The following is a 113,134-nucleotide window of genomic DNA, read 5'->3' as shown; positions in this document are numbered from 1 at the left end:
GCCGAACTGCTTGTGCAGCAGCGTGCCGGTGTCCGAGCTGCCCGTGAAGAACAGCCCGTCGATCTGCCGATGATTCGCGAGGGCGATGCCCGTGTCCTTCTCGCCCTGCACGAGGTTCAGCACGCCGTCCGGCAGCCCGGCATCCTTCCACGCCTCGACCGTCGCGCGCGCGACGCCCGGTGCGAGCTCCGACGGCTTGAACACCACCGCATTGCCGGCGATCAGCGCGGGCACGATATGGCCGTTCGGCAAGTGGCCGGGGAAGTTGTACGGGCCGAACACCGCGACGACGCCGTGCGGGCGGTGGCGCAGCACCGCGACGCCGTCGGCCATGTCCTGGCGCTTCTCGCCCGTGCGTTCCTGGTACGCCTGGATCGAAATGCCGACCTTCGCGGCCATCGACGCGACTTCGGTGCGCGCTTCCCACAGCGGCTTGCCCGTCTCGCGACCGATCGCGGTCGCGATCGCTTCCTTGCGTTCGTTGAGCAATGCCGCGAAGCGCTTGGCGATCGCGCAGCGCGATTCGAAGTCGAGCGCCGACCAGCCGGCGAATGCGCGGCGCGCGCTCGCGACCGCGCGGTCGACGTCGGCCGCCGATGCGCTTTCGCCCTGCCACGCGATTTCGTCGGTGCCCGGGTTGCGCGAAGCGAAGACGGGGCCCGAGCCTGCGACCCAGGCGCCGTCGATGAAGAGTTCCGTCATGATTCGTTTATCCCTGTTTGACTTTGAGCGGCAGCACGCGGACCGGATCGCCGGCCTTCACGTCGAGCGCGGCGGCATCGTCGGCCGACAGCACGAACGCGCCGTTCGCGACCACGCCCGGCGCGACGCCGACGCGGAAATCGGTGAGCGACGTGTTCGACACCAGCGACGTCGGCGGGCGCTCGCCCTCGGCGTCGGGCACACCGATCGCGACCGGCACGACGACGCTCTCGCGCACCGTGCGCAAGTCGTTCACGTGGCATTCGAGCACGGGGCCCGCGTCGAAGATGTCGACGTGATTCTGGTAGCGCAGCCCTTCCGCCTCGAGCATCTTACGGGCGGGCAGCGTGTCGCGGTGCGTGAGGCCGACCGCATCCTGTGCGTCCTGCGGCAGCAGATCGACGTACACCGGGTAGCGCGGCATCAGTTCCGCGAGGAACGACTTGCGGCCGTGCGAGCTGAGATAGTCGGCCGCGTTGAAATCGATCTGGTAGAAGTGCGAACCGACCGCGCGCCAGAACGGCGACGTGCCGTCTTCGTCGAAGTGGCCGCGCAGTTCCGCGCAGATGCGTTCCGGGAAACGGTCGCGGAACTGCGCGATGAACATGAAGCGCGAGCGCGACAGCAGGCCGCCGACGCCGCCCGTGCGATAGCGCGGGCTGAGGAACAGCGAGCACACTTCCGCGTAGCCGGTCAGGTCGTGCGAGATGTTCAGCGCGGACATCCGCGTCCACACGCCGAGCTCCTGGCTCGCGTGCACGACCGTGCTCACGCGGTAGTTGTAGAACGGCTGTTCGAGGCCGACCTGCGACTCGATTCCGCACACGCCCGCGATGTCGCCCGTCTTCGATTCTTCCATCACGAAGAAGTAGCCGGCCTCGCCGGCCTCGGCCTCGCCCGCGAGCGTGCGGCGCGTGCGTTCGATGCGCGCGGCAAGCGCATCGCGGTCGGGCTTGAACGTGGTCAGGCCCGGCCCGGTTTCCTTCGCGAGCGACACGAGCGCATCGACGTCGCCCGTTTGTACGACCCGAACGACGATCATGCTGCGTCTCCCTTCAAATCTTCATCGTCGCGGCGGTGCAGCGGCACACAGCGCACGACATCGCCGTCCTTCACGTCGAGCGCCGCGCGCACGTCGCCGGCCAGCGGCGCGTCACCCGTCTCGCCCGGCAGGTCGGTCAGCACGCAGCGGAACGACTCGCCGCTGCCCGTCGACACCATGTACGCGACGTCGCCCTGCTCGCGCGCGGCTTCACGCACGGTGCGCTCGGCGCCGTGCTTCACGCACGCGGTGCGGTCGACCTGCGCGGTCAGCACCGGGCCCGCGTCGAAGATGTCGACGAAGCGGTCGGGCTCGAAGCCTTCCTCGAGATGGATGTCGTACGCGAGCAGTGCCGTCTCGTTCGGCTCGCCGAGCACGCGCTGCGCGGCTTCCGGCAGCAGCGGCACGTAGAGCGGATAGGCCGGCATCACTTCCGCGATGAACGTGCGGCTGCGCCCGCCCGACGCGATGTCGACGTCGGTGAAGTCGCGGCCGAAGAACTTGCGGCCCACCGCTTCCCAGAACGGCGATGCGCCGTTGCCGTCGCTCACGCCGAGCAGCAGCGTGAACACTTCGGGCGTGAAGCGGCGGCGGTTCGCGGCGATGTACATCATCCGTGCGCGCGAGATCAGGTGCGCGGCCGCGTCGCCGCGCAGCGACGGATCGACGTAGAAGCCGGCGAGCCGGCTCTTGCCGGTCAGCTCGTGCGACATCGTGAGTGCGTGGATCTTGCGGTTCACGTGCAGCTCGCGCGACGCGTGGATCAGTGCGTCGTTGCGGAACGCGTAGAACGGTTCCGAGTAGCCGGCCGCGGCCACGATGCTCGCCGTGCCGAGCAGCTTGCCCGTCGTCGAATCCTCGAGCACGAAGAGGTAGAACTCCTCGCCGGCGAAGTCGACGTCCGCGCGAAACGAATCCTCGGAGAGCGCCACACGCGCTTCGAGCGCCGCGCGGTCGTGCGGCAGCGAGTGCAGGACCGGCTGCGCCGTGCGCGCCATGTGCGCGAGCGCGTCGAGATCCGTGAGTTTGCCGGGGCGAACAAATAGCATCGTCGTTCCTGTCTGCGATGGGTGCGCCGATCAGCGCGCGGTGGCTTCCTGCGCGGCGAGCACTTGTTCGACTGCCTTCTCGAAGCGCTTGACGCCTTCGTCGAGCAGGTCGAACGGGATCACCAGCGACGGGACGAAGCGCAGCACGTTCGGGCCGGCGATCAGCATGATCAGGCCTTGCTCGGCTGCTGCATTGACGAAGTCCTTCGCGCGGCCGTCGAACGCGGCGGTGAGTTCGGCGCCGACGAGCAGGCCCTTGCCGCGGATGTCCTTGAAGATGCCGAAGCGTGCGTTGACGCGTTCGAGTGCACCCTTCAGGCGCACGCTGCGTTCGCGCACGCCTTCGAGCAGTTCCGGGTCGCCGATCAGTTCGACGACCTTGTCGGCGATCGCCGACGCGAGCGGGTTGCCGCCGTACGTCGTGCCGTGCACGCCGACCTTGAAGTGCGCGGCCAGTTCGTTCGTCGTCAGCATCGCGCCGATCGGGAAGCCGTTGCCGAGCGCCTTCGCGGTCGTCAGGATGTCCGGCGTGACGCCCGTGTCCATGTACGCGTAGAACTGGCCCGTGCGGCCGACGCCCGTTTGCACTTCGTCGAAAATCAGCAGCGCGCCGTTGGCGTCGCACGCTTCGCGCAGCGCCTTCAGGAACGCCGGATCGGCCGGGATCACGCCGCCTTCGCCTTGCACCGGCTCGACGATCACCGCGCAGGTTTGCGGGCCGATCGCCGCCTTCGCGGCTTCGATGTCGTTGTACGGCAGGTGCGTGATGCCGGCCGGCACCGGGCCGAAGCCTTCCGAGTATTTCGGCTGGCCGCCGACGCTGACCGTGAAGAACGTGCGGCCGTGGAACGACTGCACGAACGAGATGATTTCGGCTTTATCGGCGCCGTGGCGATCGAACGCGACGCGGCGGGCGAGCTTCAGTGCGGCTTCGTTCGCTTCCGCGCCCGAGTTCGCGAAGAATGCGCGGTCGGCGAACGTCAGCGATTCGAGGCGCTTCGCGAGGCGCAGCACCGGCTCGTTCGTGTAGCCGTTGCCGATGTGCCAGAGCTTGCGGCTTTGTTCGTCCAGGACCTTCAGCAGTTCCGGGTGGCCGTGACCGAGGGACGTCACCGCGATGCCGCATGCGAAATCCACGTATTCGCGGCCGGCCGTGTCCCACACGCGGGAGCCCTCTGCGCGATCCGGCACGAACGGGGCGGGGGAAAATACCGGCACCATCACTTCGTCGAATGTCTGGCGGTTCACGGTCGAGGTCGTCATGGTCGTTCCTTTCGGTTTCGTAAGAGGGTTCAACAGGATCAAGTTTAGGTAAGGGTGACGCAAGCGTCTTGCGGAATTGCGACGGGTTCTATCGGAAGCCCCTTTTTCCGCTGCTATTTTGCCCTTCCGGGCGGTGGGCTGTGGGTTTTGGTGTCGGGGTGGTTTTTTGGGGTCGTTCGCTTGCGGCGGCGTGAAGCACTTGTGATGGTGTCGGCCTATTAGCGTCGCCCCTGCGCGGGGCGGCGGTTACTTTTCTTTGTCTTGCCAAAGAAAAGTAACCAAAAGAAAGGCGCTCGGACAACGCATGACTTCCCGGTGCCGTGGCCCTCTGAGTGGCCCTCGCCTAAGTGTCCGCGCCAGGCCAGAACCCGGAGTGGTTCGAGCAATGGTTCTGACACCACTCACCACCCAACAGAGCGGTATACCCCCCGCTAGCTCCATCCTCGCTGCGCTCGGCTGCAAGGTACGCCCCCCTCTAGCAGCGCTGTTGGTCGGCTTGACGCCACGAATCCAATGTACAAGCAACCAGTCATTCTCAACACCCACACGAATGACGCAGCTGCCAACCGAGGAATAACGCAGCCAGCACATTGCCTGGCGACACCGTCCAATGCGCTCCGGGCGGCAAACAGCACACCCAGCGCGACAATTCCATCTCAAGCACTTCGAACAATATCGAGATGCGTCCTTGTGCCCTGCCGCTACGATTGTGACTTTCCGAGAGGGCCAAACGATGAATAGAAGAATTGCAGTCGTGGGCGACAGCCTCTCAAGCGGCGGAACAATTAGCCCATACAGCGGACCACCGTTCCTGGTCCACGGGCATCAAGCAGCCTTGATCGGCGGGAGCGTGTTCTGCATTGCATGTCAAAGCACCGGCATCATCGCAAAAGCTGGCGGACCATATCGGCTCAAGTTTCGAGGGGAGGTCGCACTAGACCGCGATATTGTCCTGTGCGGCTGCTCGACTCCGCCGAGCATCGTTGCTTTGCTTGCCGGCGAAGCCTGGTGTGATGACGGGCTAAAAGGACTCGGAGAGGTCGTTTCGAGTCGAACGATGGCGGGCCGCGTCGTGTCGGTCAAGAAAGGCGCATTTGACGAGCAGGTCGAGGCAAAGACTAGCGGCAGTGCCGCTCAGGGGCCAGAGGGTTACCCCTATTATATCGAGACAGCGGACGGTCGCATCCATTCCGGCGTGCTCGACGCAAGCGGCGAGCTACCGCGCGTCCACACCGGTGACGGATCCGGAGACTACACCGTCTATTGGGGAGATGAAGCAATTGCAAAAAAACACGACGGGGTAAGCCATGCCTAACCCATCCACGAATGTCCGCACGAACGACACACCAAAATCAAAGAAATCTGTACAGCTCAAAGCGTTGTCCTTCCAAGAGCTTTGGAACGCATACCCGAAGAAAGACCCCTACGACGACCCCACTGGCGAATATGAGAATCAATGCGCTATCCGCATGAGCGTGACGTTTCACGGCGTCGGAAGCGACATGAAGTCGTTTTCGCAAAATGTGTTGAAGCCGATGCCGGGAAAGAGAACGTTAGGGCGTCTGATACTTGGCGGCAAAGCAACGGCGACGCGCGCGTACGAACTGGCCGAATGGCTAAAACTTCGTCCGTTCCTGGGGCTTGGCAACCCGGAAAACATCACCGGCCCGGATTGGCAAACCAAGATAAAAAACCGAACCGGTATCATCTACTTTTTCGGCTACTGGCGACAGGATGGCGACTCAGCCGACGCGCTGAGCGGCGGTCATATCGACCTGTGGAACAAGGACACGCTTACGCCATCCGTCGTGAGCTTCTTACGCTTCCGCATTGGCATGTCGCAATTCAGAAACCCGCTGACAAACGGCAACTGGTTCTCCGATCTCGCCAATTCGAAAGAAATCCTTTTCTGGGAAGTGAAATGAAACGTATGGCGCTTGCTGTACTCGGGTTCGTATGGGGCTTGCTCATTACATGGGCGACCATCTACGTCCTCAATCACATCCATTGGACCGAGATGAAATCGCATGCAACGGGCTGCGATGACATGGAGCACTGCACATCGCATACGAAGTTCGTGTGGGGCATGCTTGCCACGTTGCTATGGCCCGCTGTCGTGTGTGCGGTATTAAACGCGATAGCGTATAAGCGGTGGCCGGGGCGTTACTGGAGGTGGGCATTTTTCGTAGTAACGTTGCTTGCCATACTGTTCTACGGAAAGCCTTACGTCGTACCCTACCTGGGCCTCACCGACTAGCTGCGCCATTCTTGGAAGTCGGGTGTGCGCTCTAGATCGCCGCTTGGCAAGGCTGCCGAAAACACTGTCCTTGGCGCATTGAAGCACCTTGCAGCCGAGCGCAGCGAGGATGGAGCTGGCGGGAGGTATACCGCTTTGTTGGGTGGTGAGTGGTGTCAGAACCATTGCTCGAACCACTCCGGGTTCTGGCCTGGCGCGGACACTTAGGCGAGGGCCACTCAGAGGGCCATGGCACCGGGAAGTCATGCGTTGTCCGAGCGCCTTTCTTTTGGTTACTTTTCTTTGGCAAGACAAAGAAAAGTAACCGCCGCCCCGCGCAGGGGCGACGCTAATAGACCGACACGATCACAGGTGCTTCACGACAAACGCAAGCAAACCACGAATCAATCCTTCCCACCCCGCTCAACCAGCGCGCCCCCGCGAGGCTCACTCCCAGTCTGCTTCTCGAGCCACGCTCGCCGATCCTCCCGAGGCGTCACCCCGAACCTCTCCCGATAAGCATTAGAAAAATGCGCAGCAGAAGAGAACCCACATGCAAGACTCACCTGCACAACAGACTTGCTCGTGCGCTGCAACTGCGTCCGAGCCTTGAGCAACCGAAGATTGAGGTAATACTTCGACGGCATCGCCCCAAGATACTGCCGAAACAACCGCTCCAACTGTCGGCGCGAAACGCCGACCAATTCGGCGATCTCATCGGTCGTCAACGGATCCTCGACATTGGCTTCCATCAGCAGCAACGCATCGTTCAACTGAGGATGCCGCTCGCCGGGCGCGGTCACAAAAGGAATCCGCTGGCGTTCCTCGCCGCTGCGCAACGTCCCCGCACCGAGCGCATCGGCAATTCTCTCGGCGAGATCGACGCCATGTTCCCGGCCAATCACGGCCAACATGAAATCAACGGTGGTCTGCCCGCCGGCACAGGTCGCCCGATCGCGATCGATCTCGAAGATCTGCTGCGTGACGATCGACCGCTCGAACTGCTCCGCGAACTGCTGATACGTCTCCCAGTTCACGCTCACGCGATACCCTGAAAGCTGCCCGGCCATCGCGAGCCACCACACGCCGTGGTGAATGCCGGTGACGAGCGGCGTGCGCTGCCCGACCCGCGCGAGACTCGCGAGAAAGAGCCGGTAATCGGCAAACTGCTGGAACCGCTCGGACACGACGATCAGCCAGTCGCACGCGATCGCATCGTTGAACGCCGCATCGGCATGCCACTGCGCACCGCCCGCGAGCGGCACCGGCCGCCCGTCCCACGAACAGACCTGCCAGCGATACAGCAACCGCCCGTCGATCTCGTTCGCGAGATTCAGCGCATCGACGATCGGGCCCACGCCCGACATCGACACGGGCGGCAATGCAACGATCGCCACCTGCGTCGTGCGGGTAGCGCCTGCGGGACGAGACACCGGTACCACGTATGAAACCCGCCCTGTCGCGTTACTTGAGACTGCCCGACAGGAACTGCTTCAGCCGCTCGCTCTGCGGGCGCACCAGCACCTCCTTCGGATCGCCCTCTTCCTCGGTCCGCCCCTGATGCAGGAACATCACGTGGTTCGACACGTTGCGCGCGAAGCCCATCTCGTGCGTAACGACGATCATCGTGCGGCCTTCCTCGGCCAGCTTCTGCATCACCTTCAGCACTTCGCCCACGAGCTCGGGGTCGAGCGCCGACGTCGGCTCGTCGAACAGCATCACGTCCGGATGCATCGCGAGCGCACGCGCGATCGCGACACGCTGCTGCTGGCCGCCCGACAGGTGCGACGGATACTGTTTCTCGACGCGCGGCGGCAAGCCGACCTTCTCCAGGTACTCGCGCGCACGATCCTCGGCTTCCTTCTTCGAAATGCCGAGCACGTGCAGCGGCGCTTCCATCACGTTCTCGAGCACGTTCATGTGCGCCCAGAGGTTGAAGTGCTGGAACACCATCGCGAGCTTCGTGCGGATGCGCTGCAACTGCTTGTGATCGGCGACTTCGAGCGCACCGGCACGGTCGGCCTTCGTGCGCACGGTCTCGCCGTCGACGACGATCTGCCCCGCATTCGGCCGCTCGAGAAAATTGATGCAGCGCAGGAACGTGCTCTTGCCCGAGCCGCTCGCGCCGATGATGCTGATGACGTCACCGGCCTTCGCGTTCAGCGACACGCCCTTGAGCACCTCGTTGTCGCCGTAGCGCTTGTGGATATCGACCGCCGCAAGCTTGGTGGAAGCGGAAGCGCTCGTTTGAGTGATCTCGGCCAACTGGCTCTCCTCGAAGTGAAATCAATGACGGCCGGCCGCGAGATACGCAAGCCAGTGGCGCTCCGCACGGCGAAACGCCGCGACGAGTGCGAAAGATACCGCAAGATAGATCAGCGCGGCGATTCCGAACGACTGGAACGCCATGTAGGTCGCGGAATTGGCGTCGCGCGCGACCTTCAGGATGTCGGGCACGGTCGCCGTGAACGCCACGGTCGTCGCGTGCAGCATCAGGATCACCTCGTTGCTGTACAGCGGCAGCGCACGACGCAGCGCCGACGGCAGGATCACGCGGCGATACATCGTGAACGGCGTCATCCCGTACGCACGCGCGGCCTCGACCTCGCCGTGCGGGATCGCGCGGATCGCGCCCGCGAAGATCTCGGTCGTGTACGCGCAGGTGTTCAGCGCGAACGCGAGAATCGCGCAATTGAAGCCGCTGCGGAAGAACGCGTCGAGCAGCGAGTGCGAACGCACGAACTCGAGGCTGTACATGCCCGTGTACATCAGCAGCAACTGCACGTAGAGCGGCGTGCCGCGGAACACGTACGTGTAGAACCGCACGGGCATCGACACCCACTTCTTCCTCGACACGCGCGCGACCGCGAGCGGCACCGCGCACACGAAGCCGAGCGAAATCGACGCAACGAGCAGCCACAGCGTCACCGTGAGGCCGGAGAGGCGCTGGCCGTCCCAGTAAAGGAACGCCTTGCCGAATTCCTGGAGGATCTCGATCATAGTTCTGCGTGCCGCACGCCCATGGAATAACGCTTCTCGAGCTGGATCAGCACGAGGTTGGAAACGGTCGTGATCGCGAGATAGATCAGCGCCGCGACGAGGATGAAGAAGAACATGTTGAACGTGCTCTTGCCGGCGTCCTGCGCGGCCTTCACGACGTCCGCGAGACCGATGATCGACACCAGCGCGGTGGCCTTCACGAGCACCTGCCAGTTGTTCCCGATCCCAGGCAGCGCAAAACGCATCATCTGAGGAAACATGATCCGCGCGAACACGCGCGCGCCGCTCATCCCGTACGCGGCACCCGCCTCGAGCTGGCCGCGCGGCACCGACAGGAACGCGCCGCGAAAGGTCTCGGTGAAGTACGCGCCGTAAATGAAGCCGAGCGTCAGCACGCCGGCCACGAACGGGTCGATGTCGATCTGGTCCCAGCCGACGAGGTCGGTGAACTGGTTCAGCCAGATCTGGATGCTGTAGAACAGCAGCAGCATCAGGACAAGATCGGGCACCGAGCGGATCAGCGTCGTATAACCGGTCGCGATCGCTCGCAGCACCCGGTTGTGCGACAGCTTCGCCACCGCGCCGATCAGCCCCAGCACCACCGCAGTGGCGAGCGACAGCACCGACAGCTCGATGGTCTGCACGGTGCCGGCCCAGAGGACAGGACCAAAGCCGTAAAGGAACACGCGCGTCTCCAGAGTTGGAATGGATGCCGGCGCGTATGCCTGTCCCGCGCCGGGTTGACGCGGATAGTCGCAAGCGAAATTGATTGCCTCAAATCACCTTGCGCGCGATTGCTGCGTTGCAGCAACTCGCCCCACCATTTGCGACGCAATCTACGCCGCTGTTTCAAAAGGAAAAAAGCCGCTTCCTGACAGTCGGATGACACGCAGGGAAGCGGACTTTTTGCAATTTTCCGGTCGCTTTTTCGATATAGCGCCGGCGACCGTTTACCGCCCCTTCAGGATGTCGGAGCGCGAGGTCGTATAGACAAGCCCGTCCGGGCCGAAATGGACATTGAAGAACGCGTCGGTGTTGACGCCGTCCTCGAGCCAGCGCCAGCTCCAGACCGTCTCGGGCTTCAGCGGGTACTGCGCGATGTCGCCGGGCTTGCCGAGCAGGCGCCGCACCTCGTCCTCGTTCATCCCGGGGCTCACCTTCGCGAAATTCTCGGCGGTCAGCACCTGCGTCGCGCCCGTATAGCGCCCGTTCGCGTCGAGATCGACGAACCACGTCTGGTTGCCCATCGGGCCGCGCGGATATTCGAGGCGCTTCGAGCCGTCGGTGAACTCGCGCTCGGTCTCGGGCTTGCCCATCGTGCCGCGCACGTCAGCCTCGGTCGATTCGCCGACCTTCAGCCCCTTCAGCAGCAGCGGCGCGGGCTTGATCGCATTGAAGAAGTCCCTGATGCGTTGCACGTCGAGGTTACCTTGCTTGTCGTCGCAGCCGGTCAGCGCCAGCACGGCGGCCAGCATCGTCACGGGAAGCAGCCGGAAACGGAAAATCATCGGAAGAAATGCACGTCGAGAAAACACGCGGCAAGCATACCCGTGCGGCGCCAAAAGCGCGAGACGGGCGCACGGCCCGTCTCGTGTTCAATGCGTCGTTTCGGTTTCTGTTTCGGTTTCGGTCATGCGGCTCGCCGCATGCGGCGCGCGCGGCACGGCCGGCGGCACATTGACGCGGCGGCGCGTGCGCACGAGTTCGGCGAGCTGCCACGAACCGAGCGCCAGGCAGCCGAACAGCACCTCGCGGCCGCGCTTGACCAGCGCGAGCGACAGCGCCGTCTCGCGGTCGACGCCGAACATCTGCGCGAGCAGCACGACGGTCGCCTCCTGCACGCCGAGGCCGCCCGGCACCATGAACGCCGCATGCCGCACGGCCTGCGTCATCGCCTCGATCGCGATCGCGCCGCCGATCGACACCGGATGGCCGAGCAGCGCGAGCGCCCAGTAGATCTCGAGCGCGCCGAGCACATAACCGGCCAGTTGCCAGAAGAACGCGCTGAACAGCAGGCCCGTGCGCGACATCAGCCCGTCGATGTCGGCGTCGAGCCGGCGGCCGTCGACACCCTGCAGCAGCCGGTGCGAATCGCCGAGCAGGCGGCCCGCGAAACGCTCGATCGCGTGGAAGATGCCGCCGCGGCGCATCAGCACGACGCCGAGCACCGGTAGCGGCAGCGTCAGCAGCAGTGCGAGGCCGATCGTGCCACCGCCCATGTTGTCCGTCGTCGCGAGCAGCAGCACGAGGCCGAGCGCGGCGAACGCATACTGGACGACGATCGTCACGAGCACCTCGACGATCACCGACGCGGTCACGCGGCTCGCGTCGGGCACCTGCCAGCGCGCGAGCCGGATGCCGACCAGCTCGCCGCCGATCCCGACCACGGGCAGCAGCCGGTTCACGGCCTCGCGCACGGTCGCGATCCACCACAGGAACGGCAGCGAACTGCGCCGGTCGAGCAGCAGGTGCCACGCATACGCATCGAGCAGCAGCGGCAGCGCGTGGAACGGCACGAGCCACAGCAGCGCGTAACCGGCGCGCGCGAGCATCTGCGACACGTCGCCGACGCCTTCGTGCAGCCCCAGCGCGAGCAGGATGCCGATACCGATCGGCCAGCCGAGCCACTTGATCCACTTGGTCATGACGGCTGCGCTCCCGGTGCGCGCGGCGCATGCGCGCCCCGCCGTGCCGCGGGTTGGCCGAACACGTCGGCAAAACCGCCGGTCGCGACACCCGAAGACTTCAGCGCGGCCGCGACGCGCGGCGACAGCAGCGCATCCAGTTCGTCGACCGGACGGTAACCTGCCATCGTCGGCGTGATCGGACCGTCGCCGGCCTCGGCCGGATGGCAGTAGATCTCGCCGACACCCGGCGGCAGCGACGCGAGCGCGTCGAGCAGCACGGCCTCGTCCATCGCGCCCGTGTGTTCGATCCCGACCACATAGTCGTTGTGCGCGAGCCCCGCTCGGTCGAGCCGCGCGCGCACCAGCGCGATCCACGGCTTGAGCAGCGCGGGTGCGGTCGTTTCGTACGGCAGCCGCACCGCACGCAGCCCGTAGTCGCGGCCGATCTCGATGATCAGCGACAGCACGGTCGGATGCAGGTGGAAATGCTTGTGCGCGTTCACGTGGTCGAGCGGCAAACCGCTCGCCGCGAACGCGTCGAACTGCGCGCGGATCTCGCGGCGCAACTGCGCACGCACGTGCGGCAGGAAGAAAAAGCGACAGCCGTCCTTCGCCATCGCGTCGCCGAAGCGCCCGTCGGGGCCGACGAGCGCGGGAATCTCATGCGCGGGCAGCGTGGCCGGCCCGTCCGCGAGGACGAGATGCAGGCCGACCGCGAGCGACGGCAACCGCCGCGCGCGTTCGATCGCATCCTGCGCGGCGGGCGCGCCGACCATCAGGCTCGCGGCGTTCAGCACGCCGTCGCGGTGCGCACGCTCGACCGCCGCGTTGACGCGCGGGTGCAGCCCGAAGTCGTCCGCGGTAAAGATCAGCGCCCGCGCCGCCCGCTGCGTCGCCACGAATCAGGCCTCGTGCGCACGCAGGAAGCGGAAGAACTCGACACCTTCGCGCAGGCGGCGCTTCATCATGTCCCAGCTCGTCAGCATCTCGCGGACGATTTCCCAGATCTTCGACGGACGGAAGTAGAACTGGCGATAGAACTGCTCGAGGTGGTGATAGATCTCGTCGCGCGACAGGTGCGCGTAGCCGATCGCCGCGAGCTGCACGCCTTCCTTGCTCACCAGGTTGATGGTCTTGTTCTCTTCCATCCAGCCGTTTTCCACGGCCTGCTTGTAGAGCGTCGTGCCCGGATACGGCGCGGCGAGCGAGACCTGGATCGTGTGCGGATTGATTTCCTTCGCGTACTCGATCGTCTTCTTGATGGTTTCCTGCGTCTCGCCCGGCAGGCCGAGAATGAAGGTGCCGTGGATCTTGATGCCGAGCTTCTTGCAGTCCGCGCTGAAGCGGCGCGCGAAATCGGTGCGCACGCCCTTCTTGATGTTCACGAGGATCTGGTCGTCGCCGGATTCGAAGCCGACCAGCAGCAGGCGCAGGCCGTTTTCCTTCATGACCTTGAGCGACTTGTACGGCACGTTGGCCTTCGCGTTGCACGACCACGTCATGCCGAGCTTGCCCAGACCGATGGCGATGGCTTCGGCGCGCGGCAGGTCGTCGGTGAAGGTGTCGTCGTCGAACATCAGTTCCTTCACTTCCGGCATGTTGTCGCGGATCCACTTCGCTTCCGCGAGCACGTTCTCGACCGAGCGCGTGCGGTAGCGATGGCCGCTGACCGTCTGCGGCCACAGGCAGAACGTGCAGCGCGATTTGCAGCCGCGGCCCGTGTAGATCGATACGTACGGGTAGTTCAGGTAGCCGATGAAGTAGTTGTCGATCTTCAGGTCGCGCTTGTAGATGGGCGCGACGAACGGCAGTTCGTCCATGTTCTCGAGGATCGGACGCGCTTCGTTGTGCTCGATCGAGCCGTCCTTCGCGCGCCAGCTCAAGCCCTTGATCTCGGGGAACGGCTTGCCTTCGGCGATTTCCTTGCAGGTGTAGTCGAATTCCTCGCGGCACACGAAGTCGATTGCGTCGCTCGCCGTCAGCGAGTTGTGCGGATCGACCATCACCTTCGCGCCAACCATGCCGACCAGCATCGACGGCTTCATCTTCTTCAGATCCTGCGCGAACATCGCGTCGGTCGGGAACGACGGCGTGCTCGTGTGGATGATCACGAGGTCGTAGTCGTTGGCGATCTTCAGCGTTTCCTCGACCGACAGGCCGTCGGCCGGCGCATCGAGGACGCGGCTGCCCGGCACGAGCGCGGCCGGCTGTGCGAGCCACGTCGGATACCAGAAGGAACGGATTTCGCGCTTCGCCTGATAGCGCGAGCCGGCTCCGCCGTCGAAGCCGTCATACGAAGGGGCCTGCAAGAACAGCGTTTTCATGAGTGCTCCGGTAGCCTGCATAGTTCGATTCGTTACAACGATTCAGTCAATAAACCGCGGGCCGCCCTGCCGGCGCCCGCCTCTCTGTCATGTCGCGCCGCGCGGCCTCGCCGCGCAACGCGTCTCGGCCCTCGGGCCGGGTTCGGTCGGGAACGGCCCTAGCGGCCGTCCACCGCTTCCACCGCCGTCGCGCGTTCGCCGCCGACGACCGTCATCCTTGCACCGCGCCACACGACGTGCGTGCCGAACGCGGCCGCGAGCCACTCGAGCGCGAGCAGCGTGTCGCGTACCGCGACGAGCGGCAGGTCGCGCCAGAACGCGCGCCAGCCGTCCTCGCCGCGCGCGTGCAGCACCAGCCGCCCGAATGCGCCGACCACGGCCGCCCCGCCCGCCAGCGTGCCGGCGAAAGTTCCGTCGAGACGCAGCGCAAGTGCCGCGCCGATCGCGAGCCACGGCACGGTAAACGTAATGAACAGGAACGCGAAACCAGCCGGATTCAGCGAACGGATCGTGCGCAGCCAGCGCGTCTCGCGGTGCCACAAAGGCCCGAACGACGGTTCGATCACGTCGGTCGCGACCTCGACTTCCGACAGCACGGTGCGCCGCCCGAGGCGGCGCGGCAACTCGGCAAGCCAGAAATCGTCGGCCAGTTCGTCCTTCAGCGCGAGAAAACCGCCGATCCGGTCGAGCGTGTCGCGCGTCAGCGCGAGCGTCGCGCCGAAGCCGAAGCGGCTCGAGCGGCCGAGGTGCGTGATCCGCACCGACGGCGCGAACCAGGCGTCGACGAACTGCGCGCCGATCCGCGTCCAGAACCCGCCGACGCTGCGCGCATGATACAGGCACGTGACGACACCGACCGACGCATCGGCGAGCGGTGCCGTCACGCGCTCCAGGTAATCGGGCTTCACCGCGATGTCGCTGTCCGCGATCACGATGCGGCCGTATTTCGCGCGCTCGGCGAGATTGATCAGGTTGCTGACCTTCAGGTTCTTGCCATGCACGCGCGAATCGACCACCAGCGTGATGTCGCACTCGGGATAGTCGGCGCGCAGCCGCTCGACGACGGCAATGGCCGGATCGGCCGCCGACTGGACGCCGAACAGCACTTCATACCGCGGATGACGCTGCTCGCAGAACGTCGCGAGGTTTTCGTACAGGTGCGGCTCCGCGCCGCACAGCGGCTTGAGCACGCTGACCGGATCGAAGCCGTCGCGCGCGGCCGTGCGCGGCGTGCGCGGCCGCGGCGCGAACGCGGCGACGAGCGCATAGCCGGCCGCGGCCAGCGTGAACACGATCAGGAGCCAGTCGAGCAGCGTTGCGGTTTGCGTCATGCGCAACGCCTCCCGGCGACCTGATCGCCACGGAGAACGCTTGAGCGTGATTCAGCGTGATGCGGTATTCCGACAACGACGAACGCGGGCACGACCCGACTCCTTGTTCCAGCAGCGTCTGTGTATGGGGGAGGCACGACCCATTCCTCGGGTACGACCATGCCCGGCTTCGCTTGGCGCATCTTCGCGCGCGGCCCGGACGGGATGCGGGAAGACTCGAATGGCTACCATCGGCACAACATGGGCAGGCGCCGGATTTTAGCAGCCTGCGGCATACCGCGCTCGGCACTACGAGAAACGGACTGGTGCAATTCCGGCAAAGCTGTGCTGCCGGAGAACCATTTGGGCGCAACCGCGTTCACGTTAGCGTAAGCGCTTTGCAGGCGTATTGCAGTCTTGAAAATCAAACGTTTCGTGCAAATTTGTAGGTCGATGCGGATTCACATCCAATCGCCGTAAAGATTGGTAATTCTTTGGTGATTAGCTTTATTTTTGCAACAATGACCCAAATCGCCCCGGCACCCCTGAAAGGCGCATGGGTATCGGCGCGTCGCAAGCACGTTCCGGAACCCTTTGGCAAAATCCTTGGCATTTGTTGCGTAAGCGCATCACCGCGCGCCCCCATTCGAAGGCCACCCGATGACACCGTTTTCCGTACTCGATCTCGCCCCCATTCCGGACGGCGCAGACGCCTCCCAGGCTTTCCGCAACACCGTCGATCTCGCGCAGCATGCGGAACGCTGGGGCTACCAGCGCTACTGGCTCGCCGAGCACCACAACATGCCCGGCATCGCGAGCGCGGCGACCGCCGTCGTGATCGGCCATGTCGCGGGCGCCACGAAGACGATCCGCGTCGGCTCGGGCGGCATCATGCTGCCGAACCACGCGCCGCTCGTGATCGCCGAGCAGTTCGGCACGCTCGCGTCGCTGTATCCGGGGCGCATCGATCTCGGTCTCGGCCGCGCGCCCGGCACCGACCAGACCACGTCGCGCGCGCTGCGCCGTGACCTGATCGGCAGCGCCGATTCGTTTCCGGACGACGTCACCGAACTGCAGCGCTACTTCGCGGAGCCGGTGCCCGGCCAGCGCGTGCGCGCGGTGCCCGGCGCGGGGCTCGACGTGCCCGTCTGGCTGCTCGGTTCGAGCCTGTTCAGCGCCCAGCTCGCCGCGATGCTCGGGCTGCCGTTCGCGTTCGCGTCGCACTTCGCGCCGGATTACCTGATGCGCGCGCTCGAGATCTATCGCGCGCAGTACCGGCCGTCGGCCGCATGGCCGAAGCCGCACGCGATGGTCGGAGTCAACGTGTTCGCGGCCGATACCGACGACGAGGCGCGGCGCCTGTTCACATCGCTGCAGCAGCAGTTCATCAACCTGCGGCGCGGCACGCCGGGCAAGCTGCCGCCGCCCGTCGACGTGCTCGAGGCAAACGAACTCGAACTCGCGAACGTCGCGCATTCGCTGTCGTTCGCGGCGGTCGGTTCGCGCGACACGGTGCGCGACAAGCTGCGCGACCGCATCGCGCAGACGGGTGCCGACGAAGTGATCATCACCGCGCAGATCTACGATCACGCCGCGCGGCTGCGCTCGTTCGAACTGGCCGCGCAGATCCGCGACGAGCTCGCGAACGAGGCGCGCTGACGGTACTGGCGCGGGCGGACGATCGCCCGCCCCGCGTCACTGCGGGTGCACGGCTTCCAGCCCGTCGAGCAGCGCCTTGTGGAACGCGTCCGGATCCTGGATCTGCGGCGCGTGCCCGAGCGCCGGGAATTCGACGAGCTGCGCGCCGGGGATCGCCGCCTGCGTGCGCTTCGCGAGTTCCGGATAGTGACCAAGCTTCGCGTGCACGTCGGGCGGCGCGACGTCCTTGCCGATCGCGGTCGTGTCCTTGTCACCGATCATGAGCAGCGTCGGCACGCGGATCGCACCGAGTTCGTAGACCACCGGCTGCGTGAGGATCATGTCGTAGATCAGCGCGGAGTTCCACGCAACCGCGTCGCGGCCGGCGCCGCGATACATGCCGGCAAGCATCTGCACCCAGCGCTCGTACGACGGCGACCACTTGCCCGCGTAATACGTCGACTGTTCGTAGCGGCGGATGCCTTCGGCCGTCGTCTTCAGTTCGCGCGCATACCAGTAGTCGACCGACAGCGGCGGCACGCCGAGCGCCTTCCAGTCCTCGAGGCCGATCGGGTTCACAAGCACGAGCTGGTCGGTCGCCTTCGGATACATCAGCGCATAGCGCATCGCGAGCATCCCGCCCGTCGAGTGCCCGACGATCGTCGCCGCTTTCACGCCGATCGATTCCAGCAGCGCGTGCGTATTGCGCGCAAGCTGTTGGAAGCTGTACTGGTAGCGATCGGGTTTCGACGACTTGCAGAAGCCGATCTGGTCCGGCGCGATCACGCGATAGCCGGCGCGGCTCAGCACGCCGATCGTGTCTTCCCAGGTCCCCGCGCAGAAGTTCTTGCCGTGCAGCAGCACGACGGTGCGGCCGTTCGGGTGTGCCGGCTGCACGTCCATGTACATCATCTCGAGGGTTTCGCGCTGCGATATGAACGCGTAGCGATGCACGGGCTCCGGGTAGTCGAAGCCTTCCAGCCGCGGGCCGTACACCGGCCCGTCGTTGCCGGCGGGCACCGGGGCGGCCTCGGCCGCGGAGGTCGCACATGCGAAGGCAATGCCCGCGCCAAACAGGGCAGCGCGCGCGACAGACAACAACTTGCAAATCGGAAGCATGGCGGTCACGGTGATTGGAAACGCACGCGGGCAGCCGGACGGCGCCGCGCCCCGCGATTCTACGCGGTCGCGTGACGACGGCGCGCAACACCGGCGCCGCGCAACTTCCGCGTGCGCGACGAACTCGGGTATCGTGTGACGTGACCCTGAAACGCGTGCAGGCGAATTCCCATGAAAAACGTCCTCAGCATTCAGTCGCACGTCATCTACGGCCATGCCGGCAACAGTGCGGCCGTGTTTCCGATGCAACGCCTCGGCGTCAACGTCTGGCCGCTCAATACCGTCCAGTTGTCGAATCACATGCAGTACGGCCACTGGGCCGGCAGCGCGATCGATGCCGCTAAGATGGAACAGCTCGTCGACGGCATCGCCGCGATCGGCGCGCTCAAGCGTTGCGACGCCGTGCTGTCCGGCTTCCTCGGTTCGCCGCCGCAGGCGCGTGCGGCAGCCGAGATCGTGCGCACGGTGAAGGCGATGAATCCGAACGCGTGGTACTTCTGCGATCCGGCGATGGGTCAGACGGGCGGCATCCGGCCCGAACCCGGCGTCGAGGAATACATGGTCCAGGAGATGCCGGCGCTCGCGGACGGCATGTCGCCCAACCACACCGAACTGCAGAAACTCGCCGGGCGGCGCATCGAAACCGTCGCCGAAGCCGTCGACGCATGCCGCGCGCTGATCCGCCGCGGCCCGCAGATCATCCTCGTCAAGCACCTGCACGACCGCAACAGCCCGGCCGATCGTTTCAACATGCTCGCCGTCACTGAAACCGAGGCGTGGATCGGCCAGCGTCCGCTGTACGCGTTTCCGCGCCATCCGGTCGGCGTCGGCGACCTGACCAGCGCGATCTTCGTCGCGTGCCGGCTGCGCGGCGACTCCGTGCGCGCCGCGTTCGAGCACACGCTCGCGGCCGTGCACGCGGTCGTGAAGGCCACCTACGACGCGCGCCGCTACGAGCTCGAACTCGTCGCCGCGCAGGACGAAATCGCGCGCCCGAGCGAATGGTTCGGCGCGTGGGTGACGGACGCCTGACGCGTCGGCACCACCCGCCGTTTCAGCGGCGCATAACGCGCGCCGCCCCGCTTTCCGGACCCGCTCCTCCCGCACGCCGCCGTTGGCGCTACGCATCCCGATGCGACTTCGACGCGGATGCAAACGTTTCCGGACTTCACATGAATGACACCGATTTCTCGCTATGCTCGCGGCGGCACAAACCGGCGCAGCCGCATCCTGCGACCCGGGCGCGCCCTTCCCGTAGGCCCCGCCAATCGGCTCCCCCCTTTATCACACGATAACGACCATGACCCGATCGAACCGTCGTGACTTCCTGCGCGTCGCCGCCGGCACTGCCGGCGCCGCCGCGCTGAACCTGTTTCCGCCCGTGATCCGCGATGCGCTCGCGATTCCCGCGAACCGCCGCACCGGCACGATCCGCGACATCGAACACATCGTGATCCTGATGCAGGAGAATCGCTCGTTCGACCACTACTTCGGCACGATGCGCGGTGTCCGCGGCTTCGGCGATCCGCGCCCGCTGCGCCTCGCGAACGGCAAGTCGGTGTTCCACCAGCCGGTCGGCCCGGCCGAACTGCTGCCGTTCCACCCGGGCGCGGACAAGCTCGGCCTGCAGTTCCTGCAGGACCTGCCGCACGGCTGGCAGGACATGCATGCCGCATGGAACAAAGGCCGCTACGACCAGTGGGTGCCGAACAAGGGCACCACGACGATGGCGTACCTGAAACGCGACGACATCCCGTTCCACTACCAGCTCGCCGACGCGTTCACGATCTGCGACGCGTACCACTGCGCGATCCCGAGCTCGACCGACCCGAACCGCTACTACATGTGGACCGGCTACGTCGGCAACGACGGCACGGGCGGCGGCCCGGTGCTCGGCAACGAGGAAAAGGGCTACGCCTGGACGACCTATCCGGAAGTGCTCGAGCAGGCCGGCGTGTCGTGGAAGATCTACCAGGACATCGGCACGGGGCTCGACGCGAACGGTTCGTGGGGCTGGACGCAGAACCCGTACATCGGCAACTACGGCGACAACTCGCTGCTCTACTTCAACCAGTACCGCACCGCGCTGCCCGGCACGCCGCTGTACGACAAGGCGCGCACCGGCACCAACATCAGCGCCGGCGGCACGCTGTTCGACGTGCTGCAGCAGGACGTGAAGAACGGCACGCTGCCGCAGGTGTCGTGGATCTGCGCGCCGGAAGCGTATTCCGAGCACCCGAACTGGCCCGCGAACTACGGCGCGTGGTACATCGAGCAGGTGCTGCAGGCGCTGGTATCGAATCCCGAGGTGTGGAGCAAGACCGCGCTGTTCATCACGTACGACGAAAACGACGGCTTCTTCGACCACGTGCAGCCGCCGTTCGCGCCGCAGTCGCGCGACAACGGCCTGTCGACCGTCGCGACGACCAACGAGGTGTTCGCCGGCGACGCGTCGCACATGGCCGGCCCGTACGGGCTCGGGCCGCGCGTGCCTATGCTGGTCGTGTCGCCGTGGACCAAGGGCGGCTGGGTCTGCTCGCAGACCTTCGATCACACGTCGCTGCTGCAATTCATCGAGGCACGCTTCGGTGCGCAGCATGCGGTCGCGGCGGCGAACGTGTCGCCGTGGCGCCGCACGGTGTGCGGCAACCTGACGTCCGCGTTCGACTTCTCGACACCCGACGCAAGCTGGCCGCAGCTCCCGGACACGAGCGGCTACGCGCCGCCGGACCGCACCCGGCACCCCGACTACATCCCGGTGCCGCCGGTCGTCCAGCATCTGCCGAAGCAGGAGCACGGCCTGCGTCCGGCACGCGCGCTGCCGTACGAACTGTTCGTGCACGGGCGGATCGATGACGCGAGCGGCCAGTTCCGGCTGACCTTCGCGAACACCGGCACCGCGGGCGCGGCGTTCCAGGTCCAGGCACGCAACCGCGTCGACGGCCCGTGGGCGTATACGGTCGACGCCGGCAAGCGGCTGTCCGACACGTGGAGCCCTGCGCCGTCGCTCGGCCTGTACGACCTCGACGTGTACGGCCCGAACGGCTTCTACTGCCACTTCCGCAGTCCCGCCGCGTCGGCGGTCGGGCCGGCGAGCGTCAACCCCGAGGTGGTCTACGGCTACGACGTCGCGAACGGCAACATCACGCTGCGCCTGATGAACCGCGGCCACCGGACGGTACGGCTCAAGGTGACGAACGCCTACGGCCACGGCCATGCGCGCGAGTTCGATCTCAAGCCCGGCACGCACGTCGACGACTACTGGGACCTGCGCGGCAGCCACGGCTGGTACGACCTGACCATCAGCGACGGCAAGCCGCTCGGCTTCCAGCGCCGCTTCGCCGGCCACGTCGAGACCGGCCGTCCGAGCACCAGCGATCCGCTGATCCGCACGACCGCGTCGCATCACGACGAGCAAGCCGCTTCGGACGCGCTGTCCGACTGACGGTATCCCCCAGCGCGGCGCGGCCCCGGCGGGTCGCGCCGCGCGTCCGCCTCGCGCCGTACCCCCTCCTCCCCGCCCGTTCCGTTCGCGACGGGAAACTCCCGATACCGGCCGCCACCGCACGCGCGGAAGCTATGCGCAAATCCTCACCGAATGCGCGGCAAATTGCCAAGACCCGTGCATATCGGCGACCTATATATCGAGGCGATCGGGGCTCTTCGCGGAGCCTGACGGGAGATTCTTCCGAGGCGCACGATGCCGACCTCCCCGCCCGATTCCGAGAAGCGGTCGAACCGCCCGCCCGTCGCACGCGCCCGGCTCGCACGAGCGCGTGCGGTACCCACTCGCAGGTATCGAACAAGAGGAACAACATGAAATTCCGTCATTCCCTGCTGTCGGTGTCGATTGCATCCGCGCTTGCCCTCCTCTCGCAACAGGCCGCCTGGGCCGCCGACGCAACCGACGTGAAGGTCGGCTTCGCCGCGCCGCTCACGGGCGTGAACGCCGGCTACGGCAAGGACCTGCAGAACGGCGTGCAGCTCGCGCTCGACGATGCCGCCGCGCAGAAGGTGCAGATCGCCGGCAAGCCCGTGCATTTCAATCTCGTCGTGCAGGACGACCAGGCCGACCCGCGCATCGGCGTGCAGGCCGCGCAGGCACTCGTCGACCAGAACGTGTCGGTCGTGGTCGGCCACTTCAACTCGGGCACGACGATTCCGGCGTCGGTCGTCTACGACAAGGCCGGCATTCCGGTGATCGACCCGGCCGCGACCAATCCGACACTGACGTCACGCGGGCTCGCGAACATGTTCATGGTGATCGCGACCGACGGGCAGAACGCCGGCAACGCGGGCAAGTACGCGGTCGACGTGACCAAGGCGAAGCGCATCGCGATCATCGACGACCGCACGGCGTTCGGCCAGGGCGAGGCAGACGAGTTCGAGAAAGCCGTGAAGGCCGCCGGCGGCACGATCATCGGCCGCGAGTTCACCAGCAACCAGGCGGTCGACTTCCGCGCGCAGATCACGAGCCTGAAGGGCAAGAACCCCGACCTGATCTTCTTCGGCGGCCTCGATTCGCTCGCCGCGAACTTCATCAAGCAGATGCGCCAGTTGGGGCTGAACGCGCAGTTCGTCGGCGGCGGCGGCGTGAAGGACAACGAGTTCATCAAGATCGCGGGCCCGGCCGCCGAAGGCGCGATGGCGTGGGAATACGGCCAGCCGCTCGACGAGCTGCCGCAAGGCAAGGACTTCGAACAGCGCTTCAAGAAGCGCTTCGGCGTCGACGTGCTGTCGTATGCGCAGTTCGGCTATGACGCGGCCTGGGCGGCAATCAAGGCGATGCAGGCGGCCGGCTCGACCGACCCGAAGGTCTATCGCCCGGCGCTCAAGAAGATCGACTTCGAAGGGGTCACCGGCCGCATCTCGTTCGCGAACGACGGCTCGCTGAAGAGCGGGATGTCAACGCTGTACCAGGTGAAGAGCGGTGCGTGGAAGACGATCGTGACGAAGGGAGGCTGATCGGCTTATTGGTGGCGGCGGCCGGCGGCGGTAACGCCGCCCGGCCCCGCAGATCGATGAAGCCACATCGATCTCATATGACGACTGATATTCAGGCGATCTAGCAAAGCCAGCGGCAACGCAGGCCGCGCAGCCCGGCGCGTCAGCTGGCCTGCGTGTCGCGCTCGGCTTCAGCCGCCTCGTGCGCGCGGCGCAGCCGCTCGCGGCTATTGGTGAGGTGCGTGCGCATGGCCGCGCGTGCGGCCTCCGGATCGTGGCGCGCGATCGCCTCGTAGATATCCTCGTGCTCGTGGTTCAGCCGGCCGACGTAACGCTCGAGATCGTCACCGGCGAAGCGCGCCGAATTCACGCGCGTACGCGGGATGATCGACGTGCCGAGCTGCGACATGATGTCGACGAAATAGCGGTTGCCGGTGGACTGCGCGATCTGCAGGTGGAACTGGAAGTCGAGCTGCGCCGTGTCGCGGCCGCCGCCCGCGCCCGTCGCGATCGCGTCGAGCGCGCGCCGCAACGCGGCGAGGTCGGTATCGTTCGCGCGCTGCGCGGCGAGGCTCGCGCACTCGCTCTCGAGGCTGATGCGCAGCTCCAGCACCGCGAGCACGTCGCGCAGCGTCGTGATCGTCGCGGGATCGATGCCGAGCGTCTGGCGGCGCGACGGCTCCAGCACGAAGCTGCCGATGCCATGGCGCGTTTCGACGAGGCCGCTCGCCTGCATCCGCGAGATCGCCTCGCGCACGACCGTACGGCTCACGCCCTGCGCCGCCATGACTTCGGTTTCGGTCGGCAGCTTGTCGCCGGGACGCAGCGTGCCGTTTTCGATCTGCGCGGTCAGCGCGTCGACGACATCTTGTGCGAGGCTGCGTGCGCGACGGCGCGGCGCTGCGGGAAACGTAGGCACGGACATGAGGCCGGTTCCTTTTTGAATGATCGTAATATGTGGGCCGAGGGTTTACGCGGGGTTTGAGCGAAAGCCGATGATTCATTATACTGCGTCACAAGTCATCCGACGACTGATGATCGATGCACGGATCTCCTGTCGACTCAAGCCGGCATTTCAGCGCCTGCCCGGTCCCATGCCTTACGATCAGCCAGCGTTCGCGTTCCGCGCTCCGCTGGTTCGGTTGTCGCTTCCACCCCGTTCCGGGTTGCTGTCGACATGCAGGCCTTGCGCGCCGCGCACGTCGGTTGTCGAATGATCGCACCTCCCGCCGCGCGCGGCAAAGCTTTTGCCGCACGGCATTGCCCACCCTTTCGCCATCGCCGCCCATGAACGCCGTCACTGCCTCGCCTTCTCACGACACGCCGCGCATCGTCGACCTGCAAGCGATTCCGGTCGCCGGCCACGACAGCATGCTGCTCAACCTGAGCGGCGCGCACGGTCCGTTCTTCACCCGCAACCTCGTGATCCTGAAGGACAGCGCGGGCCGGACCGGCGTCGGTGAAGTGCCGGGCGGCGAAAGCATCCGCCGCACGCTCGACGACGCGCGCGCGCTCGTCGTCGGCCAGCCGGTCGGCAATTACCACGCGGTGCTCAACGACGTGCGGCGCACCTTCGCCGACCGCGACGCGAGCGGCCGCGGGCTGCAGACCTTCGACCTGCGCACGACGATCCACGCGGTCACTGCACTCGAGGCCGCGCTGCTCGACCTGCTCGGCCAGCATCTCGGCGTGCCGGTTGCCGCGCTGCTCGGCGAGGGCCAGCAGCGCGAGCGCGTCGAGATGCTCGGTTACCTGTTCTACATCGGCGACCGCACGAAAACCGCCCTGTCCTATCGCGACGGCAGCGGCGCGACCGACGACTGGACGCGCGTGCGCGACGAGCCGGCACTGACGCCCGAGGCGGTCGTGCGGCTCGCCGAGGCCGCGCATGCGCGCTACGGCTTCAACGACTTCAAGCTGAAGGGCGGCGTGTTCGAAGGCGCCAGCGAGATCGAGGCCGTGACGGCGCTCGCCGAGCGCTTCCCCGATGCGCGCGTGACGCTCGATCCGAACGGCGCGTGGTCGCTCGACGAGGCCGTGCGGCTGTGCCGCGACCAGCATCACGTGCTCGCCTATGCGGAAGATCCGTGCGGCGCGGAGAACGGTTACTCGGGCCGCGAGGTGATGGCCGAATTCCGCCGCGCGACGGGGCTGCCGACGGCGACCAACATGATTGCGACCGACTGGCGGCAGATGGGCCACGCGGTGCAGTTGCAGGCCGTCGACATCCCGCTCGCCGATCCGCACTTCTGGACGATGCAGGGTTCGGTGCGCGTCGCGCAGATGTGCCGCGACTGGGGTCTCACGTGGGGCTCGCATTCGAACAACCACTTCGACGTGTCGCTCGCGATGTTCACGCATGTCGCGGCCGCCGCGCCGGGCCAGGTCACCGCGATCGACACGCACTGGATCTGGCAGGACGGCGAACGGCTGACGCGCGAGCCGCTGAAGATCGAGAACGGGCTGGTGGAAGTGCCGAAGCGGCCGGGGCTCGGTGTCGACATCGACATGGATGCCGTCGCGGTCGCGCACGAGCTGTACAAGCAGCACGGCCTCGGTGCCCGCGACGACGCGGCGGCCATGCAGTATCTGATTCCGGGGTGGACGTTCAACAACAAGCGCCCTTGCCTCGTGCGCTGAGCACGGGAAAGGCCGGGCGGCAAGGTCGCCCGGTCACGTCTGGCTGGCCGCGCGTGGCGGGCCGGATCTAGTCGGTCGCGCCTGCCCGGCCAGGCCTAGCCGGCCGCACCTACCCGGCCAGACCTAGCCGGCCGCCCCAATCCCCCGCGCCATCCCCGACGCGGCGAACACGATGACGATCACGAGCACCGCCTGCCAATGGCCGATCCGCACATAGGTGCGCGCACGGCCGATATCGGGCATCTGCTGCTGCCGCGCGGCGACGCGCCACCGGATCAGCCCCAGCATCGGCACGACCTCGAGCAGCAGGATCAGCACGAGCGCGGTCATCTTCAGGTGAAAGAGCGGTTCGTGCAGGTAGTACGCGGTGCCTTTCTCGAAACCGCCGAACGCGCGCGTGAGGCCCGTCACGATCAGCACGAGCGCCGACAGCCCCCAGGCAGCGTCAGCCCTGAATACACCCGGCAGGTCGGCCGCCTGCGCCGACGCGATGAGCCGGCGCAACGCTCGGTTGCGTCCCACGATCGCGGCAAACGCGACGCCGAACGCGCTCAGGTGAATGGCAGCCAGCAACCAACGGACGATCATCGTGCCTCCTTGTCGCCCGCACGCGGTGCGCGGGCCCTGTCAGACGATCTGCTTGAGCGCCGCGTCGAGCGCGAGCACCGCGACGCGGTCGCCCTCGGTCGCGAGCGGCGCGCGCATCACGATCTGCCGGTTATGGCCGACGGCCGCCGGCGAATCCCACAGCAGTTCCACCTTCGGACGCTGGAACAGGCCGCCGCGGCGCGGCGGCACGGCAGCAGGCGGCACGTCCTGCGCAGCCTGCTCGCCCGTGGCGGGCGCCGTCCGGCCGGGCCAGCGCACCGACAGCTCGCGCGCGTCGTACTGGCCGACCTTGCGGCTTTCCATCCAGACGATCGCGGTGCGCGTCAGCACGTCCAGCGAGATCGCATAACGGCCGACCGCGAAGCGGCGTGCCGCCACGTTGGTCCGCCACAACGGCCGCGGACGGCAGATCCAGACGATCGCCGCGTAGAGCGCCGGCGCGGCGACGAGCCAGCCGTTGGTCGCCGTCACCGCATGCAGCGCGCCGCGCCAGCCGGCCGCCCACGCGAACATGCCGATCGACCAGACGGCGAACAGGAAACCGATCAGCGCAAAGACGCGCAGTGCCTGGCGCAGCCACTGCGGCAGCGGATGGAACGGCCGCTCGGCGCGCGCGACGGCGCCCGGCAGCGCGAGCAGCAGGAAGATCAGCACGAGGTAGACGAACGCCCACGGCGACGACACCATCGCCGACAGCGACGAGCGATAGCCCATCTGGGACATCGAGAACAGCCAGCGCGCGAGCAGCACGAGACCGATCGCGCGCAACGCGAAGATCACACCGGCGCCGGGGGCCGGCGCTGCGCGCGTGGTTTTCGTTCTCGCCAAGACTGCTCTCCTCTGGATAATCGTGCGGGGCCGGATTTCACGGCACGGCCATTATAGGGACATTACCGTCTGGACAGACGGCAGGATGGCGTGCCGGGCCGCTTCGGAGGGTGTTCGCGGTGTCGGGCGCGGCGAGAATACAACAGATCCGCGCCGCGGATGTGACAACGCCCCGCCGGGAACCCGGACGGGGCGTCGATGAAGGCCGCGCGCCGCAGCGCGGCGGCGGCCCGCAATCAGTTTGCGTTGACTTCGCGGAGCACCGTGCGGCGCTTCTGGCGCAGCAGTTCTTCGTAGCCCTTCACGTAGTTCTGCGCCATCACCTTCGACGAGAAGCGGGCTTCGAACGCGGCACGGACCTTCTCGCGCGGCAGCGTATCGAGGCGCTTGAGCGCCGCGACGGCCGACAGTTCGTCTTCGACGACGAAACCCGACACGCCGTTGTCGATCACTTCCGGCACCGAGCCGCGCTTGAACGCGATCACGGGCGTGCCGCAGGCCATCGCCTCGATCATCACCAGGCCGAAAGGCTCCGGCCAGTCGATCGGGAACAGCAGCGCGTGCGCGTTGCCGAGGAATTCGGTCTTTTCGGACTCGCTGATTTCGCCGATGTACTCGACGTGCGGCAGCGCGAACAGCGGCTTGATCTTCTCTTCGTAGTACGCGCGGTCAGCCTTGTCGAGCTTCGCGGCGATCTTGATCGGCAGGCCGGCCTGCTCGGCGATGCGGATCGCCGTGTCGACGCGCTTCTCCGGCGAGATACGGCCGAGGAACGCGAGATAGCTCGGCTTCACGTTCGGGATCGGCGTCAGCAGGTTTTCCGGCAGGCCGTGGTAGACGGTCGACAGCCAGTTCGCCTGCTGCAGCGGGATGCGCTGGTTGTCGGAGATCGACACGACCGGCACGTCGCTGAACGCGTTGAAGATCGGCTGCAGTTCCGGCAGGTCGAGACGGCCGTGCATCGTCGTCAGATGCGGGACCGGCTGGCGCGAGAACAGCGAGAACGGGTAGTAGTCGATGTGGCAGTGCAGGACGTCGAACTCTTCCGCGCGGCGGCGCACCTGCTCGAGGAGCAGCATGTGCGGGGCCATCACGTCGCGGATCGTCGGGTCGAGGCGCAGCGCCTGCGGCCAGCAGGCTTCGAGCTTCGCGGAGGTTTGCGAATCGCCGCTCGCGAAGAGCGTGACGTCATGCCCCATCTCGACAAGTGCTTCGGTGAGGTAGGACACCACTCGCTCGGTACCACCGTACAGTTTCGGGGGCACCGCTTCATGCAACGGAGCGATTTGGGCGATTCGCATGCGTAACTCCTAAAAAATCGGCTAAAAACCAGGTATGGGTCGGCAACCTGCCGGCGGTCCGGGCTGGAGGCATTCCGTCCGAAGATCGGACGAATCGGCCTGCCGGGGGCGTCGAACCCGCGCTGCTCAAGGAGCGTCGGCGACGCGACAGGCATAGAACGTTTGAAACGAAGACCCGTTGACAGGGGTTCGTAAAAAACCTGGAATCGAACCCGGAGCCGATTATCTAGGGTTAATCCTGATACGGCGCACAACATTTCAAACACTTTACTTTGTTACAAAGGTGCAACACTTTGCAACCCGCGGACTTGGGTGTCCGTTCTAGAGTGGAAGGCCCTTTTGGCGTCCCTTGTCACCCGTGGCTGCCGGCAGCGTGATTCCGGCACATGCGGCAGGACGGGATGCCGGATTTTATCTCAAAATCGATCGCGAGCCCCTGGCCAAGGCAAGATTCGCGCAGCGCGACGCACGGCCTTGTTTACAATGCCGGATTATTCAGTCCGGGCGAACGCCGGCAAGCGATCCCGCCGCCACGCTCAATCACCGAATCACCGCACGCATATTTTGGAATCTCTCACCCCTGCCCAGCGCAACGCCCACAACGCGAAGCTGTCGAGCTACGCGCACCGGCCGATCGCGTTTCTGTTCCGCTACATTCGCCTCCATCCTGTCGCACACCTCATCGTGCTCTGCAGCGTGCTGGCCGCCGTCGGCTGCGCGCTCGGCTCGCAATACGCGATCAAGCACCTGATCGACGTGCTGGCGACCGGGCGCCATCATCCGGGCCCGCTGTGGAGCGCGTTCGCGCTGCTCGTCGGGCTGATCGCGGCCGACAACCTGCTGTGGCGCGTCGGCGGCTGGGTCGCCGCGCACACGTTCGTCGCGGTCACCGGCGACCTGCGGCGCGACCTGTTCCAGTACCTGATCGGCCATTCGCCGACCTACTACTCGGAAAAGCAGCCCGGCACGCTCGCGAGCCGCATCACCGCCACGTCGAACGCGGTCTACACGTCCGAGAACACGATGGCGTGGAACGTGCTGCCGCCGTGCATCGCGGTGATGGGCGCGATCCTGATGATCATCGTCGTCAACCCGCTGATGGCCGCCGGCCTGCTCGGCTGCTCGGCCGTGCTCTCCGTCATCCTGTTCAAGCTGGCCGGGCGCGGCTCGGCCCGCCACCATGCGTTCGCGGCGAAGGCCGCGGCGGTCGACGGCGAGCTCGTCGACGTGATCGGCAACATGGGCCTCGTGCGTGCGTTCGGGATGACGCTGCGCGAACAGAAGCGCTTCGGCGCGACGATCAAGGCCGAGATGGACGCACGCCAGCAAAGCCTGCTCTACCTCGAGAAACTGCGCCTGCTGCACGCGGTCATCACCGCGATGCTGTCCGCCGGCCTGCTCGGCTGGGCGCTGTGGCTGTGGGATCAAGGCCAGGCGACGTCAGGCGACATCGTGCTCGTCAGCTCGCTCGGCTTCACGATCCTGCACGGCACGCGCGACCTCGCGGTCGCGCTCGTCGATGTCACGCAGCACATCGCGCGCCTGTCCGAAGCCGTGAAGACGCTGCTCGAGCCGCACGGGATGCAGGACCACTCCGACGCGCAGCCGCTGTCGGCCAAGGGCGGCCGCGTCGATTTCGAGCGCGTGACGTTCGCGTATCCGCACCGCCGCGCGATTCTCGACCACTTCGACCTCCATATCGAACCGGGCCAGCGCGTCGGCCTGATCGGCAAGTCGGGCGCCGGCAAGTCGACCGTGCTCGCGCTGCTGCAGCGCTTCTACGACACGCAGGATGGCGTCGTGAAGGTCGACAGCCAGGACGTGAAGACGATCACGCAGGACAGCCTGCGCCACGCGATCGCGCTCGTGCCGCAGGACATCTCGCTGCTGCACCGGACGATCTACGACAACATCGCATACGGCCGCCCCGACGCGACCCGCGACGAAGTGCTCGCCGCCGCGCGCGACGCGCGCTGCGCGGAGTTCATCGAGGCGATGCCGGAAGGTTATGACACGATCGTCGGCGACCGCGGCGTCAAGCTGTCGGGCGGCCAGCGCCAGCGCATCGCGATCGCGCGCGCGATCCTGAAGAATGCGCCGATCCTGCTGCTCGACGAAGCGACGTCGGCGCTCGACAGCGCCTCCGAAGAAGCGATCCAGAGCGCGCTCGACCGCCTGATGGTCGGCCGCACCGTGATCGCGATCGCGCACCGTCTGTCGACGCTGCGCAACTTCGACCGGATCATCGTGATGAACAACGGCAAGGTGATCGACGACGGCAGCCCCGACGTGCTGCGCAGCCGCCCCGGCTTGTACCGCGACCTGCTCGCGAAGCAGCACGGCCGCCATCACGCGGCACCCGACGGCAGCACGCCGACCGGCGAACGCGCGGCCTGACGCGTTCGCGCGCAGCCGACAAAAAAGCCGCGGTGCTTCATGCACTGCGGCTTTTTTATTGCGCCGGGAGCAGCCAGCGGGCTACACGTGTTGCAGATCGCGCAGGAAGTTGTCGCGCCACACCGACACGTTGTTCTCGCGAAGCTGCGCGATCATGTCCGCATAACGCGCACGCCGCTCGGCGAGCGGCATCGTCAGCGCCTGCGACAGCGCATCGGCCATCCCGTCGATATCGATCGGATTGACGATCAGCGCGCCCGTCAGCTCCCGCGCGGCACCCGCGAAGCGCGACAGCACGAGCACGCCCGGATCGTCCGGATTCTGCGCGGACACGTACTCCTTCGCGACGAGGTTCATCCCGTCGCGCAGCGGCGTCACGAAGCCGACCCGTGCGAGCCGGTACAGCCCGGCCAGCACCTGGCGGTCGTACTGGCGGTGAATGTAGAGGATCGGCGCCCAGTCGAGTTCGGCGTAGCGCCCGTTGATGCGCCCCGACTCCGCTTCAAGCTGCAGGCGGATGTCCTGGTACGCGCGCAGGTCCGCGCGCGTCGACGGCGCGATCTGCAGGAACGACACACGGTTGCGGATCGACGCCTGGTGCTCGAGCAGCTTCTCGAACGCGCGAAAGCGTTCGACGAGCCCCTTTGAATAATCGAGCCGGTCGACGCTCATGATCAGTTGCCGCCCGCGCAGCGACGTCGCGAGCGTACGCACGGCCTTGCCCTGCTCGCCCGCCTGCGCGAGCGACGCGATCTCGTCCGGATACACGCCGATCGGGTAGGCGGCCGCGCGCAGCGTCTGGCCGAACGCGCGCACGCGCACCGTGTGGCCGTCGCGCTCGACCTCGCCGCCCGCCTCGAATTCGACGTAATCGCAGAACGCGCGCAGGTCGGGCTCGGTCTGGAAGCCGAGCAGGTCGAACGCGCACAGCGACTCGACGAGCTCGCGGTGCGGCGGCACGTTGACGAGCACCTGCGCGGCCGGAAACGGGATGTGCAGGAAGAAGCCGATGCGGTTCTTCACGCCGGCCTCGCGCAGCGCGCGTGCGAACGGGATCAGGTGATAGTCGTGCACCCAGATCACGTCGTCGTCCTGCAGCAGCGGCACGAGCTGCTGCGCCAGCCAGACGTTGACGCGGCGGTAGCCGTCGAATTCGTTGCGGTCGTACTGGATCAGGTCCGCGCGGTAATGGAACGCGGGCCACAGCGTCGCGTTCGAGAAACCGCGGTAGTACTGGTCGTAATCGCGGCGCGACAGGCCGACGGTCGCGAACGTCACGGGCCCGCGCTCCTCGATGCGGATCTGCGGCGCGCCGGATGCGACGACCTCGCCGCTCCAGCCGAACCACATGCCGCCCGTCTCCTTCAGTGCGTCGTAGACGCCGATCGCGAGGCCGCCCGCCGCCGGTTCGCCTTCCGAAATCGGTGCGACGCGGTTTGAAACGATGATGAGCCGGCTCATGCGTCAGGCTGCCCCGTGCCGAGCCAGTGCGCGATCTGCTCGTGCAGCGCGTCGACCGACTCGAGCCGCATGCGGGCGGATGTCTCGCCCGCACCGACCTTGATCGACAGGCCGCCGCGCGCGTTGACCACCGCGAAGCCCTTCTCGTCGGTCAGGTCGTCGCCCGCGAACAGCGGCGTGCGGCCCGCGAACGGCGGTTCGTTGAGGAACGCAGCCAGCGCGCGCCCCTTGTCGACGCCCTTCGGCTTGATCTCGAACACCATCTTGCCGGGCTGCAGCACATACGCATCGGCATAGTCGGCGACGAGACGCTCGGCCGCTTCGCGTGCTGCCGCCTCGCGCTCGGGCGCGTTGCGGTAGTGCAGCGCGACGGCCGCGCCCTTGATTTCGAGCAGCATGCCCGGATGACGGTCGACGACCCCCGCCAACTCGCGCTCGATGCGCAGCAGACGTTCGTCGTTGAAGCCGATGCGCTGCGTGTCGCCGTTCGCATCGCGGCGCTCCGCGCCGTGCAGGCCGGCGATCGGCAGGTCGGGCATCTTCAGGAACGTGTCGAGATTGTCGATGCCGCGCCCGGACACGATCGCGACCGCGCCGTGGGAGCGGCGCCGCAGCTCGTCGAGCAGCGTCAGCAGCGACGGCGGAACGTGAATGCTGTCGGGCGTCGGCGCCAGTTCGACGAGCGTGCCGTCGAAGTCGAAGAAGAACGCGGTATCGGTCAGGGACAGGGAAGCCGGAACGGATTGCATCGATTCGATAGTCTGAGGGTCGGCCGGTAAAGGCAGGGCCGCCGCTGCGCGAATGGAATTGTGCGCATCTTACCGTGCCTGCGCATCGAAATGGGCGAAACCGGTGCATCGCAAGCCTCGCGCCGCGAGCCGCGTCAACTGCGACATATTGCCCCGCTCGCCCGCGCCGTACGGGTTTCGAAAGGACGCGGGCGCGCGAATTGCGCTACAGTCGCAACCGCCTGCCGCGCGACGCATGGCGCCGCGCCGGCCGGTCCCCTTCCGTCCGATCGAGCCCCTGGATGTCGTCTGCCTGTCCCGCGCCGCACCGGCGCCTGTCCCGCTTCATCCGCACGGCGGCTGCCTTGGCCGCCGCCGTGACGCTCGCCGCGTGCACTCACGACGAGCCGCGCTGGAACCTGACCAACGTCACCGGCCACCTGCCCGACCTGTCGTTCACGCTGACCGGCGGCGACGGCCATCCGATCGACGCCGATGCGTTCCACGGCCGCATCTCGCTCGTCTACTTCGGCTACACGCACTGCCCCGATGTCTGCCCCGAAACGATGGCGCGGCTGATGGAAGTGCTGGCGAAGCTCGGCCCGCAAGCGAACGACGTACGCATCCTGTTCGTTTCGGTCGATCCCGCGCGCGACACGCCGCAGGCGATGCAGTCGTATGTCGCCGCGTTCGACGCCGCGCATGCGCGCGGCCTGACCGGCACCGACCGCCAGATCGAATCGCTCGCGAAACGCTATCGCGTCGCGTACCAGATGGAAAAACGCGATCCGTCCGGCGGCTACGAAGTCACGCACAGCTCGGCCGTCTACATCTTCGACGCGACCGGCCGCGCGCGCCTGCTCGCGACCGACCGCGACTCGCCCGACGCCATCGCCGCCGATGTGCGCCGGATCATCGACACCGCCTCCACGACCTGAATTCCGACATGAAGACGAAGACGACACTCAAGACGTTCGCCCTCCTCGCCGCGCTGTGCGCCGGCGCCCACGCCTATGCCGCCGGCGCGATCACCGCGCAGAACGCGTGGGTGCGCTGGCTGCCGAACAAGCTGCCCGCGGGCGGCTATGTGACGCTCGTGAACACCAGCGACAAGCCGGTCGATCTCGTCGACGTCGACAGTCCCGACTACGGGATGGCAATGCTGCACCAGACCGTCTCGAACGGCTCGACGCAGAAGATGGAAATGGTCGACAAGCTGACGATCCCCGCGCGCGGCAAGGTCGACATCGCGCCGGGCGGCTATCACTTCATGCTCGAGGAACCGAAGCACGCGATCAAGCCCGGCGACACCGTGCACCTGCGCCTGAAATTCTCCGACGGCGAAACCGTCGATGCACCGTTTGCCGTGAAATCGCCGGCCCAGGCGAAGTGATGCGCGCGCGATGAACCTCCTGTACTGGCTCGATCCGTGGGAACCGTCGCCGACCGTCGTCATCGCGGTGCTGACGGCCGCCGTGCTGTTCGCGCGCGGCGTGAAGAAGGCGAAGGTGTCGCCGCTGCGGCAGTTCTCGTTCTGGTTCGGGCTGACGGCGCTTTACATCGCGCTGCATACGCGGCTCGACTATTTCTTCGAGCATGAGTTCTTCATGCATCGCGCGCAGCACCTCGTGCTGCACCACCTCGGGCCGTTCTTCATCGCGCTGTCCTATCCCGGCGCGGCGATTCGCGCGGGTATCCCGTTTCGCTGGCGGCAACGCTTCGTGCGCCCCGCGCTCACGTGGGCGCCCGTGCGCGCGACCCTCAACGTGGTGTTCCATCCCGTCGTCGCGGTCGTGCTGTTCGTCGGGCTGATCTATTTCTGGCTGCTGTCGCCGATCCACTTCATTGCGATGCTCGACTGGCGTCTCTATCGCGTGATGAACTGGAGCATGGTGATCGACGGGCTGCTGTTCTGGTGGCTCGTCGTCGATCCGCGGCCGGCGCCGCCCGCGCGGCTGTCGCCGGGCCGCCGGATCCTGATCGTCGTCGCGGCGATCCCGCCGCAGATCGCGCTCGGCGCGCTGATCTTCTTCACGCCGCACGAGCTGTATCCGATCTACTCGATCTGCGGCCGCGCCTTCACGTGGCTGAGCCCGCTGCGCGACCAGCAGATCGGCGGCCTGCTGCTGTGGATTCCGGGCTCGATGATGAGTGTGATCGGCGCGCTGATCGCGCTGCGGCACTGGCTGAGGTTGTCCGCACGCGGACGCCTGATCGACGAACGGGCCGTGCAGCGCGCGGACAAGCCGCCGGTGACGCACGCCGCGCACTGACTGCGGCGCGGCGCGTGGACAATCACGCGCGCGCGCTGCTCATCCACACGTGCGGGATGCCGTCCTCGTCGTGGATGTCCGAACTTGGCGTGAAGCCAAATGCCCCGTAAAAGCGCTGCAAGTGGGCCTGCGCATGCAGGCTCACGGGCGTATCCGGCCACTGCGCGCGGATATGCTCGAGCGCGCGCGACAGCAGCCCGTTGCCGAGGCCCGCGCCGCGAAACGCGGCGGTCGTCAGCACGCGGCCGATGCGCACGTCGGTGTGCTGCGCATCGGGCAACAGCACGCGCAGATAGCCGGCCAGGCGGCCCGCCGGATCGAACGCGGCCAGGTGCCACGCGGCCTGGTCCGCGTCGTCGATGTCGCGATACACGCAGTTCTGCTCGACGACGAACACGGCGCTGCGCGCTTCGAGGATCGAATAGATTTCGCGCGCCGTCAGCGCGTCGAAGGATTTCCAGCGCCAGTCGAGATCGTCGGCGCTCGGGGATGCGGCGGGTGCGGATGCGTTCATGTGCGGTCCTGATTCGGGCGCGCCGGCCGGCGCGCGGCAACCGTTGATTATGCCTCGAAGCACCCACAGCAGGCGACCGCCCGCCCGTGTGCAAAAAAAAGCCCCGCATTGCGCGGGGCTGTTCGTCATGCCGGCATCTGGCCGAAGCGGCCGCTGTTGAAATCCTCGATCGCGGTACGGATCTCCGCTTGCGAGTTCATCACGAACGGCCCGTAACCGACGACAGGCTCGTCGATCGGCTCGCCGCTCAGGATCAGCAGCTTCGCGTCGCCGTTCGCTTCGATCTCGACGTCGCGGCCATCGCGGGCCAGTTGCACGAACTGCGCTTCGCGGGCGACCGTCTCGCCGTTCACCTGCACCGTGCCGCTCAGCACGACCACTGCGAGCGTGCGCCCTTCCGCGACCGGGAACCGCGCATGGCCGCCTGCCACGAGCCGCACATCCCACACGTCGATCGGCGTGTGCGTGCGGGCCGGGCCGCGCCGCCCGTCGAGTTCGCCCGCGATGATCCGCGCACGCCCCGCGCCGTCCGGCAATTCGACCACGGGGATGTCCGTGTTCAGCAGCGTCTGGTAGCCGGGCGCGCCCATTTTGTCCGCGGCGGGCAGGTTCACCCACAACTGCACCATCTCGAGCGGGCCGCCGCGCTTCGTGAACGCCTCCGAGTGGAATTCCTCGTGCAGGATCCCGCTCGCGGCCGTCATCCACTGCACGTCGCCCGGGCCGATCGTGCCGCCCGCGCCGGTCGAGTCGCGGTGCGCGACCTCGCCGTCATAGACGATCGTCACCGTTTCGAACCCGCGGTGCGGATGCTGGCCAACACCGCGCGGTGCCGTCGCCGTCCCCGGCTCGAACGTCGCGGGGCCTGCGTAATCGAGCAGCAGGAACGGGCTCAGGTGCGTGCCGTGAGACTGGTAGCTGAACATCGAACGCACCGGGAAACCGTCGCCGACCCAATGGCCGCGCGGCGCACTGTACACACCCTGGATCTTCTTCATTGCCCTCTCCAAATTGCGGCGAAACACGTGTTTCGCATCCTGAACAGGAATATAGAGGTGGAACGATCGATCCGGTAGACTGCCAAAATCGCACTCAGCGTTCCATTTCATGAACGATAAAGAGCGGGATCTGAACGATCTCTACTACTTCGTGCAGGTCGTCGAACACGGCGGCTTCGCGCCGGCCGGGCGCGCGCTGGACATGCCGAAATCGAAGCTGAGCCGCCGCGTCGCGCTGCTCGAGGAACGGCTCGGGATGCGGCTGATCCAGCGCTCGACGCGCCGCTTCACGGTCACCGACGTCGGTCAGACCTATTACGCGCATTGCCGCGCGATGCTCGTCGAGGCCGATGCCGCCGACGAAGCGATCGCGCTGCTGCACGAGGAGCCGCGCGGCATCGTGCGCGTCAGTTGCCCGGTCGTGCTGCTCGATTCGCTGGTCGGCACGATGATCGCCGCGTTCATGGCCGCGTGCCCGCGCGTCGAGATCCATCTGGAAGCGACCAACCGGCGCGTCGACGTGGTCGGCGAAGGGATCGACGTCGCGATCCGCGTGCGCCCGCCGCCGCTCGAAGACAGCGATCTCGCGCTGCGCGTGCTGGCCGAACGCGGCCAATGCCTCGTCGCGAGCCCCGCGCTGCTGCGCGAGCACGGCACGCCGGCCGTTCCCGCCGATCTCGCGCGCCTGCCGAGCCTCGATCACGGCGTGCCGCAGTCCACGCACGTGTGGCGGCTGCGCGGGCCCGACGGCGCTCACGCGGAAATCCATCACCAGCCGCGCTTCGTGACGGGCGGCATGCTCGCGCTGCGCGCGGCGGCGGTCGCGGGTGTCGGCGTCGTGCAGTTGCCGACGATGATGGTGCGCGACGAAGTCGCGCGCGGCGAACTGACGACCGTGCTGCCGGACTGGGCGCCACGCCGCGAGATCGTGCATGCGGTGTTCGCGTCGCGCCGAGGGCTGCTGCCCGCGGTGCGGGCGCTGCTCGATTTTCTTGCGGAGCGGTTTGCCGAACTCGAACCCGATTGAGCGCGCCGCGCCACGCGCAGCCGGGCGCTGCAGACCGCGCGCGCGTGCCGTAGACTGCGGTACGCGCATCGCGCATTTTGCGTATCGCGCATGTTCACAACCCCTATCGCTTTCCCGCCATGTTCACGCTGTCCAACGACCCCAACGCCTCCAAGGCCGATCAATACGCAACGCTCATCGAGCAGGCGCGCGCGCTCGTCGAATCCGAACGCGACCTGATCGCGAACGCGGCGAATTTCGCCGCGCTCGTCTACCACTCGCTCGACCGCCTCAACTGGGCCGGCTTCTACTTCTTCGACGGGTCGGAACTCGTGGTCGGGCCGTTCCAGGGCAAGCCCGCATGCGTGCGGATCGCGCTCGGCAAGGGCGTGTGCGGCACGGCCGCGCAGACGCGCGAGACACAGGTCGTGCGCGACGTGCATGACTTCCCCGGCCATATCGCGTGCGACGCGGCATCGGAATCGGAAATCGTCGTGCCGCTGGTGGCCGCCGACGGCACGCTGATCGGTGTGTGGGATGTCGACAGCCCGGTCGCCGCGCGCTTCGACGACGAAGACCGCCAAGGCATGGAGGCACTGTGCCGCGTGTTCGTCGAACACGCGTGGCAGAAGGCGCGCGGTTAAGCGGCCGTTACGCCGCGGTTGATCGCCCCGCGGCCGGTCGCCGCGATCGCGCGTGAAGCGCAACCGCGCGACCTCCAACGAAACGGGCCCCGCGACGGGGCCCGATCCATTGCGCCGCCGTGCGCGGCGCACTGCACGCGTCAGGCCGCGTGCGTGCCGGAAAGCGCCGCGAATGCCTGCGGCTTCGCGTCCTCGGTCAGCACCTCGAAGCCCTGCTCCGTCACCACGACCATGTGCTCCCATTGCGCGGACAGCGAATGGTCCTTCGTGACGACCGTCCAGCCGTCCGCCAGCACGCGCGTGTCGCGCTTGCCCGCGTTGAGCATCGGCTCGATCGTGAAGATCATCCCCGGCCGCAGCGGCACGCCGGTGCCCGGACGCCCGTAGTGCAGCACCTGCGGCTCGTCGTGATAGACATCGCCGATGCCGTGCCCGCAGTACTCGCGAACCACGCTGAACCCTTCGCGATGCGCGACCTGCTGGATCGCATAACCGACGTCGCCCAGCGTCGCGCCCGGACGAACCGCGCGGATGCCCGCGTGCATCGCCTCATAGGTCGCCGCGACGAGGCGCCGCGCGAGTTCGCCCGGTTCGCCGACGAAATACATGCGGCTCGTGTCGCCGTACCAGCCGTCCTTGATCACCGCGATGTCGAGGTTCACGATGTCGCCGTCGCGCATCGGCCGCGACGTCGGAATGCCGTGACAGACCACGTGGTTGACCGACGTGCACAGCGTCTTCGGATAGCCGTGGTAGCCGATGTTCGCCGGGATCGCGCCGAGCACGTCGACGATGTAGTCGCGGCAGCGCGCGTCCAGTTCGTCGGTGGTGACGCCCGGCTTCACATGCTCGGTGATCATCGTCAGCACCTGCGACGCGAGCTTCGCGGCTTCGCGCGACTTGGCGATTTCTGCAGCGCCGCGGATCGGGATTTCGCGCTTCGCCATCACGCCACCTGCTCGATGCCGTGCGCGACCGGTTCCACCGGCGCCACATCGCCGCCCCGTGCTTCGGCCTCGATCAACATCCGGCAGATCTCGCCATAGGACAGCGCCGGATTGAGTTCCGCCAGCATGCCGACACGCAGCCAGTGCTCGGCCTGCGCGTTGATCGAACGGCTCAGCGCCGTGCTCGTCGAGCGCAGCCGTTCGTGCATGTGCTCGGAAATCTTGATGATGCCCATATATCCCCAATTAAACGAAACGTAGTCACATCGTATATTACGCTGCGCGCGACTGTCGGGCAAGTCGTTCGGATCCCGTCGAACCCTCATCCGGCTGCAGCAAATACCGTTGACATCAAATTCCAGTTTGCTGGAAAATAAATCCATCATGCAAGAACCAGTGACCACGCCTGCCGACGACACCGGCATCAACGAGCGCATTGCCCGGCGCGTGCGCGACCTGCGCACCCTGCGAGGCTACACGCTCGATGCGCTGGCCGCGCGTTCCGGTGTCAGCCGCTCGATGATCTCGCTCATCGAACGCGCGTCGGCCAGCCCGACGGCGGTCGTGCTCGACAAGCTCACGGCCGGACTCGGCGTGTCGCTGGCCGGACTGTTCGGCGGCGATCGCGACGACACGCCCGCACAGCCGCTCGCACGGCGCGCACAGCAGGTCGAATGGCGCGACCCGGCATCCGGTTATGTGCGACGCAATCTCTCCCCGCCCGGCTGGCCATCGCCGATCCAGCTCGTCGAGGTCGACTTCCCGCCCGGTGCACGCGTCGCGTACGACAGCGGCGGACGCGAAAGCGCGCTGCATCAGCAGGTGTGGATCGTCAGCGGCCGTATCGACGTCACGTTCGGCGACGCGCTTCACGAACTTCACGAAGGCGACTGCCTGGCCATGCGGCTCGACCGGCCGCTGGTTTTCAGCAATCCGTCGCCGCATGCCGCGCGCTACGTCGTCGTGATCTGCGATGCGCCCGCCGCGGCCGGCATGCGAAGCGCGTGATGCGCGCACCGTTTGCGCGATCCGTTCCAAACCCACAGGAGCTCCCATGAATTCCCCGAAACCGCGCGACGACGTGCGCCTGATCGATTGCAGCGAGACCGAGCATGCCGCGGCCATCCTCGAGATCCTGAACGACGCGATCGTGAATTCGACCGCGCTGTACGACTACCGGCCACGCCCGCCGGAAGCGATGGTCACGTGGTTCGCAACGAAGCGCGCGGGTGGCTTTCCGGTCATCGGCGCGGTGGACGCGTCGGGCACGCTGCTCGGCTTCGCGAGCTGGGGCACGTTCCGTGCGTTTCCTGCGTTCAAGTACACGGTGGAACACAGCGTCTATGTGCATCCCGACCAGCGCGGCCGCGGGCTTGGCGAGTTGCTGTTGCGCGAAGTGGTGCGGCGCGCGCGCGAAGCGCAGGTACATGTCGTGGTGGGCTGTATCGATGCGACCAATGCCGGAAGCATCGCACTGCATACGAAACTGGGATTCGTGCACTCGGGCACGATCACGGAGGCGGGTTTCAAGTTCGGCCGCTGGCTCGACGCGGCGTTCTATCAGTTGAAGCTCGAGACGCCGGCGCAGCCGGTGGATGGCTGAGCGCCTGCGCGCCGTCGCACACGCGGCGGCGCGCGATGCGATGCGACGCGCCGCAGAAAAAAGAAAAGCCCCGCGAAGCGGGGCTCAAAATCAGCCGGGCACGCCGCCACGCAGGTATCGGCTAAGGTTGCCTGGACGCATGCCCCCGTCCTTCGCGAAGCAAAAGACTTCTGACTGCCGACGACGGCACCTGCGCCAAACGGGCGATCGCAGCATAGCTTGCTCCGGGGTTATCGTGATCCAGTTGGCGAATCTCGGCGAGTTTCTCTGGTTTCAGTTTCCCATTCTCCGTATAAGCGTTCCGGTCCACATGATGCGCGTCCGACCGATATGAGCGCCTCGTGCGGGCCGGCGGTTCCGCGCCGAGATAAACGACTTCAACGGGACGCGGAGCGACGGACGACGCTTCAGACGACGGCGCAGAGGTTGCCGGCGCATAACCCATGGATTGATGGTGCTGCTGTCCGGCATACGCAAAAGGTCCCGTACTCAGCATTTCGTCAGGCCCCGGCAAAAACCGCCCACCGTCGACAGGAACGAGTCTTTCCATGTCAGCCGGGCCGGGTAACCGGCGGGACAGCCCGGATAGCGGACCCTGTGCCGATGGTCGGGTGCGTTGCGCCGCCGGGGCGGCCACCTCTGGCCCGTTCCCGGATTCGGATGCATACGAATGTGAGTTGGCAGGACCTCCCGGAATACGACCTGATTCCATGTTCAGCACCTCGTGTCATTGAAAGACGCAGTCTCACACCGCAACGCGATCCCGCCTTTTAAGGATGCGAAGATTTTGGCTGTCCGACGAATTCATCGATCACGACCTGACAAATCAGCAGGCATTGCCCCTCGCCATCCAGAACACACCCATCCCGCGACTCCGGAGTACGCGATCCATCGAGGACGTTGCTCTGAGCGTGCGTACCGGTATGGCGTGAATGGTGTAGCAGGAAGTGTGATCTGCGAAGATCGGCCGGCATTCTCCAAGGAAGCAGCGCGCCGTAGTCGTCGGCAGTCTTTGCCAGCGGAAGTCGCTGGAACAGCCCGCTGCGACGCCCAACACAGAACGGGCGAATCGAATTTTCGCAGGGGTTGTTCGATATAGGCCAGCTACCGTTTTCGACGTAGTGGAGCAGCTTTGGCCATGGCTCGCGCAGGTAAGTCAGCGCTTCGCCGAGCAGGCTTTTCGGTAGGACACCAGGCGACTGCTCGAGCATCAGCGCATGGATGGCATCGAGTACACATCGCCCTCTTCTTCGGATTGGAACGTCTGGGAAAGTGACTCTCGGAAAAGCTTCGAACGTCGGATGATGTATCCCCACGCTTCGGAAGGTCGCCATGCGCTGCCGCGAACTCGCCGATACGGCCAACGAGCCGACTTAGGCGTGGTTACGCGTGTTTCTTGAGTGGCTCGGAGGCGACTCCGCACCACACCAGGCGCCTTTCCGACAAGAATGAAAACGGAGCAGAAAAAAGAAAAGCCCCGCCGAAGCGGGGCTTTTTCTCTTCTTACCTGGAGGCGCGAGTGGGAGTCGATCCGACCTAAACGGCTTTGTTGGCCGTCAGATATTGCGAGAATCTAGTGCACTACATCCGTTACCCAGACGCATCCAGCAACGTCCGAAGAAAGCCATCACTTCGTCAGGCTATTGCCCATGAACGATAGCAGTGCCGCGGTAGCGGGATACTTCGACGTCGCGATCACCTCCGGATCGAACCGAAAATTCATGACCCCGATGATCGGTGCGTTGGGATAGGCAAATAATACGTCCCAATATGGCTGAATATGGTTCTTGATAGCAGCGTCCGTCGGCGGCGACGGCAGTACCGTCAGCGAAGTGGGAGGCACGATGATCCACTTCGGCGATTGTGGGTCTGTGGCCGGCGCGACATTGTTGTACGCGTTGTAAATCTGATCCGAACTTGTCCAGGTGTAGTTGTCGATTCCAACCCAGTCAAGCCGGCTACTGGTCGGCGTCGCACAACCAGTAACCGGCATTTGCGTTCGAATCTCGTTAATGTCTGCCGGGTTTGCTGCACTCGACGTGGTCAAGATCGTGTATACCGGCAAGTTGAGATTGTTCGCCGCCATTGCCTGTCGGAGCGTACAAACGTAGCTTGGATACTGCCAGGCGACATACTGCCCGTTACTTTGCAGCGCCGAGTTATTGAACGGCTCGTCGATGAAATAGATCGCGGCCGGTGCGTTCGCGGCATGTGCGATCCGGTTAACGATATTCCAGATGTTCGACCACGAGTTCGCACCGGTGCAATCGGAGTTCGACGTCCGATCCGGACAGATGTCGAGCCAGACTGCATTCGAACCGGCCGAGACGCCGACCGCACAACGCTTGTTCGTACAGGCGGCTGAATTCAGGCTTTCGATGGTGTGAACAACATTCATGTTGGTGCGGCTACCGGAGGTCCCTGTATTCGGCATTGTCGTGATGTCATTCAATGCCGTTTCAACCGATGTGCCGTTGATACCGTCAAGCCAGTCGTATCCGTAATACTGAACACCCGCTGTCCCGCCCGCCTTGGCCAGCACGCACCATGTAAGTGTCAGCATCGCCATCATGAATGCCGGAATACCTCTATACAGTACCGCTTTTTTCATAGCCCCTCGCCGAGATGGTTCAAATAGACGCTTGTGAAAACTCAGGATGCCGTCAGGCGATTTATCCAAGTTCAACCGCATCCGCCCGAACCGCATCCTGCGCGCAAGCTTCACTGTAGACAATTTCAGCAGCGACACGCGCCCAAACCAGCGTAGACGCCAGAGACCTTCCAGTTTGTGACCGAAACTACCGAGCCAACGCGGCCCCTGAAAGAGGGCCATGAGCAGGACATCCCTGTCAGGCACCTGCAGATCCAAGCAAAAGAAAGCAGCGTACGTCGCCGATCGCCAGTGCCGTGCCGTGCCGTGCCGTGCCGTGCCGTGCCGACCAAGAATAAACGACGCAGAAGCATGAACTTCAGCCAGAACCCGAGCACGGCCTTGACGACGCCCAGGCCATCCCCACTCGCCCATGCGATCGGCGCTGCGTAGCCGATGAGTACACATCCGGTCCCCGCATGCCTACAAAGCTGGCACGACAGACGGGCCGCACAATGCGCGATGGCATGCACGACTTTCGGTGAATGGGTTCGGACGGCTTGGCCTTACGATCACTCGTATTGGCAATCGCGCACATCTGGTATCTAGCGCGACGAACCAAGAACAGGAGTCAGGGTTCGCGGCGGACAGGACAGCCACTCAAAGAACGCTCGGTGATTGTTCTCAATTAGATCCGCAGTACGATTCGTCAGTATCCATTGGCAATAGTATTGCCTGATCGCCTTTACCTCCGTTTCGTTGTCAGGAATAGCCTGCCAACTCACGAAGTCGGATAGATACGACTCTCCCGTCTCAACGATTTGTTTCTTCCGCTCGGCCTGCGCTTGGGTGATCGGGACGCTACCTTCTCCAGAAACGACTGGCCCGATTCGGGTTGACAATATGACTTCCGTCGCAGGCCTTCCCTCATTGAGCGTGACCTTGGCCCAAGGAGCAGAGCGGCTGAGCGTTGGCCCATGCCTGAACAACTCTTGATATTCCGCGTATGCGTAGTAGGTCACGCTTCGAAACTGTTGCGGCGGCCAGCTCGTCGGGAACGGTGGCGTAACTCGCAAATACCAATTAACAGGCCAAGTCTTTCCCGTCATGAAATCGGGCGCGTCCTTGACATGCGTGTCGAACCTCTCCCAGTCACCCACCAAAAGCGCATACACATCGCTCCGTTTGAGTGCCTCTACCTTCACCGGATGATCTCCGACGAAAAACTCCCCGGTAGCAGCGGGACGCGCGGCACAGGCCGTCAACAACAAGACGGTAACAAGCGAGAACGAACGAGAGATAGGCCGCATAAGGTCATCGTGCCATATCGCAAATCGACCAACAAGCTTAGCAAGCCCCCCCGCCGTGAGCGCCTTCGATGGCAACCTCCCACCTAGCAAAGTGTCTAGCACTCGAGCATCGGAGTCAGGCGCCGACACGCGACGCCGATACTGACGAATGGCATCCAGCGTCGTCGAAATCGCCTCACGTTGCTCAACGACATCTGCCGGCACGATGCCGGCGCCAAGCAATTGCTCAAGTCGAGCAGCATACGCGTCCCCCTCCTCTTCGGATTGGAACGTCAGAAAAAGTGGCTTTGGGAGGAGCATCGAACGTCGGATGATGTATTCCCGCGTTCCGGAGGGTCGTAATCGCTTGGTCGCCATGTGCTGATACGCACTCGCCGATACAGCCAAAGTGCCGGCCCAGGCATGGTTAAGCGTGTTTCTTGTGTGGCTGCAGACGCCTTTCCGACAAGAATGAAACGGAGCAGAAAAAAGAAAAGCCCCGCCGAAGCGGGGCTTTTTCTCTTCCTACCTGGAGGCGCGAGCCGGAGTCGAACCGGCCTAAACGGCTTTGCAGGCCGCTGCATAACCGCTTTGCTATCGCGCCAAAAGCGGACTGTCCGGATGCCATGAAGGCAAGCGACAGATTTTTATTCGAGGACCGTAGGTCCATCAAATAAAAAGGGAAGCTTGGCTTCCCCATTACTTGGAGCGGGAGACGAGTCTCGAACTCGCGACCTCAACCTTGGCAAGGTTGCGCTCTACCAACTGAGCTACTCCCGCATTGTCCTGCACCTGCAGCGCTTTGCCATCCAACACGCTGCCAAAAAATCCTGGAGCGGGAGACGAGTCTCGAACTCGCGACCTCAACCTTGGCAAGGTTGCGCTCTACCAACTGAGCTACTCCCGCATTTGCCCTGCATCTGCAGCGCTTCGCCGATCAACACGCTGCCAGAAAAATCTGGAGCGGGAGACGAGTCTCGAACTCGCGACCTCAACCTTGGCAAGGTTGCGCTCTACCAACTGAGCTACTCCCGCGTATTGCTGCGCTACTGCTTCCCCGTCGCACTTACTTCGCCGTGCAGCGGAGAAGCGAGATTATGTCGAAGGCACATTCGTGTGTCAAGGGCTTTTCCTGCCCTTTTTCCAAAAACCTGCGCCGACGCGTAAGTGGCACAGGTCACGCGCCGCCGCGCTCGCGAATCTGCGGCCACGCAAGCTTCATGTAGTACAGCATCGACCAGATCGTCAGCACCGCCGCGAGATACATCAGCCACTCGCCCCACACGCGCGTGTCGATCGTCACGACGCCGAGCGGCAGCGGTCCGTAGAACAGCAGCATCGGAATCGCGACCATCTGGCACGCGGTCTTGAACTTGCCGAGCTGGTTCACCGCGACACTCTTCGACGCGCCGATCTGCGCCATCCACTCGCGCAGCGCCGAGATCGCGATCTCGCGACCGACGATCACGAGCGCGATCGCCGCGTCGACCCGCGAAATCTGCACGAGGATCAGCAGCGCGGCCGTCACCATCAGCTTGTCCGCCACCGGATCGAGAAATGCGCCGAACGACGACGTCTGGTTCCACTTGCGTGCGAGAAACCCGTCGAACCAGTCGGTCAGCGCGGCGAGGATGAAGATCGCCGCCGCCGCGAGATTGCGGTGCGCGCCGCCCATCACCGTGTCCGGCAGATAGAACACGCCGACGACGAGCGGAATCAGCACGATCCGCACCCACGTCAGGAAAATCGGGAAATTGAACGGCATGGCATCCGGGACAGTAAAGGATTCGCAATTGTGCCGTGTCGACCGGCCTGCCACAAGAACGCGAAAACGCGTGCCAGGCTGCCGGCCGCACGGGCGGCGTCAGTGAAGCTGCTTGTAGATCTGTTCGGCGAGCGCGTGCGAGATGCCCTCGACGCTCGCCAGTTCCTCGACGCTCGCGGCAACGACGCCGCGCAACCCGCCGAACCGCGCGAGCAGTCGCTGCCGGCGTTTCGCGCCGACGCCTTCGAGTTCCTCGAGCCGCGACGTCTGGCGCGCCTTCGCCCGCTTCGCGCGCATGCCGGTGATCGCAAAGCGGTGCGCCTCGTCGCGAATCTGCGCGACGAGCATCAGCGCGGCGCTTTCCTTGCCGAGTTCGAGTGCGGTGCGGCCGTCCGCGAACACGAGCGTCTCGAGGCCGACCTTGCGCCCCTCGCCCTTCGCGACGCCGACCAGCATCGACGTGTCGAGGCCCAGCTCGGTGAACACCTGGCGCGCGATTTCGACCTGACCCTTGCCGCCGTCGATCAGCACGATGTTCGGCAGCAGGCTCGACGCCTCGGCCTGACGCGTCGACTCGCCGTCGATGCCGGCCGCATCGTCGGCGGCGGCCGCCTGCGCGGCCTGCTCGACCATCTTCTCGTAGCGGCGCGTGAGCACCTGCCTCATCGCCGCGTAATCGTCGCCCGGCGTGATGCCCGTGATGTTGTAGCGGCGATACTCGCCCGACTGCATCTTGTGATGGTGGTAGACGACGCACGACGCCTGCGTCGCCTCGCCCATCGTATGGCTGATGTCGAAGCATTCGATCCGCAACGTCGCGAGATCGTCGCATTCGTAGCTGAGCGTCTCCGCAAGCGAGCGCGTGCGCGCCTGCTGCGAGCCCTGCTCGGACAGCAGCCGCGCGAGCGCAAGCTGCGCATTCTGCTCGGCCATCGACAGCCACGCGCGCCGCTGCCCCTGCGGCTGCCGCACCAGCGACACCTTGTGGCCGGCCTGCTCCGACAGCAGTTCGAGCAGGTCGCGGCTCGCGGGCGCATGGCTCACGACGAGCACGGGCGGCACGCGGTTGCCGAGATAGTGCTGCGCGATGAATGCGTCGAGCACCTCGGCCTCGATCGACGCCACCGTGTCGCTGCGTGCGCCGACCGTTTCTTCCGCGGGCTGGTCGGGCAGCACGCCGGCAACCGCATCGGTCGCGTCGGTTGCTTCCGCCACCTCGCCTTCATCGCCGAGACCGCCCTCGGCAAGCGTCAGCGCGCTTTCGACGTGCGTCGGGAAATACGCCTTGTCGCCCAGATGCCGGCCGCCGCGCACCATCGCGAGGTTCACGCACACGCGCCCGCCCTCCGCGACGACCGCCAGGATGTCGACGTCGCTGTCGCCGCCGACCTCGATCGCCTGCTGGTGCAGCACCGTCGCGAGCGAGCTCATCTGGTTGCGCACGGCCGCCGCCTGCTCGAATTTCAGCTCGGCCGCGAACGCGTGCATCTTCTGCTCGAGCTCCTTCATCACTTCGGATTGCCGGCCGAGCAGGAAACGCGCGGCGTTCGACACGTCGATCGCGTAGTCGTCCGTGGAGATCGCGCCGACGCACGGCGCCGTGCAGCGCCCGATCTGGTGCAGCAGGCACGGCCGCGTGCGGTTGTTGAAGACCGAATCCTCGCAGGTACGCAACTGGAACACGCGCTGCAGGATCTGGATGCTCTCGCGCACGGCCCACGCGCTCGGGAACGGGCCGAAATACTGGTTCTGCTTGTCGACCGAGCCGCGGTAGTAGGCCATCCGCGGAAAACGGTGCGCGGTGAGCTTCAGGTACGGATACGACTTGTCGTCGCGAAACAGGATGTTGTAGCGCGGCGCCAGCGCCTTGATCAGGTTGTTCTCGAGCAGCAGCGCCTCGGCCTCAGAGCGCGTGACGGTCGTCTCGATTCGCGCGATGCGCGTGACCATCATCGCGATGCGCGGCGACAGCTGCGTCTTCGTGAAATAGCTCGACACGCGCTTCTTCAGATCGCGCGCCTTGCCGACGTAGAGGACGGCGCCCGCCGTGTCGTAATAACGATAGACGCCCGGCATGTGCGGCAACTGCGCAAGGATCTTCTTCGGTTCGAACGGAGTATCGGAGGCTTCTGGGGATGTCATGCGTGATCCGGGCGCCTTGTAACGCGGAACGGGTCTATTAGAATCGCCAGTTTAGAGCATTCACCGGCCCGCTTCGATGCCACGCACCTCCGCTGCCCCCCTCTCCACCGCGCCGCTCGCGCCGAACGAACCGATCGCCTGCGACCTCTTCTGCACGGTGATCGACAATTTCGGCGACATCGGCGTGTGCTGGCGTGTCGCACGCCAGCTCGCGCACGAGCACGGCTGGCAGGTTCGCCTGTTCGTCGACGACCTGCGCACGTTCGCGCGCCTGCTGCCGGGGGTCGATCCCGACGCGGGGCGACAGACGGTCGATGCGATCGTGATCGAGCACTGGCATGCGGAAGTCGGCGACGCGCTGGAGATCGCCGATGTCGTGATCGAGGCGTTCGCGTGCGAGCTGCCCGGCGCATATCTCGCGGCGATGGCGCGCCGGGAACGTCGTCCCGTGTGGATCAACCTCGAATACCTGAGCGCCGAGGACTGGGTCGCCGATTTCCATTTGCGGCCATCGCCGCATCCGCGCTACCCGTTGCTGAAGACGTTCTTCTTCCCGGGCCTGTCGGCCGGCACGGGCGGCGTGCCGAAGGAGCACGACCTCGACGCGCGCCGCGTCGCCTTCGAAACCGACCCGGCCGCACGCGCCGCGTGGTGGCAGCGCGCGACCGGCGGCGCGCCGCCGGCACCCGGCACGACGGTCGTCAGTCTGTTCGCCTACGAGAATCCGGCCGTCGACGCGCTGCTCGCGCAGTGGCGCGACGGCCCGTCACCGGTCGTCGCGCTGGTGCCGGCCGGCCGCGTGTCACCCGCCGTCGCACGCTTTTTCGGGGTCGATTCGTTCGGCGCGGGCGCGCATGCGCACAGCGGCAACCTGGTCGCACATGGCCTCGCATTCGTCCCCCAGGCCGACTACGATCCGCTGCTGTGGGTGGCGGACATCAATTTCGTGCGCGGCGAGGATTCGTTCGTCCGTGCGCAGTGGGCGCGCAAGCCGTTCGTGTGGCACATCTATCCGCAGGCCGACGACGTGCACCTGCCGAAGCTCGACGCCGCGCTCGCGCACCTGTCGGCCGGCCTCGCCGACGCGCCCCGCGCGGCGCTCGAGCGGTTCTGGCATGCGTGGAACGGCGCCGGCACGCCCGACTGGGCCGATTTGCACCAGCACCGTGCCGCGCTGGACACCAACGCGGCCCGCTGGGCCGACACGCTCGCGGCCGTCGGCGATCTCGCCGGAAAGCTGGCGGAATACGCAAAATCTCAGTTAAAATAAGCGGTTATCCGACGGCTGACCAGGCAAGCGCTCGCTTTTGGCGTCCACCGGAACGCGCCGCTTGCGCCGTCAGCCGTTGCGCAACGCTCAGGCACCTATTTATTTGATTTGATCAGGACAGTTTTTATGAAGACCGCACAGGAACTCCGCGTAGGCAACGTCGTGCAGATCGGCAGCGATGCTTGGGTCATCGCCAAGGCGGAATACAACAAGTCGGGCCGTAATTCCGCCGTCGTCAAGATGAAGATGAAGAACCTGCTGACCAACGCAGGCCAGGAATCGGTCTACAAGGCAGACGACAAGTTCGACGTCGTCGTGCTCGACCGCAAGGAAGTGACGTATTCGTACTTCGCGGACCCGATGTACGTGTTCATGGACGCCGACTACAACCAGTACGAAGTCGAAGCCGAAATGATGGGCGAAGCGCTGAACTACCTCGAAGACGGCATGGCGTGCGAAGTCGTGTTCTACAACGAGAAGGCGATCTCGGTCGACCTGCCGACGGTCCTCGTTCGCGAGATCACCTACACGGAACCGGCCGTCAAGGGCGACACGTCGTCGGGCAAGGTGCTGAAGAACGCCAAGCTCGCAACGGGCTTCGAACTGCAAGTGCCGCTCTTCTGCAACACCGGCGACAAGATCGAAATCGATACGCGTACGAACGAATACCGCAGCCGCGCGTAATCGCCAGCGTTACACGCATCGAACAAAGCGCCCTTCGGGGCGCTTTTTGTTTGCCTGTCGCAAACAGCGACCGAAAACCAGTGCCATATGAAGCACAAAATCCACCGCTAAAGATATTCAATTTGTATCATCGGTAACTGTTTTATAGCGCCGGAGAAATAATGCGCGTTACGCGTTCGGTGGGGCATAAAATCAGTTTTTAATCTGACATGCGGCTGCGGCCCCGTTGGCCGACAGCCCGCCTCTTTTGACTCGACTCGCGTCCACCATGCCACACGCCCTGATTGTCGAAGACGATCCCAACAGTCTGTCCGGCCTCACCGCGCTGCTCGCTGCAGACGGCTTCTCGGTCGACACGGCCACGTCGCTCGCCGAAGCGCGCACGGCGCTCGGCCGCTCGATTCCCGATGTCGTCCTCGTCGACCTGAACCTGCCGGACGGCAGCGGGTTCGACCTGCTCCAGCACCTGCCGCAGCAGCAGCCGAACGGTTCGCTGCCCGTCATCGTGCTGACGGGCAATGCAACGGTCGAGAGCGCAATCGAGGGCCTGCGTCACGGTATCTGGGATTACCTGCTGAAGCCGATCAACATTCCGCGCCTGCGCAGCCTGCTCGCGCGGATTCCCCGTCCGTACGAACTGATCGACGAAGTGCAGTCGCTGCGTGCCTCGCTGCGCCACCTCGGCCGCTTCGGTGCGCTGGTCGGCCGCAGCGACGCGATGCAGCACGTGTACGACATGATCGAGCACAACGCGCGCACCGAAACGGCCGTGCTGTTCTCGGGCGAAGCCGGCACCGGCAAGAAGCTGGCCGCGCGCACGCTGCACGAGCTGAGCCGGCGCCGCAAGGGGCCGTTCGTATCGTTCGACTGCCGCATGATCGCGCAGGCCGGCCGGCACGGCGCATCGCTCGACAGCGTGCTGTTCGGCCATGAGCGCGGCGCGTTCGACGGCGCCGAGCGACGCGAGTCGGGTCTGTTCGAACAGGCCGGCGGCGGCACGCTGTTCCTCGACGAGATCACGGCGCTGCCGCTCGTGCTGCAGGAAGCGCTGCTGCATGCGCTCGATTCGCAGAACTTCATGCGGATCGGCGGCACGAGCTCGATCACGAGCGATTTCCGGCTGATCGCGACCACACGCCGCCCGGCGCGCGAAGCGGTCGCGAACGGCACGCTGCGCGAGGATCTGTGGTTGCGCCTCGATGCTGCGTCGATCACGATGCCGCCGCTGCGCGAGCGTGACGGCGACGCACTCGCGATCGCGGACGCGCAGATCGACGAACTGAACCGCGAAGCGCGCGCAACCGGCCGCAGCATCACCGACAAACGGGCGGCACCGGGCTTCGTGCGCGAATGCCTGTCCTACGAATGGCCCGGCAACGTGCGCGAGCTGCAGGAGCGCGTGCGCTTCGCGTACGACGCATCAGGCGACTTCATCGAGACGCTGCGCGCGGGCGAGGCAAGCTTCTCCGCCAGCGCCGCGCTGAACGGCAGCAGCGTGCAGATCAAGGTCGGCACGCCGCTGTCCGACGTCGAGGATCTGCTGATCCGCGCGACGCTCGACGCGGTCGGCGGTACACGCCACCGTGCGGCGACGCTGCTCGGCATCAGCCCGAAGACGCTGTACAACAAGCTGCAGCGGATGAAGGTGAACTGAGCGAACGGTGGTGAATGCGGGCGCTGATCGGGTTCGACCGTTAGTTGCGTCAAAACTCGCCGCACCGGCTTGCTCGATTCCCACCGCAGTCCGATTCGAACCTGCCGCAACCCGTAAAAAAGCCGCGCAACAGCGCGGCTTTTTGTTTCGGCGGCCGGAATGGCGCGCAGCGCGCCATCCCCTCCCCGCTTACGCCAGTGCGCTGCTCAACAGCACCTGCGCCTGCAGATACTCGGGCTGCACGATCAGCTTGTCCCACTTGAGCGCCTTGCCGCGCGCGCGCATCCGCTTGATGCGCCGTGCCGACTCGGCCGACGCGTGCGCTTTCAGTCCGTTCAGCACGACCTCGGCCGCATCCGGCTGGTTGCAGACAAGCACCATGTCGCAACCGGCAGCGAGCGCGGCGTCGGCCGCCTGCGTGAGCGTGCCGCCTTCGCGGGCGGCTTCCATCGACAGGTCGTCGCTGAAGATCGCGCCCGTGAAGCCGAGCTGCCCGCGCAGGATGTCCTGCAGCCAGATGCGCGAGAAACCGGCCGGCCGCTTGTCGACCTGCGTGTAGATCACGTGCGCGGGAATCACCGCGGACAGCGACAAGCCGAGCCAGTCGTACGGCGCGACGTCCTGCTTGAGGATCGCGTCGAGCGTGCGATCGTCGGTCGGCAGCGCGACGTGCGAATCGGCTTCCGCGAAACCGTGCCCCGGGAAGTGCTTGCCGCAGTTCGCCATGCCGGCGAGCGACAGCCCGTGGTTCAGGCTCTTCGCGAGCAGCGTGACGATGCGAGGGTCGCGATGAAACGCGCGATCGCCAATCACTTTCGAGTGCCCGTAGTCGAGGTCGAGCACGGGCGTGAAGCTCATGTCGAGCCCGCACGCACGCAGCTCGGCGGCCAGGATGTAGCCGACGGCAGTCGCGACCTTCGTCGCGAGCAGCACGTCGCGATCCCACAGCTCGCCGAGGCGGCGCATCGCGGGCAGCACCGTGAAGCCGTCGGTGCGGAACCGCTGCACGCGCCCGCCTTCGTGATCGACGGCGATCAGGATGTCTTCGCGCACCGCGCGGATCGAGTCGGTCAGTGCGGTCAGCTGCGCGCGATTCTGGAAGTGCCGCGCGAACAAGATCACGCCGCCGGTGTTCGGATGCGCGAGGCGCCGCGCATCGTCGCGCGTCAGGGCCGTGCCGACGACGTCGAGCATGACCGGGCCGGGAGTCGTTTTCATCGAATCGGGAATTCCGTCAGGAGGGGGTTCGGGAAACAGGTGCAGGTGCGGCGTCCGTCTCGGCGATCACGAACGACACCGCGTAATCGCGTTCGTCGCTGACCGTCACGCGTGCCGTGATGCCGCGCGCGGCGAGCCAGTCGGCCAGCTCGCCCGACGCGACCACGTACGGCTCGCCGCTCGGGTGGTTGAGGGTCTGCAGTGCACGCCACGTCATCGGCCAGTGCATGCCGAGCCCGATCGCCTTCGAGAACGCTTCCTTCGCGGAAAAGCGCGTCGCGAGAAACGCGATGCCGCGCGCCTCGGAGCGCGCGCGGCGCGCATGAAACACGCGCAGTTCGTCGGGGCCCAGCACCTTCTCGGCGAACCGGCCGCCCGTGCGTTCGAGCACGGCCGCGATGCGGCTCACCTGGGCGATGTCGGTACCGATGCCGTAGATCGCCATGTCAGTACGCGCCGGGGCGTCCCAGCGGGGCCGGGTTGCGAACGTCACGCATGCGGTGGCATGTCATCTTCAGCGCGCACCGCCGTGCAACGCGGCAACGCGCGCGGCGACCATGATCGCCTTCATCTCGCGCACCGCGTTGTCCCAGCCCGCGAAGATCGCGTGCGCGACGATCGCGTGGCCGATGTTCAGCTCGACGATGCCGTCGATCGCGGCGATCTGCTGCACGTTCGTGTAGTGCAGCCCGTGCCCCGCGTTGACCTTCAGGCCGAGCTGCGCGCCGGCCTGTACGCCCGCGACGATGCGCTCGTATTCGCGCTGTTGCTCGGCTTCGTCGTGCGCCTCGGCATAGCGGCCCGTATGCAGTTCGATCACCGGCGCGCCCGCTTCATGCGCGGCACGGATCTGCGTCTCGTCCGGGTCGATGAACAGCGACACGCGCACGCCGACGTCGGCGAGCTGCTTGCACGCCGCGCGCACGGCCTCGAAGTGGCCCGCGACATCGAGGCCGCCTTCGGTCGTCAGTTCCTCGCGCTTCTCGGGCACCAGACACGCATCGTGCGGCCGCACTTCGCACGCGATGTCGAGCATCTCGGCCGTCACCGCGCATTCGAGGTTCATGCGCGTCTTCAGCAGCGGGCGCAGCTTGCGCACGTCCGCGTCGACGATGTGACGGCGATCTTCGCGCAGATGCAGCGTGATCGCGTCCGCACCGGCTTCTTCGGCGGCAAGCGCCGCACGGATCGGATCGGGATAGCTCGTGCCGCGCGCATTGCGCAGCGTCGCGACGTGGTCGATGTTCACGCCGAGGTCGATGGCGGTGGGCGTTGTCAGGAAGAAGCTCATAGGTTTTGCAGGTCGATCAGGATCTGACGCGTGGCAAGCGGCGTACCGCCGAGATAGGTGTTCAGCAGGAAGCGCATCAGCGTCTTGCTTTGCGCAACCGTCTGGGCTCGATGGTAATCGTCCTGCTCCATGTCGAGCAACGTCTGTCCAGTGATGACCGGCCAGTGCGACGGTACATCGTCGTCCGCATTGCGCACGCCGCGCTCGGGATCGAACACGTAGCGGCGGTCGGGCTCGACCGCACGGCGCGCGACCGTACGGTTCAGCGCCATCGCATAACCGGTCTCGCGCAGCAGCACGCGCTCGAACGAGCGCAGCACCTGCACCGCGGGCTCGCCGTGCGCGAGGCGCGTGAGGGTCAACACATAATGATTGAACAGCGGCGGCTGGGGATCCTCGCGCGCGCAGAATTTCACGAGCAGCTCGTTCGCGTAGAAGCCGCACAGCAAGCCGTCGCCGCCGAGCGGCAGCATGCCGCCGACCCACTCGGCGCCGGTCAACGTGCGCACCTCGGATTTGCCCGACCAGGACAGCAGCAGCGGCTGGAAGGTCTGCAGGACGCCGCGCAGCGCGGAGTGCGGGCGCTTCGCGCCCTTCGCGACGAGCGCGAGCCGGCCATGATCGCGCGTCAGCACGTCGATGATCAGGCTCGTTTCCCGGTAGGGATAGCTGTGCAGCACGTACGCTGGCTGCTCGGCCACACGAAAATCGGACGTGCGAGACGTCGCACGCCGCGCCTTGCGCGGCGGTTCAGGCGGTGCCGGCAGCGGCGCGTCGTTCGCGCCGGCCGTCACCGCGTCTTCAGTCGACGTCAGCGCGTCATTCGTACCCATAGGCGCGCAGCCCCGCCTCGTTGTCGGCCCAGCCGCTTCTCACCTTCACGAAGGTCTCGAGGTACACGGGGCCGTCGAACAGTTTTTCCATGTCCATCCGCGCTTCGGTGCTGATCTGCTTGAGCTTCTCGCCCTTCTTGCCGATCACCATCGCCTTGTGCGAATCGCGCTCGACGAGGATCGTCGCGAAGATGCGCTTCAGGCGCCCTTCCTCCTCGAACTTGTCGATCACGACGGTGCTCGTGTACGGCAGTTCGTCGCCGGTCCAGCGGAACACCTTCTCGCGCAGGATCTCGGCCGCGAGGAAACGCGAGCTGCGGTCGGTCAGCTCGTCCTCGCCGTAGATCGGCGCGCCTTCCGGCAGGTACGGCTTGATCGTCTCCAGCAGGCGCTTGATGTCTTCCGGCCGCTGCGCCGACAGCGGCACGAGCTCGGCGAATTCACGCAGCGCGCTCATCTTCTGCATGAACGGATACAGCGTCGCCTTGTCGTTGACGCGGTCGATCTTGTTCGTGATCAGCAGCGTCGGCATGCCGGGCGGGATCAGGTCGAGCACCTTCTGGTCGTCGGGCCCGAAGCGGCCGGCCTCGATCACGAACAGGATCACGTCGACCGACGTCAGCGTCGACGTGACCGCGCGGTTCAGCGAACGGTTCAGCGCGGTGCTGTGACGGGTCTGAAAACCCGGCGTGTCGACGAACACGAATTGTGCATCGTCGAACGTATTGATGCCGGTGATGCGATGGCGGGTCGTCTGCGCCTTGCGCGACGTGATGCTGATCTTCTGGCCGACGAGTTCGTTCATCAACGTCGACTTGCCGACGTTCGGGCGGCCCACGATCGCGATCATGCCGCAACGGAAACCGGTAGGAGCGGGAGTGTTCATATCGTTTGGGAGACAGGTTCGGAAACGGCCGCGCGGTGCGCGGCACGATCGATGGGCAATTCAGTGGTCGGCATCGGCCACGCGCGCCTGCGTGGCGGCGAGGCTCGCGCCGCCCGGCGGCGTTTCGGAGTCGGGCGCCGCGGCATCGCGTGCGCGCGCTGTCGCGCGCGAAGCAGGGTCGGAACCGGCGGATGACTTGTCGGCGGACGCGGATGCCGGATCGGCTGTATGGCCCGCCGGCTTGTCGGTTGCGCGCGGCGCGCCTTCCGCAGGTTTTTCCGCGGCCTTGTCGGGCCGGTCGGCCGGCTTGTCGGCAACCTTGTCGATTGCCGGCTTCGTCGCCCGTTCGCCCTTGTCCGCAGCCGTCTCGACATGCGCCGCGCGAATCGCGGCCATCGGCGCCGCGGCCGGCTCCACGCCGGCTCCGGTCGCAGCGGCTGCCGCGGGCGCCGCACCGGCCGCCTTGGCCTCGCGCACCGCCGCACGTTCCTTCCGTTCGGGCGAGCGCAGGTCGAGCGCTTCCTGCACGCCCTTCACGCCCGGCACGATTTCGGGTTCGACATGCTTCGACCCGCGCGCATTCTTCGAGCGTTTCGGCTTCGCGGCCAGCATCGGCGCGGCCGCCATCACTTCGTCGAGCGCCTTCTTCGCCGCCGCCTGCTCGGCCGCACGCCGGCTCGCGCCGGAGCCCGATACCTTCACGTCGAGCTTCGGCACCGTGCATTCGACTTCGAATTGCTGATTGTGCGCCGCACCATGCGTCGCGACGACCGTGTAGGTCGGCAACGCAATCTTGTGTCCCTGCAGGTACTCCTGCAGCAGCGTCTTCGCGTCCTTGCCGAGCGTGCGCGGATCGATGTGGTCGAGAATCGGGATGTAGAGGCGCTTGATGACCCCTTGGGCGGCTTCGAAGCCGCCATCGAGGAACACGGCCCCGATGATGGCTTCGAACGCGTCCGCGAGGATCGACGGGCGGCGGAAGCCACCGCTGCGCAGCTCGCCCTCGCCCAGCCGCAACCCGTCCGCGATATTCAGGGCCTGAGCGATTTCGTACAGCGACTGCTGTTTGACGAGATTGGCGCGTACGCGCGACAGGTCGCCTTCGTCCAGCTTGCTGAAACGCTGGAACAAAAGGGCGGCCACCGCGCAATTCAGAACGGAGTCGCCGAGAAACTCGAGCCGTTCGTTATGCGTGGCACTGTGACTACGATGGGTCAAAGCCTGGCGCAACAATTCCGCATTGCGAAATTCGTAGCGCAGCCGGCTTTCCAACTGGGATAGGGGCATGTGCAGGAGTATAACGCGGGCGCCGGTCGGGCCGAAACGGCGCGGCCGGACGCGAAAAGGCGTGACGAGGCGGTGTTACCGCCGGTTCTTAAAGTAGTTCGGCAATACGCGACACGGCCCGTGCGTCGCGTATTGCGTGTGCATCGAATGCGATCAGTTGAAGGAACCGATGCGCTTCAGATCGCTGAAGTTCATCCAGATGAAGAACGCGCGGCCGACGATGTTCTGGTCCGGCACGAAACCCCAGTAGCGGCTGTCCGCGCTGTTGTCGCGGTTGTCGCCCATCATGAAGTAGTGACCGGGCGGCACCTTGCAGATCACGCCGCGGCTGTTGTACGTGCAGTTGTCGCGATACGGATAGTCGTATGCGCCCATCACGAACGGCGGCACGGCAGGGTTGTTGAGGATCGCGTTCTTCTTGTTGCCGATCGTTTCCTCGAACTGCTTCGCGTAGTTCTGACGCTCGTCGTCGAAGAAGTCGGGCAGCGGCGTTTCGGGCACCGGCTGGCCGTTGATCGTCAGCTGCTTGTCCTGGTAAGCGACCGTGTCGCCCGGCAGGCCGATCACGCGCTTGATGTAGTCGACCGACTCGTCCTTCGGATAGCGGAACACGACGACGTCGCCGCGCGACAGCGGGCTGCCCTGCGTGATCTTCGTGTTCGTGACCGGCAGGCGCAGCCCGTATTCGAACTTGTTGACGAGGATGAAGTCGCCGACGAGCAGCGTCGGCACCATCGAGCCCGACGGAATCTTGAACGGCTCGACGACGAACGAACGCACGACGAACACCGCGAGGATCACCGGGAAGAAGCTCGCCGTGTACTCGAGCCACCACGGCTGGCGCAGCTTCTCGTCACGCAGCTTCGAACGCGTCTGCACGGCGTTTTCGTCCGCGAAACGCTTGTCGATGCGCGACTGCTGGCGATCGAACTCCTCGATCGCCGAGTCGGCTGCCTTGCGTCGCCGCGGCAGGAACACCAGTTTGTCCAGCACCCACGCTACGCCCGTCACGACGACGAGCACAAAAAGAATCAGCGCAAAATTCATAAAAGGAACAGTCCTGTTATTTGTCTTCGACGCGCAAGATCGCAAGGAACGCTTCCTGCGGGATCTCGACCGAACCCACCTGCTTCATGCGTTTCTTGCCGGCCTTCTGCTTTTCGAGCAGCTTTTTCTTACGCGTGATGTCGCCGCCGTAACACTTCGCCAGCACGTTCTTGCGCAGCGCCTTGATGTTCTCGCGGGCAATGATGTGCGCGCCGATCGTAGCCTGGATCGCCACGTCGTACATCTGGCGCGGAATGATCTCGCGCATCTTCGCCGCCACTTCGCGGCCGCGATACTGCGATTGCGACCGGTGGACGATCACCGACAGCGCGTCGACCTTGTCGCCGTTGATCAGCATGTCGACCTTCACAACGTCGGCCGACCGGTATTCCTTGAACTCGTAATCCATCGACGCATAGCCGCGCGACACCGACTTCAGGCGATCGAAGAAATCGAGCACGATCTCGGCCATCGGGATTTCGTAGGTCAGCTGCACCTGGCGGCCGTGATACTGCATGTTGATCTGTGAGCCGCGCTTCTGCTCGCACAACGTGATCACCGAGCCGACGTAGTCTTGCGGCATGTACAGGTTCACCGTGACGATCGGTTCGCGGATCTCCTCGATCTTCGGCGGCTCCGGCATCTTCGCCGGATTCTCGACCTTGACGATCGAGCCACCGTTCATCACGACCTCGTAGACAACCGTCGGTGCGGTCGTAATGAGGTCCATGTCGAATTCGCGTTCGAGACGCTCCTGCACGATCTCCATATGCAGGAGACCCAGGAAGCCGCACCGGAACCCGAAGCCGAGCGCCTGCGACACTTCCGGCTCGTACTGCAGCGACGCATCGTTGAGCTTCAGCTTCTCGAGCGATTCGCGCAGCGCATCGTACTGGTTCGCTTCCACCGGATAGAGCCCGGCGAACACCTGCGGCTTCACTTCCTTGAAGCCCGGCAGCGCTTCGACCGCCGGCTTGGCCACATGCGTGACGGTATCGCCGACCTTCGCGGCCGTCAGTTCCTTGATGCCGGCGATGATGAAGCCCACCTGCCCGGCAGACAGCGAATCGAGATTGCGCGACTTCGGCGTGAACACGCCGACGTGCTCGACCGGATACTGCGCGCCGGTCGCCATCATCTTGATCTTGTCCTTCGGACGCAGCGTGCCGTTGACGATGCGCACCAGCATCACGACGCCGACGTAGTTGTCGAACCACGAATCGATGATCAGCGCCTGCAGCGGCGCGTCGGGATCACCCTTCGGCGGCGGCACCTTCGCGATCAGCGCTTCGAGCACGTCTTCGACGCCGAGGCCGGTCTTCGCGCTGCAGCGCGTCGCGTCGGTCGCGTCGATGCCGATCACGTCCTCGATCTCCTCGATCGCGTTCTCGGGGTTCGCGGCCGGCAGGTCGATCTTGTTCAGCACGGGTACGACTTCGACGCCGAGCTCGATCGCCGTATAGCAGTTCGCGACCGTCTGCGCCTCGACGCCCTGGCTCGCGTCGACGACCAGCAGCGCGCCTTCGCACGCGGACAGCGAACGGCTGACCTCGTACGAGAAGTCGACGTGCCCCGGCGTATCGATCAGGTTCAGGTTGTAGACCTTGCCGTCGCGCGCACGGTACGACAGCGCAGCGGTCTGCGCCTTGATCGTGATGCCGCGCTCACGCTCGATATCCATCGAGTCGAGCACTTGCGCTTCCATTTCACGGTCGGCGAGGCCACCGCAGACCTGGATGATGCGATCCGCGAGCGTCGACTTGCCATGGTCGATGTGCGCGATGATCGAGAAATTGCGAATATGATCCATTCAGTGCCGATCAAGCGAAAAAGGCGCGCTCGACGACTGCGGAGCACGCCTTGTGTAAGTCGGTGAAAAAACAGCTTATTTTAGCTGAAAAGGCCTTCGCCGGGCGGTATTTCGGACGCCGGGCCGCGCGGCGGCCCTGTCGGGGGCATTCGTCGGGCAAAGCCCCGGGGAAAGCGACACTCGCGGCAGGTCTGGCTCAGCGCCGGGCCGCGAGCGCGTCGCGCACCTTCGTGTCGTCGAACCGGTGGCGGCACACTTCCGTGCCATCCAGCAGCAACACGGGTACGTCTTCATCGTAGCGCGCGACGAGCGCCGCATCGGCGTCGATGTCGACATAGTCGACCCTGACACCGAATTCGGCCGCCACCGGTGCCAGTGCGTCGCGCATGTCGTCGCACAGGTGGCACCAGCCGCGGCCGTAGAGCGTGAACATCGGCGCGTTACTTCTGGCGCGGCCGCACGGGCACGAACTGCGTGTTGTCGCCGCGCCGCACGAGCACCGCGACCGCCTTCTGCGGATCGAGCTGCGCGGTCACTTCGGCGAACTGCTTCGCGCTCGTGATGTCGGTGTCGCCGACGCGCAGCACGATGTCGCCGCGCTGCAGCCCCGCACGGGCGGCCGGGCCGTCGACGCCGTCGACCTGCACGCCGTTCTTCAGCTTCAGCGACTTCATCTGATCCGCCGAAATGTCGCTGACCGTCAGACCGAGTGCATTGGCCTGGCGCGGCTTCTGCGGCGCGTTCTTGCGCTGCTCCGCCTTCGCCGTCGTCTCGGCCGGCGTCTCCGCGATCGTGATCGGCAGATCGCGCGCCTGACCCTTGCGCCATACGCTGACCGTCGCCTTCGCGCCGGGCTTCGTGTCGCCGACCATGCGCGGCAGATCCGACGCCGTGTCGACCGGCCGGCCGTTGAACTTCAGGATGATGTCGCCCGGCTGGATGCCCGCCTTGTCGGCCGGGCCGCCCGGCTCGACGCTGCTGACGAGCGCGCCCTCGGCCTTCGGCAGCCCGATCGAATCGGCCACGTCCTTCGTCACCTCGCCGATCGCCACCGCGATCCGGCCGCGCGTGACCTTGCCCGTCGCCTTCAGCTGGTCGGCCACGCGCATCGCCTCGTCGATCGGAATCGCGAACGAGATGCCCATGAAGCCGCCGGTCCGGCTGTAGATCTGCGAGTTGATGCCGATCACCTCGCCCTGCATGTTGATCAGCGGACCGCCCGAGTTGCCGGGGTTCACGGCCACATCGGTCTGGATGAACGGCAGGTAATCGCCGGTGTTCCGGCTCTTCGAGCTGACGATGCCGGCCGTCACCGTGTTGTCGAGACCGAACGGCGAACCGATCGCGACGACCCACTCGCCGACGCGCACCTTGTTCGAGTCGCCGATCGCAACGACCGGCAAGTTCGACGCCTGGATCTTGACGACCGCGACGTCGGTGCGATCGTCGACGCCGATCAGCTTCGCCTTGAATTCGCGCTTGTCGGTCAACGTCACATAGATGGTGTCCGCATCGTCGACGACGTGCGCATTGGTCATCACGTAACCGTCGGCCGATACGATGAAACCCGAGCCGACGCCGCGATTCTGCTCGGTGTCGGGCGGATTGTCCGGCGTCGGCGCGTTCTTCGGGTTGCCGTTGCCATTGCCGCTGCCGGGCGCCTGCGGCAGCGGAATGCCGAAGAAGCGCCGGAAGAATTCCGACATGTCGCCGTTGTCGAAGCCCGGCGGGAGCATCCCGCGCGGGCCGTTGCTCGTCGGCACGTTGGCGGTGGTCCGGATGTTCACGACGGCCGGCCCGACCTTTTCGACCAGATCGGCGAAATCGGGCAGGCTCGCGGCGGGAGGCGTCACCGCGACCGCGGTATGCGGCACGAGCGGCAGGCAGGCAGACAGCGCCGCCGCCGCGAGCCATTTGCGCAGCGTGAGTTTCATCATGTCGGAAGCCGTAGCGTTACTTGGAAGCCTTGTATTCTATGGCAGACGCGAACTGCTGCAACGTAGCCGGCGGCACTTCGCCGAGCACGGTGATCCAGTAGTCGCCGCGACGCTTCACGAGCACGTGCGTCGCACCGGTGCTGCCCGCGCCTTCCTTGCGCGTATTCTTTTCGGCCGGCTCGATGAACACCGAGATCGTCGCGAGACCGTCGGTGAAGACGGCCTGGTCGACCGGGATCGGCGGATCGCCCGCGTCACGCGCGGCCATCGGCCGGCGCACTTCGCGAATCTTCTGGAAGCCGGCGACGCTCGGCGCGAGCTGCCAGCCCTGCGCTTCCATGTCGACCGTCGCAACCGGCGGGCGCACGACCGTCCAGCCGCTCAGGTTGCGCATGCCGGCCGCGATCGAGGCCTTGTCGCCGCTTGCGCCGCCCGTCTGCAATTGCGAGAACGCAATCTGCTCGAGCACATGATCGTTCGCATCGAGCGTCTGCGATCGCAGCAGCAGCCCGGTGCGCGTGTCGGCCCACAGCTTGTACGTAAAGCGGTATGCATCCTTCGGCACGAGCTCGACAACCTGCGCGTCGATCCCGGCCACGCGGTCCTTGCCGAGCGACTTCGCGTCGTAGACGGACATCACGTGGTCGCCGCTCGCACCGAGCAACGCGGGGAACGAGTCGCGCGTCTGACGGCGCTCGACCACGCACAGCTTGCGCTCAGGCACGAACGTGTACAGCTCGTCGTTGTGCCGCAGCAGCTTGCGCGGCTTGCCGTCGAGCGTCTCGATCCGCTCGAATTCGCCGTCGCGCGACGCGACATGCGCGATGCGCGACGACTGGACATACCCGCCGCGCTGATAGACGAACGTGCCTTCGTAGCTCTGCTGCTGCGCCGCCTGCTGGACACGGTCGAGCCAGTCCGCGGCGCCCTTGCGGGTCGCGACGGGATCGTCCGGTTGCTGGGCGCTGGCAGGGAGGGATTGAACGGACAACAGGGCGGCTGCACAAAGCAGGAGGGCCGGCAGCCGCTTCCATCCGGAGATGGCGTGATTCAACTGCAATGTCCGCATCGGGTTTATTGGCCTGGCGTGGTGGTCACGGCAGCGCGGATCAGCGGCATCGAACCCGTGACGACGGGCTGCTGCGCGAATTGCTGGTGCGCTTCAAGGTATTGGTCGAGACTAGCGTCGCGAATGATGTTGACGTCCTGCAGCCCCGGCTGGGCCGATGCCTGCGCAACCGTCACGCGCTGCAAGTCGCCGCCTTGCGGCGCACCGACCGATGCGACCTGGACGGCGCCCGGCGTGCCGGCCGTCTGCATTTGCGGGACGACGATCCACGTCAGCGTGGCCGCAGCGGCGGCTACCGCGAACGCGGGCACGACGCGCCGGCGCAGCGACAGCAGCTTGCGCGCGACCGGCGCGGCCGCCGGCGCGAGCAGGTGCGGCTCGCTTGCGAGTGCAGCCGACATGCGCGCGGTGAACGCGACGCTCAGCGCGGGCGACAGCGCAAGCTCGTCCGAGCGCAGCGCATCGCCGATCAGGTGGTAATCGGCCCACGCAGCGCGATCCGCGCCGTTGAGCTCAGCCAGAAACTGCCCGTGATCCGGGCCATCGAACATTTCGCCGTCGACCAGCGCGGAAAGGCGCTCGCCGCGCGAGCACGCTTGCGACTGCGTATTGACCGACCCCATGATGCTCCCCATCTTGCACACCCCGTCGTGACTTCACGACTCTATCCGTAACTAGACCCCGACCCGCGTCGATTCGCCTGTCGCGCTTACCAGCGCTTGCCTTCGGGCGTATCGAGCAGCGGACGCAATTTAGCAGCGATTGCCTCGCGTGCGCGGAAAATCCGCGACCGGACCGTCCCGATCGGACAGCCCATCATTTCCGCGATCTCTTCGTAGCTCAAGCCCTCGATCTCGCGCAGCGTGATTGCCTGGCGCAGTTCTTCGGGCAGGAGAGCCATTGCAGCGTTGACCGTCTCGGCAATCTGCTTGCTCATCAACATCGATTCAGGCGTGTTGATATCCCTTAGTTGGTCTGCGTCGGAGAAAGTTTCCGCTTCCTCCGCATCGGCCTCGGTCGAGGTCGGCGCCCGGCGGCCTTGCGTCGCAAGGTAGTTCTTCGCCGTGTTGACGGCAATCCGGTACAACCACGTATAGAACGCGGATTCGCCGCGAAATTGCGGCAGCGCACGATACGCCTTGATGAACGCGTCCTGGGCCACATCCTCGACCTCGGCGGGATCCCGCACGAGGCGCGAGATCAGCCGAATGATCTTGCGGTGGTATTTGGAGACCAGGAGTTCGAACGCTGCCTTGTCGCCCTTCTGTACGCGTTCGACCAGAGCCTGATCGATTTCTTTTTCACTCACCTGACAAATCCATTAACTAGGGATGCAACGCGGAGCGTCATTGTAACGTTCCCGCGCCGGACGCTGGTTACGGTACGTAACCGCGTCGCCGTCATGCCCGCCCCGCCGTCCGCGCCAGCACGGCAAGCGCGCTGAACGACGCGGCGTCGAGCGCATCGGCCGGGATCAGCAGCGGCCGGGCCCGCCGGGCGCCCTGCCCGACCGACAGCACCAGCAGCAGGCTGCTCCAGTGCGCATGGCCCGTCACACGACCGCGGGCGAGCAGCCGCCCGGTGCGACCAAACGCCGCAATTTCCCCGAATGCGTCGATCCGCAACTCGGCCGGCAGCCGACGGGCGCAGGCCCGCGCGGCACACACGGCCAGCAGCGCGGCCGTCGCGGCCGACACGCCTGCGCCTGCCGCAGCGCCCGCGCGCGGCGCCCAGAACAGGTAAGCCGACGCGGCAGCCGCCGCGACGAACGCGGCCAGCACGAGATACGACACGGCCGAGGCCCGCAACGCAAAGCGCTGCGGACGCCCGGCCGGAGCATCGAATGGACTCGTCAAGCGATTCTGCGTCAGACGCGCTTGAATACCAGCGTGCCGTTGGTACCGCCGAAGCCGAAATTGTTCTTCACGGCGACGTCGATCTTCATGTCACGCGCGGTATTCGCGCAGTAGTCGAGATCGCACTCGGGGTCCTGGTTGAAGATGTTGATGGTCGGCGGCGACACGTTGTTGTGCAGCGCCAGCACCGTGAACACCGATTCGAGGCCGCCCGCGCCACCCAGCAGGTGGCCCGTCATCGACTTCGTCGAGTTCACGACGAGCTTGTACGCGTGCTCGCCGAAGGCCGCCTTCACCGCGTCGGACTCGTTCTTGTCGCCCAGCGGCGTCGACGTGCCATGCGCGTTCAGGTAGTGGACCTCATCCGCGTTCACGCCGGCGTCGCGCAGCGCCGCGACCATGCAGCGGCGCGGGCCGTCCATGTTCGGCGCGGTCATGTGGTACGCGTCGCCCGTCATGCCGAAGCCCGAGACTTCCGCGTAGATCTTCGCACCGCGTGCCTTCGCCGACTCGTACTCCTCGAGCACCATCACGCCTGCGCCCTCGCCCAGCACGAAGCCGTCGCGGTCCTTGTCCCACGGACGGGACGCGGTAGCCGGATCGTCGTTGCGGGTCGACAGCGCGCGTGCTGCCGCGAAACCGCCGATGCCGAGCGGCGACACCGTCGATTCGGCGCCGCCCGCGACCATCACGTCGGCGTCGCCGGCCTGGATCAGGCGCGCCGCGAGGCCGATGCTGTGCAGGCCGGTCGTGCAGGCCGTCACGGCTGCGAGGTTCGGGCCCTTCAGGCCGAACATGATGCTCAGGTGGCCCGAGATCATGTTGATGATCGAACCCGGCACGAAGAACGGCGAAATCCGGCGCGCGCCGCGATCGACGTAGGTCTGGTGCGTATCTTCGATCATCGGCAGGCCGCCGATGCCGGAACCGACCAGCACGCCGATGCGTTCGGCATTGGCTTCGTTCACTTCCAGCCCGCTGTCCTTGATGGCCTGGACGCCGGCGGCGATGCCGTAATGGATGAACGTATCCATGCTGCGGGCTTCCTTCGCCGGGATGTACTCCTCGGCGTTGAACCCCTTCACCTCGCCCGCGAAATGCACGGCGAGGTTCGACGGATCGAACTTCGTGACGGTGGCGATACCGGACTTGCCGGCGACGAGATTGGCCCAGCCGTCGGCAACACTATTGCCAACAGGCGAAATAAGCCCCAGGCCTGTAACGACAACACGACGGCGGCTCACGGTAACCTCTTTTCCATTATTGGATGACAAAAACAAAAGCCACAGTGGCCACAGGAACCAGCCCTGCGAGCCCTGTGGCTGTTAGTCCGTCCGGCGCGAAGCCGGCAGGATGGCGCGTCAATCGCGAAGATCGCGGCGACGTGGCGAACAAGCGCGAAAGGCGCTTACGCCTTGACGTTTGCGCGAGCGTAGTCGATCGCTTGCTGAACGGTCGTGATCTTCTCTGCTTCTTCGTCCGGGATTTCCATGCCGAACTCGTCTTCGAGAGCCATCACCAGTTCGACCGTGTCGAGCGAGTCGGCACCCAGATCGTTCACGAACGAAGCTTCGTTCTTGATCTCGGCTTCCGCGACGCCCAGTTGTTCAGCGACGATCTTCTTGACACGTTGTTCGATGTTGTCCATTACCCCTCCGAGGGAAAGTTCAGATTTACAAGTGCGCGCATTTTATCAGGTTTGCTGACGCCAAAACGCGCGTTGGCTTGATGGTCGATCAAGCGCCGATCCGCCTGAAAAACGGGATACGGCGCGGATGGTAAACGAAAATCGTTACGACATGTACATGCCGCCGTTCACGTGCAGCGTCGTGCCGGTGATATAACCGGCTTGCGGCGAGGCAAGGAACGTGACGGCATGGGCGATGTCTTCCGGGCTGCCGAGGCGGCCGAGCGGAATCTGGGTCTTGAGCGCGGCCTGCTGTTCTTCAGGCAGCGTCTTCGTCATGTCGGTGTCGATGAAGCCCGGCGCAACGCAGTTCACGGTGATGCCGCGGCTGCCGATCTCGCGCGCAAGCGCGCGGGTCATGCCTGCGACGCCGGCCTTCGCGGCCGCGTAGTTGACCTGGCCCGGGTTGCCGGCCGAGCCGACCACCGACGTGATGTTGATGATGCGGCCGCCGCGCGCCTTCATCATCGGGCGCAGCACCGCGCGCGACAGGCGGAACACCGACTTCAGATTGGTGTCGATCACCGCGTCCCAGTCCTCGTCCTTCATCCGCATCGCGAGCTGGTCCTGCGTGATGCCCGCGTTGTTGACGAGCACGTTCAGCACGCCGAATTCCTTCACGGTCGCGTCGATCAGCGCCTCGGCGGCTGCCGCGTCGTTCACGTTCAGCACCGCGCCACGGCCCGTGACGCCCGCTTCCGCGAACGCCGCGGTGATCGCGGCGGCGCCCGATTCGCTCGTTGCCGTGCCGATCACCGTCGCGCCCTGGCGCGCGAGTTCGAGCGCGATCGACCGGCCGATGCCGCGCGACGCGCCGGTTACGATCGCAACCTGTTTATCGAGAGTCTTTTCCATGAATCGAATATCCGTCTCTTGAGTAAAGGCGCCGCGTCAGGCGGTCACCAGCTTGAGCGCGTCGTCGAGCGAAGCCGGGTCGAACACCGACGCACCCGTCAGGTTGCCGTCGATGCGCTTCGTCAGGCCTGCGAGCACCTTGCCCGGACCGCATTCGATCACGTGCGTGACGCCCGTGCCGGCGATGTGCTGCACGCACTCGACCCAGCGCACCGGGCCCGCGGCCTGGCGCACCAGCGCATCCTTGATCGCGGCCGGATCGCTGACCACGGCGACGTCGATGTTGTTGACGACCGGAATCTGCGGCGCCTTGACGTCGACGTTCGCGAGATAGTCGCGCAGTTGATCCGATGCCGGCTTGAGCAGCGACGAATGGAACGGCGCCGACACCGGCAGCGGCAGCGCGCGCTTCGCGCCCTTCGCCTTCGCGATCTCGCACGCCTTTTCGACCGCGGCCTTGTTGCCTGCGATCACGACCTGCGCGGGCGCATTGAAGTTCACGGCTTCGACGACGCCCGCTTCCGCGGCTTCGGCGCACACCGCGCGCACCGTGTCGTCGTCGAGGCCCAGGATCGCGGCCATGCCGCCCTGGCCGACCGGCACGGCCGTCTGCATCGCCTGCGCGCGAAAACGCACGAGCGGCACCGCGTCCTTGAACGCGAGCGCGCCGGCCGCGACGAGCGCCGTGTATTCACCGAGGCTGTGGCCGGCGACGATCGACGGCACCGGGCCGCCTGCCTGCTGCCACGCGCGGTAGCACGCGTACGCGGCGGTCAGCATCACGGGCTGCGTGTTGGTGGTGAGATTCAGCTCTTCGGCCGGGCCTTCGGCGATCAGCTTGCCGAGGTCCTGATTGAGTGCATCGGACGCTTCCTGGAGCGTCTCGCGCACCACGGCCAGATCGGCGAATGCGTTGAGCATGCCGACCGCCTGCGAGCCCTGCCCCGGAAAAACGAATGCAAATTTCATATCGTCCCCAATTGAATCGATTCGAACGGCGCGCACGAACGGCGCGCCGGTGGGATCCGCGCGCAGCAGTCGCGCGCCGCGGATCAGAAGCGGAAGACCGACGCGCCCCAGGTGAAGCCGCCGCCGACGCCTTCGATCAGCACGTGCTGGCCGCGCTTGATACGGCCGTCGCGCACCGCGGTGTCGAACGCCAGCGGGATCGACGCGGCCGACGTGTTGCCGTGCTGGTCGACCGTCACGACCATGCGTTCCTGCGGCAGGCCGAGCTTGCGACAGGTGCTGGTCATGATGCGGATGTTGGCCTGGTGCGGAATCAGCCAGTCGATCTGCTCGGGCGCGAGGTTCGCCTTCGCGAGCGCCTCGATCGCTACCTTCTCGAGCACGTTGACCGCGAGCTTGAACACGGCCTGCCCGTCCATGTACAGGAACGCGCTGCCTTCGATCACGCCTCGATTGACGTTGCCCGGCGTGCAAAGGATATGCGAATAGCTGCCGTCCGCGTGCAGCGCGCTGCCCAGGATGCCCGGCTCTTCCGACGCGGACAGGATCACCGCGCCCGCGCCGTCGCCGAACAGCACGCAGGTCGTGCGGTCCTTGAAGTCGAGAATGCGCGAGAACGTCTCCGCGCCGACCACGAGCGCCGTGCGGTGCTGACCGCTGCGGATGAAGCTGTCGGCCGTCGCCATGGCGTACGCGAAGCCCGAACACACGGCCTGCACGTCGAATGCGGCGCCGCCGTTCTTGATGCCGAGCTTGTTCTGCAGCAGGCACGCGGTGCTCGGGAACACGAAATCGGGGGTCGAAGTCGCGACAATGATCAGGTCGATCGACTGCGGATCGATTCCGGCCGCTTCGATTGCGCGACGCGACGCCTCGAGCGCAAGATCGCTCGTCGTGACGTCGGGTGCGGCGAAATGGCGCGCATGGATGCCCGTGCGCGCAACGATCCACTCATCGCTCGTCTCGATGCCTTCCTTCGCAAGACGATCGGTCAATTGCTGGTTCGTGACGCGGTCGGGCGGCAGGTAGCTGCCCGTGCCGAGCACGCGGGAATAGAGAGTCGATTGGGCCATTTATGCTTTAGAGGATAGCGCAGCGGAAGGTTCGGCGTGATGGCCTGCGGCCGGGCTCGCCTGGCCCGCGCCGCCCGCGTTGTGTTCGCCATCGCCGAGCGACACCGAATTATCCGCCATCGCACGCGTGAGGCGCTCCAGCACGCCGTTTTTGACGGCATCATACCCGCGTTTGATTGCCCACTCAAACGCGTAGGCATCGGCCGAACCATGGCTCTTGATCACGAGGCTCTTCAGCCCCAGCAGCGCCGCGCCGTTGTACTGGCGGTGATCGACGCGCTTCTTGAAACGCATCAGGACAGGCAGCGCGAGCAGCGCCATCAGCTTCGACATCAGCGAACGGCCGAACTCCTCGCGGATGATGTCGGACAGCATCTGCGCGAGCCCCTCGGACGTCTTCAGCGCGACGTTGCCGACGAAGCCGTCGCACACGATCACGTCGACGGTGCCCTTGTAGATGTCGTTGCCCTCGACGTTGCCGCGGAAATTCAACGTGCTGGCGCGCAGCAGTTCACCTGCGCGCTTGATCGTGTCGTTGCCCTTGATGACCTCTTCGCCGATGTTCAGCAGGCCGATCGTCGGCCGCTCCTTGCCTTCGAGCGCGGCCACGAGCGCGTGCCCCATCTCCGCGAACTGCAGCAGGTGCTGCGGCTCGCAGTCGACGTTCGCGCCGAGGTCCAGCATCATCGTGTAGCCGGTCGGATTCGGCAGCGCGGACGCGATCGCGGGCCGCTCGATGCCGGGCAGCGTCTTGAGTACGTAACGGGAAACGGCCATCAGCGCGCCGGTATTGCCGGCGGAGATGCAGGCCTGCGCCGCGCCGTCCTTGACGTGGTTGAGCGCGACACGCATCGAAGAATCCTTCTTCTTGCGCAACGCCACTTCGACAGGGTCGTCCATCGCCACGACTTCGGTGGCGGGCACGATGGTCAATGCGGGATCGTCGAGGGCTTTCAGCTTTTTCAGCTGGGCGCGGATCGCGCTTTCGATGCCGACGAGCATCAGGTGCGCATCGGGATGCGCGCGAACGAACTTGACTGCTGCGGGAACGGTCACGGACGGGCCGTGGTCGCCTCCCATGCAATCGATAGTGAGCTTTACGGTCATGGAATGCGACGAATTTCAGGCACAAAAAAGCGGCAGTTGAATGCCGCCTTTTTGTTGCGCCAGGAAAGTGTCAAGCGAACCAGTTGTCACGCGAACGGCGAACGTAGCGCGCAACGCGTGACTTGACGCTTAGTCGTTCTTCGTCTTGACGACTTTCTTGCCGCGGTAGTAGCCGTTCGGGCTGACGTGGTGACGCAGATGCACCTCACCCGTGCTCGGCTCGACTGCCAGCGGCGACGCCGTCAGGAAATCGTGCGAACGATGCATGCCGCGCTTCGACGGCGACTTCTTGTTTTGCTGGACTGCCATGACTAACTCCTAAATAATTTTCCGGATTCTAACACAGCCCGATCCGGCGCTTAACTACCCTGGCCCAAAGCCCTTACGCCTTCCCGCGCCACAACTGCTTAGTGTTTCTTGGTGCCGTCACCGTCCTTCTTCAGCGCTTGCAGCGCTGCGAACGGATTCGGCCGTTTGCCTTCGTCCTCGGCTTCGCCGGACTCTTCGCCCGCCTCTTCCTCAGGACCGCTCGCACCCGACACGAGGCTTTCGTGAACTGCCGGGCAAACCTCGTGCTTGGGCACGAGCGGCAACGAAAGCAGCAATTCCTCTTCGATCAAGTCGACGAGATCGAACTGGCGTGAGCCCACGATCACATCGGCTTCATCGTCGTCGAGCGGAAATTCTTCAGCTTCTTCTTCGGTCGCGACGACCCGGTACACCATGTCGACGCCGAACGTCTGGTCGTACGGCGTCACGCAGCGCTGGCACGTGAGCCATGCATGGCCATGCACCGCGAGGCGCAGATACGGCTGCTGCCCATCGGCGCCGTCGTCCTGCAACTCTTTCTGGGTGAACCCTTCCGCCTGCCACGTGAAGACCGTGTCGCGATCTGGCGCGTCCATCGGCACTTCGTTTAACATGCGCGGCAGTTGCGAAAGGTGCACCGCACCTGCTGCCTGCCGCCCGCTGCGGGCGAATTCGAACAGGTCGACTGCGTGCGGATCAAGTGGTACCGCAGCAGGTTTGCCAGAAGAAGTGTTCATGTGCGCTCCTGCCTACAGGCTGACTTGCGAATCCGGCTTGGCGCCGCTCACGTACGGCTCATCCGCGGATGACGTACTTTACTTCCGAAGACCCGACAGGCGCCATCACAACGGAAGCCTGTCGACGAAAAGCGGGAAAGCATACCTGTTTTACCTTTTGCGGTCAATCACTTAAGCTTGCGTCCGCGCAACGCCGTACAACACCTCACGACTCACCGATCCAACCGACCATGCCGGAAACCGTTTGCCGCCTGCCGCGGCTGATTCTTGCCTCCAGTTCCCGCTACCGCCGCGCGCTCCTCGAGCGCCTCGGCGTACCGTTCGACGTCGTGTCGCCCGATCTCGACGAAACCCCGCTCGACGGCGAAACACCGGCCATGACCGCCCTGCGCCTTGCCGGCGCGAAAGCGCGCGCCGTCGCCGCGACGATCGACGCGCCGGACGGCGTGCTCGTGATCGGGTCGGACCAGGTCGCGACCTTCGACGGGCTTCAGATCGGCAAGCCCGGCACGCATGAGCGTGCGCTCGCGCAACTCGTGTCGATGCAGGGCCGCGAAGTCGAATTCCACAGCGCGCTCTGTCTGTACGACAGCCGCACGGGCGAAGCCCAGGTCGAGGACGTCGTCACGCGCGTGCGCTTCCGCACGCTGTCCGAGGCCGAACTCGACGCGTACCTGCGCGCGGAGACGCCTTATGACGTCGCCGGCAGCGCGAAGTCCGAAGGGCTCGGCATCGCGCTGCTCGACGCGATCGACTCGGACGACCCGACCGCGCTCGTCGGCCTGCCGTTGATCGCGCTCACGCGGATGCTGCGCGCCACGGAATTCCCTTTGTTTGCAACCAACCGTGGAGACCGCGCATGACGGCCGGCACGCTTTACCTCGTCCCGAACACGCTCGGCGAAGGCGACGAATCGATGCTCGCCGCCGTGCTGCCCGCGGCCGTTCAGGCACGCGCCGGCACGCTCGGTTATTACATCGGCGAAAACGCGAAAACGACGCGTGCGTTCCTGAAGAAGATCGGCACGACGCGCCCGATCCAGGAAATCGAGATCAGCGAGCTGAACGTCAATACGCCGGCCGGCCAAATCGACCGGCTGCTCGCGCCCGTGCTGGCCGGCGCGGACGCCGGTCTCGTGTCCGAGGCCGGCTGCCCGGCCGTCGCCGACCCCGGCGCACTGCTGGTTCGCCGCGCGCACGAGCGCGGCGTGAAGGTCGTGCCGCTCGTCGGACCGAGTTCGATCCTGCTCGCGCTGATGGCGTCAGGCCTGAACGGCCAGAGCTTCGCGTTCAACGGCTACCTGCCGGTCGACGCGGCCGCACGCGCGAAACGCCTGCGCGAACTCGAGCAGTTGTCGCGCAAGGCGCGCCAGACGCAGATCTTCATTGAAACGCCGTACCGGAATCAGGCGATGCTCGACACGCTCGTCGCGACCTGCGCGCCGTCGACGCAGATCTGTGTCGCGGCCGACCTGACCCTCGCAACCGAGACGATCGCGAGCCGCACCGTGGCGGACTGGAAAAAGGCGCCTGCCCCCAATCTGCACAAGCGCCCCGCGATTTTCCTGCTGCTCGCGAACTGACGCCACGGCCGGCGGCTGACGCGCGGGCCATGGCGGCCCGCCGGCCGCCGCTCAGCGCAGGTTGAACGACGCGCCGCCGGCCGTGAGCGCCTTCATCGCGGCGCCGCCGACGGCCGCGCCGAACTTGCGCGCGACGCGGTTCGTCAGGCTTTCCTTCACCGTGTAGTCGACGAGATCGGGCGCTTTCAGCACGTCGCGCGCGACCGTGTCGGTCGTGCCGTAGCCGTCGGCGAGCCCGAGCTCGACGCTCTTCTCGCCGGTCCAGAACAGGCCCGAGAACATGTCGGGCGTCTCGTGCAGCCGCTTGCCGCGGCCATCCTTCACGGCCTTGATGAACTGCGCGTGCACCTGGTCGAGCAACGCCTGCGCATGCGCGTCCATCTTCGGCGTCTCCGGCGAGAACGGATCGTAGAAGCCCTTGTTTTCGCCCGATGTATGCAGGCGCCGCTCGACGCCGAGCTTGCCCATCAGCCCCGTGAAGCCGAAACCGTCCATCAGCACGCCGATCGACCCGACGATGCTCGCCTTGTCGACGAAGATCTTGTCGGCCGCGGCCGCGATGTAATAACCGCCCGACGCGCACATGTCGGTCACGACCACGTACAGCGGCTTGTCCGGGTGCTTCGCGCGCAGCCGCCGGATCTCGTCGTAGACCATGCCGGCCTGGACCGGACTGCCGCCCGGGCTGTTGATCCGCAGCACGACGCCGGCCGTGCCGTCGTCGTCGAACGCGGCGTCGAGCGCCGTGTTGATGTCATCGGCGTTCGCGTTGACGCCGGCCGCGATCTCGCCGTCGATCGTGACGAGTGCCGTATGCCGGCCGCTCGACGAAAATTTCGAATCGCTCGAGAAATCGATCAGCGCGAACGCGAACAGCACGAACACGCCGAGGAACGCGAAGCGAAAGAAGATCTTCCAGCGCCGCGCCGCGCGCTGTTCCTTGACCGCCGCGAGCGCGATCCGCTCGAGCGCCGCGCGCTCCCAGTTCGGTTCGCGGCTGTCGGGACGGGAGGAGGATTCCGGGGAATTCGGTTGGTCGGCCATGCAGTATTGTCGTTAGTCGGTCGTAGCGGGAACGGCGGGACGCAGGTCGGCGTCGGGCACCCAGAATACCGCACGCCCGTCCGGCGTGTCGCGCTCGTCGACCTCGACCGGCCGCAGACGGGCGCCGCGGCACGGGCCGCCGACGCACTTGCCGGTATCCGGCGCATAGATCGCACCGTGCGTCGCGCACATCAGGTAGAGGCCCGACGACTCGAAGAATTGCCCTTCGGCCCAGTCGAGCTCCATCGGTACATGCGCGCAGCGGTTCAGGTAGCCATAGGCGCGACCGTCGTAGCGCACGAAGAACACGACGGCCTGCTCGCCGCGCAGCGTCGCGTCGACGCGCACGCCAGCGCCGCCGTCGGCCAGCGCGTCCGATGCGCACACGCGCACGGCGTCCGGTGCCGCGCTCATGCGTGCTCCCGCAGCCACGCAGCCAGCGCGACGACGTCCGGCGCGACGAAGCGCGGCGTGAGCGCCGCCAGCGCATCGGCCGTGTGCGCGCCGTACGCGACGCCGACGCCGGCCGCTCCGGCGCTCGCGGCCATCTGCAGGTCGTGCGTCGTGTCGCCGATCATCACGGTGCGCGACAGATCCTGCCCCAGTTCCCGGGTCAGCTCCTGCAGCATCGCCGGATGCGGCTTCGAGAACGTCTCGTCCGCGCAGCGCGTCGCATCGAACAGGCTCGTCAGCTTCGACTGGTCCAGCACGCGATTCAGTCCGACCCGACCCTTGCCGGTCGCGACGGCGAGCAGGTAGCCCGTGTCGCGCAGCTCGGCGAGCAGTTCGCGCACGCCGGCGAACAGCTCGATGCGCTGGTCGTCGAGCAGATAGTGAAAGCGGTAGCGCTCGGCCAGCCGCGGATAGTCGGACGGATCGAGGGTCGGAGCCGTAATCTGCAGTGCATCGCGCAGGCCGAGGCCGATCACGTAGCGCGACGCCTCGTCGGACGGCGTGGGCAGGCCGAGATCGCGGCATGCGGCCTGGATGCTGTGCGCGATGTGCGCAGTCGAATCCATCAGCGTGCCGTCCCAGTCGAAGACGATCAGGTCAAATTGCTGTCGAGCCATGCGGTTCAGGCGGTATCGCGCAATGCGCTGAGTTGGTCGAGAAAGCGCCGGCATTCGTCCGGCAGCGGCGCATCGAACTGCAGTGCCTCGCCGGTCAGCGGATGAGCGAGCCGCAGCCGGTATGCATGCAGGAACATCCGTTTCAACGACGGCTGCGCGTTCGCGCGTGCCAGCGCCTTGTTCAATGCGAAATCGCCATATTTGGCGTCGCCGGCGATCGGCAGGCCGAGATGCGCGAGGTGCACGCGAATCTGATGGGTCCGACCCGTTTTGAGTTCCGCTTCGACGAGCGCGTAGTCGGGCCAGCGATCGATGAGGTTGAACACCGTATGCGACGGCAGCCCGTCGTCCTGCACGCGCACGCGGCGCTCCCCTTCCGGGGTCGAATACTTGAACAGCGGCACCTTCACCGCGCGGCGGCGGCCCCAGTCGGGCTGCCATTCGCCGTGGCCGCAGGCGAAGTAGCGCTTGTCCATCCGGTTCTCGCGGATCTGTTCGTGCAGGCCCACGAGCGCCGTGCGCTTCTTCGCGAGCATCAGGATCCCGGAGGTCTCGCGGTCGAGCCGGTGCACGAGTTCGAGGAATTTCGCGCGCGGGCGCGCCTGGCGCATCTGCTCGATCACGCCGAACGCGACGCCGCTGCCGCCGTGCACGGCGACCCCGGCCGGCTTGTTGATGACGAGCATCGCATCATCCTCGTACAGCACGTCGAAATTCGCGGGCGGCACGACCGGCGTGTCGGCGCGCGCGAGGTCCGCCGCCGCCACGCGCACGGGCGGCACGCGGACGATGTCGCCGTCGGCGAGGCGATACTGCGCATCGACCCGGCCCTTATTCACACGCACTTCGCCGCTGCGGAGGATCCGGTAAATATGGCTTTTCGGCACGCCCTTACAAACGCGCAACAGGAAGTTGTCGATCCGCTGACCGGCCGAGTTTTCGTCGATCTGGATCATCGATACCTGGCCGCTTGCGACCGAATTCTGGGATATTTTGCCTAACTCATTCATACTGAATATAATTTTGCCCAGCCTGACGTTGAGGGTGGCCTGATCGGCCGGCCCCGACCGAGTCGGGCAAGGCGCAAGCGGAAACCGTTATTTTACTTGCGCCGGGGGTCCGCTGCTCGCCCCTAATCAAAGAGATGCAGCAAGTTGCACGCACGGCGCCGACCGTCGGCAAGGATCGCGCCCACAGGCGGATTCGGTCGGCAAGGCGCCGCGGTAACGGAAAGTTGGTTGAAAAGAATTTGATCGGCAGCCCGACGGCGCGAAGTGCGTCCGCAGGCTGCAGGTTGCGAAAATTACGGCGTTGCGCCCGATTTGGCCCCGCGAAGCGTGCGGGGCTTGGCGACGTCAAACCAGGGAAGTACACCCCAAGCGGGAAAGTCGGGCTGGATTCGATACTCCCCGCTGCGGCCCAAGCCGCAGCATCTGCCGCCCGTCGGCGCGCGCGACGCATTGCGCGCGCCCGTGGCAATGCCCGGACTCAGGCTTAGCGCGCTTTTGCAGCGTGCGGTGTGTGAACGCCGTGCTTTGAAGCCGTATTCGCAGGTGCCCTACGGCCGCCGGCCCCGTCTATCGGGCCCAAGCGCCTCTTCAGGCAATTCTCCCCGCCATCGTTCCCGCTCCAGCGTGCTTGTGACAACACAACAAGGTGCGGCCTGCCGTCGTTCCCGCTCTCGCGACTGACAACCGCGAAGCGCCGGCGCGGAGCTGCCTGGAGTCGTTCATGAAACGCATGCTGTTCAATGCGACGCAGCAGGAGGAGCTGCGCGTCGCCATCGTCGATGGGCAAAAGCTCATCGATATCGACATCGAGACAGCCGGGCGCGAACAGCGCAAAGGCAATATCTACAAAGGTGTCATCACCCGCATCGAGCCGTCGCTCGAAGCGTGCTTCGTCAACTACGGCGAAGATCGCCACGGTTTCCTGCCGTTCAAGGAAGTTGCCCGCCAGTACTTCAAGGAAGGCATCGACATGCGCTCCGCGCGCATCCAGGATGCCCTGCGCGAAGGCCAGGAACTGATCGTCCAGGTCGAGAAGGAAGAACGTGGCAACAAGGGCGCCGCCCTCACGACCTTCATCTCGCTCGCCGGTCGTTATCTGGTGCTGATGCCGAACAATCCGCGCGGCGGCGGTGTGTCGCGCCGGATCGAAGGCGACGAGCGCCAGGAACTGCGCGAGACGATGTCGCAACTGCAGATTCCCGACGGGATGAGCATGATCGCCCGTACCGCGGGCATCGGCCGCAGCGCCGAGGAACTGCAGTGGGACCTGAACTACCTGCTGCAGCTGTGGCGCGCGATCGAAGCGGCATCGCAAAGCGGCAATTCCGGCCAGCCGATGCTGATCTACCTGGAATCGAGCCTCGTGATCCGCGCGATCCGGGACTATTTCCAGCCCGATATCGGCGAAATCCTGATCGACACGACCGAGATCCACGATCAGGCCCGTGCGTTCATGGACATCGTAATGCCGGACAACGTGTCGAAGGTGAAGCGCTACCACGACGACGTGCCGCTGTTCTCCCGCTTCCAGATCGAGCACCAGATCGAAACGGCCTACTCGCGCACGGTGCCGCTGCCGTCCGGCGGCGCGATCGTGATCGACCACACCGAAGCGCTCGTCGCGATCGACGTGAACTCGGCGCGCGCGACCAAGGGCGCGGACATCGAGGAAACGGCGACCCGCACGAACCTCGAAGCGGCCGACGAAGTCGCCCGCCAGCTCCGCCTGCGCGACCTCGGCGGCCTGATCGTGATCGATTTCATCGACATGGAATCGGCGAAGAGCCAGCGCGAAGTCGAGCAGCGCCTGAAAGACGCGCTCAAGCATGACCGCGCCCGCGTGCAGATGGGCAAGATCTCCCGCTTCGGCCTGATGGAGCTGTCGCGCCAGCGTCTGCGCCCGGCCCTGTCGGAAGGCAGCCACGTGACCTGCCCGCGCTGTAACGGCACCGGCCACATCCGCGATACCGAATCGTCCGCGCTGCAGGTCCTGCGGATCATTCAGGAAGAAGCGATGAAGGAAAACACCGCGGCGATCCACTGCCAGGTGCCGGTCGAGGTGACCGCCTTCCTGCTCAACGAAAAGCGTCAGGAAATCAACAAGATCGAGTCGCGCTTCAAGGTCGGCATCGTGCTGATCCCGAACAAGCACCTCGATACGCCGCACTACAAGCTCGAGCGCCTGCGCCACGACGACGCACGCCTCGACGATCCGCGCGCCTCGTGGAAGATGGCCGAGGAAGCGGCTCGCGAACTCGAGTCGGAAACCGGCTACAGCAAGCGCACGGCCGACGTGAAGCCGAAGCAGGAAGCCGCGGTCAAGGGCATCACGCCCGAGCGTCCGGCACCGACCCCGGCACCGCAGCGCCCGGTCGAGCCCGTCGCAGCGCCCGCACCGGTCGCCGCGGCAAGCGGCGGCTTCATCGGCTGGCTGAAGGGCCTGTTCGGCGTGTCGTCGGCTCCGGCGCCCGCACCGGTTGCTCCGGCACCGGCGAAGGAGCAGGCAGCCCGTCCGGCGCGCGAGCGTACCGAGAAGACCGAGCAGCGCGGCGGCGATCGCAACCGCAACCGTCGCGGCGGCGCCCAGCAGGCACAAGGCGGCCGCGACCAGGCCGCGGCAGGCCGTGGCCAGCCGCAACGCCTGGAACGCGAAGGCAAGGAAGCGCGCGAACCGCGTGAAGGCCGTGAACCGCGCGAGGCCCGTGAACCGCGTGAAGGTCGCGAGAACCGTGAGGGTCGTGAAGGCCGTGAGGGCCGCGAAGGTCGCGAGGGCCGTGGCCAGCGTGAAGGCCGCGAACCGCGCGAGCCGCGTGAAAGCCGTGAGCCGCGCGAACCGCGTGAGAACCGCGAACCGCGCGAGCGTGCCGAGCAGCCGGAAGCCGTCGACGCGGCCGGCCGTGGCGAGCGCCAGGAACGCGGCGAGCGTCGCGAGCGCGGTGAGCGCCGCAAGCCGACCCAGCATGCGGCCACGCTCGAGACCGTCACCCGTGGCGAAAACCATCCGGAATCGGAAGCCGACAAGGCTGTCGCAGAAGCGCTGCCCGGCGCCGACCTGACAGCCGACGCGGAAGCCGTCGCGCGTGACGGCGAGGAACGTCGTCGTCGTCGTCGCGGCCGCCGTGGCGGTCGTCGCGAGCGTGACGAAGACGGTGCACTCGTCGACCAGGCCGAGCAAGGCGCGGACGGCGAAACCGCAGCGCAAACCGTGACGCCGGCAGCACCGGCCGCCGCCGAACCGGCCCACGCGGCCGCACCGGCAGTCGTCGCGGCCGTGGCCGCGGCAGGCGCCGTCGCCGTCGAAGCAGCGGTCGAGCACCATGCCGAACCGGTCGCACCGGCCGCGGTCGAGCCGCAACCGGCACCGGTACACGTCGAAGCGGCTCCGGCCGCTCCGGTCGAACCGGTCGTTGCCGCCCAAGCTGCAGAACCGGCACCGGTCGCACCGGCCGTCGATACGGAAGCCGGTCCGGCCCCGGTCGCGGTTTCGCCGACCGACGCGTTCGAAGTGCCGGAAGTGCCGGCCGCTGTCGAGGCACCGCAGTCCGCGCCCGTCGAGCAAGCCGCACCGGCCGTGACGATCGAAGCCGCTCCGGTGGCTGTCGAGCCGGCACCTGTCGAAGCGGCGCCGGTCGCGGTCGAGGCCGTTGCAGCACCGGCACCGGCTCCCGCCCCCGTGCAATCGGCCGCCGCGCCCGCTTCGGCGAGCCTGGATGTCGTGCTGGAGCAGGCCGGTCTCGTCTGGGTGAACACGGACGCCGACAAGTTTGCCGCTGCGCAGGAAGCCGCGTCGCGACTCCCGCGTCCGGCCCGCGTGCCGCGTGAACGCAAGGCGCTGCCGGCGGCCGATTCGGCCCCGATGCAGCAGGTCGAAACGACGCACCATTAACCGGCTGCATCGCCCGACCAGGAAAAGCCCGCCTCCGGCGGGCTTTTTCACGTCCGCGCTGCGGGTTTCCGCCCACCGGTCCGGTCGGCCGCTTGCGGCTAAAATACAGGTCTGGCTCGCACTTCTTTCAACATGTCCCGACGCATCATTCCTCTCGCCGACGTCAGCGGGATGCCGGACGTCTCCGGCGTCGCGCATGCCCCTGACGGCACGCTGGCCGACACGTTCGCCAGGCCGCTGCGCGACCTGCGCATTTCGGTGACAGATCGCTGCAACTTCCGCTGCGTGTACTGCATGCCGCGTGCCGTGTTCGACAAGGACTACCCGTTCCTGCCGCACAGCGCGCTGCTCACGCACGAGGAAATCGAACGCGTGGCGCGACTCTTTGTCGCACATGGCGTCGAGAAGATCCGCATCACGGGTGGCGAACCGCTGCTGCGCAAGAATCTCGAATTCCTGATCGAGCGCCTCGCGCGCATGACGACGCACGACGGCCGCCCGCTCGACCTGACGCTGACGACCAACGGCTCGTTGCTCGCGCGCAAGGCGCGCGCGCTGAAGGACGCCGGCCTCACGCGCGTGACGGTCAGCCTCGACGCGCTCGACGAAACGCTGTTCAAGCGCATGAACGATGCCGAGTTCGCGAGCGCCGACGTGCTCGACGGCATCTTCGCCGCCCAGGCCGCGGGCCTCGCGCCGATCAAGGTCAACATGGTCGTGAAGCGCGGCACCAACGACAGCGAGATCCTGCCGATGGCCGAGCGTTTCCGCGGCACCGGCGTGATCCTGCGTTTCATCGAATACATGGACGTCGGCACGTCGAACGGCTGGAACATGACCGAGGTGCTGCCGTCGGCGGACGTCGTCGCACGCATCGCCGAACATTTCCCGCTCGTACCGCTCGAGCCGCACACGGCCGCCGAAACCGCGCAGCGCTGGGGCTATGCGGACGGCAGCGGCGAGATCGGCGTGATCTCGAGCGTCACGCAGGCCTTCTGCGGCGACTGTACGCGCGCGCGGCTGTCGACCGAAGGCAAGCTGTACCTGTGCCTGTTCGCGTCGACGGGCCACGACCTGCGTGCGCTGGTGCGCGGCGGCGCGAGCGACGCCGAGATCGCGACCGCGATCGCGCGCATCTGGCAGGCCCGTACCGACCGCTATTCGCAACTGCGCGGCGGCGCGTCGGCCGAAGCCGCCCCCGACGGCACGGCCAAGCGCGTCGAAATGTCGTATATCGGCGGCTGACGCACACCGCCCTTTCCCCTTTCCGCGTTCCCCCGATGCCCGCTTCCGCCTCTCCTTCGATCGCCGGCCTGCTGCTCGCAGGCGGGCGCGCCACGCGTATGGACGGCGTCGACAAGGGGCTGCAGCTGCTCGACGGCACGCCGCTCGCGCTGCACGTGCTGCGCCGACTCTCGCCGCAGGTCGACGAGACGCTGATCAGCGCGAATCGTCATGCCGACCGTTATGCCGAGCTCGGCGCGCCGTTCGACGCGCGCATCGTGGCTGACGAAACACCCGACTTCCCCGGCCCGCTCGCGGGCCTGCTCGCCGGCATGCGGGCGGCGCGCGCGCCGCTCGTCGCGTGCTCGCCGTGCGACACGCCCTATCTGCCCGCCGACCTCGTCGCGCGGCTGCATGCGGCGCTCGACGCGCAGCAGGCCGACGTCGCGATGGCGGTGACCGTCGACGCGCAGCAGACGCGCTCGCCGCAGCCGACGTTCGCGCTGCTGCGCACGTCGCTGGCCGACGATCTCGCCGCCCGGCTCGCGGCCGGCGACCGCAAGGTGCGTGCGTGGTACGCACGCCACAAGACGGTCGAAGTCGAGTTTCACGACGAGCGTGCGTTTTACAATGCCAACTCCTGGCAGGAACTCGCCGCGCTGGCCCGCCGCTGACGGCCCCGCACCGTTCCCGCCCGGCGCCCACCGCACGCGAAACCCGCGCCCAGGCACCCTCCTCGCGCCACCGGCCACGAACCCGATACGCCTTGCGGCGCAGTCCGACTGATGATCACGCAATCCTCGCCCGCTTCCCGATCCGCACCCGATTCCGATGCTCCGCTGTCGCTCGACGACGCGCGGGCGCTCGCGTGCCGCTTCGCGGTGCCCGTCGATGCGTGCGACACGGTGACGCTGCGCGATGCGCTCGACCGCGTACTCGCGGCCGACGTGAACGCACCGTTCGACATCCCCGCGTACGACAACTCGGCGATGGACGGTTATGCGTTCGACGGTGGCGCCGGCGCGTACGCGTCGCCGCCGGGAGACGTCGCGCTGACGGTCGCCGGCACCGCGTTCGCCGGCCATCCGTTCGACGGCGCCGTGGCGGCCGGTTCATGCGTGCGCATCATGACGGGCGCACCGATGCCGGCCGGGTGCGACACCGTGATTCCGCAGGAACGCGTGCGCGTCGACGGCGACACGATCCGTTTCGCCGCGCACGAGGTCGCGCGCGGCGCGAACTGCCGCAAGGCCGGCGAGGATCTCGCGCGCGGCGCCTGCGCGCTGGCTGCGGGCCGCATCCTGCGGCCGGCCGATCTCGGCCTGCTCGCGTCGCTCGGCATCATCGACGTCACGGTGCGGCGCCGCGTGCGCGTCGTCGTCTTCTCGACCGGCGACGAACTGCGCGAGCCCGGCGAACCGCTCGGCCGCGGCGCGCTGTACGACAGCAATCGCGGGATGCTGATCGCGATGCTCGAAAGGCTGCACGTCGACACGATCGATCTCGGGATCGTCCGCGACGATCCGGCCGCGCTCGAAGCCGCGTTGCGCGACGCCGTCGCCGCACAGGCCGACGCGGTGATCACGTCGGGCGGCGTATCGGTCGGCGAAGCCGACTTCACGCGCGACGTGATGGCACGGCTCGGCGACGTGACGTTCGCAAGCCTCGCACTGCGGCCCGGCCGGCCGCTCGCGTGCGGCACGCTCGCACGCGCAGCCGACGGCGCCGGTCACGCGCTGTTTTTCGGGCTGCCCGGCAATCCGGTCGCATCCGCCGTGACGTTCTACGCGATCGTGCGCCCCGCGCTGCTGACACTGGCCGGCGCGCAGACCCCACCGCCGGCGATGTACACGGCCATCAGCACGCAGGCGCTGAAGACGCGTCCGGGCCGCACCGAATACCTGCGCGGCATCGCGACGCGCGCCGCCGACGGCCGCTGGCACGTCGCGCCGGCCGGTTCGCAGAGTTCCGCGTCGCTGAGCGGCCTCGCGGCCGCCAACTGTTTCATCGTTCTGGGCCACGATACCGCGGCAGTCGACGCGGGCGCCCCGGTCGACATCCTGCCGCTCGACGGCCTGATCTGAATTCCACAATCGGTATATCTCTACGGGGGCAATCCGCACATGAAAAAACAAATCTCGTCCATCGCCGCGGGACAGACCGCGAAGGCGCTGATCCTCGTCTACCTGACGTTCAGCGTGCCGATCGTGCTGCTCGGCATTCTCGTCGCGTATATCCGCTACGGCATGGTCGAACTGAGCACGATCCTGAGCGCGCTGCTGCTGAACGCGATCCTCGGCTTCGTGCTGCTGTGGATCGCATGCCACGCATACAACTGGGTCGCGTCGCGCTTCGGCGGCATCGAGATCGTGCTGTCCGATCCGCCGGAGGAAGCGTGAGCGACACGCCGCTGATCCGCACGGCCGAAGCGCGCGACGTCGGCGCGATCCTCGCGCTGATGCACGAGCTGGCCGAGTTCGAGAAGCTCACGCACCTGTTCGTCGCGACCGAAGCGGACCTCGCCGACGCGCTGTTCGGCGAGCGGCCCGCGGCTGAAGCGCTCGTTGCCGAGCGCGACGGCGCGATCGTCGCGTATGCGCTGTTCTTCCACAACTATTCGACGTTCCTCGGCCGTCGCGGCCTCTATCTCGAGGATCTGTACGTGCAACCGTCGCAGCGCGGCACGGGCCTCGGCACCGCGATGCTGCGTCACCTCGCGGCACTGGCCGTCGAGCGCCGCTGCGGGCGCTTCGAATGGTCGGTCCTCGACTGGAACCAGCCCGCGATCGATTTCTACGAAAAGATGGGCGCAACCGTGCTGCCCGACTGGCGCATCGTTCGCGTGACGGGCGACGCACTGGACACGCTCGCCGGACATTGAGTGCGGGCCGGCCGTGCCGGCGATCGCTTCAAGAGAAAACGGGCGCCGCGGCGCCCGTTTTGTCTTTCCAGCCCGTGTCGGCAACGCGCATCACGCGTCGTCCGCATCGGCGCCGTCGGTGCCTTCATCGCCGAGCAGCCCGGCCGCCGTGTCGCCCGGCAGCGCCTCGACCTGCTTCAGCTTGCGGCTCATCACGCGCGTGCGCTGCTCGGCGGCCTCGATCGAACGCGTGACCGTTTCGAGCTGCGACTTCGTGCGCGCGAGCACGTCGCCGAACTTGCCGAACTCCGTCTTTACCGCGCCGAGCACCTGCCACACCTCGCTCGACCGCTGCTCGATCGCGAGCGTGCGGAATCCCATCTGCAGGCTGTTCAGCAGCGCAGTGAGCGTCGTCGGCCCGGCGATCGTCACGCGATAGTCGCGCTGCAGCAGATCGGTCAGCCCCGGGCGGCGCAGGATTTCCGCGTAGAGCCCCTCGGTCGGCAGGAACAACAGCGCGAAATCGGTCGTGTGCGGCGGTGCGACATACTTCTCGGCGATCGTGCGCGCTTCCAGCCGCACACGCGCCTCGAGCGCACGGGCCGCCTCCTCGACGGCCACCGCATCGGCACGCTCCTGCGCATCGATCAGCCGCTCGTAGTCTTCGCGCGGGAATTTCGCGTCGATCGGCAGCCACACCGGCGGCGCATCGCGTGTGCCGGCATCGCGGCCCGGCAGCCGGATCGCGAACTCGACGCGCTCGGTGCTCTTCGGCACCGTCGCGACGTTCTTCGCGTACTGGTCGGGCGTCAGGATCTGTTCGAGCAGCGCCTCGAGCTGCACTTCGCCCCAGGTGCCGCGGGTCTTCACGTTGGTCAGCACCTTCTTCAGGTCGCCGACGCCCGCCGCGAGCGTCTGCATCTCGCCGAGCCCGCGATGGACCTGCTCGAGCCGGTCCGATACGAGCTTGAACGATTCGCCGAGCCGGTGCTCGAGCGTCGCGTGCAGTTTCTCGTCGACCGTGCGGCGCATTTCCTCGAGCTTCGCCGCGTTGTTGGTCTCGATTTCCTTCAGCCGCTGTTCGAGCGTCGCGCGCACCTCGCCGATCCGGCGGTCGTTCGCCTCGGTCAGCTGCGTGAGTTGCCGGTTCAACGTATCGCCGAACAGCCTGAGCGCGCCCGTCTGCTCCTCGCGCGCCTGCTGCGCCTGGCGCTGCACGCTCTCGCGCATCGCGTCGAACTGCTGCGCATTGCCGGCGACGAGCTTGCCGAGCTGCTGCGCGAAGCCCTCGATCTGGTTGTTCTGCACGGTCGCCACGCTCGTCAGCTGCGCGGCGAGCGTCTGCTGAAGCTGCGCGAAGCTGCCGGCCAGCTCGGTGCGCGAGCCGCGCGCGTTCTCGACGATCTCGCCGCGCAATTCGCGCTCAAGCCGCTCGACCGCACGCGACTGCGCATGCGCGGCGTCCTCGATCTGGTCGCCGAGGACCGCCACATCGTCGTGGCGGCCGCCGCCACGCACGAGCGCGACGATCGCCACCGCGAGCGCGATGGCCAGCACGACGACCGCCGCAAGCAACAACGTCATCGTCATGCGCGCGGCTTCCCGATCACGTCAGGGTTGATCGGATTCGGCGGCTGCCCCGCGCGCGGCCCCTCGCCCAGCGCGGCGATCAGGTTGTCGGCGGCCAGGTTCGCCATCGCGCGCCGGGTCTTTTCGGTCGCGCTCGCGATATGCGGCGTCAGCACGACGTTCGGCACCTCGAGCAGCGCCGGATGCACGGCCGGCTCGCCTTCGTACACGTCGAGGCCGGCCGCGGCGATCGTCCCGTCGCGCAGCGCGACGGCCAGCGCCGCGTCGTCGACGATCCCGCCGCGCGCGATATTGGTCAGCGTCGCGGTGGGCTTCATCTTCGCGAGCTCGGCCGCGCCGATCGTGTGATGGTTCTCCTTCGTGTACGGCAGCACGAGCACGACGTGATCGGCGCGCGCGAGCAGCGCATCCTTCGACACGTATTCGGCCTTCAGCTCGGCCTCGATCTCGGGCGTGACCCGCGACCGGTTGTGATAGATCACCTGCATCCCGAAACCGCGTGCGCGACGCGCGAGCGCCTGGCCGATGCGGCCCATCCCGATGATGCCGAGCGTCGATCCGTAAATGTCGCTGCCGAGAAAACCGTCGTACGCCCACTTCCGCCAGTGGCCGGCGCGCAGCCAATGTTCGGATTCGGCAATACGGCGCGCGGCGGCCATCATCAGCGCCCAGCCGAAATCGGCGGTCGACTCGTTCAGCACGTCGGGCGTGTTGGTGCCGAGCACGTTCGCCGCGTTGAACGCGGCCATGTCGAAGTTGTTGTAGCCGACCGCCATGTTCGCCACGACGCGCAGGCGCGGCGCCGCCGCGAGCGCAGCCGCGCCGACCGGGTCGCCCGCCGTCAGCGCGCCGTCCTTGTCGGCCAGACGCGCGGCGAGCGCGTCGGCGGCAAGCGCGTCGCCATTGTTCCAATCGACTTCGAAATACTGCTCGAGCCGTTCGATCACGTCCGGAAAGATCGGACGCGCGACCAGAATCTTCTGCATCGCCATCTCCGCATGCAGCAGGCCCGTCGCGGCACGCCGTGCGCCGCCGCGATCGCCCGCGCGAGGTTGAAAATCGTCAGCTTACGCCGGGAAGAAAAGCCACGACGTCAGCATGAATACGGGTATCAGCACGACGAGCGCCCAGCCGAGATACGCGAAGAAGCTCGGCATCTTCACGCCGCGCGATTCGGCGATCGCCTTCACCATGAAGTTCGGCGCATTGCCGATATAGCTGTTTGCGCCCATGAACACCGCGCCCGCGGAAATCGCGGCGAGCGTCGAGGCGCCGGTCGTCATCAGCGTCTGTGCATCGCCGCCCGCGAGGTTGAAGAACACGAGATAGGTCGGTGCGTTGTCGAGAAACGACGACAGGATGCCGGTCGCCCAGAAGTACATCGCGTCGATCGGCTTGCCGTCCGGCCCCGTGACGAGATGAACGATCTGCGCGAACGCGCCGTCCGCGCCCGCGCGCAGGATCACGATCACCGGCGCGATCGTCACGAAGATCCCCGCGAACAGCTTCGCGACTTCCTCGATCGGCGCCCAGTTGAACGCGTTGCCCTCGCGCGCCGAACGCGGCGTCAGCGCAAGCGACGCGAGCGTCACGACCACCAGCGAGACATCGCGCGCAAGGTTCTGCAGCGCGACGTGCGTGCCCCACACGTCGAACGTGATGCCCGGCTTCCAGATGCCGCTCATCAGCACAAGGGCGACCACGGCCAGCAGCAGCACGAAGTTGATCTTGCCGTCGATCGACAGCGCCGCGCCGTCGGGCGTCGGATCGAGCGCGGCCGGCCGCTCCTCGCCGCCCTTGCGGTAGAAGTACGTATCGAGCGCGAAGAACAGCGTGAGCAGCACGACGCAGATGAACAGCATCGGCAGCGCGAGATGCGTGGTCGTCCAGAAAAAGCTCACGCCGTTCAGGAAACCGAGGAACAGCGGCGGATCGCCGAGCGGCGACAGCGAACCGCCCGCGTTCGCGACGAGGAAGATGAAGAAGATCACGACGTGCACGACATGCTTGCGGTTGTCGTTGGCGCGCAGCAGCGGCCGGATCAGCAGCATCGCGGCGCCCGTCGTGCCCATCACGCTCGCGAGCAGCGTGCCGAGCGCGAGGATCGCGGTGTTCAGCTTCGGCGAGCCGTGCAGGTTGCCGTTCACGCAGATGCCGCCCGCGACCGTATAGAGCGCGGTGAGCAGCACGATGAACGGGATGTATTCCTCGAGCAGCGCATGCACGAGCGTGCCGAACGCGGTACCCGCGCCGAATGCGAACGCGAACGGGATCAGGAACACGACCGCCCACCCGGCTGCGATCTTGCCGAAATGGTGATGCCAGAACACGGGGGCGACGAGCGGAAACAGCGCGATGGACAGCAGGATCCCGGCGAACGGGATGCCCCAGAGCGCGGACAGCGTGGCACCGTCGAGCGTGGCGGCCGATGCGAGCGCGGGAACGGCGCCAAGCGCGATTCCCGACGCCATGCCCGCCCAGGCGGCATGTCGTTTCATGCAGAACTTCCTTGTTCGAGTGGTAGTGGATGCTGCGGGTGCGTCACGCGCCCCGTACGACGATCGCGTGAACGCGGTACGGGCCGTGCGCACCCAGTACGATGGTCTGCTCGATGTCGCCCGTGCGCGACGGGCCCGACACGAAATTGACCGCGCGCGGCAATTCGCCGTGCTCCGTGCGGATCAGCGCGAACGCGTCTTCATGACCGGCGACGATCCGCGACGCGGGCACGATCGCGATGTGCGTCTCCGGCAGCAGGCCGGCCGACGCGTAGGTATCGGGGCCGGACAGCAGCACCAGCGAGCCCGTTTCGGCGGTCGCGCAAAAACAGCCGGTGAGACCGACGAGATCGCCATCGCGCGGCTTGCGGCATTCGACCGACAGGCCTGCGCCCGCCCAGTCGAGATCGGCCAGCGTGCGCCATGCGATGGCCTGCATCGGCAGGCCGTGAGCGGAGAGATAACGCGCGGCGGCGGCGGGTGCGTCGGCAAGCGTCGCGACTTCGTCGACCGTCGTCGACAGACGTGCCGCTTCTTCGACGAATGCGGCGACGAGATCGGCCGGCGCCGGCGGGCGCGGACCTTGCGGATGACGGGCGAGATAGTCGGCGACGCCGTCGTGCTCCGCTGCGTCGGGCTCGGCCACGCGCCCCTGCGCCGCGCGGATGCGCGCGAGGATCTGGCGACGGGCAGCGGAAGTGTCCATGAACGGTCCTCGTGACGTTGGCGAGCGATACCGTCGGATTATACCGGCCGCCCTCGCCGCGCCGCAGCTTTGGCCGTCCGGCCGACGCTCACTTCGACGCGTCTTCCTCGACCGGCTGCGCGATGCCGAACACCTGGCGCAGGTACGCGAGATACGCCTTGTCGTCGCACATGCTCTTGCCCGGCGAATCCGACAGCTTCGCGACCGGCTGGCCGTTGCAGCGGACCATCTTGATCACGATCTGCAGCGGCACGTAGCCGAGATCGTTGGTGAGGTTCGTGCCGACGCCGAACGCGAGCTTGCAGCGGCCGCGGAATCGTTCGTACAGCTGCATGACCTTCGGGATGTCGAGCGCGTCCGAGAACACCAGCACCTTGGTGCGCGGGTCGCAACGGTTCGCCTCGTAATGACGCAGCATCCGCTCGCCCCACTCGAACGGATCGCCCGAATCGTGGCGCGCGCCGTCGAACAGCTTGCAGAAGTACATGTCGAAGTCGTTCAGGAACGCATCCATCCCGTAGACGTCCGACAGTGCGATCCCGAGGTCGCCGCGATATTCCTTCGCCCACATCTCGAAGCCGTAGATCTGCGAATCGCGCAGCCGCGGGCCGAGCGCCTGGCAAGCCTGCAGGTACTCGTGAGCCATCGTGCCGAGCGGCGTGATGTCGTGCTTCATTGCATACAGCACGTTGCTCGTGCCCGCGAACTGCGGGCCGAGGCCGTCGCGCAGCGTGAGCGCGACCTCTTCGTGCCAGACCTTCGAGAAGCGCCGGCGCGTGCCGTAGTCGGCGATCTTGCAGTCGGCGAACTCGGGTTTCGCGCCGAGCAGCTTGATCTTCTCGCGCAGCCGCTCGCGGCCTTCGCGATAGTCGGGCTCGCGCTGCGTGTTGCGGAAATAGACCTCGTTGACGATCGCGAGCACCGGGATCTCGAACAGGATCGTGTGCAGCCACGGCCCCGTGATCTCGATGTCGATCTCGCCGTTGCCCTTCGGCGACGGCGTGATCGAGATGTACTTCTCGTTCAGGTGGAACAGCGCGAGGAAGTCGACGAAATCGCTTTTGATGAAGCGCATCCGCCGCAGGTAGTCGAGTTCGACGTCGGCAAAGCGCAGCGAGCACAGGCCGCGCACCTCGTCGCGGATCTCGTCGATATACGGCACGAGATCGACGCCGGGCGTGCGGCACCGGAAACGGTATTCGACGCTTGCAGCGGGAAAGTGATGCAGGACGACCTGCATCATCGTGAACTTGTAGAGATCCGTGTCGAGCAGCGAAGTGATGATCATGTTTACGGCACCGCCAATATCGTGACAGGGCCCCGGCGCACCGCGCGCCGCCCGGTCTGTCGGCCATGTTACCCGAATGCGTGCCCGACCATCGGGAAACCGCCTGCCGCCTTGTCGCGCCGGCGCACGGTGCGCGGGTTCCCGGTGGCGCGCCCCTTCGGCCCCCTGGGCGGGCCCCCATAAACTAATCACGAAACGATATAAGCCGGATAGCCGACCACGCCATGCGGGTTTTGCGCTTCAGTTACAATGCCGCTTTTGGCGCAAACGCCACCCCATATATACCGCCAAGCAGGAGCGTTTTAATGACTCACGTTGTGACCGAAGGCTGCATCAAGTGCAAATACACGGACTGCGTGGATGTGTGCCCGGTGGATTGCTTCCGTGAAGGTCCCAACTTTCTCGCCATCGATCCGGACGAGTGCATCGACTGCGCCGTGTGCGTCGCCGAATGCCCGACCAATGCGATCTATGCCGAAGAGGACGTTCCGGGCGACCAGCAGCAGTTCACCGAGCTGAACGCCGAGCTGGCAAAGGGCTGGCCGTCGATCACGAAGACCAAGCCGGCACCGGCCGATGCGGACGAGTGGAAGGACGTGCAGGACAAGCTGCACCTGCTCGAGCGCTGATCGCGCGGCGGCCGCAGAAATTTTTTGTTCGCTGCGGCCCAAAGGTATTGACAGGTTAGCGAACACTCCATACAATCTCGTTTCTCTGCTGTTTGTTCCCCGATAGCTCAGTCGGTAGAGCGCCGGACTGTTAATCCGTAGGTCCCTGGTTCGAGCCCAGGTCGGGGAGCCAAAAACGCAAATGCCCGTTGAAATTGAACGGGCTTTTTGCTGGTGACGCAAACGCAGATGTACCGATTTATTCCCCGATAGCTCAGTCGGTAGAGCGCCGGACTGTTAATCCGTAGGTCCCTGGTTCGAGCCCAGGTCGGGGAGCCAGATAGCAAAAGGCCCGTCATTCGACGGGCCTTTTGTTTTTCCGGCCGGCCTTCCGCCTTTCGTGGCTCAGCCGCGCGCATGCTAGAGTCTTCGTCCCGCATCCGTATCCGGTTCCATCGATGAAGCATCGCCTCCTTTCCTGCGCACCCCTCGCCCTCCTGCTTTCCGCATTCGCCGCGGCACCGCTCGCGCACGCGGAGGAAGTCGGCAGCGTCAACACCCATTTCCGCGTAACGGGCTCCGACCGCGTGGTCGTCGAAGCGTATGACGATCCGGTCGTCCAGGGCGTGACCTGCTACGTGTCGCGCGCACGCACGGGCGGGATCAAGGGTACGCTCGGCGTCGCCGAGGATCCGAGCGAAGCGTCGATCGCATGCCGGCAGGTCGGCCCGATCAGCTTCAAGGAGCCGCTCAAGCAGCAGACCGACGTGTTCAGCGAGCGCATGTCGTTCATCTTCAAGACGCTGCACGTCGTGCGCGTGGTCGACAAGAAGCGCAACACGATCGTCTACCTGACCTACAGCGACCGCATCGTCAGCGGCAGCCCGAAGAACGCCGTCACCGCGGTGCCGATGCCGGCCGGCACGACGATTCCGGTCAAATAAGGCTCGCACCGGACGGGCGCGCGAGCGATACACTGTCGGTTCGACCGCTCCCGCGCCCGATCATGTCCGCCACCCGCCTTCCCGACGCCGCACGCTACTGGCGCACGCCGCTGCTGCCGGATGCGGATCTCGTCACGGCCACCTATCGCGACCACACGTTCGCGCCCCACTGGCACGACGCGTACACGATTCCCGTGATTCTCGAAGGCGCGGAACGCTTCACCTATCGCGGCAGCGGTTATGTCGCCGAAACGGGCACCGTGCCCGTGATCAATCCCGGCGAAGTGCATACGGGTTCGCGCGCGGCCGACGAAGGCTGGTGCTACCGCGTCAGCTACATGCCGGTCGAATTCATCCGCGCACTCACGAGTGCGATCGCGGGCCGCCCGCAGGATGCGCCGTGGTTTGCCCCCGACGTGATTCGCGACGCCGATCTCGCAGCCCGGCTCACGCTTGCGCACCGGATGATGGAAGCTGGCAGCGAGCGCGCCCTGTCCTCGCATGCGCACGGGCAGGCGGCCGACGATCCGGCATCCAACGCACCCCGCATCTACGATCCGCTCGCCGCCGAAATGGCGATGCTCGACGCGCTGTCGACGCTGATCGTGCGCCATGCCGACGCGCTGCCACGACCGGCGCCGCTCGCCGCGGACGAACCGCGCGTCGACGCGATGCGCGAACGGCTCGCCGCCGATCTCACGTGCACCGTGACACTCGACGAAGTCGCGCAAGCAGCCGGCCTGTCGCCGTTCCATGCGGCGCGCCTGTTCACCCGCACGACCGGCATGCCACCGCATGCATGGCGCAACCAGTTGCGCTTGCAGCGCGCGCTGGCGCCGCTGCGCGCGGGCGTGCCCGTCGCCGATGTCGCGGCGGCCAGCGGCTTCGTCGACCAGAGTCACTTCACCCGGCATTTCAAACGGATGTTCGGTGTGCCGCCGGGGCGCTGGCAGGCAAGCTGACACGCGGCATCCCGCACCCCCGCATCCGGCAGCCGCGATACCGGCCGCGCTGCCACGCCCCCGCTAGCGCAAGAACATACAAGCCGGCACCCCACCGGCCCGCTATCCTGCAGTTCATGGAAAAGCGCTCTTCGAACCCGACACCCGCGTCACCCCCTCGCCGCCCGCTGAACGAATGGCTCGACGGTGCGCGCGACACGATCCCGATGATGATCGGCGCGGCGCCGTTCGGCGTGATTTTCGGCACGCTCGTCGGCGGCGGCCCGCTCGCCGCATGGCACGGCGCGCTGATGTCGCTCGCGGTGTTCGCGGGCTCCGCGCAGTTCATCGCGCTCGGCCTGATCGCGGGCAGCGCGAGCTTCGTCGTCGTACTCGCGACGACGCTGATCGTGAACCTGCGCCACCTGCTGTACAGCGCGACGCTCGCGCCCTATGTCGCGCACCTGCCGCTGCGCTGGCGCGCGACGCTCGGCGCGCTGATGACCGACGAGGTGTTCGCGGTCGCCTACGCACACTACCGGCACTTCGCGCCCGGCACGATCGGCCCCCACTATTTCTTCGGGTCCGGGCTCGCGATGTACCTGAACTGGCAGGTCTGGACGCTCGCGGGCATCGGCTTCGGCGCGGCCTTCCCGGGCCTGCAGTCGCTCGGCCTCGACTTCGCGATGGCGGCAACCTTCATCGCGATCGTCGTCCCGCAGCTCGGCACGCTGCGTTATTTCGCGGCGGCCGCGACGGCCGGCACACTCGCGTACTTCTGGCAGGGCTGGCCGTACAAGCTCGGGCTGCTCGGCGCGGTCGCCGCCGGCGTCGCGATCGGCGTCGCGCTCACGCTGCTCCACGAACGCGCACGCGCCGGCTCGCGCACGGAGGCCGCATCGTGAACTACGCGCTGCTGATTCTCGGGATGGCCGTCATCACGTACGCGATCCGCTCGACGCTGTTCCTGTTCGGCGAGCGGCTGGCCTTCCCGCCGCTCGTGCGGACCGCACTCGGCTTCGTGCCCGTCACCGTGCTGACCGCGATCATCGTGCCGATGACCGTCTCGCCGCACGGCGGCACGGCCGAGCTGACCTGGCGCAATCCGCAGCTCGTCGGCGCGCTCGCCGCCGTGCTGGTGTCGGCGGCGACCCGCCGCCCGCTCGTCACGATCGCAGCGGGACTCGCGGTGTTCTTTTTCTGGCAAGGGATCGTGCTGCCGCACTGGCTGCCCGCCTGAGCGAACGCTCGGTCACGCGCACTCAAGTTTTCGTCCGGCGCGCCGATAAAGGGAATGAAGACCCGCCACCGGCCTCGGCGCGCACCGGTCAGTCGACGCTGCGCCCGCCCCGGTGCGCCGTGCCGGCCGTCGGCTTGCGCGGGCCGCCATCGAGAAGATTCATGGGCCAGATCACCCTTTCCCTCAAGGACGACACGCTCGAGTCCCTGCGCAAGGACTACGACGCGTTCGTTCGCGTGTCGCTGAAACTCGACCCGCAGTTCGCGACGCCGTCGTTCGAGGATTTCCTGCGCGCCAAACTGCTCGACAACATGGTGCCGCTGACCGAGCACGCCGTGCAGCGGATGCTGCAGGGCGGCCAGTACGCGTGGGCAAAGCGCACGCTCGACAAGGAATTTCCGGACGTCGTCGCGATCCTGATGCGGCAGGCCGGCGAATTCGGCTTCGGCTTCGCGTCGCGCTCCGAATGGACCCCCGACGAACTCGCGAAGGCGTGCCGCGACTGGGCGAAGGCGATCGTCGCCGAAGCGCAGGGCGACCCGTCGCTGATCGACCCGCTCGCCGCGCAGATCAAGGGCGCGGCACAGGACATCCAGACGCTCGAGGAACTGATGCAGACGCCCGCGTGGCGGCTCGCGGAATCGCTGCGGCAACGGATCTACGAGGCGAAGCTCGCGTGCGAGATGAGCGTCGGCAGCACCGCGCGCGACAAGCTCGGCGAGTTGCGCGGGCTGTTGCGGCTCGGGCTCGCGCATGGCTCGTTCCAGAAGCAGGAAGCGCAGCAGATCATGGAATACCTGCGGCTGCTGAAGCCGGAGATCTTCGTCGAGGAGCCGTACGACGTGTTCGCGCGGCTCGCCGTGTGGCTGCGCAGCGTATTCACGCCGGCTGCCGCTCGGCCGGCGCAGGGACAGGGGCAAAACCAGGGACAGCGCCGGCCGTAACGGCACGCATGAACCCATGAAAACGGCCCGGTTCGAGCGAAACGAACCGGGCCGCCGGATAACCACCGTCGCGTCGCGCCGCCCGGGGCGAGCGTCGCGACAGCGCCGGGCACCGCTTACTGCGTGGCGCCCTGGGTCGATGCACCGCCCTCCGCGCCGACCGATGCGCCGCCTTCGGTCGCTTCGCCGGCCTTCGCCTTGGCCGAGCCGACATGGCTCTTGGCCGACTTCGCGGCATGCTTCGTGTGCTTCTTGGCCGAGTGGACGGCCGACGACGCCGTATCCTTCGCGCCATCGGCTGCCGCGCCGACTGCATCGGTTGCGCCGCCCACCGCATTGCCCGACGCGTTCGCGCCTGCACTGCCCTGCACGCCTGCGCCGACACCCGCCGCCGGCGTCTGCGCCTGCATGCCGGCACCGGCTGCACCCTGCGCCGCCGTGCCCGTCTGGGCAAACGCGGCGGAAGTGGCGAACGCCGTCAACGCGGCACCGATCAGCATCGTACGAATCTTGGACATGGCAATTCTCCTCAAGAAATTGTGGGCGTCGACCGCAGCGATGCGGCCTGTCGCGTCCCCCGCCGCAACACGCAGCAGGTACGACAAAAGACCCGCGGCGCGCACGGCCGGTTCTCGAATCTCTCAGACTGTTACCCACCGTTTCATTTGCTGACGAATCGCTCACAGTCCTTAACAACTGCATGCCGCGGCCGCCCACGCTCGCGCGCCGGCCCGCGGTGCCGTATGATGCGGGGCGATTCCTCCCGCGCAACGCGCACCTTCCTCGTCATGCCCAATCTGGATTTCACGCTGACCGGCGACTACGTCGAGCTGCACAACCTTCTCAAGATCACCGGCCTCGCGGACAGCGGCGGCACCGCGAAGTTGATCGTCGCGTCCGGCGCGGTGAAAGTCGACGGCGCGGTCGAGCTGCGCAAGACCTGCAAGATCCGCGCGGGCCAGGTCGTGTTGCTGGGCGACACGCGCATCGCGGTGCGCGAAGCGTAGGGCCTGCTCGCCCGAATAACGGACCAGCGGGAACCGGCCCTGGGGTTCCCCCTGTCCGAGACATGGCCATCGGCGCGCGCGTTCGACACGGTACGAATAAAGCCGTAAGCTAACCGTCTCTCAAAATAAATACATACAGCGCGGGCCCGCTCCCGCGCGAGCGCCCATTCCATGTCGCATTCCGCTTTTACGCGGACGGCCGCCGCGCCGCCGTCGCTATCCAGTCACGCCGCCGATACCGCGCGCCTCGCCGCACCCCTCGCGATCGCGCAACTCTCGCAGATGGCGATGAGCGTCACCGACACGGTGCTGCTCGGTTCGCTCGGCCCCGATTCGCTCGCGGCGGGCGGGCTCGGCGCGAACTTCTTCTTCGTCATCGTCACCATCCTGCAGGGCGTGCTGTCGTCGGTCAGCGTGAGCGTCGCGCACGCGCGCGGCGCGCAGGCCGAGCACCGCGTGCCGCACATCTACTGGACGGGCTTCGCGCTGTCCGTGCTGCTCGCGATTCCCGCGATCGTCGCGCTGTCGCTGTCCGAACCGATCCTGCTGATGTTCCACGAGCCGCCGCTGCTCGCGCATCACGTCGGCGAATACACGGGCATCCTGCGCTACGCGGCACTCGGCAGCCTGATCGGCGTCGGGCTGATGCGCGCGTTCCTGCCGGCGATCGGCGCCGCCAAGCGGCTGCTGTGGGTGTCGATCGGCGGCGTCGGCGTCAATGCCGTGCTGAACTACGGGCTGATCCACGGCGCGTTCGGGCTGCCGCGCCTCGGCTTCCTCGGTTCCGCGGTCGCGACGACGATCACGATCTGGCTCACCGCGCTCGCACTGATCTGGCTGCTGCACGGCCGGCAACGCTTCCGTCATTTCGTCACCGCCGCGCGCCCGAAACTGCCCATGATGGGCGAACTGATCGGCATCGGCTGGCCGGTGGCGATCACGTACGGGGTCGAGTCGACGCTGTTCCTCGCAACCGGCCTGACCATCGGCGTGCTCGGTGCGACGTCGCTGGCCGCGCACCAGATCGCGCTGAACGTCGCGTCGGTGGCGTTCATGGTACCGCTCGCGATCGGCCAGGCCGCCAACGTGCGGGTCGGCTACTGGGTCGGCGCCGGGGCGCCCGTCGCCGCGCGGCATGCGGGCTTCGTCGCACTCGGCCTCGGTGTCGCGTTCATGACGCTGTCGGGCATCGTGCTGATCGTCGCGCCGCATGCGATCGTCGGCCTGTACCTGAACCTCGACGATCCGTCGAACGCGGCCACCGTGTCGCTCGCCGCGTCGCTGCTCGGCATCGCCGCGGTGTTCCAGATCGTCGACGGCGCGCAGACCGTCGCGTCGGGCGCGTTGCGCGGCCTGAAGGACACGCGCATCCCGATGCTCGCGGCGACCCTCGGCTACTGGGGCATCGGTTTTCCGACCGGCTACTGGTTCGCGTTCCACGTGGGCCTCGGTGCCCGGGGCCTCTGGTGGGGGCTCGCGGCCGGCCTTGCCAGCGTGGCCGTGCTGATGGCGTGGCGCTTTCATCTGAAGAGCGCGTCACTTGCGACGTCGCCGCGCTGAGCGCGACACGACGCGAAATCGCGGCCGGCGCTATGCTTGTCGGCTGAACACCTCGAGACGCCGCGCGAGCGGCGCGACTGCCTCACGATACGTCTGATGCCGCGCGACGACGCGCGGCCTTTCCCCTTTCCAGGAGGAGTGCATCATGAACGAAGCAGTTCGGATGGAACGCGACACGTTCGGCGAAATCGCCGTGCCGGCCGACCGACTTTGGGGCGCGCAAACCGAGCGCTCGCTGCAGAATTTCCGGATCTCGACGGAGAAGCAGTCGCCCGAGCTGATCCACGCGCTGGCGATCGTCAAGCGCGCCGCGGCAGCCGTGAACCAGTCGCTCGGCGTGCTGGCCGACGACAAGGCGCGCGCGATCATCGACGCGGCAGACGAGATCATCGCCGGCAAGCATCCGCGCGAATTCCCGCTCGCCGTGTGGCAGACGGGCTCCGGCACGCAGACCAACATGAACCTCAACGAGGTGATCGCGAATCGCGCGAGCGAACTGATGGGCGGCGAGCGCGGCGAAGCGCGCAAGGTTCATCCGAACGACGACGTGAACCGCGGCCAGTCGTCGAACGACGTGTTCCCGACCGCGATGCACGTCGCGGCCGCGTACGCGATCGTCAACCACCTGCTGCCGGCACTGCGCACGCTGCGCACGACGCTCGACGCGAAGTCGAAGGCGTTCGCCGACATCGTGAAGATCGGCCGCACGCACCTGCAGGACGCCACGCCGCTCACGCTCGGCCAGGAGTTTTCCGGTTACGTCGCGCAGCTCGACCAGAGCATTCGTCACGTCGAATCGGCACTGCCGCACCTGTACGAACTCGCGCTCGGCGGCACCGCGGTCGGCACGGGGCTGAATGCGCATCCGGAGTTCGCGGTGCGCGTCGCCGACGAAATCGGCCGGCTGGCGAAGCTGCCGTTCGTGACGGCGCCGAGCAAGTTCGAGGTCATGGCGGCCGCCGACGCGCTGGTGTTCGCGCACGGCGCATTGAAGACGGTCGCGGCCGGCCTGATGAAAATCGCGAACGACGTCCGCTGGCTCGCGAGCGGGCCGCGCTGCGGTCTCGGCGAGTTGTCGATTCCGGAGAACGAGCCGGGCAGCTCGATCATGCCGGGCAAGGTGAACCCGACGCAGTCGGAAGCCGTGACGATGCTGTGCTGCCAGGTGTTCGGCAACGACGTCGCGGTCAACGTCGGCGGCGCGAGCGGCAATTTCGAATTGAACGTGTTCCGGCCGATGATCGCGCACAACGTGCTGCAGTCGGTGCGACTGCTCGCCGACGGCGCGCGGAGCTTCAACGACCACTGCGCGGTGGGCATCGAACCGAACCGCACGCGCATCGACCTGCTGCTGAACGAATCGCTGATGCTCGTGACGGCGCTCAACCCGCACATCGGCTACGACAAGTCCGCGCAGATTGCGAAGAAGGCGCACAAGGAAGGCACGACGCTGAAGGCGGCCGCGCTCGCGCTCGGCTACCTGACCGAGGCGGAATTCGATGCGTGGGTACGTCCCGAGCAGATGATCGGATCGCAGTAACGGCAGGGCAATGGGCGCGGCGCGAGCTGCGCGGCGCCCGTTGCGGTCAGACCACGCCCTTCGCGACCTCTTCCGGTTTCATCTCGACGATCTTGTCGAGCGCGGCCCGCACGTCGGCCGCGTACTTCGCGAGCACCTTCTGCTCGGGCGTCTCGGGCACGAACGGCGGCACCGGCACCGGGTTGCCGTTCTCGTCGACCGCGACGAACACGACGAGGCAGTCGGTCGTCTGGCGCAACACGCCGCCCTTCGGATCGCCGGCGTGCACGGACACATGGATGTGCATGCTGGTGCGGCCCGTCGCGACGACGCGCGCCTTCAGCTCGACAAGATTGCCGACCAGGATCGGACGCTGGAAGCGGATGTTGCCGACGCTGACCGTCACGCAATAACGACTCGACCAGACGGCCGCGCACGCATATGCGACCTCGTCGATCCACTTCATCAGCGCGCCGCCATGCACCTTGCCGCCGAAGTTTACGGACGACGGCTCGGCGAGGAAGCGGAATACGGTTTCGGTGCGGTCGAGGGCGGCCGGTACGGGGGACGGTTGGGACATCTTGTTGGCTCCAGGCGGCAGGGGCGCTGTAATCGGGCCATTATACGTTGCGCTGCGGCAACGCGTCGCGGTACGCCCCGTGTGGCGCGGCTGCGGCAACCGCACCCGCAACGCACCCGGCTGGCACCCGTCAGCGGCGCACCGTGATGCCCTGGTCGATCGTCCCGTACATCTCGATGCTGCCGCCCCGCTCGCCCGACGCACCCGCGCCGCCCTGCGCACAGGCCGCACACACGAGCGCGGCCGCCAACAAACAGAAAATCGTCTTCATCGTTGCATCGTGTCACGTGCGGCGGCCCGCTGCCGCCGCGTCAGGCCATTCTACGCGCGCCCCGCAACGGGTCGCAGTTCCGGTCCGCCGCATGAACGGTGCCCGCGCCGGTGCCGCTGCATCCGACATTTCATCCAGATCCGAAACATCGAATGCCCGCACCCACTACACTGCCACTCATCCCGCCTGACGAGACACGACGATGACCGATCATGACGACCACCATTTTCCGGGCCTGAGCCGCATCGGCGCACTGATCGCCGACCCCGGGCGCGCCGCGATGCTGTGGGTGCTGATGGACGGCAGCGCACGACCGGCCGGCGAACTGACGATGATCGCGGGGCTGTCGCCGTCCGCCGCAAGCGCCCACCTCGCGCGGCTGACCGAAGGCGGCCTGCTCGCGCTCGACGTGCGCGGCCGGCACCGCTACTACCGCATCGCATCGGCCGACATCGCGGCGTCGCTCGAAGCGCTCGCGAACGTTGCCCGCGCGGCCGCGCCGCACCGCCCGGTTCCGCCGCCGTCGCGCACGGTGCCGGCCGAACTGCGCTATGCGCGCACCTGCTACGACCACATGGCCGGCGAGCTCGCGGTGCGCATCTTCGACGGGCTCACCGCGCGCGGCTGGCTGCTCGCCGACGGCAATGAAATCGAGACCACCGAACTCGGCACCCAGGCGCTCGCGCAATGGGGTATCGACGTCGCGCAGCAGCGCACGCGCCGGCGCCGCTTCGCGTGCGGCTGTCTCGACTGGAGCGAGCGGCGCTCGCATCTCGGCGGCGCGCTCGGCGCGGCGCTGCTCGAGAGCTTCTGCGCGCACGGCTGGATCGAGCGCTCCGCACGGCCGCGCGTGCTGCGCGTAACCGTGCCCGGACAGCAGGTTTTCGACGGGTGGCTTACGTCAGCTTGACGCCGGCATTGCGGCTGCACGACAACGGCGCGCGATGGACAGGTTTTGTTACATCGCGTGCCATCCGGCTTACAAAACACCGAGCATTGAAACAGGCCGAGCGGATATTGTGAACTCAACGGCACGAATCGACGCGCCGCGATAACGACGAAGACGCTCATCATGGCCACCCTGTTCACGCTCAAGCGAACCGCCCGCTACACGCTGCTCGCGTTCGTCGCGCTTGCGGCACTGCCCCCCGCATTCGCGCAATCGTCCGATGCCCCGCCGTATGCGGCCGCGGCCCGGCAACCGGGCGGCGACCCGCCCAGCCGCGTCGCGCGGCTCAATTACCTGTCGGGCGCCGTGACGACCGAACCGGCCGGCACCGATACCTGGTCGTATGCCGCCGTGAACCGGCCGCTGACAACCGGCGACCAGCTCTGGAACGATGCCGGCGCGCGCTCGGAACTGCACATCGGCTCGACCGCGGTGCGGCTCGGCGATTCGACGAGCCTGTCGGTGCTGAACCTCGACGACACAACGACGCAGCTGAAAGTGGGCCTCGGCACCGTATCGACGCACGTGCGCGAATTGCCGGCAGGCGGGTCGTACGAAATCGACACACCGAACCTCGCGCTCGGCATCACGGGCCCCGGCGACTATCGCGTCGACGTCGCGCCGAACGGCACGAGCACGACAGTCACGGTGCGCAGCGGCAGCGCGACCGTCTACGGCAGCAACGGCCAGTACCCGCTGTCGCCCGGTCAGCAGGTCGTGTTCACGGGCACCGACCTGCAGGTCGCGCAGCAATCGGCCGCCCCCGGCCCCGATGCGCTCGACCAGTGGGCCGCCAGCCGCGACGCGGCCGAGGAACGCTCGGTGTCGGCCCGCTACGTGTCCCGCGACATTCCCGGCTACCAGGATCTCGACGCGAACGGCACGTGGCGCGAAACCCCGAATTACGGCTCGGTATGGGTGCCGAACGATACGCCGGCCGACTGGGCGCCGTATCACGATGGCCACTGGATCTGGCAGGCGCCGTGGGGCTGGACGTGGGTCGACGACGCCCCGTGGGGCTTCGCGCCGTATCACTACGGCCGCTGGGCATACGTGGACGACAGCTGGGCATGGGTGCCGGGCCCAATGGTCGTCAGCCAGCCGCCAGTCTATGCGCCGGCGCTCGTCGCGTTCGTGGGCGGTGGCGGTGGCGGCGGTCCCGACTGGAGCGTCGCGCTCACGGTCGGCGGCGTCGCCGCGGCCGGCTGCGCATGGTTCGCGCTCGGCCCCGGCGAAGCGTGGCACCCGGGCTGGGGCGGCTGGAGCCCGCACTACTACGACCGCGTGAACCGCAACATCGTGGTGAACAACGTCAACGTGAACAAGACCGTGAACGTGACGAACATCACCAATATCACCAACATCAACAAGACGTACGTGAACTTCCGCGCGCCGCACGCCATCACGGCCGTGCCGGCCTCCGCGTTCGTGCACGGCCAGCCTGTCGCGCACTTCTCGCAGCACGTCGATCCGCAACAATGGCGCAATGCGCACGTGATGTCGGGTACGCCCGGCATTGCGCCGGTGCGCCAGAGCTTTACCGGCGGGCTGCGCAATGCCAGCTACCGCCCGCCGGCGGCGATCGCACAGCATCCGTACGTCGCGACGCGCAATCCCGCCGTGCCGGCCGCGTATCGCGACCAGGCCGCCGCTCACCTCGCGCAGCAAGGCGGGCGCGTGCCGGGTGCCGGCGCTCCCGTCGTGAAGACGAACGTGCCGGCGGATTATGCGGCTCGCCCGGTCCACGTTCCGGGCAACCCGAACGGCGGCGCATGGGCGATGCACAACGTGCAGCTCGTGAATCCGCACGGCCCTGTCGTGCAGCCGGCACGTGCGCCGCGCGAAGGCCAGCCGCCCGCCGTACAGGCCGCACGGCCGGGCACGCCGGTGCCGGGCGCGCCGAATGCCGAGCGGCCGGCGAACGGCGGCGAAAACCCCAATGCACCGCGCTTCGCGAACGGCGGTATGCCGCAGGCTCCCGGCACGCCGGTGCCGCATCAGGCATTCGGGCCCGGCAACGGCGTCCCGCATCCGCCGGTGGCCGGCAACGCGCTGCCGGGCATCGGCAACGCGCACGCGGCCGAGGCCCCGTCGCCCGCGTGGATGCAGCCGCACGCGCCGATGGACCGCCAGCGCCCCGCCCCGCCGACCGCGCTGCATGCGGCAGGCCAGAATGCGCTGCCGCCGGTGCGCAGCACGGCGGTCCCGCGTCAGGAAGGTGTGCCGGCCCCGCAGGGCGCGCAGCCCGGCGGCCGGAACGAAGCGCCGCGCGCGCTGCCGCAACCGCGGTTCGACAATACGGCGCAGATTCCGCAGCCGCGCCCGCGCCCCGACATCCCGACGCCGGCCCAGCATGCACAGCCGCAACCGGAACGGGCCGCCCCGGCACCGCGACCGCGCCCCGACTTCGCGCAGCCCGCGCCGCACCGCGATGTCGCGCCGCCGCGCGTGAACGAGTACCGTCCACCGGCCCCCGCCGTGCATGAAATGCCGCGCCCGCAGCCGCAGGCGCCGCGCATGGAGCCGCGGCCGGCGATGCCCGCGCCGCACGTGGAACCGCGGCCGCAACCGGCGCCGCACGTCGAGGCACCGCGCCAGAACAACCCGCCGCCGCAAGCCGGTCATGAAGAGCGGCACCGCCAGTAAGTGCCGCAAACATGAAACAAAAAGGCCCGACCGGCATCAGCCGGTCGGGCCTTGTTTCTGTGGGCACGAATCGATGAAATCGCACGCCCGAGCCGGGCGATCAGACCGCCATCGGCGCGGTCAGCGGCTCATGGTGACGGTAGCCGACGAGCGAAAAATCGGACGGTTCGATCTGCTCCAGCCACTCGGGTGCATAGACGCCCGTCTTCGCGTATTCGGGCACGCGCTCGGCGATCTCGAGCCGCGGGCTTTCGTACGGCTCGCGCGTGAGCTGCTGCTGCAGCATGTCGAGCTGGTTCTCGTAGATATGCGCGTCGCCGATGAAATACGTGAACCAGCGCGGCGTGTAGCCCGTCAGCCGGCCGACGAGCGACAGCAATGCCGCCCCTTCCGTCAGGTTGAACGGCGTGCCGAGTCCGACGTCGTTGCTGCGGATGTACAGGCACAGCGAAATCTCGCGCTTCGTGGCGTTCGGCAGGAACTGGTACAGCAGATGGCATGCGGGCAGCGCGATCTGATCGAGCACGGCCGGATTCCATGCGTGAAACAGGATCCGGCGGTCGGCCGGGTTCTCCATGATCGTGTCCAGGCACTGGCGCAACTGGTCGATCGCCTTGTACAGCAGCACCTTCGGCGCGCCGTCTTCGTCGAAACGCGTGACGATCCGGAAGCCGCGGCGCGTCGCATCGGCGATCTGCGCGTCGGCGCCCGCGTCGAGCACCTTGTAGCCCGGCCACTGGCGCCATTGCACGCCGTACACGTCGCCGAGATCGTCGACGCCCTGGCGATACGGGTTCGCAAGCCACTGCGCGTTCGCGTTCGCGTTCGCGTCCCATACCTTGCAGCCGAGCGCACGAAACTCGGCCGCGCTGCGCGATGCGCGCAGGAAACCGACCAACTCGCCGATCGCGGACTTGAACGCGAGCTTCTTGGTCGTCACGGCCGGGAAGCCTTGCTGCAGGTCGAAGCGCAGCATCGCGCCCGGCATGCTGATGGTGCGGATCCCCGTGCGGTTCTCCTGCCAGGTGCCAGTATCGAGAATGGTACGAACGAGGTCGAGGTACTGTTTCATGCGGGTTCCTTCGGCCGCGAGGGCGGCCGTACCCGCCAATTTTAGCAAGCGTGATGCGGAAGCTCCGGCAACGGCGCCGAAAACCCTGCCAGCGTATCGCCGCGATCGCGCATTCCATGCGCGCACATCAGCCGGTAGAGCGTGACGCGCGACACGCCGAGTTCGCGTGCGGCATCCGCGAAACGGCCGCGATGGCGCAGCAGCGCCTGCTCGATCACCTGCCGCTCGGCCGCCTCCCGCGCCTCCAGCAGCGACACGGGCGCGAGCGTCGCGTAATCGTTCAGCTCGAGATCGGCCGCGGTGATCATCCTGCCCTCCGACATCACGATCGCGCGGCGCACACGGTTGATCAACTCGCGCACGTTGCCCGGCCACGAATAGCCGTACAGCGCGGCCACCGCGTCGGGGGAAAAACCGCGCAGGCGGCGATGCGCATCGCCCTTGAAGCGCTCGAGCATGTGACGCGCGAGCACCTCGATGTCCTTGCCGCGCGCACGCAGCGGCGGCTCCTCGATCTTCAGCACGCACAGGCGGTGGTACAGGTCCTCGCGGAACCGCCCTTCGCGCAACGCCGCTTCCATGTCCACGTGCGTCGCGCAGATCACGCGCACATCGACGGGCACCGACACATGCGCACCGAGCCGCTCGATCTTGCCTTCCTGCAGGAACCGCAGCAGGCTTGCCTGGCTTTCGAGCGGCAGGTCGCCGATCTCGTCGAGAAACAGCGTGCCGCTGTTGGCGGCCTCGACGCGGCCGATCTTGCGCTGGTTCGCGCCGGTGAACGCACCGCGCTCATAGCCGAACAACTCGGCCTGCAGCAGCGTCGACGGGATCGCTCCGCAATTGATCGCGATGAACGGCGCCTGTGCACGCGATGAACGTTCGTGAATCGCGACCGCAGTCAACTCCTTGCCGGTGCCCGATTCGCCGGAGATGAACACGGGTGCATCGGTCGCCGCGACGCGGCGAATCGTCCTGAAGAGCCCGAGCATCGCATCGCAGGTGCCGACCATCTCGCCTTCGCTACGTCCTGCGCCGACGGGCGGCGCAACGGAATCGGTCAGCGCGACCATGCCGTGCGCATGACCGACGGTCTCGACGATCCGCGACGTCTCGTACGGCATCGTCACGTAGTCGAAGCAATAGTCGCGAATGAGATGGCGCAGCGTCGCATCCTGCAATTGGCCACGCCGCGTCGCCGCGATCCAGCCGATGTGCTGAATGGTCAGACAGGATTCGAGTTCGCGCAGGTCGGAGGGCTTGAAGCCCGGCGAAAAATCGAGCAGGCCGGCCGTTGCAACACCGTGCTGCACGACGCGTCGTACGTCGCGCACGGTCTCCGCGAGATCGACACGCCAGCCGCATTCGTCGAAATGGCCGCGCAATGCGTCGTTCGGTTCGCGCGAATAGTAGATCACGTGCCGCTGATCGGCTCCCATATCCTCACCCCGTTCATCAACCGTCTAACGATTGCCGCGCACGCCAGGAAGGTCACGTGCGAAAAGGATCGAATCGGGTCAGCCGAAGGCATATCGATTCGCCATGCCGATGCGCGGCAATGCAAAGCCTCGCATGATGGCGCTTATCTCGCGTCCAGTTATTTTGGTCACGACAGCTTAGTTATAGGCACTGAATACGACAAACCGATTTCAGCGCCATGGGCGATACGGCCGAATCGCTCAGGAGGTCGATGCATGTCAATCATCTGCACATAGCACTTGTGCAGCGAAGCGTTCTTTCATCAACACATGTGCAGATTTTCATCCTTGAAGCGTATCGATTGAATCCGCAGTATTCCGGAGCCCCCTCGTTTCACGTCTGAAACATTTTCAGGCGTTTTCAGCCACAATTCTCAACGCTTGCGCACGAATCGCAGTTGCGACAACGGTCCCGGCGCGATGGCATGTATTTCGCTGAATACGGAATACACCGGAGACCGCAACCATGCGCAAACATCCTTTACTTTCTTTCGTATCGATGGCAATTGCGCTCGTGGCCGCGAACCCGCTCGCGTCGGCGTACGCAGACGAAAGCGTGACGCCGGATCGCGCGATGCTGCTGGCCGAAAATGCACCAAGCATGCAGCACGGCAACGGGTTCGGCATCGTGACCGTGTCGGCACCGCAATCGCAGTCGACCGGCAAGACCTCGGTGACGCTGTGGGACGAGATCCCGCCGCCGCCCCAGCTGCCGATGCCGCTCCCGGTTCCGCAACCAGGCGACGTGCAGCACGCGATGGAACACAACGCGCAAGGCAGTACGCGTCAGTGATGCATGCGCCGATCCATTCGATAAGGATTCCGTATTGATTTGAACAGGCCGGAAGCATCGATCCGAATCGGCATCGCCGATCCCGCAACACGAAACGGTTTTGTGCTCCGTCCCCCGGCGGGCACTTTTTTTATTCAGTCGATCGCCGCGACGCATGGCATCACGTGTCGCGGCACGCACCGCAAGAGCGCTGACGCATGCACGTGCGCGCGGAATCCGGCACGCGTCGCCGTTCCGGTAGAATCGGCGCCATTCCGGTTTTCCTCTTCCCCGACCTTCATGACGACGTTGACCCTGATCGTCGCGCGTGCCCGCAACGGCATCATCGGCCGCGACAACCAGTTGCCCTGGAAACTTCCCGAAGATCTCGCCTTCTTCAAGCGCACGACGATGGGTGCGCCGATCGTGATGGGCCGCAAGACCCACGAGTCGATCGGCCGGCCGCTGCCGGGCCGTCGCAATATCGTCGTCACGCGCGACGCGGCGCGTCGCTTCGATGGCTGCGACACGGTCACGTCGCTCGCCGACGCACTGGCGCTCGCCGCGCGCGACGGCGTGCCCGAGGCATTCCTGATCGGCGGCGCACAACTCTACGCGGAAGGTCTCATGCTCGCCGACAAGCTGGTCGTCACCGAGATCGATGCCGACTTCGACGGCGATGCATCGTTCCCGGCGCCCGACGCGGCGCACTGGCAGGAAGTCTCGCGCGAAGCGCACGAGGCGGCCGCGCCGAACACGTTCGGCTATGCGTTCGTCGTCTACGCGCGCAAGCACGGCTGACGCGTCGCGCACCATGAGAAAAGCCCGACCGGCTCACGCCGGTCGGGCTTTTTCGTTTCATGGCGGCAGGCGCCGCGCGTCGCTTACTGCCCGGCGATCGTCATCTGCTCGATCAGCACCGAGCCGGTTTCCTTCGTGCCGCGCACGATCGAATCGGCACCGATCGCGGCGATATGCCGGAACATTTCCTGCAGCGTGCTCGCGACGGTGATTTCCTCGACCGGATACTGGATCACGCCGTTCTCAACCCAGAAGCCCGCCGCGCCGCGCGAATAATCGCCCGTCACGTAGTTCACGCCCTGCCCCATCAGCTCGGTCAGCAGCAGGCCTGTGCCGAGCTTCTTCAGCATCGCGTCGAAATCGTCGCCCGGCTGCGTGTTCGAGCTGCGCAGCGCGAGGTTGTGCGAGCCGCCCGCGTTGCCGGTGGTCTGCGTGCCGAGCTTGCGTGCCGAATAGGTCGACAGGAAGTAGCCTTCGACGACGCCGTCCTTGACGACGCTGCGCGCGCGCGTGCGCACGCCTTCCTCATCGAACGGCGCGCTGCCCATCGCGCGCGGCACGTGCGGATCCTCGACAACCTGGATGTGCGGCGCGAACACCGGCTTGCCGAGGCTGTCGACAAGGAACGACGTCTTGCGGTACAGCGCGCCGCCGCTCACGGCCTGCACGAACGCGCCGAGCAGGCCGGCCGCGAGCGGCGCCTCGAACAGCACGGGCACCTTGCGGGTGTCGAGACGACGCGCGCCCATCCGCGCGAGCGCGCGCTCGGCCGCGTAACGGCCCACCGCTTCCGGCGCAGCGAGATCGATCGCGCTGCGCTTCGACGAATACCAGTCGTCGCGCTGCATGTGACGGCCGCTGCCCGCGATCGGCGCGCAGGCGATGTAGTGGCGCGAGTACGGGTAGCCGGACAGGAAGCCGCGCGACGTCGCGAGCACGAACTGCGAATGCTGGGCCGACACGCTCGCGCCTTCCGAATTGCGGATCTGCGGGCTGACCGCGAATGCGGCGTCTTCCGCGCGGCGGGCGAGCTCGACGGCTTCGTCGGCCGTCAGCGCCCACGGGTGGTAGAGATCGAGGTCGCGCGGGTCGGTTTCGAGCAGCTCGGCCTCGGCGAGGCCGGCCGCTTCGTCCTCGGCCGTGAAACGCGCGATGTTGTAGGCCGCGGCGACGGTATCCTTGATCGCGGCCGGCGAGAAGTCGGACGTGCTCGCGTTGCCGCGTTTCTTGCCGATGAACACCGTCACGCCGACCATCTTGTCGCGGTTGTGCTCGATCGTTTCGACTTCGCCGCGCCGCACCGACACCGACAGGCCGTCGCCCTCGGAGATTTCGGTCGCGGCGTCCGTCGCGCCGAGTGCCTTCGCATGGCGAAGGATGTCCGAGGCGATTTCTTTGAGCTGGTCCTGCGTGTGCGGGAAATAGCGCGCTTGTACGTCGAGATTGGCTGCCATCGTCTTGGTATCCGGTGGCGGGCGGGCGCCCGCATGTTCAAAATGTTGCGTATCCCGCGATCATAGCAAGGTCCGGGGCCGCGTACCGACAAGCTTGGGGTGTCCGCGCCGCGATACAATGCCGCCTATGACACGCAAAACCCGAATCCAGCCGATCGAGCATGCCGTCGAGGACGACGACAACGGCTACGATCGCCCCAGCAAATCCCAGTTGAAGCGCGAGATGCACGAGCTGCAGGTGCTCGGCCAGGCGCTTGTCGATCTGCCGAAAGACGCGCTGAAGCGCATGCCGATGCCCGAAAGCCTGTCGGACGCCGTTCGCGAGGCGCGCCGGATCACCGATCACGAAGGCAAGCGCCGCCAGCTCCAGTACGTCGGCCGCGTAATGCGCTCGCTGACCGACGACGAGACGGCCGCGCTGCGCACCGCCCTCGACGCACAGCGCGGCGTGAACAAGGCCGCGACGGCCCGCCTGCACTGGATCGAGCGCACGCGCGAACAGTTGCTCGCCAACGACGACGCGCTGACCGAATTCCTGCGCCAGCACCCGGAAGCCGACATCCAGGAAGGCCGCACGCTGATCCGCAACGCACGCAAGGAAGCGCAGCAAGGCAAGCCGCCGCGCTATTTCCGCGAGTTGTTCCAGTGGATCAAGACCGCGAGCGGCACGCCCGATGCGGACGACGAAGCATCGGACGACGCCGGAGACGACCATGACGACGACGAAGCGTAATCATCCTGACGAACTCGTCGTCGGCCTCGTGTCGATCAGCGATCGCGCGAGCACGGGCGTCTACGAGGACAAAGGCATTCCGGCGCTGCAAGAGTGGCTCGCCGGCGCGCTGGTCTCGCCGTGGCGCGCCGAAACGCGCCTCATCCAGGACGATGCGCCGACGATCTCCGCCACGCTCGCCGAGCTCGTCGACGTCGCCGGGTGCGACCTCGTGCTGACGACGGGCGGCACCGGCCCCGCGCGCCGTGACGTGACGCCCGAGGCCACGCTTGCCGTGGCGACGAAGGAAATGCCGGGATTCGGCGAACAGATGCGGCAGATCAGCCTGAATTTCGTGCCGACCGCGATCCTGTCGCGGCAGGTCGCGGTGATCCGCGAGACGGCCGACCATGCGGCGCTGATCGTCAACCTGCCCGGCCAGCCGAAATCGATCCGGGAAACGCTCGAAGGGCTGCGCGACGCCGACGGCAAGTCGACCGTGCCCGGCATCTTCGCCGCGGTGCCCTACTGCATCGACCTGATCGGCGGCCCGTACATCGAGACCGACGCCGCGGTGGTCGCGGCGTTCCGGCCGAAAAGCGCGCAGCGCGCGCCTCGCTGAGCGCGTGCCGGCCCGCTCAGGCGGCCGGCGCGGACTCGCCTGCCGAAGCCGAAGCCGACGCCGACGCGGCCGGAATCAGGAAATGCTCACGGTAGTACTTCAGCTCGTCGATCGACTCGTGGATGTCCGCGAGCGCCGTGTGCATCGCCCGCTTCTGGAAGCCCTTGTAGATCGCGGGCTGCCAGCGGCGGCACAGCTCCTTGAGCGTGCTGACGTCGAGATTGCGGTAGTGGAAGAATTTCTCGAACTCCGGCATCCAGCGCGCCATGAAGCGGCGGTCCTGGCAGATCGAGTTGCCGCACATCGGCGACTTGCCGGGCGACACGTACTGCGCGAGGAACGCCTGCAGCTGCGCGGCGGCTTCCGCCTCGGTCACGGTCGACGCGCGCACGCGGTCGATCAGGCCCGAGCGGCCGTGCGTCGACTTGTTCCATTCGTCCATCTTCGCCAGCGTTTCGTCGCTCTGGTGGATCGCGAACACCGGGCCTTCGACGGCGATGTCGAGCGTGGAATTGGTCACGACGACCGCGATTTCGATGATGCGGTCGTTATCCGGGTCGAGGCCCGTCATCTCCATGTCGAGCCAGACGAGGTTCAACTCGTTGCGCACGAGCGCGGGCTGGCTGGTGGAAGCGGCGGTATCGGTCATGAGTCATCCTGGAAAATGGCGGACGGCGCGCGGCGCCGCCCGGGCGGCCGGCATCGCGTCAGCGAGCCCGGTCCGCAAGAACATATAATTCTCGCATAGAACCCTTTGGCGCCTTCGATGTCACCCTTTTCGTTCACCCTGCTGTTCGCGCTCGCCGTGCTCGCGATGGTCGTCACCAAGCTGTGGCTCGCGTCACGGCAGATCCGCTTCGTCGCCGCGCACCGCAACGGCGTGCCTGCGCAGTTCAGCGCAACCATCCCGCTGACCGCCCACCAGCGCGCGGCCGACTATACGGTCGAGCGCACCCGGCTGACGATGCTCGAGATCGTCGTCAGCGCGGCCGTGCTGGTCGGCCTCACGCTGCTTGGCGGCGTCGGCGCGCTCGACACGCTGCTGACCGGCTGGCTCGGCCGCGGCTACGGGCAGCAGGTCGCGCTCGTCGCCGCGGTGCTCGTGATCACGAGCGTGATCGATATCCCGTTCGAGTATTACCGCCAGTTCGGGATCGAGCAGCGTTTCGGCTTCAACCGGATGACGAAACGGCTGTTCTTCACCGACATGCTGAAAAACTCGCTGCTCGGCGCCGCGCTCGGCCTGCCGCTGCTGTTCGTCGTGCTGTGGCTGATGAACCAGGCGGGCAGCCTGTGGTGGCTGTGGACCTGGATCGTCTGGGTCGCGTTCCAGATGCTGGTGCTGCTGATCTACCCGACCTTCATCGCGCCGATCTTCAACAAGTTCGAGCCGCTGAAGGACGACGCGCTGCGCTCGCGCATCGAGTCGCTGATGAAGCGCTGCGGCTTCGCGGCGAAGGGGCTGTTCGTGATGGACGGCAGCCGCCGCTCGGCGCACGGCAATGCATATTTCACGGGCTTTGGCGCATCGAAGCGGATCGTGTTCTTCGACACGCTGCTCGCGCGCCTGTCCGGCCAGGAAATCGAGGCCGTGCTCGCGCACGAACTCGGCCACTTCAAGCGCCGCCACGTGATGAAGCGGATGCTCGTGTCGTTCGTGCTGAGTCTCGTGCTGCTCGCGCTGCTCG

The 113,134-nt window shown here is 66.4% G+C and carries 108 protein-coding genes, 6 tRNA genes and 1 pseudogene (2 of these 115 only partly in view); 44 read left to right on the top strand and 71 right to left on the bottom strand.

From position 1 onward, the window contains the following. The 4 genes in view from astD to H3H55_RS05840 are tightly spaced (at most 30 nt apart) and all read right to left on the bottom strand, a layout consistent with a single transcriptional unit that may run on beyond the window. On the bottom strand, nt 1-702 hold the 5' portion of the coding sequence (gene astD, locus H3H55_RS05855) for a succinylglutamate-semialdehyde dehydrogenase (RefSeq protein WP_193097952.1). It extends 762 nt beyond the left edge of the window; only the first 702 of its 1,464 coding nucleotides appear in the window; its start codon is at nt 700-702; its stop codon lies beyond the left edge, outside the window. Between the two features lie 7 nt (nt 703-709). Then, nucleotides 710-1,744 (bottom strand): arginine N-succinyltransferase, encoded by a 1,035-nt coding sequence (gene astA, locus H3H55_RS05850; RefSeq protein ID WP_193097951.1) that lies wholly within the window; start codon nt 1,742-1,744, stop codon nt 710-712. Beyond that, nucleotides 1,741-2,793, bottom strand: coding sequence for an arginine/ornithine succinyltransferase subunit alpha (gene aruF, locus H3H55_RS05845; protein ID WP_193097950.1), 1,053 nt, complete (start codon nt 2,791-2,793; stop codon nt 1,741-1,743). The genes astA and aruF overlap by 4 nt, the downstream gene beginning before the upstream one ends. A gap of 30 nt (nt 2,794-2,823) precedes the next feature. Continuing rightward, complete coding sequence (locus H3H55_RS05840) at nt 2,824-4,056, bottom strand: aspartate aminotransferase family protein (RefSeq protein ID WP_193097949.1); 1,233 nt, start codon at nt 4,054-4,056, stop codon at nt 2,824-2,826. 733 nt (nt 4,057-4,789) lie between these two features. On the opposite strand from H3H55_RS05840, the gene H3H55_RS05835 reads away from it, so the two are divergent. After that, nucleotides 4,790-5,371 (top strand): PAAR domain-containing protein, encoded by a 582-nt coding sequence (locus H3H55_RS05835; protein WP_193097948.1) that lies wholly within the window; start codon nt 4,790-4,792, stop codon nt 5,369-5,371. After that, a complete protein-coding gene (locus tag H3H55_RS05830) occupies nt 5,364-5,981 on the top strand; it encodes a type VI secretion system amidase effector protein Tae4 (RefSeq protein WP_193097947.1) in 618 nt (205 codons plus the stop codon). Before H3H55_RS05835 ends, H3H55_RS05830 begins: the two co-directional genes overlap by 8 nt. Nucleotides 5,982-6,696: 715 nt before the next feature. Here H3H55_RS05830 and H3H55_RS05825 read toward each other — a convergent pair. The 9 genes from H3H55_RS05825 to hpnI all read right to left on the bottom strand — a co-directional run bounded on the left by H3H55_RS05825 (nt 6,697) and on the right by hpnI (nt 15,574). After that, complete coding sequence (locus H3H55_RS05825; protein ID WP_048249482.1) at nt 6,697-7,734, bottom strand: GlxA family transcriptional regulator; 1,038 nt, start codon at nt 7,732-7,734, stop codon at nt 6,697-6,699. 22 nt (nt 7,735-7,756) lie between these two features. Then, the gene (locus H3H55_RS05820) at nt 7,757-8,557 is read right to left on the bottom strand and encodes an ABC transporter ATP-binding protein (RefSeq protein WP_193097946.1); all 801 of its coding nucleotides are present in this window, start codon (nt 8,555-8,557) and stop codon (nt 7,757-7,759) included. A 21-nt stretch (nt 8,558-8,578) separates the two neighbouring features. After that, nucleotides 8,579-9,292 (bottom strand): ABC transporter permease, encoded by a 714-nt coding sequence (locus tag H3H55_RS05815; RefSeq protein WP_048249484.1) that lies wholly within the window; start codon nt 9,290-9,292, stop codon nt 8,579-8,581. Continuing rightward, nucleotides 9,289-9,978: an ABC transporter permease gene (locus H3H55_RS05810; RefSeq protein ID WP_129514102.1), complete on the bottom strand. Its 690-nt coding sequence runs from the start codon at nt 9,976-9,978 to the stop codon at nt 9,289-9,291. The genes H3H55_RS05815 and H3H55_RS05810 overlap by 4 nt, the downstream gene beginning before the upstream one ends. A 264-nt stretch (nt 9,979-10,242) precedes the next feature. Next, a complete protein-coding gene (locus H3H55_RS05805; RefSeq protein WP_193097945.1) occupies nt 10,243-10,800 on the bottom strand; it encodes a hypothetical protein in 558 nt (185 codons plus the stop codon). Nucleotides 10,801-10,887: 87 nt separating this feature from the next. Further along, nucleotides 10,888-11,937, bottom strand: coding sequence for a lysylphosphatidylglycerol synthase domain-containing protein (locus H3H55_RS05800; protein WP_193097944.1), 1,050 nt, complete (start codon nt 11,935-11,937; stop codon nt 10,888-10,890). Further along, nucleotides 11,934-12,818 (bottom strand): hopanoid biosynthesis-associated protein HpnK, encoded by an 885-nt coding sequence (gene hpnK, locus H3H55_RS05795; RefSeq protein WP_193097943.1) that lies wholly within the window; start codon nt 12,816-12,818, stop codon nt 11,934-11,936. The genes H3H55_RS05800 and hpnK overlap by 4 nt, the downstream gene beginning before the upstream one ends. A gap of 3 nt (nt 12,819-12,821) precedes the next feature. After that, a complete protein-coding gene (gene hpnJ, locus H3H55_RS05790; protein ID WP_129514098.1) occupies nt 12,822-14,243 on the bottom strand; it encodes a hopanoid biosynthesis associated radical SAM protein HpnJ in 1,422 nt (473 codons plus the stop codon). A 158-nt stretch (nt 14,244-14,401) separates the two neighbouring features. After that, a complete protein-coding gene (gene hpnI / locus H3H55_RS05785) occupies nt 14,402-15,574 on the bottom strand; it encodes a bacteriohopanetetrol glucosamine biosynthesis glycosyltransferase HpnI (protein WP_193097942.1) in 1,173 nt (390 codons plus the stop codon). Between the two features lie 639 nt (nt 15,575-16,213). Between hpnI and H3H55_RS05780 the strand changes: the two genes are divergently transcribed. Next, nucleotides 16,214-17,212 (top strand): LLM class flavin-dependent oxidoreductase, encoded by a 999-nt coding sequence (locus tag H3H55_RS05780; protein ID WP_193097941.1) that lies wholly within the window; start codon nt 16,214-16,216, stop codon nt 17,210-17,212. Nucleotides 17,213-17,248: 36 nt separating this feature from the next. Here H3H55_RS05780 and H3H55_RS05775 read toward each other — a convergent pair whose 3' ends face one another. After that, complete coding sequence (locus tag H3H55_RS05775) at nt 17,249-18,310, bottom strand: alpha/beta fold hydrolase (protein ID WP_193097940.1); 1,062 nt, start codon at nt 18,308-18,310, stop codon at nt 17,249-17,251. A gap of 171 nt (nt 18,311-18,481) precedes the next feature. On the opposite strand from H3H55_RS05775, the gene pdxY reads away from it, so the two are divergent. The 3 genes from pdxY to H3H55_RS05760 all read left to right on the top strand — a co-directional run bounded on the left by pdxY (nt 18,482) and on the right by H3H55_RS05760 (nt 23,275). Then, complete coding sequence (pdxY, locus tag H3H55_RS05770) at nt 18,482-19,342, top strand: pyridoxal kinase PdxY (protein WP_129514094.1); 861 nt, start codon at nt 18,482-18,484, stop codon at nt 19,340-19,342. A gap of 268 nt (nt 19,343-19,610) precedes the next feature. Continuing rightward, nucleotides 19,611-21,755 (top strand): phosphocholine-specific phospholipase C, encoded by a 2,145-nt coding sequence (locus tag H3H55_RS05765; protein ID WP_193097939.1) that lies wholly within the window; start codon nt 19,611-19,613, stop codon nt 21,753-21,755. Nucleotides 21,756-22,126: 371 nt separating this feature from the next. Beyond that, complete coding sequence (locus H3H55_RS05760; RefSeq protein WP_048249499.1) at nt 22,127-23,275, top strand: branched-chain amino acid ABC transporter substrate-binding protein; 1,149 nt, start codon at nt 22,127-22,129, stop codon at nt 23,273-23,275. A gap of 142 nt (nt 23,276-23,417) precedes the next feature. On the opposite strand, the gene H3H55_RS05755 is transcribed toward H3H55_RS05760, so the two are convergent. Then, nucleotides 23,418-24,179, bottom strand: coding sequence for a FadR/GntR family transcriptional regulator (locus tag H3H55_RS05755; RefSeq protein WP_129514092.1), 762 nt, complete (start codon nt 24,177-24,179; stop codon nt 23,418-23,420). Between the two features lie 362 nt (nt 24,180-24,541). On the opposite strand from H3H55_RS05755, the gene gudD reads away from it, so the two are divergent. Continuing rightward, nucleotides 24,542-25,894, top strand: coding sequence for a glucarate dehydratase (gene gudD, locus H3H55_RS05750; RefSeq protein WP_193097938.1), 1,353 nt, complete (start codon nt 24,542-24,544; stop codon nt 25,892-25,894). 123 nt (nt 25,895-26,017) lie between these two features. Here gudD and H3H55_RS05745 read toward each other — a convergent pair whose 3' ends face one another. The 3 genes from H3H55_RS05745 to H3H55_RS05735 form a co-directional block, all read right to left on the bottom strand. Next, the gene (locus tag H3H55_RS05745; RefSeq protein WP_193097937.1) at nt 26,018-26,482 is read right to left on the bottom strand and encodes a DUF2214 family protein; all 465 of its coding nucleotides are present in this window, start codon (nt 26,480-26,482) and stop codon (nt 26,018-26,020) included. A gap of 39 nt (nt 26,483-26,521) precedes the next feature. After that, nucleotides 26,522-27,331 (bottom strand): hypothetical protein, encoded by an 810-nt coding sequence (locus H3H55_RS05740; protein WP_193097936.1) that lies wholly within the window; start codon nt 27,329-27,331, stop codon nt 26,522-26,524. A gap of 236 nt (nt 27,332-27,567) precedes the next feature. Continuing rightward, nucleotides 27,568-28,632 (bottom strand): glycosyltransferase family 4 protein, encoded by a 1,065-nt coding sequence (locus H3H55_RS05735; RefSeq protein ID WP_193097935.1) that lies wholly within the window; start codon nt 28,630-28,632, stop codon nt 27,568-27,570. A 564-nt stretch (nt 28,633-29,196) separates the two neighbouring features. Here H3H55_RS05735 and H3H55_RS05730 point away from each other — a divergent pair. Then, nucleotides 29,197-31,029: an ABC transporter ATP-binding protein gene (locus H3H55_RS05730; RefSeq protein WP_193097934.1), complete on the top strand. Its 1,833-nt coding sequence runs from the start codon at nt 29,197-29,199 to the stop codon at nt 31,027-31,029. An 81-nt stretch (nt 31,030-31,110) separates the two neighbouring features. Here the strand turns inward: H3H55_RS05730 and otsA are convergent, their stop codons facing one another. Both otsA and otsB read right to left on the bottom strand, forming a co-directional pair. Continuing rightward, nucleotides 31,111-32,490 (bottom strand): alpha,alpha-trehalose-phosphate synthase (UDP-forming), encoded by a 1,380-nt coding sequence (gene otsA, locus H3H55_RS05725; RefSeq protein WP_193097933.1) that lies wholly within the window; start codon nt 32,488-32,490, stop codon nt 31,111-31,113. Next, complete coding sequence (otsB, locus tag H3H55_RS05720; RefSeq protein ID WP_193097932.1) at nt 32,487-33,239, bottom strand: trehalose-phosphatase; 753 nt, start codon at nt 33,237-33,239, stop codon at nt 32,487-32,489. The genes otsA and otsB overlap by 4 nt, the downstream gene beginning before the upstream one ends. A 281-nt stretch (nt 33,240-33,520) precedes the next feature. Between otsB and H3H55_RS05715 the strand changes: the two genes are divergently transcribed. Genes H3H55_RS05715 through H3H55_RS05705 form a run of 3 tightly spaced genes read left to right on the top strand, consistent with a single transcriptional unit; the run spans nt 33,521 to nt 35,491 of the window. Next, nucleotides 33,521-34,156 (top strand): SCO family protein, encoded by a 636-nt coding sequence (locus tag H3H55_RS05715; protein WP_193097931.1) that lies wholly within the window; start codon nt 33,521-33,523, stop codon nt 34,154-34,156. An 8-nt stretch (nt 34,157-34,164) separates the two neighbouring features. Beyond that, nucleotides 34,165-34,611 carry a copper chaperone PCu(A)C gene (locus tag H3H55_RS05710; protein WP_048249512.1) on the top strand — a complete coding sequence of 149 codons (447 nt, stop codon included), beginning with the start codon at nt 34,165-34,167 and terminating at the stop codon, nt 34,609-34,611. Between the two features lie 10 nt (nt 34,612-34,621). Beyond that, nucleotides 34,622-35,491: a cytochrome c oxidase assembly protein gene (locus tag H3H55_RS05705; RefSeq protein ID WP_193097930.1), complete on the top strand. Its 870-nt coding sequence runs from the start codon at nt 34,622-34,624 to the stop codon at nt 35,489-35,491. Nucleotides 35,492-35,513: 22 nt separating this feature from the next. On the opposite strand, the gene H3H55_RS05700 is transcribed toward H3H55_RS05705, so the two are convergent. Both H3H55_RS05700 and H3H55_RS05695 read right to left on the bottom strand, forming a co-directional pair. Then, a complete protein-coding gene (locus H3H55_RS05700; protein WP_193097929.1) occupies nt 35,514-36,005 on the bottom strand; it encodes a GNAT family N-acetyltransferase in 492 nt (163 codons plus the stop codon). Between the two features lie 125 nt (nt 36,006-36,130). Further along, on the bottom strand, nt 36,131-37,003 hold the full coding sequence (locus tag H3H55_RS05695; RefSeq protein WP_193097928.1) for a pirin family protein: 873 nt from the start codon (nt 37,001-37,003) through the stop codon (nt 36,131-36,133). Nucleotides 37,004-37,112: 109 nt separating this feature from the next. On the opposite strand from H3H55_RS05695, the gene H3H55_RS05690 reads away from it, so the two are divergent. Both H3H55_RS05690 and H3H55_RS05685 read left to right on the top strand, forming a co-directional pair. Then, nucleotides 37,113-38,030, top strand: coding sequence for a LysR family transcriptional regulator (locus tag H3H55_RS05690; protein ID WP_193097927.1), 918 nt, complete (start codon nt 37,113-37,115; stop codon nt 38,028-38,030). A 119-nt stretch (nt 38,031-38,149) separates the two neighbouring features. Beyond that, a complete protein-coding gene (locus H3H55_RS05685) occupies nt 38,150-38,653 on the top strand; it encodes a GAF domain-containing protein (RefSeq protein WP_193097926.1) in 504 nt (167 codons plus the stop codon). Between the two features lie 140 nt (nt 38,654-38,793). On the opposite strand, the gene map is transcribed toward H3H55_RS05685, so the two are convergent. Then, the gene (gene map, locus H3H55_RS05680; RefSeq protein ID WP_129514080.1) at nt 38,794-39,600 is read right to left on the bottom strand and encodes a type I methionyl aminopeptidase; all 807 of its coding nucleotides are present in this window, start codon (nt 39,598-39,600) and stop codon (nt 38,794-38,796) included. After that, complete coding sequence (locus H3H55_RS05675; protein WP_047900198.1) at nt 39,600-39,836, bottom strand: ParD-like family protein; 237 nt, start codon at nt 39,834-39,836, stop codon at nt 39,600-39,602. Before H3H55_RS05675 ends, map begins: the two co-directional genes overlap by 1 nt. Before the next feature lie 148 nt (nt 39,837-39,984). On the opposite strand from H3H55_RS05675, the gene H3H55_RS05670 reads away from it, so the two are divergent. Then, complete coding sequence (locus H3H55_RS05670) at nt 39,985-40,608, top strand: helix-turn-helix domain-containing protein (protein WP_193097925.1); 624 nt, start codon at nt 39,985-39,987, stop codon at nt 40,606-40,608. 46 nt (nt 40,609-40,654) lie between these two features. Next, nucleotides 40,655-41,203 carry a GNAT family N-acetyltransferase gene (locus H3H55_RS05665; protein WP_193097924.1) on the top strand — a complete coding sequence of 183 codons (549 nt, stop codon included), beginning with the start codon at nt 40,655-40,657 and terminating at the stop codon, nt 41,201-41,203. A gap of 959 nt (nt 41,204-42,162) precedes the next feature. Here H3H55_RS05665 and H3H55_RS05660 read toward each other — a convergent pair. The 9 genes and pseudogenes from H3H55_RS05660 to uvrC all read right to left on the bottom strand — a co-directional run. After that, nucleotides 42,163-42,456: pseudogene (locus tag H3H55_RS05660) on the bottom strand (IS66 family transposase); the annotation flags it as partial. A gap of 374 nt (nt 42,457-42,830) precedes the next feature. Continuing rightward, a complete protein-coding gene (locus tag H3H55_RS05655; protein ID WP_193097923.1) occupies nt 42,831-44,036 on the bottom strand; it encodes a hypothetical protein in 1,206 nt (401 codons plus the stop codon). 362 nt (nt 44,037-44,398) lie between these two features. Beyond that, the gene (locus tag H3H55_RS05650; protein ID WP_193097922.1) at nt 44,399-45,403 is read right to left on the bottom strand and encodes a hypothetical protein; all 1,005 of its coding nucleotides are present in this window, start codon (nt 45,401-45,403) and stop codon (nt 44,399-44,401) included. Nucleotides 45,404-45,612: 209 nt separating this feature from the next. Continuing rightward, nucleotides 45,613-45,686: transfer RNA gene (locus tag H3H55_RS05645), tRNA-Cys, on the bottom strand. A gap of 100 nt (nt 45,687-45,786) precedes the next feature. Then, nucleotides 45,787-45,862: transfer RNA gene (locus H3H55_RS05640), tRNA-Gly, on the bottom strand. Between the two features lie 51 nt (nt 45,863-45,913). Next, a tRNA-Gly gene (locus H3H55_RS05635) sits at nt 45,914-45,989 on the bottom strand. 52 nt (nt 45,990-46,041) lie between these two features. Then, a tRNA-Gly gene (locus H3H55_RS05630) sits at nt 46,042-46,117 on the bottom strand. A gap of 142 nt (nt 46,118-46,259) precedes the next feature. Next, entirely contained in the window at nt 46,260-46,847 is a 588-nt protein-coding gene (pgsA, locus tag H3H55_RS05625; protein WP_011544951.1) for a CDP-diacylglycerol--glycerol-3-phosphate 3-phosphatidyltransferase, read from the bottom strand. A 99-nt stretch (nt 46,848-46,946) separates the two neighbouring features. Beyond that, entirely contained in the window at nt 46,947-48,989 is a 2,043-nt protein-coding gene (gene uvrC / locus H3H55_RS05620) for an excinuclease ABC subunit UvrC (RefSeq protein WP_193097921.1), read from the bottom strand. Nucleotides 48,990-49,065: 76 nt separating this feature from the next. Between uvrC and earP the strand changes: the two genes are divergently transcribed. The 3 genes from earP to H3H55_RS05605 all read left to right on the top strand — a co-directional run bounded on the left by earP (nt 49,066) and on the right by H3H55_RS05605 (nt 52,597). Continuing rightward, entirely contained in the window at nt 49,066-50,259 is a 1,194-nt protein-coding gene (gene earP / locus H3H55_RS05615) for an elongation factor P maturation arginine rhamnosyltransferase EarP (protein WP_193097920.1), read from the top strand. A gap of 126 nt (nt 50,260-50,385) precedes the next feature. After that, nucleotides 50,386-50,943: an elongation factor P gene (gene efp, locus H3H55_RS05610; protein WP_047900193.1), complete on the top strand. Its 558-nt coding sequence runs from the start codon at nt 50,386-50,388 to the stop codon at nt 50,941-50,943. Nucleotides 50,944-51,211: 268 nt separating this feature from the next. Beyond that, entirely contained in the window at nt 51,212-52,597 is a 1,386-nt protein-coding gene (locus H3H55_RS05605; RefSeq protein ID WP_193097919.1) for a sigma-54-dependent transcriptional regulator, read from the top strand. 189 nt (nt 52,598-52,786) lie between these two features. On the opposite strand, the gene nagZ is transcribed toward H3H55_RS05605, so the two are convergent. The 22 genes from nagZ to H3H55_RS05495 form a co-directional block, all read right to left on the bottom strand. After that, the gene (gene nagZ / locus H3H55_RS05600) at nt 52,787-53,815 is read right to left on the bottom strand and encodes a beta-N-acetylhexosaminidase (protein WP_193097918.1); all 1,029 of its coding nucleotides are present in this window, start codon (nt 53,813-53,815) and stop codon (nt 52,787-52,789) included. Between the two features lie 16 nt (nt 53,816-53,831). Further along, on the bottom strand, nt 53,832-54,260 hold the full coding sequence (gene acpS, locus H3H55_RS05595; protein WP_048249532.1) for a holo-ACP synthase: 429 nt from the start codon (nt 54,258-54,260) through the stop codon (nt 53,832-53,834). A 69-nt stretch (nt 54,261-54,329) separates the two neighbouring features. Further along, nucleotides 54,330-55,106, bottom strand: coding sequence for a pyridoxine 5'-phosphate synthase (gene pdxJ, locus H3H55_RS05590; RefSeq protein ID WP_176046848.1), 777 nt, complete (start codon nt 55,104-55,106; stop codon nt 54,330-54,332). Beyond that, nucleotides 55,103-55,939, bottom strand: coding sequence for a DNA repair protein RecO (recO, locus tag H3H55_RS05585; RefSeq protein WP_048249535.1), 837 nt, complete (start codon nt 55,937-55,939; stop codon nt 55,103-55,105). Before recO ends, pdxJ begins: the two co-directional genes overlap by 4 nt. Beyond that, on the bottom strand, nt 55,926-56,825 hold the full coding sequence (gene era / locus H3H55_RS05580; RefSeq protein WP_129514070.1) for a GTPase Era: 900 nt from the start codon (nt 56,823-56,825) through the stop codon (nt 55,926-55,928). The genes recO and era overlap by 14 nt, the downstream gene beginning before the upstream one ends. 60 nt (nt 56,826-56,885) lie before the next feature. Continuing rightward, on the bottom strand, nt 56,886-58,112 hold the full coding sequence (gene rnc / locus H3H55_RS05575; RefSeq protein ID WP_193097917.1) for a ribonuclease III: 1,227 nt from the start codon (nt 58,110-58,112) through the stop codon (nt 56,886-56,888). Nucleotides 58,113-58,265: 153 nt separating this feature from the next. Then, complete coding sequence (lepB, locus tag H3H55_RS05570) at nt 58,266-59,159, bottom strand: signal peptidase I (RefSeq protein ID WP_011544943.1); 894 nt, start codon at nt 59,157-59,159, stop codon at nt 58,266-58,268. 16 nt (nt 59,160-59,175) lie between these two features. Beyond that, a complete protein-coding gene (gene lepA, locus H3H55_RS05565; RefSeq protein WP_129514068.1) occupies nt 59,176-60,969 on the bottom strand; it encodes a translation elongation factor 4 in 1,794 nt (597 codons plus the stop codon). Nucleotides 60,970-61,165: 196 nt separating this feature from the next. Then, entirely contained in the window at nt 61,166-61,402 is a 237-nt protein-coding gene (locus tag H3H55_RS05560) for a glutaredoxin family protein (protein ID WP_193097916.1), read from the bottom strand. A 7-nt stretch (nt 61,403-61,409) separates the two neighbouring features. Next, nucleotides 61,410-62,906: a DegQ family serine endoprotease gene (locus tag H3H55_RS05555; protein ID WP_193097915.1), complete on the bottom strand. Its 1,497-nt coding sequence runs from the start codon at nt 62,904-62,906 to the stop codon at nt 61,410-61,412. Between the two features lie 16 nt (nt 62,907-62,922). Continuing rightward, on the bottom strand, nt 62,923-63,975 hold the full coding sequence (locus tag H3H55_RS05550; RefSeq protein ID WP_193097914.1) for a MucB/RseB C-terminal domain-containing protein: 1,053 nt from the start codon (nt 63,973-63,975) through the stop codon (nt 62,923-62,925). A 5-nt stretch (nt 63,976-63,980) separates the two neighbouring features. Further along, a complete protein-coding gene (locus tag H3H55_RS05545) occupies nt 63,981-64,598 on the bottom strand; it encodes a sigma-E factor negative regulatory protein (protein ID WP_129514750.1) in 618 nt (205 codons plus the stop codon). A gap of 86 nt (nt 64,599-64,684) precedes the next feature. Continuing rightward, entirely contained in the window at nt 64,685-65,284 is a 600-nt protein-coding gene (gene rpoE, locus H3H55_RS05540; RefSeq protein WP_006490873.1) for an RNA polymerase sigma factor RpoE, read from the bottom strand. 91 nt (nt 65,285-65,375) lie between these two features. After that, complete coding sequence (locus tag H3H55_RS05535; RefSeq protein ID WP_129514064.1) at nt 65,376-65,831, bottom strand: hypothetical protein; 456 nt, start codon at nt 65,829-65,831, stop codon at nt 65,376-65,378. 11 nt (nt 65,832-65,842) lie between these two features. Beyond that, nucleotides 65,843-67,075, bottom strand: a complete 1,233-nt coding sequence (gene fabF / locus H3H55_RS05530) for a beta-ketoacyl-ACP synthase II (protein WP_129514063.1) — start codon at nt 67,073-67,075, stop codon at nt 65,843-65,845. Nucleotides 67,076-67,239: 164 nt separating this feature from the next. Then, nucleotides 67,240-67,479: an acyl carrier protein gene (gene acpP, locus H3H55_RS05525; RefSeq protein WP_004197638.1), complete on the bottom strand. Its 240-nt coding sequence runs from the start codon at nt 67,477-67,479 to the stop codon at nt 67,240-67,242. Nucleotides 67,480-67,623: 144 nt separating this feature from the next. Continuing rightward, a complete protein-coding gene (gene fabG / locus H3H55_RS05520) occupies nt 67,624-68,373 on the bottom strand; it encodes a 3-oxoacyl-ACP reductase FabG (RefSeq protein WP_193097913.1) in 750 nt (249 codons plus the stop codon). A gap of 36 nt (nt 68,374-68,409) precedes the next feature. Next, nucleotides 68,410-69,342, bottom strand: a complete 933-nt coding sequence (gene fabD / locus H3H55_RS05515; protein WP_193097912.1) for an ACP S-malonyltransferase — start codon at nt 69,340-69,342, stop codon at nt 68,410-68,412. An 83-nt stretch (nt 69,343-69,425) separates the two neighbouring features. Further along, on the bottom strand, nt 69,426-70,415 hold the full coding sequence (locus H3H55_RS05510) for a beta-ketoacyl-ACP synthase III (protein WP_048249554.1): 990 nt from the start codon (nt 70,413-70,415) through the stop codon (nt 69,426-69,428). Further along, nucleotides 70,416-71,522, bottom strand: coding sequence for a phosphate acyltransferase PlsX (gene plsX, locus H3H55_RS05505; protein WP_129514060.1), 1,107 nt, complete (start codon nt 71,520-71,522; stop codon nt 70,416-70,418). Between the two features lie 129 nt (nt 71,523-71,651). Next, complete coding sequence (gene rpmF / locus H3H55_RS05500) at nt 71,652-71,831, bottom strand: 50S ribosomal protein L32 (protein WP_047900174.1); 180 nt, start codon at nt 71,829-71,831, stop codon at nt 71,652-71,654. A gap of 98 nt (nt 71,832-71,929) precedes the next feature. Beyond that, nucleotides 71,930-72,568 (bottom strand): YceD family protein, encoded by a 639-nt coding sequence (locus H3H55_RS05495; RefSeq protein ID WP_193097911.1) that lies wholly within the window; start codon nt 72,566-72,568, stop codon nt 71,930-71,932. A gap of 230 nt (nt 72,569-72,798) precedes the next feature. On the opposite strand from H3H55_RS05495, the gene H3H55_RS05490 reads away from it, so the two are divergent. Continuing rightward, on the top strand, nt 72,799-73,431 hold the full coding sequence (locus H3H55_RS05490; RefSeq protein ID WP_193097910.1) for a Maf-like protein: 633 nt from the start codon (nt 72,799-72,801) through the stop codon (nt 73,429-73,431). Next, complete coding sequence (locus H3H55_RS05485; protein WP_048249558.1) at nt 73,428-74,150, top strand: SAM-dependent methyltransferase; 723 nt, start codon at nt 73,428-73,430, stop codon at nt 74,148-74,150. The genes H3H55_RS05490 and H3H55_RS05485 overlap by 4 nt, the downstream gene beginning before the upstream one ends. 51 nt (nt 74,151-74,201) lie before the next feature. Here H3H55_RS05485 and H3H55_RS05480 read toward each other — a convergent pair whose 3' ends face one another. From H3H55_RS05480 to H3H55_RS05465, 4 genes are read right to left on the bottom strand one after another with little or no spacing between them, the layout of a single operon-like run. After that, nucleotides 74,202-75,194, bottom strand: coding sequence for a S49 family peptidase (locus H3H55_RS05480; protein ID WP_129514056.1), 993 nt, complete (start codon nt 75,192-75,194; stop codon nt 74,202-74,204). 12 nt (nt 75,195-75,206) lie between these two features. Continuing rightward, nucleotides 75,207-75,608 (bottom strand): Rieske (2Fe-2S) protein, encoded by a 402-nt coding sequence (locus H3H55_RS05475; RefSeq protein WP_048249560.1) that lies wholly within the window; start codon nt 75,606-75,608, stop codon nt 75,207-75,209. Next, a complete protein-coding gene (locus H3H55_RS05470; protein WP_048249561.1) occupies nt 75,605-76,264 on the bottom strand; it encodes an HAD-IA family hydrolase in 660 nt (219 codons plus the stop codon). The genes H3H55_RS05475 and H3H55_RS05470 overlap by 4 nt, the downstream gene beginning before the upstream one ends. 5 nt (nt 76,265-76,269) lie before the next feature. Further along, nucleotides 76,270-77,274 (bottom strand): RluA family pseudouridine synthase, encoded by a 1,005-nt coding sequence (locus H3H55_RS05465; protein WP_193097909.1) that lies wholly within the window; start codon nt 77,272-77,274, stop codon nt 76,270-76,272. A gap of 721 nt (nt 77,275-77,995) precedes the next feature. Between H3H55_RS05465 and H3H55_RS05460 the strand changes: the two genes are divergently transcribed. The 6 genes from H3H55_RS05460 (at nt 77,996) to H3H55_RS05435 (ending at nt 85,265) form a co-directional block, all read left to right on the top strand. After that, complete coding sequence (locus tag H3H55_RS05460; RefSeq protein ID WP_193097908.1) at nt 77,996-81,160, top strand: Rne/Rng family ribonuclease; 3,165 nt, start codon at nt 77,996-77,998, stop codon at nt 81,158-81,160. Nucleotides 81,161-81,292: 132 nt separating this feature from the next. Further along, complete coding sequence (gene moaA, locus H3H55_RS05455; protein WP_193097907.1) at nt 81,293-82,405, top strand: GTP 3',8-cyclase MoaA; 1,113 nt, start codon at nt 81,293-81,295, stop codon at nt 82,403-82,405. Between the two features lie 35 nt (nt 82,406-82,440). Next, a complete protein-coding gene (gene mobA, locus H3H55_RS05450; RefSeq protein WP_193097906.1) occupies nt 82,441-83,058 on the top strand; it encodes a molybdenum cofactor guanylyltransferase MobA in 618 nt (205 codons plus the stop codon). Between the two features lie 111 nt (nt 83,059-83,169). Next, complete coding sequence (gene glp, locus H3H55_RS05445) at nt 83,170-84,468, top strand: gephyrin-like molybdotransferase Glp (protein WP_193097905.1); 1,299 nt, start codon at nt 83,170-83,172, stop codon at nt 84,466-84,468. A 39-nt stretch (nt 84,469-84,507) separates the two neighbouring features. Continuing rightward, nucleotides 84,508-84,783, top strand: a complete 276-nt coding sequence (locus tag H3H55_RS05440) for a hypothetical protein (RefSeq protein ID WP_006476519.1) — start codon at nt 84,508-84,510, stop codon at nt 84,781-84,783. Next, nucleotides 84,780-85,265, top strand: coding sequence for a GNAT family N-acetyltransferase (locus H3H55_RS05435; RefSeq protein ID WP_129514049.1), 486 nt, complete (start codon nt 84,780-84,782; stop codon nt 85,263-85,265). Before H3H55_RS05440 ends, H3H55_RS05435 begins: the two co-directional genes overlap by 4 nt. 90 nt (nt 85,266-85,355) lie before the next feature. Here the strand turns inward: H3H55_RS05435 and rmuC are convergent, their stop codons facing one another. The 5 genes from rmuC to pncB all read right to left on the bottom strand — a co-directional run bounded on the left by rmuC (nt 85,356) and on the right by pncB (nt 91,326). Beyond that, nucleotides 85,356-86,834, bottom strand: a complete 1,479-nt coding sequence (rmuC, locus tag H3H55_RS05430) for a DNA recombination protein RmuC (protein ID WP_193097904.1) — start codon at nt 86,832-86,834, stop codon at nt 85,356-85,358. Next, entirely contained in the window at nt 86,831-87,820 is a 990-nt protein-coding gene (locus H3H55_RS05425; RefSeq protein WP_193097903.1) for a 2-hydroxyacid dehydrogenase, read from the bottom strand. The genes rmuC and H3H55_RS05425 overlap by 4 nt, the downstream gene beginning before the upstream one ends. 81 nt (nt 87,821-87,901) lie before the next feature. Next, nucleotides 87,902-89,332, bottom strand: coding sequence for a sodium:proton antiporter (locus H3H55_RS05420; RefSeq protein WP_193097902.1), 1,431 nt, complete (start codon nt 89,330-89,332; stop codon nt 87,902-87,904). A gap of 43 nt (nt 89,333-89,375) precedes the next feature. Next, nucleotides 89,376-90,038 carry a LutC/YkgG family protein gene (locus H3H55_RS05415; RefSeq protein ID WP_193097901.1) on the bottom strand — a complete coding sequence of 221 codons (663 nt, stop codon included), beginning with the start codon at nt 90,036-90,038 and terminating at the stop codon, nt 89,376-89,378. A gap of 88 nt (nt 90,039-90,126) precedes the next feature. Next, the gene (gene pncB / locus H3H55_RS05410; protein WP_193097900.1) at nt 90,127-91,326 is read right to left on the bottom strand and encodes a nicotinate phosphoribosyltransferase; all 1,200 of its coding nucleotides are present in this window, start codon (nt 91,324-91,326) and stop codon (nt 90,127-90,129) included. Nucleotides 91,327-91,631: 305 nt separating this feature from the next. On the opposite strand from pncB, the gene fdxA reads away from it, so the two are divergent. From fdxA to H3H55_RS05370, 8 genes are all read left to right on the top strand, one after another. Next, entirely contained in the window at nt 91,632-91,955 is a 324-nt protein-coding gene (gene fdxA, locus H3H55_RS05405; protein ID WP_034183076.1) for a ferredoxin FdxA, read from the top strand. Nucleotides 91,956-92,051: 96 nt separating this feature from the next. Further along, nucleotides 92,052-92,127, top strand: a tRNA-Asn gene (locus H3H55_RS05400). A gap of 70 nt (nt 92,128-92,197) precedes the next feature. Further along, nucleotides 92,198-92,273: transfer RNA gene (locus tag H3H55_RS05395), tRNA-Asn, on the top strand. 119 nt (nt 92,274-92,392) lie between these two features. Next, nucleotides 92,393-92,878, top strand: coding sequence for a CreA family protein (locus tag H3H55_RS05390; protein WP_048249576.1), 486 nt, complete (start codon nt 92,393-92,395; stop codon nt 92,876-92,878). 62 nt (nt 92,879-92,940) lie between these two features. Beyond that, nucleotides 92,941-93,840, top strand: coding sequence for an AraC family transcriptional regulator (locus H3H55_RS05385; RefSeq protein WP_193097899.1), 900 nt, complete (start codon nt 92,941-92,943; stop codon nt 93,838-93,840). Nucleotides 93,841-93,956: 116 nt separating this feature from the next. Further along, nucleotides 93,957-94,724 (top strand): AzlC family ABC transporter permease, encoded by a 768-nt coding sequence (locus tag H3H55_RS05380; RefSeq protein ID WP_193097898.1) that lies wholly within the window; start codon nt 93,957-93,959, stop codon nt 94,722-94,724. Further along, the gene (locus H3H55_RS05375) at nt 94,721-95,059 is read left to right on the top strand and encodes an AzlD domain-containing protein (RefSeq protein WP_048249580.1); all 339 of its coding nucleotides are present in this window, start codon (nt 94,721-94,723) and stop codon (nt 95,057-95,059) included. The genes H3H55_RS05380 and H3H55_RS05375 overlap by 4 nt, the downstream gene beginning before the upstream one ends. A 161-nt stretch (nt 95,060-95,220) precedes the next feature. Then, nucleotides 95,221-96,003 (top strand): DUF4088 family protein, encoded by a 783-nt coding sequence (locus H3H55_RS05370; RefSeq protein WP_193097897.1) that lies wholly within the window; start codon nt 95,221-95,223, stop codon nt 96,001-96,003. A gap of 116 nt (nt 96,004-96,119) precedes the next feature. Here H3H55_RS05370 and H3H55_RS05365 read toward each other — a convergent pair whose 3' ends face one another. Then, complete coding sequence (locus H3H55_RS05365) at nt 96,120-96,521, bottom strand: hypothetical protein (RefSeq protein WP_193097896.1); 402 nt, start codon at nt 96,519-96,521, stop codon at nt 96,120-96,122. Nucleotides 96,522-96,791: 270 nt separating this feature from the next. Between H3H55_RS05365 and H3H55_RS05360 the strand changes: the two genes are divergently transcribed. The 3 genes from H3H55_RS05360 (at nt 96,792) to fumC (ending at nt 100,110) form a co-directional block, all read left to right on the top strand. Next, nucleotides 96,792-97,010 carry an RNA-binding S4 domain-containing protein gene (locus H3H55_RS05360; RefSeq protein WP_048249584.1) on the top strand — a complete coding sequence of 73 codons (219 nt, stop codon included), beginning with the start codon at nt 96,792-96,794 and terminating at the stop codon, nt 97,008-97,010. 171 nt (nt 97,011-97,181) lie between these two features. Beyond that, on the top strand, nt 97,182-98,570 hold the full coding sequence (norM, locus tag H3H55_RS05355; RefSeq protein WP_129514039.1) for a multidrug efflux MATE transporter NorM: 1,389 nt from the start codon (nt 97,182-97,184) through the stop codon (nt 98,568-98,570). Nucleotides 98,571-98,715: 145 nt separating this feature from the next. Beyond that, a complete protein-coding gene (gene fumC, locus H3H55_RS05350) occupies nt 98,716-100,110 on the top strand; it encodes a class II fumarate hydratase (protein WP_129514038.1) in 1,395 nt (464 codons plus the stop codon). 46 nt (nt 100,111-100,156) lie between these two features. Here fumC and H3H55_RS05345 read toward each other — a convergent pair whose 3' ends face one another. Together H3H55_RS05345 and H3H55_RS05340 are read right to left on the bottom strand one after the other, a co-directional pair. Further along, entirely contained in the window at nt 100,157-100,669 is a 513-nt protein-coding gene (locus H3H55_RS05345) for an acyl-CoA thioesterase (RefSeq protein WP_193097895.1), read from the bottom strand. Nucleotides 100,670-100,799: 130 nt separating this feature from the next. After that, nucleotides 100,800-100,940, bottom strand: a complete 141-nt coding sequence (locus H3H55_RS05340; protein WP_164991999.1) for a hypothetical protein — start codon at nt 100,938-100,940, stop codon at nt 100,800-100,802. A 202-nt stretch (nt 100,941-101,142) separates the two neighbouring features. Here H3H55_RS05340 and H3H55_RS05335 point away from each other — a divergent pair, with 202 nt between their 5' ends. Then, the gene (locus H3H55_RS05335; RefSeq protein ID WP_129514036.1) at nt 101,143-101,850 is read left to right on the top strand and encodes an ArsR/SmtB family transcription factor; all 708 of its coding nucleotides are present in this window, start codon (nt 101,143-101,145) and stop codon (nt 101,848-101,850) included. Between the two features lie 162 nt (nt 101,851-102,012). After that, nucleotides 102,013-104,535: a DUF6600 domain-containing protein gene (locus H3H55_RS05330; RefSeq protein ID WP_193097894.1), complete on the top strand. Its 2,523-nt coding sequence runs from the start codon at nt 102,013-102,015 to the stop codon at nt 104,533-104,535. 100 nt (nt 104,536-104,635) lie between these two features. Here the strand turns inward: H3H55_RS05330 and H3H55_RS05325 are convergent, their stop codons facing one another. Together H3H55_RS05325 and H3H55_RS05320 are read right to left on the bottom strand one after the other, a co-directional pair. After that, a complete protein-coding gene (locus tag H3H55_RS05325; RefSeq protein WP_048249593.1) occupies nt 104,636-105,607 on the bottom strand; it encodes a thymidylate synthase in 972 nt (323 codons plus the stop codon). Nucleotides 105,608-105,648: 41 nt separating this feature from the next. Continuing rightward, nucleotides 105,649-107,046 carry a sigma-54 dependent transcriptional regulator gene (locus H3H55_RS05320; protein WP_129514034.1) on the bottom strand — a complete coding sequence of 466 codons (1,398 nt, stop codon included), beginning with the start codon at nt 107,044-107,046 and terminating at the stop codon, nt 105,649-105,651. A 505-nt stretch (nt 107,047-107,551) separates the two neighbouring features. Here H3H55_RS05320 and H3H55_RS05315 point away from each other — a divergent pair. Then, nucleotides 107,552-107,878: a hypothetical protein gene (locus H3H55_RS05315; RefSeq protein ID WP_193097893.1), complete on the top strand. Its 327-nt coding sequence runs from the start codon at nt 107,552-107,554 to the stop codon at nt 107,876-107,878. A 279-nt stretch (nt 107,879-108,157) separates the two neighbouring features. Further along, nucleotides 108,158-108,658, top strand: coding sequence for a dihydrofolate reductase (locus H3H55_RS05310; protein WP_048249596.1), 501 nt, complete (start codon nt 108,158-108,160; stop codon nt 108,656-108,658). An 83-nt stretch (nt 108,659-108,741) separates the two neighbouring features. On the opposite strand, the gene pmbA is transcribed toward H3H55_RS05310, so the two are convergent. Continuing rightward, nucleotides 108,742-110,112 (bottom strand): metalloprotease PmbA, encoded by a 1,371-nt coding sequence (pmbA, locus tag H3H55_RS05305; RefSeq protein ID WP_129514032.1) that lies wholly within the window; start codon nt 110,110-110,112, stop codon nt 108,742-108,744. A gap of 127 nt (nt 110,113-110,239) precedes the next feature. Here pmbA and yjgA point away from each other — a divergent pair, with 127 nt between their 5' ends. Together yjgA and mog are read left to right on the top strand one after the other, a co-directional pair. After that, the gene (yjgA, locus tag H3H55_RS05300; RefSeq protein ID WP_319022254.1) at nt 110,240-110,845 is read left to right on the top strand and encodes a ribosome biogenesis factor YjgA; all 606 of its coding nucleotides are present in this window, start codon (nt 110,240-110,242) and stop codon (nt 110,843-110,845) included. Continuing rightward, complete coding sequence (mog, locus tag H3H55_RS05295; protein ID WP_011351366.1) at nt 110,826-111,446, top strand: molybdopterin adenylyltransferase; 621 nt, start codon at nt 110,826-110,828, stop codon at nt 111,444-111,446. Before yjgA ends, mog begins: the two co-directional genes overlap by 20 nt. Before the next feature lie 16 nt (nt 111,447-111,462). On the opposite strand, the gene orn is transcribed toward mog, so the two are convergent. Beyond that, nucleotides 111,463-112,095 carry an oligoribonuclease gene (gene orn / locus H3H55_RS05290; RefSeq protein ID WP_129514029.1) on the bottom strand — a complete coding sequence of 211 codons (633 nt, stop codon included), beginning with the start codon at nt 112,093-112,095 and terminating at the stop codon, nt 111,463-111,465. 117 nt (nt 112,096-112,212) lie between these two features. Between orn and H3H55_RS05285 the strand changes: the two genes are divergently transcribed. Beyond that, a protein-coding gene (locus H3H55_RS05285; protein ID WP_129514028.1) for a M48 family metallopeptidase crosses the window boundary here: on the top strand, nt 112,213-113,134 show its 5' portion. It continues 338 nt past the right edge of the window; only the first 922 of its 1,260 coding nucleotides appear in the window; it begins with the start codon at nt 112,213-112,215; its stop codon lies beyond the right edge, outside the window.

Origin of the sequence: Burkholderia sp. Z1 (assembly GCF_014893795.1) — a bacterium.
Lineage (GTDB): Bacteria > Pseudomonadota > Gammaproteobacteria > Burkholderiales > Burkholderiaceae > Burkholderia > Burkholderia theae.
Note: the sequence above shows the minus strand (reverse complement) of the source record. Positions and strands in the feature narration are given on the sequence as shown.

Bases quoted from the DNA above. Each gene is read 5' to 3' on its own strand.
- astA (WP_193097951.1), bottom strand. From the start codon at position 1,744: ATGATCGTCGTTCGGGTCGTACAAACGGGCGACGTCGATGCGCTCGTG.
- aruF (WP_193097950.1), bottom strand. From the start codon at position 2,793: ATGCTATTTGTTCGCCCCGGCAAACTCACGGATCTCGACGCGCTCGCG.
- H3H55_RS05840 (WP_193097949.1), bottom strand. From the start codon at position 4,056: ATGACGACCTCGACCGTGAACCGCCAGACATTCGACGAAGTGATGGTG.
- H3H55_RS05835 (WP_193097948.1), top strand. From the start codon at position 4,790: ATGAATAGAAGAATTGCAGTCGTGGGCGACAGCCTCTCAAGCGGCGGA.
- H3H55_RS05830 (WP_193097947.1), top strand. From the start codon at position 5,364: ATGCCTAACCCATCCACGAATGTCCGCACGAACGACACACCAAAATCA.
- H3H55_RS05815 (WP_048249484.1), bottom strand. From the start codon at position 9,292: ATGATCGAGATCCTCCAGGAATTCGGCAAGGCGTTCCTTTACTGGGAC.
- H3H55_RS05805 (WP_193097945.1), bottom strand. From the start codon at position 10,800: ATGATTTTCCGTTTCCGGCTGCTTCCCGTGACGATGCTGGCCGCCGTG.
- H3H55_RS05800 (WP_193097944.1), bottom strand. From the start codon at position 11,937: ATGACCAAGTGGATCAAGTGGCTCGGCTGGCCGATCGGTATCGGCATC.
- hpnJ (WP_129514098.1), bottom strand. From the start codon at position 14,243: ATGAAAACGCTGTTCTTGCAGGCCCCTTCGTATGACGGCTTCGACGGC.
- hpnI (WP_193097942.1), bottom strand. From the start codon at position 15,574: ATGACGCAAACCGCAACGCTGCTCGACTGGCTCCTGATCGTGTTCACG.
- H3H55_RS05780 (WP_193097941.1), top strand. From the start codon at position 16,214: ATGACACCGTTTTCCGTACTCGATCTCGCCCCCATTCCGGACGGCGCA.
- H3H55_RS05775 (WP_193097940.1), bottom strand. From the start codon at position 18,310: ATGCTTCCGATTTGCAAGTTGTTGTCTGTCGCGCGCGCTGCCCTGTTT.
- pdxY (WP_129514094.1), top strand. From the start codon at position 18,482: ATGAAAAACGTCCTCAGCATTCAGTCGCACGTCATCTACGGCCATGCC.
- H3H55_RS05765 (WP_193097939.1), top strand. From the start codon at position 19,611: ATGACCCGATCGAACCGTCGTGACTTCCTGCGCGTCGCCGCCGGCACT.
- H3H55_RS05760 (WP_048249499.1), top strand. From the start codon at position 22,127: ATGAAATTCCGTCATTCCCTGCTGTCGGTGTCGATTGCATCCGCGCTT.
- H3H55_RS05755 (WP_129514092.1), bottom strand. From the start codon at position 24,179: ATGTCCGTGCCTACGTTTCCCGCAGCGCCGCGCCGTCGCGCACGCAGC.
- gudD (WP_193097938.1), top strand. From the start codon at position 24,542: ATGAACGCCGTCACTGCCTCGCCTTCTCACGACACGCCGCGCATCGTC.
- H3H55_RS05745 (WP_193097937.1), bottom strand. From the start codon at position 26,482: ATGATCGTCCGTTGGTTGCTGGCTGCCATTCACCTGAGCGCGTTCGGC.
- H3H55_RS05735 (WP_193097935.1), bottom strand. From the start codon at position 28,632: ATGCGAATCGCCCAAATCGCTCCGTTGCATGAAGCGGTGCCCCCGAAA.
- otsA (WP_193097933.1), bottom strand. From the start codon at position 32,490: ATGAGCCGGCTCATCATCGTTTCAAACCGCGTCGCACCGATTTCGGAA.
- otsB (WP_193097932.1), bottom strand. From the start codon at position 33,239: ATGCAATCCGTTCCGGCTTCCCTGTCCCTGACCGATACCGCGTTCTTC.
- H3H55_RS05715 (WP_193097931.1), top strand. From the start codon at position 33,521: ATGTCGTCTGCCTGTCCCGCGCCGCACCGGCGCCTGTCCCGCTTCATC.
- H3H55_RS05710 (WP_048249512.1), top strand. From the start codon at position 34,165: ATGAAGACGAAGACGACACTCAAGACGTTCGCCCTCCTCGCCGCGCTG.
- H3H55_RS05705 (WP_193097930.1), top strand. From the start codon at position 34,622: ATGAACCTCCTGTACTGGCTCGATCCGTGGGAACCGTCGCCGACCGTC.
- H3H55_RS05700 (WP_193097929.1), bottom strand. From the start codon at position 36,005: ATGAACGCATCCGCACCCGCCGCATCCCCGAGCGCCGACGATCTCGAC.
- H3H55_RS05695 (WP_193097928.1), bottom strand. From the start codon at position 37,003: ATGAAGAAGATCCAGGGTGTGTACAGTGCGCCGCGCGGCCATTGGGTC.
- H3H55_RS05690 (WP_193097927.1), top strand. From the start codon at position 37,113: ATGAACGATAAAGAGCGGGATCTGAACGATCTCTACTACTTCGTGCAG.
- H3H55_RS05685 (WP_193097926.1), top strand. From the start codon at position 38,150: ATGTTCACGCTGTCCAACGACCCCAACGCCTCCAAGGCCGATCAATAC.
- map (WP_129514080.1), bottom strand. From the start codon at position 39,600: ATGGCGAAGCGCGAAATCCCGATCCGCGGCGCTGCAGAAATCGCCAAG.
- H3H55_RS05675 (WP_047900198.1), bottom strand. From the start codon at position 39,836: ATGGGCATCATCAAGATTTCCGAGCACATGCACGAACGGCTGCGCTCG.
- H3H55_RS05670 (WP_193097925.1), top strand. From the start codon at position 39,985: ATGCAAGAACCAGTGACCACGCCTGCCGACGACACCGGCATCAACGAG.
- H3H55_RS05665 (WP_193097924.1), top strand. From the start codon at position 40,655: ATGAATTCCCCGAAACCGCGCGACGACGTGCGCCTGATCGATTGCAGC.
- H3H55_RS05655 (WP_193097923.1), bottom strand. From the start codon at position 44,036: ATGGCCCTCTTTCAGGGGCCGCGTTGGCTCGGTAGTTTCGGTCACAAA.
- H3H55_RS05650 (WP_193097922.1), bottom strand. From the start codon at position 45,403: ATGCTCCTCCCAAAGCCACTTTTTCTGACGTTCCAATCCGAAGAGGAG.
- pgsA (WP_011544951.1), bottom strand. From the start codon at position 46,847: ATGCCGTTCAATTTCCCGATTTTCCTGACGTGGGTGCGGATCGTGCTG.
- uvrC (WP_193097921.1), bottom strand. From the start codon at position 48,989: ATGACATCCCCAGAAGCCTCCGATACTCCGTTCGAACCGAAGAAGATC.
- earP (WP_193097920.1), top strand. From the start codon at position 49,066: ATGCCACGCACCTCCGCTGCCCCCCTCTCCACCGCGCCGCTCGCGCCG.
- efp (WP_047900193.1), top strand. From the start codon at position 50,386: ATGAAGACCGCACAGGAACTCCGCGTAGGCAACGTCGTGCAGATCGGC.
- H3H55_RS05605 (WP_193097919.1), top strand. From the start codon at position 51,212: ATGCCACACGCCCTGATTGTCGAAGACGATCCCAACAGTCTGTCCGGC.
- nagZ (WP_193097918.1), bottom strand. From the start codon at position 53,815: ATGAAAACGACTCCCGGCCCGGTCATGCTCGACGTCGTCGGCACGGCC.
- acpS (WP_048249532.1), bottom strand. From the start codon at position 54,260: ATGGCGATCTACGGCATCGGTACCGACATCGCCCAGGTGAGCCGCATC.
- pdxJ (WP_176046848.1), bottom strand. From the start codon at position 55,106: ATGAGCTTCTTCCTGACAACGCCCACCGCCATCGACCTCGGCGTGAAC.
- recO (WP_048249535.1), bottom strand. From the start codon at position 55,939: ATGGGTACGAATGACGCGCTGACGTCGACTGAAGACGCGGTGACGGCC.
- era (WP_129514070.1), bottom strand. From the start codon at position 56,825: ATGAACACTCCCGCTCCTACCGGTTTCCGTTGCGGCATGATCGCGATC.
- rnc (WP_193097917.1), bottom strand. From the start codon at position 58,112: ATGCCCCTATCCCAGTTGGAAAGCCGGCTGCGCTACGAATTTCGCAAT.
- lepB (WP_011544943.1), bottom strand. From the start codon at position 59,159: ATGAATTTTGCGCTGATTCTTTTTGTGCTCGTCGTCGTGACGGGCGTA.
- lepA (WP_129514068.1), bottom strand. From the start codon at position 60,969: ATGGATCATATTCGCAATTTCTCGATCATCGCGCACATCGACCATGGC.
- H3H55_RS05560 (WP_193097916.1), bottom strand. From the start codon at position 61,402: ATGTTCACGCTCTACGGCCGCGGCTGGTGCCACCTGTGCGACGACATG.
- H3H55_RS05555 (WP_193097915.1), bottom strand. From the start codon at position 62,906: ATGATGAAACTCACGCTGCGCAAATGGCTCGCGGCGGCGGCGCTGTCT.
- H3H55_RS05550 (WP_193097914.1), bottom strand. From the start codon at position 63,975: ATGCGGACATTGCAGTTGAATCACGCCATCTCCGGATGGAAGCGGCTG.
- H3H55_RS05545 (WP_129514750.1), bottom strand. From the start codon at position 64,598: ATGGGGTCGGTCAATACGCAGTCGCAAGCGTGCTCGCGCGGCGAGCGC.
- acpP (WP_004197638.1), bottom strand. From the start codon at position 67,479: ATGGACAACATCGAACAACGTGTCAAGAAGATCGTCGCTGAACAACTG.
- fabG (WP_193097913.1), bottom strand. From the start codon at position 68,373: ATGGAAAAGACTCTCGATAAACAGGTTGCGATCGTAACCGGCGCGTCG.
- fabD (WP_193097912.1), bottom strand. From the start codon at position 69,342: ATGAAATTTGCATTCGTTTTTCCGGGGCAGGGCTCGCAGGCGGTCGGC.
- H3H55_RS05510 (WP_048249554.1), bottom strand. From the start codon at position 70,415: ATGGCCCAATCGACTCTCTATTCCCGCGTGCTCGGCACGGGCAGCTAC.
- plsX (WP_129514060.1), bottom strand. From the start codon at position 71,522: ATGACCGTAAAGCTCACTATCGATTGCATGGGAGGCGACCACGGCCCG.
- rpmF (WP_047900174.1), bottom strand. From the start codon at position 71,831: ATGGCAGTCCAGCAAAACAAGAAGTCGCCGTCGAAGCGCGGCATGCAT.
- H3H55_RS05495 (WP_193097911.1), bottom strand. From the start codon at position 72,568: ATGAACACTTCTTCTGGCAAACCTGCTGCGGTACCACTTGATCCGCAC.
- H3H55_RS05490 (WP_193097910.1), top strand. From the start codon at position 72,799: ATGCCGGAAACCGTTTGCCGCCTGCCGCGGCTGATTCTTGCCTCCAGT.
- H3H55_RS05485 (WP_048249558.1), top strand. From the start codon at position 73,428: ATGACGGCCGGCACGCTTTACCTCGTCCCGAACACGCTCGGCGAAGGC.
- H3H55_RS05480 (WP_129514056.1), bottom strand. From the start codon at position 75,194: ATGGCCGACCAACCGAATTCCCCGGAATCCTCCTCCCGTCCCGACAGC.
- H3H55_RS05475 (WP_048249560.1), bottom strand. From the start codon at position 75,608: ATGAGCGCGGCACCGGACGCCGTGCGCGTGTGCGCATCGGACGCGCTG.
- H3H55_RS05470 (WP_048249561.1), bottom strand. From the start codon at position 76,264: ATGGCTCGACAGCAATTTGACCTGATCGTCTTCGACTGGGACGGCACG.
- H3H55_RS05465 (WP_193097909.1), bottom strand. From the start codon at position 77,274: ATGAATGAGTTAGGCAAAATATCCCAGAATTCGGTCGCAAGCGGCCAG.
- H3H55_RS05460 (WP_193097908.1), top strand. From the start codon at position 77,996: ATGAAACGCATGCTGTTCAATGCGACGCAGCAGGAGGAGCTGCGCGTC.
- moaA (WP_193097907.1), top strand. From the start codon at position 81,293: ATGTCCCGACGCATCATTCCTCTCGCCGACGTCAGCGGGATGCCGGAC.
- mobA (WP_193097906.1), top strand. From the start codon at position 82,441: ATGCCCGCTTCCGCCTCTCCTTCGATCGCCGGCCTGCTGCTCGCAGGC.
- glp (WP_193097905.1), top strand. From the start codon at position 83,170: ATGATCACGCAATCCTCGCCCGCTTCCCGATCCGCACCCGATTCCGAT.
- H3H55_RS05440 (WP_006476519.1), top strand. From the start codon at position 84,508: ATGAAAAAACAAATCTCGTCCATCGCCGCGGGACAGACCGCGAAGGCG.
- rmuC (WP_193097904.1), bottom strand. From the start codon at position 86,834: ATGACGATGACGTTGTTGCTTGCGGCGGTCGTCGTGCTGGCCATCGCG.
- H3H55_RS05425 (WP_193097903.1), bottom strand. From the start codon at position 87,820: ATGCAGAAGATTCTGGTCGCGCGTCCGATCTTTCCGGACGTGATCGAA.
- H3H55_RS05420 (WP_193097902.1), bottom strand. From the start codon at position 89,332: ATGAAACGACATGCCGCCTGGGCGGGCATGGCGTCGGGAATCGCGCTT.
- H3H55_RS05415 (WP_193097901.1), bottom strand. From the start codon at position 90,038: ATGGACACTTCCGCTGCCCGTCGCCAGATCCTCGCGCGCATCCGCGCG.
- pncB (WP_193097900.1), bottom strand. From the start codon at position 91,326: ATGATCATCACTTCGCTGCTCGACACGGATCTCTACAAGTTCACGATG.
- fdxA (WP_034183076.1), top strand. From the start codon at position 91,632: ATGACTCACGTTGTGACCGAAGGCTGCATCAAGTGCAAATACACGGAC.
- H3H55_RS05390 (WP_048249576.1), top strand. From the start codon at position 92,393: ATGAAGCATCGCCTCCTTTCCTGCGCACCCCTCGCCCTCCTGCTTTCC.
- H3H55_RS05385 (WP_193097899.1), top strand. From the start codon at position 92,941: ATGTCCGCCACCCGCCTTCCCGACGCCGCACGCTACTGGCGCACGCCG.
- H3H55_RS05380 (WP_193097898.1), top strand. From the start codon at position 93,957: ATGGAAAAGCGCTCTTCGAACCCGACACCCGCGTCACCCCCTCGCCGC.
- H3H55_RS05370 (WP_193097897.1), top strand. From the start codon at position 95,221: ATGGGCCAGATCACCCTTTCCCTCAAGGACGACACGCTCGAGTCCCTG.
- H3H55_RS05365 (WP_193097896.1), bottom strand. From the start codon at position 96,521: ATGTCCAAGATTCGTACGATGCTGATCGGTGCCGCGTTGACGGCGTTC.
- H3H55_RS05360 (WP_048249584.1), top strand. From the start codon at position 96,792: ATGCCCAATCTGGATTTCACGCTGACCGGCGACTACGTCGAGCTGCAC.
- norM (WP_129514039.1), top strand. From the start codon at position 97,182: ATGTCGCATTCCGCTTTTACGCGGACGGCCGCCGCGCCGCCGTCGCTA.
- fumC (WP_129514038.1), top strand. From the start codon at position 98,716: ATGAACGAAGCAGTTCGGATGGAACGCGACACGTTCGGCGAAATCGCC.
- H3H55_RS05345 (WP_193097895.1), bottom strand. From the start codon at position 100,669: ATGTCCCAACCGTCCCCCGTACCGGCCGCCCTCGACCGCACCGAAACC.
- H3H55_RS05340 (WP_164991999.1), bottom strand. From the start codon at position 100,940: ATGAAGACGATTTTCTGTTTGTTGGCGGCCGCGCTCGTGTGTGCGGCC.
- H3H55_RS05335 (WP_129514036.1), top strand. From the start codon at position 101,143: ATGACCGATCATGACGACCACCATTTTCCGGGCCTGAGCCGCATCGGC.
- H3H55_RS05330 (WP_193097894.1), top strand. From the start codon at position 102,013: ATGGCCACCCTGTTCACGCTCAAGCGAACCGCCCGCTACACGCTGCTC.
- H3H55_RS05325 (WP_048249593.1), bottom strand. From the start codon at position 105,607: ATGAAACAGTACCTCGACCTCGTTCGTACCATTCTCGATACTGGCACC.
- H3H55_RS05320 (WP_129514034.1), bottom strand. From the start codon at position 107,046: ATGGGAGCCGATCAGCGGCACGTGATCTACTATTCGCGCGAACCGAAC.
- H3H55_RS05315 (WP_193097893.1), top strand. From the start codon at position 107,552: ATGCGCAAACATCCTTTACTTTCTTTCGTATCGATGGCAATTGCGCTC.
- H3H55_RS05310 (WP_048249596.1), top strand. From the start codon at position 108,158: ATGACGACGTTGACCCTGATCGTCGCGCGTGCCCGCAACGGCATCATC.
- pmbA (WP_129514032.1), bottom strand. From the start codon at position 110,112: ATGGCAGCCAATCTCGACGTACAAGCGCGCTATTTCCCGCACACGCAG.
- yjgA (WP_319022254.1), top strand. From the start codon at position 110,240: ATGACACGCAAAACCCGAATCCAGCCGATCGAGCATGCCGTCGAGGAC.
- mog (WP_011351366.1), top strand. From the start codon at position 110,826: ATGACGACGACGAAGCGTAATCATCCTGACGAACTCGTCGTCGGCCTC.
- orn (WP_129514029.1), bottom strand. From the start codon at position 112,095: ATGACCGATACCGCCGCTTCCACCAGCCAGCCCGCGCTCGTGCGCAAC.